Here is a 115,343-nt window from a genome sequence, read left to right as displayed (position 1 = left end):
TGAAGAATTAAAAAATAATAGGAACACTCAATCTGCGCTTATACCAAAGCTTAAGAAAAGTGGAGAAAATGTAGAAGAAATTATGTCCCAAATGAAAAAACTTTCAGATGAAATTAAAAATTTTGATATTGAGCTATATGAAGTAAATGAAAAAATTAAAAATATTATGTTAAGTATCCCAAACATACCGAGTGTAAATGTGCCAGAAGGGGATACCGAGGAAGATAATGTTGAAGTGAAAAAATGGGGAGAGCCTAAACATTTCAGCTATGCAGCTAAAGCGCATTGGGATTTGGGAACAGACAATGATATTTTAGATTTTGAAAGAGGCGCAAAGATTACGGGTTCAAGATTTACAGTATATAAAGGCCTCGGAGCAAGGCTTGAAAGAGCACTAATAAGTTATTTTTTAGATCTTCATGTGGATAACAATGGGTATACAGAAATACTGCCTCCATATATGGTTAATAGACAAAGTATGATCGGTACGGGTCAATTACCTAAGTTTGAAGAAGATGCTTTTAAAGTGGCTAATACAGACTATTTCTTAATACCGACAGCAGAGGTACCTGTTACAAATATTTATAGAGATGAGATATTAAGTGGTCAAGATCTTCCTATAAAGCATGTTGCGTATAGTGCTTGTTTTAGACAAGAAGCAGGTTCAGCAGGAAGGGATAGTAGAGGACTTATAAGGCAACATCAATTTAATAAAGTAGAACTTCTTAAATTCACAAAGCCTGAGGATTCATATGCAGAGCTTGAAAAGTTACTTATGGATGCAGAGTCAGTATTACAAGGACTTGAATTACCTTATAGAATAGTTAAGATATGTAAAGGCGATTTAGGATTTACAGCATCATTTAAATATGATATCGAGGTTTGGATGCCAAGCTACAACAAGTATGTTGAAATATCAAGCTGTAGTAATTTCGAGGATTTCCAAGCAAGGCGTGCCAACATTAAGTATAAAGATGATAAAAAGGATAAAGCTAATTATATTCATACACTAAATGGATCAGGGGTAGCTATTGGAAGAGCATTAGCTGCAGTACTTGAAAACTACCAGAATGAAGATGGATCAGTAACTATTCCAAATGTTTTAGTGAAGTATATGGGACAAAAAACATTAATTTCAAAATAAGTATTTAAATTATTAATTTATATCATAATAATAAATGAGCAACTTAAGTATTTAATATTAAGTTGTTTATTTATTATAGTATATGAAATTGAAGTTTATGGCATGAAATATAAATGTGTTGACAGGTGATGTTTATGCTGATATAATAAATCTTGTCGTTAAGATATGGAGGGATGGTCGAGTTGGTTTAAGGCACCGGTCTTGAAAACCGACGTACGTGAAAGCGTACCGTGGGTTCGAATCCCACTTCCTCCACCATTTTTTAACGACATAAAATTAAGCTATGGAGAAATACTCAAGTGGCTAAAGAGGTGCCCCTGCTAAGGGTATAGACTGGGAAACTGGTGCGAGGGTTCAAATCCCTCTTTCTCCACCAGCAACATCTAACATTTGTTAGATGTTTTTTATTTTCACATAATATATTATGTTGGTAAATGTTTTCAAAAAAATATTGACAGGATATCAACATGCTGATATAATTAACCTTGTCGTTAAGATATGGAGGGATGGTCGAGTTGGTTTAAGGCACCGGTCTTGAAAACCGACGTACGTGAAAGCGTACCGTGGGTTCGAATCCCACTTCCTCCACCATTTTTTAACGACATAAAATTAAGCCATGGAGAAATACTCAAGTGGCTAAAGAGGTGCCCCTGCTAAGGGTATAGACTGGGAAACTGGTGCGAGGGTTCAAATCCCTCTTTCTCCACCAAAAGTATCTAACAATTGTTAGATACTTTTTTTACTTTATTGAATAACTACAAGGTGAATTATACGCCCACTGAAGTTTTTTATTTGTTAGGGCATGTAACTCATAGCTATAGAGGAGGGAGACTTTCCTTCTGAAAAATCGTTATATTACAAAATAAGTAATTTGATTATTGAATTAAAAGTAAATAAAAGGTATAATTATAGTATTAAAATAATAAAGAAGGCTAAAATATGTTAAAAGGTAATAAAATATTATTGAGATGTGTAGAGAGACGAGATTTGAATATATTTTATGATATTTGGGCTGATGAAGAGGTTAGGAGACTTGATGGTAATTTTAGATTGCCTCCATCTAAAGAGGATATATTAAATAATTTTAATAAGTTTATTAATCTTGATAAGAAATATCTTAGCATTATAAATGGAAAAGGCGTAGTTGTAGGATATATAACGTTTAGAGAAATTAGTGAAAGTAAAAATGTATATGTATTAGGTATAACTGTAGGTCAAAACTTTTGGAATAGAGGATATGGGCAAGATTCTGTAAAGGTTTTGTTAAAATATTTATTCATGGATATTGCTGCGCATAGAGTAGAGCTCGAAGTACTAGATTTTAATTTAAGAGCAATTCAATGTTATAAAAAATGTGGGTTTATAGAAGAAGGAAAGAAGAGAAAGACTTGCTTTTCCTATGGGAATTATAGGGATGTAATTATTATGGGAATTCTTAGAGAAGATTTTGTAAATAAAAGTTTGTAAATAAATCTTTACTCTTAGCATATAATATGGTAATATAGTAATGATATATATGCGTTGGTAGCTCAGTTGGATAGAGTAGCTGGCTACGAACCAGTTGGTCGCAGGTTCGACTCCTGTCCGACGCACCATAAGAACCCAGTAACTGTAATAGTTACTGGGTTCTGTCGTTTTTTTTGAAGGTTGTATAAAATATAAAAATGAAGAATAATTCCATATGTGAACAGAGATGCTGCAAATGGTGTACCGTACACCCTTTGTTAATGGCTATATGGCACCAAAGAAAAAACTGCACCAGTTCCAATGACTAAGGATCTAAATGTGAAAAATCTAAATTTAAAGTTAAGAACTAATTATGCATAAAAAAATAGGACTGAAAAGTTATTTCAGTCCTATTTCTTCTCCCATTAATACAGAAGTTTCAAAACCTAATTGTGTTTGGTTTAGTAAATCCTCATGAATTTTTACGACATCTTTTTTAAAAAACAGGATTACAGTGGAACCACCGAATTTGAAGTACCCTTTTTCCTCTCCTTTTGTAATTTTGGCATCTGTACTATAACTTTGAAGAATTGAACCTACGCAAGTAGCACCAACCTCCATGCAAATAACATCACCAAAGTTATCTGAGTGAAAAATGCTCCATTCTCTTTTATTTTGACAAAATAATTTTTTTATATTTTTTAATGCTATAGGGTTTACAGAATAATAATGACCTTTGATTCTAGTTGTATCGCTACAGACACCATCATCAATAAAATGAAAGCGATGATAATCAGTTGGGCATAATCTAAAGATTAAGCAGGTACCTCCATCGTACAAATTGTATACTTCATTATCTTGGAGTAGTTCTTTAAGCGAATAAGTAAAGCCTTTTACTTGGACTAAATCATTCAAGTTAATATTATCGTAAGCCAAAATTTTGCCGTCACAAGGCGAGATTAAAGCATTATTATTTTTATCAATTATTCGGGCACTTGTATTTAAAGGTCTTATAAAAAAATCATTAAAAGACGAATACTCATTATAAGTCTTAGTGTATAAAGACATATCAATATCAAAATCTTTAATAAAATCTTTGATTTTTCTAGAACTTATTTTTGTGTCGCAGTAATAACCATATAATTTTGAAAATAGCTTTTTCTTAAGTAATAACTCAACTAGTCCTTTTCCAGAAGGAGAGGAATAAGACCAATTTAAATACTTTTCACCAGCGACCTTTTCAATTTCATATTTATTTTGTTTTCTATTGTAATACTTAATCATAAAAATACCTCGTTTTTATAGTTTATGTTATAATTTGCCGGATTTTATTATAGAGATTAATAACCAAAAGCCCATAAATGCCGCAGCCAAAAAACCAGTTATACCAATAAGTGATATGTTATATATTTTAGGCCCTATATTAGAATTTAAAATTGTACAAGATCCTATAATCATTGAAGAAATAATAAGGCCAAAAACTAATCGGTTTATACCTTTATTTAATTCATTTATAGGAGCGTTTAAATTTTTATGTTCTAATTGAAGTTTAGCTCTTCCCGTTATTAGACTTTCAGATAATTCTATAATTTTTGATGGAAGTTTAAATGAATCTTTTATAAATGAATATGTATAAATAAGTAAAGTATTAGAATCTAGATTTTTTAATAAAGAAAATTTATTATTATCCTTTACATAAGGGATAGCTATATCTATTATTTTTATATCAGGAGCGATACTTGCTATTACACCTTCTAAAATTACAAGAGCTCTTATTAGAAGTGTAAAATCACGAGGTAGACGAATATTGTTTTGTTTAGCTATATTAAAGATTTCAGAGAGCATAACGGAAATCTGAATGTTGTTTAAAGAAACTGAAAGATAATTTACAATTAGATAATCTAAGTCTTCATATAGTTTATTTCTATCTACATAGCCCTTTTTTATTCCTATAGATAAAAGAGATGAAATCATTTTATTTATGTCATTAAGAACAACAGCTGATATCATATCATTTAGTGTTGATTTCAATGAATTCGAGAGACTCCCCATAATTCCAAAGTCAATAAAACAAATTTTACCTTCGCATATAAATATATTTCCGGGGTGTGGATCTCCGTGAAAAAAGCCATCTTGTAGAACTTGTTTTAAGTAAGATAAAGCTAATTTCTTACCTAAATCATCAAGATCATAATGAAAAGTTAGGAGCTTTTTCATATCATCTACTTTAAAGCCATAAATTCTTTCCATAGTTAAAACCCTAGTACTAGATAAATCTTGAACCACGTAAGGTACATATAAAAATGCAACATCTTTGTTGAGATTTTTAAAGTTATTTATATTTTTAACTTCATTGTTAAAATCAAGCTCAAGTTCAGTTGCTAAAAGTATTTCATGTAAGGCTTCTTCAGGGTCGATTGGTGAATCAGAGAATTTTGTTTTTGTGAATTTTATTATACGAACGAGTATAGAAATATCTAATTTCATCTTTTTTGCAATATCTGGTCTTTGTATTTTAACTACTACATCCCTACCATCCTTTAAGGTAGCCTTATGCACTTGAGAAATAGATGCAGAGGCTAAAGGTTCTTCGTAAAACTTTTGAAAACACTCAGTTGTTGATTTTCCAAATTGATCAAAGAATACTTTTTTTATGGTTTCAATGTTTTCTGGAAGTACGCTATCTTGGAGCTTTGACAGTTCTACTATATAAGCTGAGGGTAATAAATCTGGTCTAGTACTCAATATTTGGCCAATCTTTATAAAAGTAGGGCCAAGCTCTTCAAAGGCTTTCCTTAAATTTTCAGGGAGTTTATTTTGTTTGTTAAATTTAGAGTCTATAATATATCCAAAGCCATAAGAGCCAAGAACTTTAATAATTGTTCTAAATCGATTAACAGAATTACGTCGCATTTTATACCTCACTTAAAAATAAAAGACCTGAAAGAATAGCAGGACTTTCATTTGACTTTCATTTGTGAATTTATGGCTGAAGGGTTTCTAAATTTGATAATCTTTTATTCAAAGTTTCAATATCTTCTTTAGTTGCAAAGCTCATTTCTGAAAGGAGTAATAACATATCTTCTTTTGTCAAAGGCTTTTCTTCTTCTGTAAAAACTTTAGATTCTTCTTTTTTTCCTTTTACGGTTCTTTTTAGTTCTTCAGATAAATTCTTACCCTCTTCTAAGGTTAATTTACCCTTTTGTACAAAATCATCTATTAGATTTGTAGCTTTTTCATAAGTATATGCTGCAGATCCTAGTCCAGCGAGGAAAAAATTTTTTATATCATTATTCAATTAGAACACCTCCAGTTAATAGTATATAGTATACAGTATATACTATTAACTGTATTAAAATTCTAATAATAAATAAACACTATAAGATTTTTAATAATTAATATAAAATTTGTGTTTTAATTTATCTATAGGTTGACATACTTATAAAAGTGTAATATTATGGTTAGGTAGAAATAAAATATGCACCCGTAGCTCAGCTGGATAGAGCGTCCCCCTCCTAAGGGGAAGGTCGGAGGTTCGACTCCTCTCGTGTGCACCAAAAACTAGTAAAGTAATACTTTGCTAGTTTTTTTATTTACCGGGAAATAAAAATTATTAAAAATAATTATTTATATAACAAAGGGGTTTAAATGAAAAAACATTTTATTAATGAATCATTAAAAGAAGCCAAAAGATCATTATTATTAGGGGAAGTACCTGTAGGTGCAGTTATAGTTAAAGACAATGTAATAATTGCTAGGGCGCACAACCTCAGAGAAACGCTTCAAGATGCTACGGCCCATGCAGAAGTTTTAGCTATAAAAAAAGCCTGTGAAGTAATAGGAAGTTGGAGATTAACTGGATGTGATATGTATGTAACGTTAGAACCATGCCCTATGTGTGCAGGTGCTATATTACAGTCTAGGATAAGCAAATTATATATAGGCATCTTTGATCCTAGCGTAGGGGCTTGTGGGTCAGTTATAAATGTTCTTCAAAATGATGATTTAAATCACTGGACAGAAATAAATTGGTTATACACCGAGGAATGTGGTAATTTATTGACTGATTTTTTTAAAGATAAAAGATAGTGTAAAAGGAGGAAAACATCATGGAACAGAATATAAACAATGAAATAATGGATAAAATTACAAAAACATGTTTATGTAAGGCAATACCGAGGTCTACAATAAAAAAAGCTATACAAAATGGTGCAAGAACTGTAGAGGAAGTTCAAAAAGCTACAGGGGCGGGAACAGGCGGATGCAATGGGCATAGATGTACTCCTAAAATTGAGGAGATACTAAAACAAGAATTAGAGAAAGAACAAAATAACGCATAATAGGCGAAAAACTATATAGCTCGATATAATGAAAGCGAAGCCAAAGGGTTTCGTTTTTGTTTTTGAAGGATATTTTTATTCATAGTCTAGAATTATAAAATTTAAATTTAAAATAGTTTATATAGCTTGACAACGTTATCATAATATATTAAAATGAACACAAGCGAAAGCAAATGAAACAAATACGAATACAAACGTACATTGTTATCCCAAATATGATAAAAGGAAGATTGAAATTATGTTTGCTGAAGAAAGAAAATCAAAAATATTAGATAGTTTAAATAAGTATGGAAAAGTAAAAGTATGCGATTTATCGCAGCTATATGAAGTGTCAGAAGTTACAATTAGACGTGATCTTCAAGAATTGGAAGAAGATGAACTTATAAAAAGAGTACATGGGGGGGCTATACTAAACCGCAATACTAAATTTGAACCCACTTTTTCAGAAAAAGTAGATAAGTTTTATGATGAAAAAGAATCTGTTGGAAAGATTGCTGCATCAATGATAGTAGATGGAGATACAATAGCAATAGATGCAGGGACGACTACTCTTAGTATTGCTAAGTATATAACAGCTAAAGATATAACGGTTTTAACAAATTCTGTAGATGTAGCCTATGAACTTTCTAAAAAGCGAGATGTAGAGGTGATTGTTACTGGAGGTACATTGCGATGGGAAACGAGAGCTATGGTAGGACCAGTATCAGATAATACACTTAAAAATTTCAGAGTAGATAAAGCATTTATGGGGTCTAATGGTGTATGCATTATTAATGGGCTAACTACTCCCAATATTATTGAAGCGAGCACAAAACAAGAAATGATAAAAATTGCAAAGCAAACTATATTATTATGTGACCATACTAAATTTGGTACAGTTTATTTTGCCAAAATCGTTGATTTAGATAGTGTTGATATAATAATAACGGATAATCAATTAGATAATGAATTATTAGAAAAGTTTGAAGAAAAAGGTGTACAAATTATGACAGCAAAATAAATGGCGGTGAAAAAATGATAATAACAGTGACTCTAAACCCAGCAATAGACAAAACTATTGAAATAGATGAATTTAAAATTGGTAGTGTTAATAGAATTGTGTCTACAAGAATTGATGCTGGAGGTAAAGGTATCAATGTATCTAAAGTTATTAAGGAATTACAACATAAAAGCTTAGCTTTAGGTTTTTTAGGTGGAAACAGTGGAAATCAAATAAAAGATTATTTAGATGATTTAAATATTAAAAATGAATTTTTATCTGTTAAAGGTGAAACTAGGACTAATTTAAAGATTTTTGATAAGATTAATAATACACATACAGATATAAACGAAAGTGGTCCTAGTTTAGTAGAAGAAGATATTACTAATGTAAAACAGAAAATCGTGGGATATTGCCAGGGAAATTTTCTAGTAGTTCTTTCAGGTAGCGTTCCAAGTGGAGTGCGCGGTGATATATACGGTGAAATAATTAAAGATATAAAAAGCAAGGGTGGCAAGGTTATATTGGACGCAGATGGCGATGTGTTAATGCAGGGAATTAAAGCTGGTCCATATATGGTAAAGCCAAATATTGATGAACTTGAAAAAGCTTTTGGTGTCAGCATTAATAGCGAAGATGAAATTATTGAAACTGCTAAAAAAATATTAGAGTATGGAGTAAAATATGTAGTGATCTCGAAGGGCTCAGAAGGATCTATATTCATAAGTCGTGATAAAGTTGCAAAAGTAAATGGTTTAAAGGTAGAAGTTAAAAGTACAGTAGGGGCTGGAGATTCTATGGTCGCAGCAATGGCTGTAGCAATTGAGAATAATTATAGCTTTGAAGAAACTATAAAGCTAGCATGTGCAACAAGTACAGCTAATGTAATGACTGAGGGAACACAAACAGGAAGATTTGCTGACATAGAGAAACTAAAAAAGCAAGTAACTATAAATTACCTATAGAAAGGATGATTATTAATGAATATAACTGAATTATTAAGTGTTAATCTAATTAAACTTGAACTTACTAGTAAAACAAAAGAGGCTGTAATAAATGAGATGGTAAAAATTTTAGATGAAAATGGTAAGTTACTAGATAAAGATAAATATCTACAAGCTGTAATAGATAGAGAAAAAGAATTTTCAACAGGTATAGGTATGGGAATAGCAATTCCCCATGGTAAAAGTAGTGGAGTTAAAGAGCCGGCATTGGTATTTGGACGAAGCACAGGCGGCATTGACTATAAGTCTATGGATGATGAGCTAGCTCATGTATTCTTTTTAATAGCTGTACCAGAAGAATCAAGTAATGAGCATTTAAAGATATTAAGCCAAATTTCTAGAAAATTGATGCATAAAGAATTAAGAGATAGTTTGATGAACGCTAGTAGCCCTGAAGAAATAATTACTTTACTAGAAAAATAAACATTAGCCAACAATTTAAAAGGAGGAGAGTTCATGAAATATGTAGCTATAACTTCGTGTCCAACAGGAATAGCGCACACCTATATGGCGGCTGAAGCTCTAAAAATGGCAGGAGAGGAAATGGGCATAGAGATTAAGGTGGAAACTCAAGGCTCGGTAGGTGCAGAAGACCAGTTGACGCAGGAAGATATAAAGGAAGCTAGAGTAGTAATAATTGCAGCAGATACTAACGTTTCAAAGGAACGTTTTTCAGGGAAAAGTATAATTGAAGTTGGGGTAAAAGATGCAATTAAAGACCCAAAGGGGCTTATACAAAGAGCGATAGATATAAAAGTAGAAAATAAAAAAGATTCAGAAAAAGTCAGTGATATTAAAGAAGAAAAAACTACTGAGAAAAAAGGTCCTTATAAGCACCTTATGACAGGGGTTTCTTATATGATTCCTTTCGTAGTAGCGGGGGGAATTCTAATTGCAATTTCATTTGCTTTTGGAATACTAGCGTTTAAAGAAGAAGGTAGTATTGCAGCAGCTTTAATGCAAATTGGTGGAGATTCAGCCATGGCACTTATGATTCCAATATTGGCAGGGTTTATAGCGTTCTCAATAGCGGATAGACCAGGTCTTGTACCAGGTATGGTTGGCGGTATGATTGCACTATCTTCAGGTGCAGGCTTTTTAGGGGGGATTATAGCAGGGTTCCTAGCGGGTTATACTATTGTTTTCTTAAAGAAAACAATAAAACTACCAAAATCATTAGCGGGCTTAATGCCGGTTTTAGTATTACCGGTTTTATCTTCATTGGTAGTAGGACTTGTAATGATATATGTTATAGGAAAACCTGTAGGTATAATAAATACCGGAATGGCTAGTTGGTTAAGTAATTTAAGTGGAGCAAACTCAGCTTTACTCGGAATTATTATTGGCTTAATGATGGCTATTGATATGGGTGGACCAATTAATAAGGCCGCTTATGCTTTTGGAGCAGGAACTATAGTTGCGGGCCAAACTTCTATGGTAATGGCAGCAGTAATGGCGGCAGGGATGACTCCTCCGCTAGGAATAGCTCTTGCAACAGTTATAGCAAAAAGAAAATTCACATTACAAGAAAGAGAAGCGGGGAAAGCTGCTTGGGCACTAGGGGCTGCATTTATAACAGAGGGTGCGATACCATTTGCTGCAGCAGACCCATTTAAAATGATACCGTCATTAATGGTGGGTTCAGCAACTACTGGATTACTATCTATGCTATTTAAAGCAGGGTTAGCAGTTCCTCATGGTGGAATATTCGTATTATTTATTCCTAATGCAGTTTCTAATCTAGGTGGATATATAGTATCCATAGTAGTTGGTACAATGGTAACAGCTCTTATGATTTTTTTATTAAAGAAGGATGCTGTTAAATAATTCAAAGTATTAATGGATTAAATCATTGTATTTATATGGGATATAGGGTAGCGTGTAAATTATAAAAATAAGTAAAATAAAAATTAAAAAGGGGATGTTTTTATGTACGAAGTTGAAATTGTGTTGATGAACGAGCAAGGGTTGCATGCTAGACCAGCGAGCATTGTTGCTAAAAAAGCATCAAAGTTTACTTCACATATAACTTTAATTAAGGATGAAGAAAAGTATAATGCAAAAAGTATAATAAATATATTAAGCATGGCAGCTACAAAAGGCGATAAACTCAAAATTGTTGCTAATGGAGACGATGAAGTTAAGGCTGTAGAGGAATTAAGAATAGTAATTGAAAAAGAAATTATAAACCTTTAAAAAAATCATATATAAAGTTAAATTCACTCCTAAGATAGTAAAGTATTTAAGATTGCTATAAGGAGTGAATTTAACTTATTAGGAGGTTATTTAATGAAAGGCATTGGAGTTTCGCCTGGAATAGTAATAGGAAAAGTAATATTAAAAGAAGAAAAGAAAATGATTATAGAGAAGAAAGAGATTTGGAGTTATGAAGAAGAAATTAAAAGATTTAAGACTGCTATGGAAAATAGTAAGAGTGAAATTCAGAATATATATAATAACGTATTGAAAAAATTAGGTGAAAAGGAAGCTAACATATTTGAAGCTCATTTAATGATATTAGAAGATCCAGAAATGCTTGACCAGATTGAGAAAAAAATTGAAGATGATAAAGTTAATGCTGAGTGGGCACTAAAAGAGGTTTCAGAAATGTTCATTTCTATGTTTGAAAATATGGATAATACATATATGAAAGAAAGAGCAGCAGACATCAAGGATGTAACAAGTAGACTTATGAAAAAATTGATGAACATTGAAGAGGTTAACTTTGAAGAATTAGCTAATGAGGTTATAATTGTAGCTCATGATTTAACTCCTTCAGACACATCACAGATAGATAAAAACAAGGTTTTAGGGTTTATAACGGAAATTGGTGGAGGAACTTCACACTCTGCTATAATGGCTAAGACTTTAGAAATACCAGCTATAGTAGCGGTAAAAGATATAACTAAGAAAGTAAAAAATGGAGATTTAATTGTTTTTGATGGCGAAGAGGGATTGATATATGTTAATCCAGAAGAAAAAATAGTTAATATTTATAAAGAGAAAAAAGCTGAATATAATAAAAATAAAGAAGAGTTAAACCTACTAATAGGGAAAAAAAGCATAACTACAGATGGAGTAAGAGTAGAATTGGCTGCTAATATAGGAACCCCAAAAGATTTAGAAAGTGTTATCAATAATGATTGTGAAGGGGTAGGCTTATTTAGATCTGAGTTTTTATATATGGATAGGGATTCAGCACCTACTGAAGAAGAACAATATGCAGTATACAAAGAAGTTGCAGAAAAAATGCAAAATAAACCTGTGGTTATTAGAACTTTAGATGTTGGTGGAGATAAGGAATTAGATTATTTGAAGTTACCGAAGGAAATGAATCCGTTCTTAGGATATAGAGCTATAAGAGTTTGCTTAGATAAGGTAGATATATTTAAAACGCAATTAAGAGCTATATTAAGAGCTAGTACCTTTGGAAATATTAAAATAATGTTTCCTATGATTTCTAGTATTGAAGAATTAAGAGCAGCAAAGGGTATTTTACAAGGAGTAAAAAATGATCTACAAAAGGAAAATATAGCATTTAATGAAAATTTAGAAGTTGGAATTATGATAGAGATACCTGCAGCAGCGATTATCTCTGATTTATTAGCTAAAGAGGTAGACTTTTTTAGTATAGGAACTAATGATCTTATTCAATATACAACTGCGGTAGATAGAATGAATGAAAAAATATCACATTTATATACTCCATTTCATCCAGCTTTACTAAGGCTCGTAAAAATGGTTATAGATAATGCTCATAAAGAAAATAAATGGGTTGGTATGTGTGGCGAAGTAGCAGGGAATCCTAAATTAGTACCTATTCTAATTGGAATGGGATTAGATGAATTTAGCATGAGTCCTATATCTATTTTAAGAGCAAGAGGAATTATTAGAAATATATCTCAAGGCGAAATGAGAAGTTTAGCGGAGCAAGTTGTTAACTTGCCAACAGCTGAAGAAGTTGAAGAATTCATAGAAAAAAGCATAAATGTAAAATAGTAAAACACGGCATATGAAAAAAATGGGTTAGTATAATGAGTTGTTATTTATTCTCATGTACTAGGATGTTTTTAAAATAAATAGAGAATTCTATAATATAGAGTTCTCTATTTATTTAAATTTTAAATATTTATCTTTACTTTTTTATCATAGTCATACACAATTGTTATGAGACTTATATAGAGAGTCAAGTTCAATTTAAAACTTGATTTTTTATTATCTGTATTAGTGGTTTTATGAACAAATGACGAAATATTAATATAAAAGGAGAGGTTACTTATGGAACCAATAGCTTTTAATATATTTGGACTCACAATTAGATGGTACGGTATTCTTATTTCGATAGGAATGATGGTTGGAATTATATTGGCAAATTACACTTGTAAGTTAAAAGATGTTGATTATGATGAATTTCTAAATATTGTACTAATATCTTTCCCGATAGCGATTATTGGAGCTAGAGCTTATTATGTTATTTTTGAATTTAATCAATATAAAGATAATTTAATAGAAGTGTTCAATACACGTCAAGGTGGGCTTGCTATCCATGGCGGGATTATATTTGGTATGATAGCAGCGTTAATATATACAAGATATAAAAAAGAGAATCTTTTAGAATTTGTAGATGTAGCAGCACCATCTATAATTATTGCACAGGCTATAGGCAGATGGGGGAATTTCTTTAATAGTGAAGCTCATGGTGGGCCGGTTACTCAAGGCTTTATAAGCAAATTCCCGGATTTTATACAAAATGGAATGTTAATAGAAGGAGTTTATTATCACCCAACGTTTCTTTATGAATCAGTATGGAATGTTATGGTAGGGTTATTGCTGATTTATTTATTAACAAAAACACTTAAGAGAGGAACGGTGTTTTTTAGCTATATAGGATTATATTCCTTAGGAAGATTCTTTATAGAAGGATTAAGAACTGATAGTTTAATGTTTGGAGATCTAAGGGTAGCACAGCTAATAAGCTTAGTAGGAATTGCTTTATGGGTTATATTTCTTGCTATAAACTGTAAGAGAAGGGATTCATGCCACTAATTTATAATAATCATTATAAATTATACAAATAATTATTTAAATATGTATATATATAAGTAGATTGAGAAATATAAGATAATACAATATTAATGATTAGAAAAAAATTCGAAAAATATTTTAGCAATTAACTATTGAAATTACTATTTATTAATAGTATAATTATTTATGTTGCACTACTTATGTGTATACAAAGATTAAAACAATTTATGGAGAGATGTCCGAGTGGCTTAAGGAGCATGCCTGGAAAGCGTGTGTAGGGGCGACTCTACCGAGGGTTCGAATCCCTCTTTTTCCACCAGTTTATATTTCCGTACTAGCCGGGGAGTTAGCGGTGCCCTGTAACCTGCAATCCGCTACAGCAGGGGTGAATTCCTCGCATAGGTTATAAAATGTGTGGTCTGCCCTATATAAGTGGTGTTGAGAACTTGGTCCCACGCAATGGAAATTCATGAACCCCGTGAGATCCGGAAGGAAGCAGCGGTAAGTGAAACCTTCCATGTGCCGTGGAGCAACCTGGTTTGAGCTAACTGTATAGGTAACGCGCATAGTTTATATATCGAAGCGAGGTGTACGGTTTACATAAAAAATATAAGATGCCTATAAAGGCATCTTTTTTATTGTGCGCCCGGCATGGGCGCAATCTAATGGGTGAAAGTCCCTAGCACGGGTTAATAGTGCCAAGTGCATAGCTTAAGACAAGGGTGTCCATCGTGAGATGGAATCTGAAGGAAGTTGGCGGCCAAACTCCGGTCTGACGAACAGAAACTACATATAAGGCATATGCTTGTGGGTAAGTTTGCAATACAAAACGAAGCCCAAAACTATTCGAAACAAGTGGTGTAAATGTAGCAGATAGATGGAGTGAAAGATTGCGTTCTTACCCGGGGAGATCTGATAGGTAAGTTGTGGATATGAATTTAGAAATAACAACCCATACAGTGATGTATGGCTGAACTATCAGAAGTCAGCAGACGTCATAGTACCATGCAAAACGCGTTAGCGTGGGAAGGACTGAACAATAGGAGGTTTGGAATTTTGAAGGATACGAGAAAATATGATAAAAGCAGACAACTTCATAAAGAAGGCTCTCTACGAGAGAATAGAGTGGAACTCGAAGGTAATGTAGAAGTGCATAGTATTTCCTCTATGTCAGAAGAAGGAAGAAACGATGTGAATGAATATGATAATGGTTTACTCGAGCAGATATTATCGAGAGATAATATGAATAAAGCATATAAAAGAGTAAAAGCCAATAAAGGAAGTCATGGGATTGATGGTTTGACAGTAGATGAACTTCTACATTATCTAAAAGAGCATGGACAAGAATTAAGGCAATCATTATTAGAAAGTAGATATAGACCTCTAGCCGTAAGAAGGGTAGAAATACCAAAACCTGACGGTGGAATTAGGCTACTTGGAATACCTACTGTATTAGATAGAGTTATTCAACAAGCGATATCACAAACTCTAATACCAATATATGAAAAGAAATTTTCTGATAATAGTTACGGTTTTAGACCTTTAAGAAGTGGAAAACAAGCTGTTGAAAAATGTAGGGGATATATTAATGCTGGACATACATGGACGGTGAATATAGACCTTTCTAAATACTTTGATACGATAAATCATGATAAATTAATAAGGATACTATCGGAAGATATTAAAGATAGTAGAGTAATTTCTCTGATACGAAAGTATCTACAAAGTGGAGTGATGATAAATGGGGTATTTATGAATACAGAAGAAGGAGCACCTCAAGGCGGGCCTTTGTCCCCATTATTAAGTAACGTAATGTTACATGAACTCGATGTAGAACTAACAAAACGAGGACTAAACTTTTGTAGATATGCTGATGATGCGAATATATACGTCAAAAGTGAGAAATCAGCAAATAGAGTAATGAAGAGTATTACGAGATTTATTGAGGAAAAGTTAAAGCTTAGAGTGAATAAAGAAAAGAGTACAGTAGATAGACCTTGGAAACTTAAATTTTTAGGATTTTCATTTTACCGAGCAAAAGGTGAATACAGAATGAGAGTTCCTCAAAAACCTATAATCAAATTCAAAGCAAAGCTAAAAGAATTAACTTCAAGAAGTAATGCGATGAGCATGAAATATAGGTTTATGAAACTTAAGCAAGTGATAGTTGGATGGATAAATTATTTTGCTATTGCAGACATTAAAAGTATTCTTAAAACACTTGATGAATGGTTAAGGCGAAGAATTAGAATGTGTTTTTGGAAACAATGGAAAAAGATTAAAACAAAATATGGGAACCTTGTTAAATTAGGAATACCAAACAATAAAGCTTTGCAATATGCAAATACAAGGAAAGGCTATTGGAGAACATCCAATAGCCCTATATTAAACAAAACATTGACCAATAAATACCTTAAAAATATAGGATTAGTTTCTATATCTGAGACATATTTATTAAAACATTAATTTCTATTGAACCGCCGTGTACCGAACGGTATGCACGGTGGTGTGAGAGGTCGCTAAATAAATTAATTATTTAGCTCCTACTCGATTGTTTGAGAATTATAAATAAAATTTAAATTAATTGTTAAATATAAATTAGTCATGTGGAATATGATTTTATTTTTTATATAAATATAAACTAATATTTTGATTTAAATGATATAATTATTTAAATAAGAGAATACGGGATTTTAATAGTTAAGTTTACAAATCAATAAGGAATTGCGATAAAAACAAATACCATACTTAAAAGAGGTGAAATTTGTGGCGTATAAAGCTTTATATAGAGAATGGAGACCAAAAACTTTTCAAGATGTAGTAGGTCAGGAGCATGTGACTATAACTTTAAAAAATCAAATAAATAGCGAGCGGATAGCTCACGCATATCTTTTATGTGGCACAAGAGGAACGGGAAAAACTTCAACAGCTAAGATACTAGCGAAAGCGGTTAATTGCTTAAATTCGGATCATGGAGAGCCTTGCAATGAATGTGAAATGTGTAAGAAGATAAATGCAGGAACAGCGATAGATGTTACTGAGCTAGACGCAGCATCACACAATGGAGTAGATAATATTCGCGATATAATTGAGGATGTTCAGTATCCACCACAGGAAGCTAGGTATAAAGTTTATATTATAGATGAGGTTCATATGTTATCCATAGGGGCAGTTAATGCATTCTTAAAAACACTAGAGGAACCGCCGAGCCACATAATATTTATATTAGCCACAACTGATCCTCAAAAATTACCAATAACAATACTATCAAGATGCCAGAGATTTGACTTTAAAAGAATAAAAAGTGCAGATATATTTGAAAGACTTCGAAAAATTGTTGAGCAGCAAGGCATTTTTGTCGACGATAATAGTTTAAAATTAATATCAAGAATTTCTGATGGAGCAATGAGAGACGCCCTAAGCGTTCTAGACCAAGCCATATCAATGAATGACGGCAGGGTAGAATATGATAATGTTATAGATATGTTAGGACTTGTAACGTCTGAGAGTCTTATAAAACTTTCGGAAAGTGTAATAGATAGGAATATTGAAGGGGCAATAAAGGTCATAAATGAAATAGTTATTAGTGGTAAGGATATATATGTATTTATAAAAGATATGACCACTCATATGAGAAATCTTTTGATGGCTAAAGTAAGTGAAAATGTAGAGGATATTTTAGATATGTCCAGTGAAAATATATATATTTTAAAAAGGCAAGCAGCTAAAATTAGAGTAGAAGAGATTATGAGAAATATAAAGATACTTCAAGATGCGCAGGAACAAGCTAAATGGAGTAAGCAAAATAGAATTTATTTAGAGCTTGCAGTTATTAAAATGTGCAAAATAGAGTATGACACATCAAAAGAAGTACTATTATCTAGAATAAACAAATTAGAGGAAATAATTAAACAAGGAAAGATAACTGTAGCATGTGAAAGTGTAACTCCTAGAGTTTCCGAAAAGAGTAGTCCCTTAAAAGGTAAAACAAATAAAAAAACAGAAATAAGACCAGTACAAAAGCATAATGCTAACTCTAATTTAACCGTCGACATTGTAAAAAAATCTTTTAAGGATATTTTAGATATGTTTAAAGCACGAAGACATATGGTTATATATGCGTCTTTAATGACAGGAGAAATTGTGTCATGCGATGGAGGTGTAATAGAACTAGGTTACGAAAAGCAATATGCCTTTAATAAAATTAGATTAGAGAAAGAGGATAATAGGAATATAATAGAAGAAATATTTTCTGAATCACTAAAAGAACCAGTAAAAATAAAATATACTATAGAATCTGATGAAATACAGGCTAGATCACCTGAGGATATACTAAAAGAAACATTTGGAGAAGATCTTGTGGAAGTACTAGATGAATAAAGTCTAGGATCCTAGAATAAATGCATATTATTAATAAAAAATATTTATTTATTTAATGGAAATTATTATAGGTATTAGTATATAATAATATAGAAAGTTATAATGGATTAGCAATATGTTTCCTTTTAGATTATAAACTTTTAAATTAAATTTTAGTAGTTGCAAATCTAGAGGAGATAAATATTATAATATTAACTTGAATAACTAATATATAGGAGGTAACTATTATGGCAAAAGGTGGATTTCCAGGTATGGGTGGAAATATGAATAGTTTAATGAAGCAAGCTCAAAAATTTCAAAAACAAATGGAAGATATGCAAAAAGACTTAGGAGACAAGAAATTTGAATCATCTGTTGGCGGTGGAGCGGTAACCGCGATAGCTAACGGAAAGAGACAACTTGTTGAAGTGAAGATAAAACCAGAAGTAGTAGATCCAGATGATATTGAAATGCTAGAAGATTTAATTATGAGTGCTTGTAATGAAGCTCTAAAGAAAGCAGAAGATGAATCAAGTAATGAAATGGGTAAATTAACAGGTGGAATGAACATGCCAGGAATGTTCTAATAAACAGTAGCTTAAAAACTACATTGTTATGAGGTGACTAGATTGGATTTATATCCAGTAGCAATAGAAAAACTTATAGAAGAATTTGCCAAATTGCCTGGTATAGGGCGAAAAACAGCTCAGAGGCTGGCTTTATTTGTTCTAAATCTTCCAAAGGAAGAAGTAGAAGAGTTTGCTCATGCACTGGTAGAAGCTAGAGGGACCGTAAAATACTGTTCTATATGCGGAAGTTTTACAGATACAAACCCTTGCGCAATTTGTTCTAACCCTAATAGGGATAAGAGCACCATATGTGTAGTTGAAGATCCAAAAGATATTATGACTATGGAAAAAGTAAGGGAATTTAATGGGGTTTATCATGTTCTTCATGGGACAATATCGCCTATGTCAGGAAGGGGCCCTGAAGATATAAAATTAAGAGAACTGATAAGAAGGATTAATGGAGAAGTTAGCGAAGTAATAGTAGCAACGAATCCCAACATAGAGGGGGAAGCTACAGCTATGTATATATCTAAAATATTAAAACCTTTAGGCGCAAAAGTCACAAGGATTGCACATGGTATCCCCGTTGGTGGAGATTTAGAATATATAGATGAAGTAACCCTTTCTAAAGCTTTAGAAGGAAGAAAAGAAATATAGAATATTACTCCTGTTTTATGTCAAGAATTTAGAGAAGATATAAAATGGGAGGTTTTTATTATGAATAGAAAAAAAATAATTGAAATATTATTTTCAACTTTAAAATATACACAGGAACAAAAGGATATTATTATCCAATTAGAAGAAGCCAAACTTGAGTGGGAAACTGCAAAAAAATACTTTCAAGTGGCAGATGACCCTAGACTTGTAGACTATGCAATTTATAGAGAAGATCAATCTAAAGCTAGATACATATATTTTTTATTGGAAGCTAGAAGAAAGGGTGTAACTATTGATGCTAGCTACATGATCGAGGAGATTGGTGCTAGCATGAAGAGATAAAAAAAATTTAAAGTAAGTTAGAAACATAATAAAAAAAGGGAAATTAAAGATTTACATAGGGGGATTGAGATATGGATATAGCATTATATTTTTTAATTGGTATAGTGGGGATGTTAATTGTAGTCAAGCTCTTTTCTTGGCCACTAAAAATACTGGTTAAATTAATATTGAATTGTGTTTTTGGTGTCTTACTATTGCTGCTTGCTAATTTTCTAGGCAAGTATGTAGGTATAGTAATTCCAATAAATGCTGTAACGGCACTAATTGCAGGATTTTTAGGAGTACCAGGAGTAATATTTTTAATAATTTTTAGAATGTTAATGTGATGTTACCGTAGTAGTGGTGGTTTATATAAATAAGAAATAACAAATAGAGTAATATCTCTTATAAGGGGTATTACTCTATTTGTTATTTGTTAATAAATTATAAAATTAGGGTAAGGTTAATTTTATAATAGTGCAGCTCCGCAGGCGATAATTTAATCTTTTATAAATAAAAGACTTTATAATGGTATATTTATAGCCCGTTAAGGAGAACATTTAATATATGTGATAATTGTTGAAATTATTGTATGAGATATTTAATTATTAAATACTAGTAAGTATTATTAAAATAACTATCCTGGTGTATCAATATAAGATATATAGAGAAAAAGTTTAAAAATTCAAGAATGCGAAACTTGGTTTATTTTAATTGCTTTAAATTTAATTTTATAGAGAATATTCTATGATAAGATATTCCTTGTCGCTATGAGTGAGTAACGATAAAGGTGAAAATTGATAAGTTAACATTTGAATATTACTTTAAAAACACATTTTTATAATAATAAAAAAATGTTGACAAAACAAGAAATACCTAGTACAATAGTAGAGGTCGTCACATAATGACGAAACAAATTGGTCTTTGAAAATTAAACAGAGAAATAGGTAAAGATAGCGAAATAATATTTCGTTAAACCAGTTAATTACTTTAGTATAAAGTAAAATTTAGTCGTAAGACTAAAAGTATGTAATGAGCTTGCGTAACAACTTAACAGTTGTCGCAGATTAATCATTTCAACTAAAAAAGTGTAAACTTTTAAATTGAGAGTTTGATCCTGGCTCAGGACGAACGCTGGCGGCGTGCCTAACACATGCAAGTCGAGCGATGAAACCTTTCGGGGTGGATTAGCGGCGGACGGGTGAGTAACACGTGGGTAACCTGCCTCAAAGAGGGGAATAGCCTCCCGAAAGGGAGATTAATACCGCATAATATGTTTTGGTCGCATGATCGAAACATCAAAGGATTTTTCTTCGGAAAATTCCACTTTGAGATGGACCCGCGGCGCATTAGCTAGTTGGTGAGGTAACGGCTCACCAAGGCGACGATGCGTAGCCGACCTGAGAGGGTGATCGGCCACATTGGAACTGAGACACGGTCCAGACTCCTACGGGAGGCAGCAGTGGGGAATATTGCGCAATGGGGGAAACCCTGACGCAGCAACGCCGCGTGAATGATGAAGGCCTTCGGGTTGTAAAGTTCTGTCTTCTGGGACGATAATGACGGTACCAGAGGAGGAAGCCACGGCTAACTACGTGCCAGCAGCCGCGGTAATACGTAGGTGGCAAGCGTTGTCCGGATTTACTGGGCGTAAAGGATGCGTAGGCGGACATTTAAGTCAGATGTGAAATACCCGAGCTTAACTTGGGTGCTGCATTTGAAACTGGGTGTCTAGAGTGCAGGAGAGGTAAGTGGAATTCCTAGTGTAGCGGTGAAATGCGTAGAGATTAGGAAGAACACCAGTGGCGAAGGCGACTTACTGGACTGTAACTGACGCTGAGGCATGAAAGCGTGGGGAGCAAACAGGATTAGATACCCTGGTAGTCCACGCCGTAAACGATGAATACTAGGTGTCGGGGGTCGAACCTCGGTGCCGCCGTTAACACATTAAGTATTCCGCCTGGGGAGTACGATCGCAAGATTAAAACTCAAAGGAATTGACGGGGGCCCGCACAAGCAGCGGAGCATGTGGTTTAATTCGAAGCAACGCGAAGAACCTTACCTAGACTTGACATCCCCTGCATAACCCAGAGATGGGCGAAGTCCTTCGGGACAGGGTGACAGGTGGTGCATGGTTGTCGTCAGCTCGTGTCGTGAGATGTTGGGTTAAGTCCCGCAACGAGCGCAACCCTTATCATTAGTTGCTACCATTAAGTTGAGCACTCTAGTGAGACTGCCCGGGTTAACCGGGAGGAAGGTGGGGATGACGTCAAATCATCATGCCCCTTATGTCTAGGGCTACACACGTGCTACAATGGTGAGTACAAAGAGATGCAAGACCGCAAGGTGGAGCCAAACTCAAAAACTCATCCCAGTTCGGATTGTAGGCTGCAACTCGCCTACATGAAGCCGGAGTTGCTAGTAATCGCGAATCAGCATGTCGCGGTGAATACGTTCCCGGGCCTTGTACACACCGCCCGTCACACCATGAGAGTTGGTAACACCCGAAGTCCGTGAGGTAACCGTAAGGAGCCAGCGGCCGAAGGTGGGATTGATGATTGGGGTGAAGTCGTAACAAGGTAGCCGTAGGAGAACCTGCGGCTGGATCACCTCCTTTCTAGGGAGTAGATGTATTGACTTCGGTCGATGCAATAGAAGAATATTAATTTGTTCTTCAAAAATATCTATTGTAATTAATCGTACCTAGTTCTCTGTTTAATTTTGAGAGACTAATTTTATCTAACTCTTAGGAGTTAGATAATGAATAGTTTTTCTTAAAATGTTCTTTGAAAATTGCACAGTGAAAAAAGTTGTTTTAAAAAAATTAAAACTACGCAAGTAGTTTATAAATTAATTTAATACAATTTCGCAAAATTAATATAACCGTCTATGTAAATAGACAGAATCAAGGTCAAGCTACAAAGGGCGCATGGCGAATGCCTTGGCACTAGGAGCCGAAGAAGGACGCGTTAAGCTGCGATAAGCTTTGGGTAGGCGCAAATAGCCTGTGATCCAAAGATTTCCGAATGGGGGAACCCACATAGTAACAACTATGTACTGCATACTGAATAAATAGGTATGCAGAGGTAGACCCGGGGAACTGAAACATCTAAGTACCCGGAGGAAGAGAAAGAAACATCGATTTCCTAAGTAGCGGCGAGCGAAAGGGAAAGAGCCCAAACCCAGGTCTTTGATCTGGGGGTTGAGGATAGATCATAAATACTGCAATTCCTTAATTGAAGATAGCTGGAAAGCTGCTCCGCAGAAGGTAATAGGCCTGTAAATGAAAAGGAAAAACAGTCAGATCTAATCCAGAGTACCACGAGACACGTGAAACCTTGTGGGAAGCTGGGAGGACCACCTCCCAAGGCTAAATACTACCTAGTGACCGATAGTGAAGAAGTACCGTGAGGGAAAGGTGAAAAGAACCCCGGAAGGGGAGTGAAATAGAACCTGAAACCGTGTGCCTACAACCGGTCGAAGCACTTTATATGTGTGACGGCGTGCTTTTTGTAGAACGAGCCAACGAGTTACGATATGTAGCAAGGTTAAGTACTTAAGGTACGGAGCCGAAGGGAAACCAAGTCTGAATAGGGCGCATAGTTGCATGTCGTAGACCCGAAACCGGGTGACCTATCCATGGCCAGGATGAAGCGGAAGTAAAATTCCGTGGAGGTCCGAACCACGTTGGTGTTGAAAAACCATGGGATGAGCTGTGGATAGCGGAGAAATTCCAATCGAACTCGGAGATAGCTGGTTCTCCTCGAAATAGCTTTAGGGCTAGCGTCGATTAATTGAGTAATGGAGGTAGAGCACTGAATGGGCTAGGGGCTGACAACAGTTACTGAACCCTATCAAACTCCGAATGCCATATACTTTTATTTCGGCAGTCAGACTGCGAATGATAAGATCCGTAGTCAAAAGGGAAACAGCCCAGACCATCAGCTAAGGTCCCAAAGTGTAAGTTAAGTGGAAAAGGATGTGGGATTTCTAAGACAACTAGGATGTTGGCTCAGAAGCAGCCACTCATTTAAAGAGTGCGTAATAGCTCACTAGTCAAGAGATCCTGCGCCGAAGATGTCCGGGGCTAAAACTTACCACCGAAGCTATGGGTGTACACAATTGTGTACGCGGTAGAGGAGCTTTCTGTACTGGCTGAAGTCATACCGTAAGGAGTGGTGGACGGTACAGAAGTGAGAATGTTGGCATGAGTAGCGAGAGTTAAGTGAGAATCTTAACGGTCGAAAACCTAAGGTTTCCTGAGGAAGGCTCGTCCTCTCAGGGTTAGTCGGGACCTAAGCCGAGGCCGAAAGGCGTAGGTGATGGACAATCGGTTGATATTCCGATACCACCAATGGACGTTATTAGAAATGGGATGACGCAGGAGGATAAGATGTGCACACTATTGGATGTGTGTCTAAGCATTTAGGCGGAGCAGACAGGCAAATCCGTTTGCTCTTAACGCTGAGATGTGATGGGGAAGGGAATTTATTCCTGAAGTATCTGATTCCACGCTGCCAAGAAAAGTCTCTATCGAGGATATTGGTGCCCGTACCGCAAACCGACACAGGTAGGTGAGGAGAGAATCCTAAGACCATCGGAAGAATTGTTGTTAAGGAACTCGGCAAATTGACCCCGTAACTTCGGGAGAAGGGGTGCCTACGTAAGTAGGTCGCAGAGAATAGGCCCAAGCAACTGTTTAGCAAAAACACAGGTCTCTGCTAAAGCGAAAGCTGATGTATAGGGGCTGACGCCTGCCCGGTGCTGGAAGGTTAAGGGGATTACTTAGCGCAAGCGAAGGTATGAACTTAAGCCCCAGTAAACGGCGGCCGTAACTATAACGGTCCTAAGGTAGCGAAATTCCTTGTCGGGTAAGTTCCGACCCGCACGAATGGCGTAATGATTTGGGCACTGTCTCAACAACACATCCGGCGAAATTGTAGTGCAAGTGAAGATGCTTGCTACCCGCGATTGGACGGAAAGACCCCGTAGAGCTTTACTGTAGCTTAGCATTGAATTTCGGTATTGTCTGTACAGGATAGGTGGGAGACTGAGAAACATGGGCGTCAGCCTGTGTGGAGTCATCCTTGGGATACCACCCTGACAGTACTGAGGTTCTAACTGGAGGCCATGAATCTGGTCACAGGACATTGTTAGGTGGGCAGTTTGACTGGGGCGGTCGCCTCCAAAAAAGTAACGGAGGCGCCCAAAGGTTCCCTCAGCGCGGTTGGAAATCGCGCGAAGAGTGCAAAGGCAGAAGGGAGCCTGACTGCGACACTTACAAGTGGAGCAGGGACGAAAGTCGGGCTTAGTGATCCGGTGGTACCTCGTGGGAGGGCCATCGCTCAACGGATAAAAGCTACCTCGGGGATAACAGGCTGATCTCCCCCAAGAGTCCACATCGACGGGGAGGTTTGGCACCTCGATGTCGGCTCGTCGCATCCTGGGGCTGAAGTAGGTCCCAAGGGTTGGGCTGTTCGCCCATTAAAGCGGCACGCGAGCTGGGTTCAGAACGTCGTGAGACAGTTCGGTCCCTATCCGTCGCGGGCGTAGGAAATTTGAAGGGAGCTGTCCTTAGTACGAGAGGACCGGGATGGACAAACCTCTGGTGCACCAGTTGTCACGCCAGTGGCATCGCTGGGTAGCTATGTTTGGAAGGGATAAACGCTGAAAGCATCTAAGCGTGAAGCCCACCCTGAGATGAGATTTCCCATAACTCGCACGTAAGTGCGATGTTAGTAAGACTCCTGGAAGACCACCAGGTTGATAGGTTAGAGGTGTAAGCATGGTAACATGTTCAGCTGACTAATACTAATAAGTCGAGGGCTTGACCTAAATATATAATTAAAAGTAATGCGATATACTTCTTCTGCAGGAACCATTTCTTTCGTAAGAAAGAAACTAAGCTTCTGACAAAGGAAGAAGCTTAATTCACTGTGCAATTTTGAGAGAATACTTTTCTGTAAAGAAAGTGAAATTTCTCTATATAGAGATAATAATGAGAATATATTTTATATCTAATATCCGTAGTCAACGACGGTAGATTCTCAATTATTGTTTCTGAAAATAAATCTGGTGATTATGGCATGAAGGTAACACCCGTTCCCATACCGAACACGAAGGTTAAGCTTCAATGCGCCGATGGTACTGCAGGGGTGACCTTGTGGAAGAGTAGGTTGTCGCCAGGTCAATACTAAAATAAGAATATTTAAGTATTTTATAAGGCTCCTTGGTCAAGCGGTTAAGACACCACCCTTTCACGGTGGTAACAGGGGTTCAATTCCCCTAGGAGTCACCATATGTATGCAGGTGTGGCGGAATGGCAGACGCACTAGACTTAGGATCTAGCGCTTTACGGCATGGGGGTTCAAGTCCCTTCACCTGCACCATATTTATATAAGCGGGTATAACTCAATGGTAGAGTGTTAGCCTTCCAAGCTAATTACGAGGGTTCGATTCCCTCTACCCGCTCCATTTTATTTATTTAATATGCGTCTTTAGCTCAGTTGGATAGAGCAACGCCCTTCTAAGGCGTGGGCCAGGGGTTCGAATCCCTTAAGACGCACCATACAATATTGGGGTATCGCCAAGCGGTAAGGCACCACACTTTGACTGTGGCATCCGTAGGTTCAAATCCTGCTATCCCAGCCAATATGGTTTACTAGCTCAGTTGGTAGAGCACATGACTTTTAATCATGGTGTCCGGGGTTCGATTCCCCGGTAAGCCACCAAATTTTATAAGGCTCCTTGGTCAAGCGGTTAAGACACCACCCTTTCACGGTGGTAACAGGGGTTCAATTCCCCTAGGAGTCACCATAAAAAAGTCCTTGCAAAAGCAAGGGCTTTTTTATGGCGTTATATAATAATCAATATTTTCGCATAAAATAATATTATGATTGTGGATAATGTTGATTATTTTTATTTATTAGTGTATATTTAAAAAATGGAGATGAAATTATGTTTATAAATAAAAGGATTTTTGTTGCCGAATTTATAAGAAGACCAAATAGATTTCAAGCGTATGTAAATCTTAATGGCGAAGAAATAATAGTACATGTTCCTAATACGGGGAGATGTAAGGAAATACTAATTCCAGGCTCCACAGTTCTATTAAGAGAGGAGCCTAATCCTACTAGAAAAACATTATATGATCTAATTTCAGGGTATAAAGATAATAAGATCATTAATATAGATTCACAAATGCCTAATAAAGTTGTTGAGGAGGCATTAAAAGATAAAAAAATACAAAATCTAGTTAAATATAATATAATACAAAGAGAAAAGACTTTTGGAAATAGTAGATTTGATTTTAAACTATCTAATGACATGGATGAAGAATATTACCTCGAGGTAAAAGGGGTTACATTTGAAGTAGATGGTAAAACTAAGTTTCCAGATGCACCTACAGAGAGAGGCAGAAAACACTTATTAGAGCTTATAGAGGCTAAAAAGAGAGGATTTGGAGCTGGAGTACTATTTCTTATTCAAATGAGCAATATAAAAAATTTCTCTCCATATGATGATATGGATGTAGCGTTTGGAGAAGCATTAAGATTGGCATGCAAAAATGGTGTTGATATTTTTGCTTACGAATGTGAAGTTGGTGAAAAGTTTATAACTTTAAGTAATCCAGTTGAAGTTGTTTTATAAATTTAACGAAATTTTAGAAGGAAAGACCCCATCTTATATAAGAGAGGGTTACGGACTAAACAAAGAAAAAACTTCAGTGGGAATACAAGTCTTATTCTGAAGCCGCTGATATTACAGCACCGCAGGCGATAATTTAATCTAGCTTCGAAGATAATGATTTAAGAAACGTGATGACATTTGTTTTAAAGTAAGCAATAATTGAAATAGAATGTTAAATAACATGTGGGTTAAGAACATGGGAATTGAGGAGGTAAAAGTTTGAAATTTATATATTGCCCAATTTGTGGAAAAGAATTAATAAAGAAAGATAGCTGGGATGAAGGGGCAGTTCCATATTGCCCTGTGGATGATATTATGTATTTCGACACACCAAAACCATGTGTGGTAGTTGCAGTTGTCAAGGGTAAAGAAATTTTACTTCTTAAACAAAATTACACTTTTAAGAATTCAAAGGTATTAGTATCAGGGTATGTAAATACTGGAGAATCTGTTGAAGAAACTGTTCATAGAGAAGTTAAAGAGGAGACTGGAATAATAGTTGGAGAGATAAGATATTTGGGGAGTGATTATTTAGCTTCTAAAGAAATTATAATGTTAACTTTTATGGCTAAGTATGTTGAAGGTGAAATAAATAAGTCCCCTGAAGTTGATTGGGCTGAGTGGGAAAAAATAGATGATGCCATATGTGAAATGAGTGAAGACGAAATAGGGAAAAGGGTTGTAAGAAAATTGCTGAAGGAAATTGAATATAAGGGAGAAGAGGCGTATAGATGTGATATATAGGCTAACTACTGCGATATCAAATAGAAAGAGTAAATTTCATAAAATAATTTAAAATCTACTGTGAAGTTTAACGATATTTCAGAAGATTCAAAATTAATAATTGTTTAATCTTCTGAAATTGTTAAATGCAAAGTAATTTAACCTAGCCATTTAAAGTTCTTTATGGAATCCTAGTTAAAAGTATCTCTAGATACTCGCCATCTACATAATTTATGTGAGATTCATCAATCATCATACCTACAAGGGTAAGTTCTGTACATGTATCACTATCCCCTGTAAGATTCCAATAGTATTCTTCCATTTCATGACATCTTGGTGCGGTTAGTGATTCTTCTAAAAGCTCAAGATTTTCTTTGGATATAAAGGAAAGTTGTGCTCTTATAAATATGATTATTTTTTTATTTTCTTTACTTATATCAATATGAACATTATCTGAACCATGTTTATAACAATAACCCATTAATTCAGTTACTATTTTTATATTTCGTTGATCTGTATGTTTCAATATTAATCAACCTCCTTTCTAAATGCAGTAATAATTGGAATAAGGATTATACATACTATTCCTCCTGAAAAACCGTTATTGTATAGATTTAAGCCACCATGAAGATAGCTAATATTCATGGACAAGCAAATGTGCAAAAATCCGGCAATAGCACCATAAATCCATCCAAATTGACCTGAAATAGGAGCTAATGTTGAACTAAATAAGATACCTAATAGCATTCCAGGTGAACTAAATTGCCAAATATTTAATAGAGATGCAAGTGTTGCGCCTATCATAACAGGAAATACATTTCGTAGGTGCTTTCCAAATGATCCAAAACCAACAATGGTTAATACTCCACCTATAGTAGGACCATTTAAATCCCCTCCAATTATGAGTACGTAAATAGTTGAATATACGCCTAGAATACCCATGTTTATCATAGTAAGTCCACGTCCAAATAAAAGGTAATAATCACTTACTAGTCTACCAGGTTGTTTATAAAGTTTAAATAAGTTTTTAAAACTTTTATCATTATGTATGAATCCAACTATTATCATTAGTATGAATAAGGAAATTAATATTATAGAAAAAAATAAATTATTTCCTGTAGACCAAAGTAATCGACTTTCAAAGTTTATACCAAAAGCTCTTAGTAAAGACATGATCAAGGTTGCAAGAAGTCCAGCTGCGAAACCTATATTATAAAGATTATAACCTTGGTGAAGCTTTAGACAATAAGCTGCCATTGGAGGGAAAATAAAGCCGATAAAAGTGCTTATTAATATTGCTATAATTATATTTCCTAGAAAGGGTAAATGACCTAAAAATGCTAATTGATTAACAGTAGGAGATAAAGTTGTTCCAAATAGTGCTATTAAAACATAATTTATAAACTTTTCCTTTTGATATCTAGAATATAACCAAACCCCAAATATTATTGGCCAGATATTTACAATGCTTTTTCCGAAAAGAGAGAAGCCTGCCATTGTAAATAGTGCCGCTACAGTGGAACCATTTGGTTTTATTCCTACATGTACAAGTAGGAATATAGAGGCTAAAACTACTAAAGACATATTAAAAAAGGTAGCGCCAATGCCCGCAAGTTCTACATAATCTGTAATTAGTATATTAGATTCAAAAATTATTTTTTTAAAACCTATGAAGATTTCCGTTGGGGTGTTCATAACAAATGCTAAAATCATGAAAAATAAAGATAAGCAAATAAACATATAATAGGTAGAATGAATTTTTATTCGCATAAAAGACCTCCTTAATTTATAAACTTAAACCCTATGTAATTATTTTATAGTAAAGGCAAAAGAATTACTAGTACAAATAAAATAATATAAGTATTAAGGGTAGAATTAAATCCCCATTATAAGTATAATTATAATGGGGATGTTAATAAAATATTAGTAGCTTCGTAATAATTAGATTAAATATTATATTAGTGTTAATATTAAATAATTATAAAAAGAGAGAAGGATAAAAATGGAAAATAACATTGAAGGTAAAAATTTAAGTAAAAAAGTGCCTCAAATAACAGGGAGTTTGAGGAGCCATATGATAGAGCTACCAAGTGCAATTAGGGATGCTAGTGGAATTGTAATATTTGGGAAAAGGTTGAAATCTTTTGTTTTTACTACAGATGTGGCAGTTATAAGAAATACAAATGCGGATGCAATTATTGCAGTATATCCATTTACACCTCAGCCCATTATAACAGAAGCCTTAGTATTAGCAGCAGATGTACCAGTGTTTTGTGGCGTTGGAGGAGGGATTACTACAGGGAGAAGGGTGACAAATTTAGCACTAGATGCTGAATTTAAAGGTGCTATGGGTGTAGTAGTCAATAGTCCTATATCAAATGATGTTATAAGACAAGTAAGGAGAACTATAGATATTCCAATAATAGTTACAGTTGTGTCAGAATTTGAAGATACAGAGGCTAGGATAAATGCCGGAGCAACTATAATCAATGTTTCAGGTGCTAAAAAGACAGCGTATATAGTTGGAAAAATAAGAGAAAAACATCCCGATTTTCCTATAATTGCGACAGGTGGTCCAAATAATGAAACTATAAGGGAAACTATAAAAGCAGGGGCTAATGCAATTACATATACCCCCCCAATAGTAGCAGATATTTTAAATGAAATAATGATTAAGTATAGAACGATTTACGAGACAGAGAATGAAGAAAAATAGAATAAAATATAGTAACTATTGATAAAACAATTTTAATTAAAGTGGTAGGTGATAAAATGGCTGTAGGTGGAGATAACTGTGATAAATGTCCTGAAGCCTCTACAAAACAGTGTAATGGCGGAGACGTGGACTGTTTATGCAAAAGATGCCCAAGAAATTTAAGGCAGTGTTTAACTACAAAATACTGTAGAGAAACTGAATCTATAATTAACATAAAAGATTACTGGTGGGATAACCTTGAATAAGGTAGTAGGATGAAAGTTGTAAAAACTTGAAGATCATATAAAAGCAATAGGTTATTAATAGTTATTAATATAATAAAAGATGCTATTTTAAATAGCATATACAAGCTACTAGAACAGTTTATGTTTTGGTAGCTTTATTTAATTTACAGGAAATTATAAAAAAATTAAAATTATTTAGATTAGAGAAGTTTTGGTAATATATAATTTTTTAAATATGGTGCTGAAAGTTATAATAGTTGTGGTAATTCTGTAATATAAAAATGTATAGAGGAATTATTTGATGAAAGTAGGGAAATAATAAGGAGAAATTAATTAAGTTTTAAATTATAAGGAGGAACAATATTATGCCAAATATAGAACAGATGACACATGTAGCAAATAGTTGTAAGGGATATGACTCGGTAGGAACAGGATTTCAATCTTCAATAGGGACATCATTTAGTAAAAGCTGTAATAATTGCCATCATTTAAAAAACAATAAATGTGAAGTTAATTTATATGACAAGGTTTTAGCAGGATTAGATCAAGGCTAATGCAAGTATTAAATTACTAATATTTTAGAGGTATTCCAGAAGAAAGTCTCCCACTTCTAAGTGGGAGTTACACATCATAACAAAGAGAAAACTTTAGTGTAAAATAATGTTAAAATAGTAATTTAAACACAAATAATAAAATGTATGCTATACTAATATGGAATTGTGTATTAAATATAGAATATTCATAATGTTTATTTTGAATATATTGAGAAAGTTATATTTAAGTGTTAAAATAATTGTTAGACTTCAAGACAAATCATAAGATTAACAAAAAAATGGGAAAAGTAAAACTTGGAGGGTGAATCATGCATAAAAGATTATTTATACCGGGGCCAGTAGATGTAGCAGAGGACGTACTTCAAAAAATGGCTACGCCTCAAATATCACATAGAGGCAAGGAAGCATCAGAGCTACAAAGAAACATAAGCGACAAAATGAGAAAAGTGTTTAATACTAAAGAAGAAATACTACTTTCAACGAGTTCAGGAAGTGGTCTAATGGAAGGTGCTGTACGTTCATGTACAGCCAAGAGAGCAGCAATATTTTCAGTAGGAGCATTTGGAAACAGATGGTTTGAAATGTGTACGGATAATGGAGTACCAGCAGATAAATTTGAATCTGAATGGGGACAACCAACAACTCCAGAAATGATCGAAGAAGCATTAGTAACTGGTAAATATGATTTAATAACGATTACTATGAATGAGACTTCAACAGGACTCGTGAATAACATGGAAGTTCTTTCGTCAGTTTACAAAAAATACCCTGAAATTGTAGTATGCGTTGACACAGTAAGTAACGCTGCTGGAACAGAAGTAAAAGTAGATGAATGGGCTATAGATATTTGTATAACTTCAACTCAGAAATGTTTAGGATTACCTGCAGGAATGGCTATTTGCACATTCTCAAAAAAAGCAGTAGAAAGAGCTAAGCAAGTTACAAATAGAGGAGTATATTTTGATTTATTAGGACTATATAATTGCATTCAAAAGAAGGATTATCAATATCCGTCTACGCCTTCACTTGCACATATGTTTGCTTTAGATTATCAGTTAGATAAGATATTAGACGAAGGCTTACAGAGCAGATATGCTAGACACATCGCTGGTGCTGAACTTGTTAGAGAGTGGGCTAGAAAATATTTTGAAATATTCGCTAATGAAAACTTTTTGTCAAATACATTAACTAATGTTAAAAACACAAGAGGAATCAGTATTTCTGACTTAAACAAGAAATTAGGTGAAAGAGGCTTTATTATTTCTAATGGTTATGGAAAATTAAAAGATAAGACATTTAGAATTGCTCATATGGCTGAAACTACACCAGAAGAAGTGAAAAATTTATTGAAAATAATAACCGAAATTTTAGAACTTAAATAATTAACAATTAGATTAAGAATGAAAAATTGTAATGTGATTTTTCATTCTTAATTTGAGTTTATATAATTATTGAAAATGATATAATTGGTTTAAGAATCCACTAAAGTGTCTGAATCCACTAAAGTATCTAAATTAAAGGATAATATTTCTTTATATAAAGAGGAGGATAATCATGATTAGGGTATTAGTTACTGATAGTATGGAAAAAAATGCTGTTAAAGAGTTGAAAGCTAAAGGGTTTGAAGTTGTTGAGAAGTTTTATGAACCAGAAGTTTTGGGCGAAGCATTAAAATCATTTGACGTAATTGTAGTTAGATCTGCAACAAAGGTTAGAAAACCAATAATCGACAAAGCGGCAGAAGCGGGAAGACTAAAGCTTATAATACGTGGAGGGGTTGGCGTTGACAATATTGACGTAGCATATGCTAGAGAAAAAGGGATAAATGTATCTAATACTCCAAATGCAAGCAGTGCATCTGTAGCGGAACTTACGCTTGCTCATATGTTTGCAGTATCAAGATTTGTTAATATTTCTAATGTATCTATGAGACAGGGCAAATGGGATAAGAAAAAATATGTAGGTGTAGAAATTGCGGGAAAAACTTTAGGTTTAGTTGGGTTTGGAAGAATATCAAGAGAACTAGCTAAAAAAGCATTTGCACTTGGCATGACGGTCATATATACAGATATAATAGGTAAAGCTAAGGATTGTGATGAGTACGAATTCTGTGAGTTAAATGATGTATTAAAAAGAGCAGATTATTTATCATTACATATACCATTCATTAAAGATCAAGGGGCTACTATAGGAAAAGACCAATTAGATATGATGAAGGATGGATCATTCTTAATTAACTGTGCTAGAGGTGGAGTAGTTGATGAAGATGCTTTAGTAGAAGCTTTAGATAATGGCAAATTAGCAGGAGCTGGAGTAGATGTTTTTGTTGAAGAACCAACTAAAAATGAAACTTTAGTTAACCATCCAAAGGTTTCTGTAACACCACATATTGGAGCTGCAACGCAGGAAGCTCAAACAAGAATAGGTACCGAGATAATAAGTATTATTTTAGAATTTTTCAAATAAATTAATTAATCACAGGAGGGATAATCATGGCAGTAGTAAAGTCATTTAAAGCATACAGACCGCAATTAGGTTTAGTAGAGAAAGTAGCAGCTCTCCCTTATGATGTTATGGATAGTGAAGAGGCTAGAGAAATGGTAAAAGGAAAACCTTATTCATTTCTACATGTCGATAAACCAGAAATAGATTTACCACAAGGTATAGATACGCACAGTGAGCAAGTTTATTTGAAAGCCAGAGAAAATCTTCAAAAAATGATTAGCGATAAAGTGTATATGCAAGATGAAAAACCTTGTATGTATATATATAGACAAATAATGAATGGAAGACCTCAAACTGGTATAGTTGCTTGTGCTTCAATTGATGATTATATAAATAATACAATTAAAAAACATGAGCTAACAAGATCGGATAAAGAGCTTGATAGATTTAATCATGTTGATTATACAAATTGTAATACTGGACCAATATTTTTAACATATAGACATAAAGATGAAATAGATAGTATAGTTAAAAATTGGACAGAAACAAAAACACCAGTATATGATTATAAATCAGAAGATGGAGTATCACAAATTATTTGGGTTATAGATGAGGAAGCAATTATAAATAAGCTATCAGCTGTATTTACGCAAACAGATTATTTATATATAGCTGACGGACATCATAGATCAGCTTCAGCTGTTAAAGTTGGACTAAAGAGAAGAAAAGATAACCCAGCATACACTGGTGATGAGGAATTTAATTTCTTCCTATCGGTTATATTCCCAGATAATGATTTATACGTAATGGATTATAATAGAGTTGTTTCAGATTTAAATGGAAATTCTTCAGAAGATTTTTTAAATAAAGTTACTGACAAATTTGATATAACTCCATATGAAGGTAAAGGCCAATTTAAACCAGAAGTGCAAAGAACATACGGAATGTTCTTAGAGGGAAAATGGTACAAACTGTCAGCAAAAGAAGGGACTTTTAATATGAGTGATCCAGTTGAAAGATTAGATGTATCAATACTTCAAAAGAATTTACTAGATCCGATTTTAGATATTGATGATCCAAGAACAAATTCAAGAATCGATTTCATAGGTGGAATAAGAGGGCTTGGGGAATTAGAAAGAAGGGTTAGAGAAGGAATGAAAGTTGCATTTTCTATGTGCCCTACAACTATGGATGATCTAATGGATATAGCAAATGCGGGGAAAGTAATGCCTCCTAAATCAACTTGGTTTGAACCTAAATTACAAAGTGGAATATTTGTCCACGAACTATAATCTAACATCATGATAAGAATAAAACTGTTGAAATGGAAAAAGACCACGCATATGCGTGGTCTTTTTAAATATATAGGGTATAATTAAATTATGAAATTGATTTGTTTTATTAATAAATTTTATAATATGAAAACATATAATACTTAAAATAAGATATATTTAAAAGGAGAGAGAAACATATGCCACAGCATTCATTGTCAAGAACAGAATTACTCATAGGTATGGACAGTTTAAATAAATTACGAGAAAGTAAAGTAGTAGTTTTTGGAATAGGTGGAGTTGGTAGTTATACAGTTGAAGCACTAGTAAGAGCAGGTGTTGGGAAATTGGTATTAATAGATGATGATACAATTTGTTTAACAAACTTAAATAGACAAATACATGCTACATTTAAAACTATAGGTAAAAGTAAGGTTTTAGTAATGAAGGATAGAATACTCGAAATAAATCCTAAATGTGAAGTTATCACTCATGAAACATTCGTAACTGCAGATAATATGGGAGATATAATTACTGAGGACACAGATTATGTAGTAGATGCTATCGATACAGTAGCTTCAAAAATATCATTAGTTGAACACTGCAGAAAACGTAATATCAATATTATATGCTGTTTAGGGACTGGAAATAAATTAGATCCAACGCTATATAGAGTCGCAGATATTTATGATACAAAAGTATGTCCACTTGCAAGGGTTATAAGACAGGAGCTAAGAAAGAGAAATATTGATAGCTTAAAGGTTGTTTACTCAGAGGAAACCCCTATGAGGCCGAAGTTAGAGGAGGTTATAACATGCAAAGAAGGTTGTGTATGTACAGGAGGTTCAAAAAAGTGTGCTATAAAAAGACAAATTCCAGGTAGTATATCTTTCGTTCCTCCAGTAGCAGGAATGATACTTGGTGGAGAAGTTATTAAGGATTTAATTAAATCATCTCCTGCGGAGCTGAACAGCTTCGAAGAAGATGAACTAACGACTCCAGAAGGGGATTTATACTCCAACTTATAGAAGTGGGAGACTTTCCTTCTGAAATGTCGTTAAAAAGAAAAATTAATATTTAATGTTATTGGGATGAACAAAAATAAGAGTGAAAATTAATGCACTCTTATTTTTGTTGAAAATTATTTGTGTAAATATATTTACCATTAATTCAAAAACGAATATAACGCTGGATAAACATTTAAATTACTCATTAAAGATATATATTCATCCATAGCTGTATCATTTTCTTCACTTGTCTTTATGGCTCTTATCATTAGATTTTTAGGTGTTTCAAGAGGAGATATATATTCTACTACAGAAACATCATATCCTTTAGCTTCTAGCAGTAATGAACGCATTCCATCTGTTAAAATATCGGCCATTCTCGATTTAAATACACCCTGCTTTAGTATGTTTTTAAAGGGTTCATAAGAATATTGCTTTAAAAATTCTCGATGGCAGCATGGAACTGCGATGATTATATTAGAGTTTACTCTGATACCTAGAGCTAATGCCATATCTGTAGCAGTGTCACAAGCGTGTAATGATAATACTACATGTATAGTTTTATCAGGTTCATAATCTTTAATATCAATAGCATGGAACTCCATATTCCTGTAATTTAAGTTTTTGGCCATGTTTTTAGATGAGTCTATTATAGATTTAGAGTAATCTAGCCCAATAAAATGGCATTTTTTCTTTTTAACTTCAGTTAAATAATAGTTTAGTACAAATGATAAATAGGATTTTCCACAACCACAATCTAATATATTTATAACTTGATGTTGTGGGAGCTTATCTAAAATTCCTTCTAAGAGTTCTACATAGTGATCAATTTGATTATATTTTCTTATTTTATCATTTTTAATTTTACCATCTTTACTCATTATGCCTATTTCTTTTAACAAAGCATCTGCACTACCAATCTTTATATAGTAATCTCTATTCAAAAGAGTGGAGGTAGTTCTACTAATATGAGTAGAGGGTAATTTAGAAGAAATAGTATTTAAGTCTTCATCCTCTACGAAATCCACATTTAAGCTCTTCATAGTTACATTTTTATTATCTGCAGAGATTAAAATTGAAGAACCTCTTTCACTATAAACTAGAGATGAGCATTCATAGCTTTCGGCTTCTTTAGTTATGTTAGAAAATAATTGATTTATACTCAAAGTTTCTGTTTTTCCATTAAAATTATATTTAATATTTCCATTATCATAAATACCTGTTCCTTTAAACTCTTTTAGACCTGTTATATAGGTAGTATCAATTTGTTTAAATATTGAACAGTTTTCAGAAAATCTATTTTCTAGGCCCATTAGAAAAAGTTTTAATTTATTAATATTTTGCTTATTCATTGTGCTCAAACCTTTCTTCTATAATTATTTTTCAACTATGCTACAAGTATAACAAAAAATTAAAAGCTATTGAAGAAAAATATAATATTATAATTGGTTATGTTATAATAAATGGTATGAAGAAAAGCAACTATTAAACTTTAATTAATGATTTTAGTGTAGATAAAGGGGCTTAAGATGAACAAAGGTAAGTACGTAAATTTAGAAGCTTTAAAAGGTAATGATAGAGAGTATATAATAAAGGATAGTAATTATATTATACTAGGAAGAATATTTATAGTTGAATTAGATAAAAAAAATAAGTTTTGTCAGTTTAGATTGAAATTTCATAACCACAATAATGGGGGTTATGAGTATTTAAAAGATACGTTAAATCTTATGCTGGGTATTTTGTTTAAAAATATGGGATTAAACAAAGTAAATGTTATGGTTCATGAAAGTATAAATATTAGTGCTTTTATTGATTTAGGATTTCAGTTAGAAGGTATTATCACAGATAGTGTAGTAAATAAATCTGAATATCAATCAGAAATGATGTTTGGTATAAATGAGTTTGGACTTAAAAAAAATTCAATAAAAAGAGAACTTACAATTAAGGGAATGAATATTAAGATTCATGCATTAATTCCAAGCGATGCGGAAGAAGTGTTAGAGTTTCATTTAAGAAACAGAAAATTTCTAAGGCCTTTTGAACCGTCTAGAGATGAGAAGTTTTATACTTTAGAGAGCCAAAAACGTACTTTAGTAGAGAGCTATAAACAATTTTTGAATGGTAATGTTGTGAATTTTGGGATATACAAGAATAACAAACTTATTGGCAAAATAAAGATATCGAATATAGTGATGGGCAGTTTTAAAAATGCGTTTATAGGTTATTCTATGGATGAAAAGGAACAAAGTAAGGGATATATGAAAGAATCAGTTAAACTTGTAATGAAATATGCTTTTGAAGAATTAGAGCTTCATAGAATAGAAGCAACTACTTTAATAGATAATGAAAAGTCACAAAGAGTTTTAAGTAGTTGTGGGTTTAAAGAACTTGGTATAAGTGAAAAACATTTATACATAAATGGTGAATGGAGAGATCAAATGGTTTTTTATAAGGTTAAAAACAGTTAACTAATCTAATATGATTGAAATTTTATTTATAACTAGAATGGCTATTGGAATAGATATTTTTATGAATTTAAGCGTTTAGGATGAGTTTACAAGTATATGATATGTATACTAATCCTAGTGTATCAATATGAGAAAAACGTAGAATAAGTAAGAAAATAAGATTATTGTGCACTTATATTAAGATAAGTAATACACATCATAAAACAGATAAAAATAATTATGATAAGATATTACATGTTGCTACAGTTTAGCTGCGAGAAAGTAATCATTACAACAGAGAATTTAAATTAAAAGATTAAAAAACTGTTGACAGATGATTAAATAACTGGTAGAGTAGTAGAGGTCGTCACATGATGACAAAGTAAATTGGTCTTTGAAAATTAAACAGAGAAATAGGTAAAGATAGCGAAATAATATTTCGTTAAACCAGTTAATTACTTTAGTATAAAGTAAAATTTAGTCGTAAGACTAAAAGTATGTAATGAGCTTGCGTAACAACTTAACAGTTGTCGCAGATTAATCATTTCAACTAAAAAAGTGTAAACTTTTAAATTGAGAGTTTGATCCTGGCTCAGGACGAACGCTGGCGGCGTGCCTAACACATGCAAGTCGAGCGATGAAACCTTTCGGGGTGGATTAGCGGCGGACGGGTGAGTAACACGTGGGTAACCTGCCTCAAAGAGGGGAATAGCCTCCCGAAAGGGAGATTAATACCGCATAATATGTTTTGGTCGCATGATCGAAACATCAAAGGATTTTTCTTCGGAAAATTCCACTTTGAGATGGACCCGCGGCGCATTAGCTAGTTGGTGAGGTAACGGCTCACCAAGGCGACGATGCGTAGCCGACCTGAGAGGGTGATCGGCCACATTGGAACTGAGACACGGTCCAGACTCCTACGGGAGGCAGCAGTGGGGAATATTGCGCAATGGGGGAAACCCTGACGCAGCAACGCCGCGTGAATGATGAAGGCCTTCGGGTTGTAAAGTTCTGTCTTCTGGGACGATAATGACGGTACCAGAGGAGGAAGCCACGGCTAACTACGTGCCAGCAGCCGCGGTAATACGTAGGTGGCAAGCGTTGTCCGGATTTACTGGGCGTAAAGGATGCGTAGGCGGACATTTAAGTCAGATGTGAAATACCCGAGCTTAACTTGGGTGCTGCATTTGAAACTGGGTGTCTAGAGTGCAGGAGAGGTAAGTGGAATTCCTAGTGTAGCGGTGAAATGCGTAGAGATTAGGAAGAACACCAGTGGCGAAGGCGACTTACTGGACTGTAACTGACGCTGAGGCATGAAAGCGTGGGGAGCAAACAGGATTAGATACCCTGGTAGTCCACGCCGTAAACGATGAATACTAGGTGTCGGGGGTCGAACCTCGGTGCCGCCGTTAACACATTAAGTATTCCGCCTGGGGAGTACGATCGCAAGATTAAAACTCAAAGGAATTGACGGGGGCCCGCACAAGCAGCGGAGCATGTGGTTTAATTCGAAGCAACGCGAAGAACCTTACCTAGACTTGACATCCCCTGCATAACCCAGAGATGGGCGAAGTCCTTCGGGACAGGGTGACAGGTGGTGCATGGTTGTCGTCAGCTCGTGTCGTGAGATGTTGGGTTAAGTCCCGCAACGAGCGCAACCCTTATCATTAGTTGCTACCATTAAGTTGAGCACTCTAGTGAGACTGCCCGGGTTAACCGGGAGGAAGGTGGGGATGACGTCAAATCATCATGCCCCTTATGTCTAGGGCTACACACGTGCTACAATGGTGAGTACAAAGAGATGCAAGACCGCAAGGTGGAGCCAAACTCAAAAACTCATCCCAGTTCGGATTGTAGGCTGCAACTCGCCTACATGAAGCCGGAGTTGCTAGTAATCGCGAATCAGCATGTCGCGGTGAATACGTTCCCGGGCCTTGTACACACCGCCCGTCACACCATGAGAGTTGGTAACACCCGAAGTCCGTGAGGTAACCGTAAGGAGCCAGCGGCCGAAGGTGGGATTGATGATTGGGGTGAAGTCGTAACAAGGTAGCCGTAGGAGAACCTGCGGCTGGATCACCTCCTTTCTAGGGAGTAGATGTATTGACTTCGGTCGATGCAATAGAAGAATATTAATTTGTTCTTCAAAAATATCTATTGTAATTAATCGTACCTAGTTCTCTGTTTAATTTTGAGAGACTAATTTTATCTAACTCTTAGGAGTTAGATAATGAATAGTTTTTCTTAAAATGTTCTTTGAAAATTGCACAGTGAAAAAAGTTGTTTTAAAAAAATTAAAACTACGCAAGTAGTTTATAAATTAATTTAATACAATTTCGCAAAATTAATATAACCGTCTATGTAAATAGACAGAATCAAGGTCAAGCTACAAAGGGCGCATGGCGAATGCCTTGGCACTAGGAGCCGAAGAAGGACGCGTTAAGCTGCGATAAGCTTTGGGTAGGCGCAAATAGCCTGTGATCCAAAGATTTCCGAATGGGGGAACCCACATAGTAACAACTATGTACTGCATACTGAATAAATAGGTATGCAGAGGTAGACCCGGGGAACTGAAACATCTAAGTACCCGGAGGAAGAGAAAGAAACATCGATTTCCTAAGTAGCGGCGAGCGAAAGGGAAAGAGCCCAAACCCAGGTCTTTGATCTGGGGGTTGAGGATAGATCATAAATACTGCAATTCCTTAATTGAAGATAGCTGGAAAGCTGCTCCGCAGAAGGTAATAGGCCTGTAAATGAAAAGGAAAAACAGTCAGATCTAATCCAGAGTACCACGAGACACGTGAAACCTTGTGGGAAGCTGGGAGGACCACCTCCCAAGGCTAAATACTACCTAGTGACCGATAGTGAAGAAGTACCGTGAGGGAAAGGTGAAAAGAACCCCGGAAGGGGAGTGAAATAGAACCTGAAACCGTGTGCCTACAACCGGTCGAAGCACTTTATATGTGTGACGGCGTGCTTTTTGTAGAACGAGCCAACGAGTTACGATATGTAGCAAGGTTAAGTACTTAAGGTACGGAGCCGAAGGGAAACCAAGTCTGAATAGGGCGCATAGTTGCATGTCGTAGACCCGAAACCGGGTGACCTATCCATGGCCAGGATGAAGCGGAAGTAAAATTCCGTGGAGGTCCGAACCACGTTGGTGTTGAAAAACCATGGGATGAGCTGTGGATAGCGGAGAAATTCCAATCGAACTCGGAGATAGCTGGTTCTCCTCGAAATAGCTTTAGGGCTAGCGTCGATTAATTGAGTAATGGAGGTAGAGCACTGAATGGGCTAGGGGCTGACAACAGTTACTGAACCCTATCAAACTCCGAATGCCATATACTTTTATTTCGGCAGTCAGACTGCGAATGATAAGATCCGTAGTCAAAAGGGAAACAGCCCAGACCATCAGCTAAGGTCCCAAAGTGTAAGTTAAGTGGAAAAGGATGTGGGATTTCTAAGACAACTAGGATGTTGGCTCAGAAGCAGCCACTCATTTAAAGAGTGCGTAATAGCTCACTAGTCAAGAGATCCTGCGCCGAAGATGTCCGGGGCTAAAACTTACCACCGAAGCTATGGGTGTACACAATTGTGTACGCGGTAGAGGAGCTTTCTGTACTGGCTGAAGTCATACCGTAAGGAGTGGTGGACGGTACAGAAGTGAGAATGTTGGCATGAGTAGCGAGAGTTAAGTGAGAATCTTAACGGTCGAAAACCTAAGGTTTCCTGAGGAAGGCTCGTCCTCTCAGGGTTAGTCGGGACCTAAGCCGAGGCCGAAAGGCGTAGGTGATGGACAATCGGTTGATATTCCGATACCACCAATGGACGTTATTAGAAATGGGATGACGCAGGAGGATAAGATGTGCACACTATTGGATGTGTGTCTAAGCATTTAGGCGGAGCAGACAGGCAAATCCGTTTGCTCTTAACGCTGAGATGTGATGGGGAAGGGAATTTATTCCTGAAGTATCTGATTCCACGCTGCCAAGAAAAGTCTCTATCGAGGATATTGGTGCCCGTACCGCAAACCGACACAGGTAGGTGAGGAGAGAATCCTAAGACCATCGGAAGAATTGTTGTTAAGGAACTCGGCAAATTGACCCCGTAACTTCGGGAGAAGGGGTGCCTACGTAAGTAGGTCGCAGAGAATAGGCCCAAGCAACTGTTTAGCAAAAACACAGGTCTCTGCTAAAGCGAAAGCTGATGTATAGGGGCTGACGCCTGCCCGGTGCTGGAAGGTTAAGGGGATTACTTAGCGCAAGCGAAGGTATGAACTTAAGCCCCAGTAAACGGCGGCCGTAACTATAACGGTCCTAAGGTAGCGAAATTCCTTGTCGGGTAAGTTCCGACCCGCACGAATGGCGTAATGATTTGGGCACTGTCTCAACAACACATCCGGCGAAATTGTAGTGCAAGTGAAGATGCTTGCTACCCGCGATTGGACGGAAAGACCCCGTAGAGCTTTACTGTAGCTTAGCATTGAATTTCGGTATTGTCTGTACAGGATAGGTGGGAGACTGAGAAACATGGGCGTCAGCCTGTGTGGAGTCATCCTTGGGATACCACCCTGACAGTACTGAGGTTCTAACTGGAGGCCATGAATCTGGTCACAGGACATTGTTAGGTGGGCAGTTTGACTGGGGCGGTCGCCTCCAAAAAAGTAACGGAGGCGCCCAAAGGTTCCCTCAGCGCGGTTGGAAATCGCGCGAAGAGTGCAAAGGCAGAAGGGAGCCTGACTGCGACACTTACAAGTGGAGCAGGGACGAAAGTCGGGCTTAGTGATCCGGTGGTACCTCGTGGGAGGGCCATCGCTCAACGGATAAAAGCTACCTCGGGGATAACAGGCTGATCTCCCCCAAGAGTCCACATCGACGGGGAGGTTTGGCACCTCGATGTCGGCTCGTCGCATCCTGGGGCTGAAGTAGGTCCCAAGGGTTGGGCTGTTCGCCCATTAAAGCGGCACGCGAGCTGGGTTCAGAACGTCGTGAGACAGTTCGGTCCCTATCCGTCGCGGGCGTAGGAAATTTGAAGGGAGCTGTCCTTAGTACGAGAGGACCGGGATGGACAAACCTCTGGTGCACCAGTTGTCACGCCAGTGGCATCGCTGGGTAGCTATGTTTGGAAGGGATAAACGCTGAAAGCATCTAAGCGTGAAGCCCACCCTGAGATGAGATTTCCCATAACTCGCACGTAAGTGCGATGTTAGTAAGACTCCTGGAAGACCACCAGGTTGATAGGTTAGAGGTGTAAGCATGGTAACATGTTCAGCTGACTAATACTAATAAGTCGAGGGCTTGACCTAAATATATAATTAAAAGTAATGCGATATACTTCTTTCGTAAGAAAGAAGCGAGGCTTTGAGCGTGAGCGAAAAGACTAATTCACTGTGCAATTTTCAGAGAATATTTATATTCTCAATCTGGTGATTATGGCATGAAGGTAACACCCGTTCCCATACCGAACACGAAGGTTAAGCTTCAATGCGCCGATGGTACTGCAGGGGTGACCTTGTGGAAGAGTAGGTTGTCGCCAGGTAATGTGGCTGGATAGCTCAGTCGGTAGAGCAGAGGACTGAAAATCCTCGTGTCCCTGGTTCGATTCCTGGTCTAGCCACCAAAAACGTCTTAGATAATTCTAAGACGTTTTTTTTAGTTGGAGTGATATATTTATAAATTTTCAATTTGCCAATCGATGTTTTTTTCGCCTACCGAAGTTAAAAAATTATTAGCATCAGAAAAAGGTTTACTATTAAAAAAACCTCTATATGCGGATAATGGGCTTGGGTGAACAGACTTTATTATGTAGTGTATTGGATTTGTTACAAGAGATTGTTTTGTCTGAGCATTGTTCCCCCATAAAATAAAAACTATAGGCTCTGTTTTCTCGTTTAATAAAGCAATGATTTTGTCCGTAAAATGTTCCCAACCTTTATTTTTATGTGAATTAGCCTCTCCGGATCTAACAGTAAGAACGGTATTTAAGAGCAGAACACCCTGATCAGCCCATTTCTTTAAATAACCGTGATTAGGAATATAACAGCCTACATCATTATTTAATTCCTTATATATATTTAATAAAGAAGGGGGAATGGGTACATTTGTTTTTACAGAAAAACTTAAACCGTGAGCTTGGCTAGGTCCATGGTAAGGATCTTGACCAAGTATAACAATTTTTACATCATTATATGCCGTATATTTAAGTGAATTAAATATATCCTGCACTTCAGGATATATTTGCGCCTTTTCATATTCTTCTTTTAAAAAATATCTTAATTTTAAATAATAATCTTTATTAGATTCTTCTAATAAGAGCTCGTTCCAATCATTTACTAAATTATTCATAAAATCACCTCAATTAAGTGTAACATAAATGCATTTATTTTCATAAAATAAGTTGTTATTTTCATTGTATAAATTATAAAAATATAGGATGGTACTTCTGCTTGTTTTAAGTGTTAAATGGTATATAATAATAGAAGAAGATACAAAAATATATGGTACAAACCAATTAATAGCTGTTTTGTATTTCAGAGAAAGACAAGGAGATAGTTTATGAAAAAGGTATCTAGCACTGATTTTAAAGATTTATTTAAGAAAATAGTTCTTATTATTTTAGGCACTTTTATTTTAGCGGTTGCAATAAATTTATTTATAATTCCAAATAAGCTTCTTAGTGGAGGGCTTTCAGGAATAGGGCTAATGTTACAGTATATTTTCAATCTTCCAATGGGTATTACATTATTGATATTTAATATTCCACTTCTTATATTAAGTATATTAAAAATAAATAAGAAATTCACTGCATTTACGATATTGGGGACCATTTCGCTATCGGTTTGTTTAATGCTTACCTCATCTTTAAATAATGTTCTTGCTCCTGTTGAAGAGTCTTATAGACTTCTTTACTGTATATATGGCGGGATACTTTCAGGTATAGGGACTGGAATTGTTTTTTCTAATGAAGGATCTACAGGTGGTATGGATATTTTAGCTATATATGCTAAAAAGAAATATGATATAGAAATAGGTATAATGAGCTTTACAATAAATTTCTTAATTGTAGCTGTTGGATCTGTATTATTTAATTTTAAAGTTGGATTATATACTCTGATTTCTATGTATATTACGGTGGCTGTTATGGAAAAAGTTATGAATGGATTAAACCGACGAAAAATGCTTTTAATAGTATCAGAAAAAGAAAAAGAAGTAAGTGATGCGATAATGAGTAATTTTAATAGAGGAGTAACTATTTTATATGGAGAAGGCGCATATACTAAACATAGAAAAAATATAGTGTATTGTGTTGTTTCATTGGGTCAACTACCACAAATTAAGAGAGTAATAAAAGTTATAGACCAAGAAGCTTTTATTTCTATAATTGATATAGCTGAGGTTGAAGGTAATGGATTTAAAAGCCCTATAGGTTAATATTGCAGCTCCGTAGGAGATGATTTAATATAATGAAAGCATGTAATTAGTTACATGCTTTCATTATATTAAAAGGATAGTTAGTAAATATTAATTTATATGATTTGTAATAGTTTAGTAATAAAACAATGGTAAAAAGGGAAATACTAAATATGTGATGTAAAAGCTAACATAAAAAACAATATAGTATTAAAAAAATTTAGATGTTGAATTCTACTTATATTAATTAACGAGGAGATGTATTTTTATGAAGATAGTTAAGGTAAGAAAAAATGCAGACGGAGATATCACAAATGTATTAACTAGTACAGGTGAAGAATTGGATGTGAGTAAGGTTGTAGCGTTAGCAAAGAGGGGAACAGTAGAATCGGTGATTGTTGGTAAAAATAGAAATGGGAATGATGTTATAAGGTCATCACCCAATAGTATCACAGAAGACAACTTAGATAATCTTCCGAATTTTTAATGACATTTTAGAAGGAACGTCCCCCTCTTGTATAAGAGGGGGTTACGGACTATAATAAAGAAAAAACTTCAGTGGCAGTATAAATTTTCTTCTGAAGTCGTCGATGCATCTTCTGCGAAGCAGTTGCAGCACCGCAGGTGATTATTTAATATAATAGTTGCAAGTCCTCTTTATTGAGTTTTTTCTTAATGTAGAGGGCTTACACTTTATTTATAACTAAGTATAATGTGATGAAGCTGGTATATTATTTGGTGTATAAAGGTATACTATTCCTAGTGTGTCAGTACAAAAGAAACTTAACATATAATAGCATTATAAAGAATACTGTATATAATTGTCGTATGAAAGAAAAAAATGAAATATTATGTTTTTGAAAGATGATATTATATTAATTGTCGCTGCGGTTCAATAGTGATGAAGCAAGAAAGATTAAGAAGAATAACAGTTAAAAGAATTAAAAAAACTGTTGACAACTTAAGATATAACAGATATAATAGTAGAAGTCATCACATGATGACAAAGCAAATTGGTCTTTGAAAATTAAACAGAGAAATAGGTAAAGATAGCGAAATAATATTTCGTTAAACCAGTTAATTACTTTAGTATAAAGTAAAATTTAGTCGTAAGACTAAAAAGTATGTAATGAGCTTGCGTAACAACTTAACAGTTGTCGCAGATTAATCATTTCAACTAAAAAAGTGTAAACTTTTAAATTGAGAGTTTGATCCTGGCTCAGGACGAACGCTGGCGGCGTGCCTAACACATGCAAGTCGAGCGATGAAACCTTTCGGGGTGGATTAGCGGCGGACGGGTGAGTAACACGTGGGTAACCTGCCTCAAAGAGGGGAATAGCCTCCCGAAAGGGAGATTAATACCGCATAATATGTTTTGGTCGCATGATCGAAACATCAAAGGATTTTTCTTCGGAAAATTCCACTTTGAGATGGACCCGCGGCGCATTAGCTAGTTGGTGAGGTAACGGCTCACCAAGGCGACGATGCGTAGCCGACCTGAGAGGGTGATCGGCCACATTGGAACTGAGACACGGTCCAGACTCCTACGGGAGGCAGCAGTGGGGAATATTGCGCAATGGGGGAAACCCTGACGCAGCAACGCCGCGTGAATGATGAAGGCCTTCGGGTTGTAAAGTTCTGTCTTCTGGGACGATAATGACGGTACCAGAGGAGGAAGCCACGGCTAACTACGTGCCAGCAGCCGCGGTAATACGTAGGTGGCAAGCGTTGTCCGGATTTACTGGGCGTAAAGGATGCGTAGGCGGACATTTAAGTCAGATGTGAAATACCCGAGCTTAACTTGGGTGCTGCATTTGAAACTGGGTGTCTAGAGTGCAGGAGAGGTAAGTGGAATTCCTAGTGTAGCGGTGAAATGCGTAGAGATTAGGAAGAACACCAGTGGCGAAGGCGACTTACTGGACTGTAACTGACGCTGAGGCATGAAAGCGTGGGGAGCAAACAGGATTAGATACCCTGGTAGTCCACGCCGTAAACGATGAATACTAGGTGTCGGGGGTCGAACCTCGGTGCCGCCGTTAACACATTAAGTATTCCGCCTGGGGAGTACGATCGCAAGATTAAAACTCAAAGGAATTGACGGGGGCCCGCACAAGCAGCGGAGCATGTGGTTTAATTCGAAGCAACGCGAAGAACCTTACCTAGACTTGACATCCCCTGCATAACCCAGAGATGGGCGAAGTCCTTCGGGACAGGGTGACAGGTGGTGCATGGTTGTCGTCAGCTCGTGTCGTGAGATGTTGGGTTAAGTCCCGCAACGAGCGCAACCCTTATCATTAGTTGCTACCATTAAGTTGAGCACTCTAGTGAGACTGCCCGGGTTAACCGGGAGGAAGGTGGGGATGACGTCAAATCATCATGCCCCTTATGTCTAGGGCTACACACGTGCTACAATGGTGAGTACAAAGAGATGCAAGACCGCAAGGTGGAGCCAAACTCAAAAACTCATCCCAGTTCGGATTGTAGGCTGCAACTCGCCTACATGAAGCCGGAGTTGCTAGTAATCGCGAATCAGCATGTCGCGGTGAATACGTTCCCGGGCCTTGTACACACCGCCCGTCACACCATGAGAGTTGGTAACACCCGAAGTCCGTGAGGTAACCGTAAGGAGCCAGCGGCCGAAGGTGGGATTGATGATTGGGGTGAAGTCGTAACAAGGTAGCCGTAGGAGAACCTGCGGCTGGATCACCTCCTTTCTAGGGAGTAGATGTATTGACTTCGGTCGATGCAATAGAAGAATATTAATTTGTTCTTCAAAAATATCTATTGTAATTAATCGTACCTAGTTCTCTGTTTAATTTTGAGAGACTAATTTTATCTAACTCTTAGGAGTTAGATAATGAATAGTTTTTCTTAAAATGTTCTTTGAAAATTGCACAGTGAAAAAAGTTGTTTTAAAAAAATTAAAACTACGCAAGTAGTTTATAAATTAATTTAATACAATTTCGCAAAATTAATATAACCGTCTATGTAAATAGACAGAATCAAGGTCAAGCTACAAAGGGCGCATGGCGAATGCCTTGGCACTAGGAGCCGAAGAAGGACGCGTTAAGCTGCGATAAGCTTTGGGTAGGCGCAAATAGCCTGTGATCCAAAGATTTCCGAATGGGGGAACCCACATAGTAACAACTATGTACTGCATACTGAATAAATAGGTATGCAGAGGTAGACCCGGGGAACTGAAACATCTAAGTACCCGGAGGAAGAGAAAGAAACATCGATTTCCTAAGTAGCGGCGAGCGAAAGGGAAAGAGCCCAAACCCAGGTCTTTGATCTGGGGGTTGAGGATAGATCATAAATACTGCAATTCCTTAATTGAAGATAGCTGGAAAGCTGCTCCGCAGAAGGTAATAGGCCTGTAAATGAAAAGGAAAAACAGTCAGATCTAATCCAGAGTACCACGAGACACGTGAAACCTTGTGGGAAGCTGGGAGGACCACCTCCCAAGGCTAAATACTACCTAGTGACCGATAGTGAAGAAGTACCGTGAGGGAAAGGTGAAAAGAACCCCGGAAGGGGAGTGAAATAGAACCTGAAACCGTGTGCCTACAACCGGTCGAAGCACTTTATATGTGTGACGGCGTGCTTTTTGTAGAACGAGCCAACGAGTTACGATATGTAGCAAGGTTAAGTACTTAAGGTACGGAGCCGAAGGGAAACCAAGTCTGAATAGGGCGCATAGTTGCATGTCGTAGACCCGAAACCGGGTGACCTATCCATGGCCAGGATGAAGCGGAAGTAAAATTCCGTGGAGGTCCGAACCACGTTGGTGTTGAAAAACCATGGGATGAGCTGTGGATAGCGGAGAAATTCCAATCGAACTCGGAGATAGCTGGTTCTCCTCGAAATAGCTTTAGGGCTAGCGTCGATTAATTGAGTAATGGAGGTAGAGCACTGAATGGGCTAGGGGCTGACAACAGTTACTGAACCCTATCAAACTCCGAATGCCATATACTTTTATTTCGGCAGTCAGACTGCGAATGATAAGATCCGTAGTCAAAAGGGAAACAGCCCAGACCATCAGCTAAGGTCCCAAAGTGTAAGTTAAGTGGAAAAGGATGTGGGATTTCTAAGACAACTAGGATGTTGGCTCAGAAGCAGCCACTCATTTAAAGAGTGCGTAATAGCTCACTAGTCAAGAGATCCTGCGCCGAAGATGTCCGGGGCTAAAACTTACCACCGAAGCTATGGGTGTACACAATTGTGTACGCGGTAGAGGAGCTTTCTGTACTGGCTGAAGTCATACCGTAAGGAGTGGTGGACGGTACAGAAGTGAGAATGTTGGCATGAGTAGCGAGAGTTAAGTGAGAATCTTAACGGTCGAAAACCTAAGGTTTCCTGAGGAAGGCTCGTCCTCTCAGGGTTAGTCGGGACCTAAGCCGAGGCCGAAAGGCGTAGGTGATGGACAATCGGTTGATATTCCGATACCACCAATGGACGTTATTAGAAATGGGATGACGCAGGAGGATAAGATGTGCACACTATTGGATGTGTGTCTAAGCATTTAGGCGGAGCAGACAGGCAAATCCGTTTGCTCTTAACGCTGAGATGTGATGGGGAAGGGAATTTATTCCTGAAGTATCTGATTCCACGCTGCCAAGAAAAGTCTCTATCGAGGATATTGGTGCCCGTACCGCAAACCGACACAGGTAGGTGAGGAGAGAATCCTAAGACCATCGGAAGAATTGTTGTTAAGGAACTCGGCAAATTGACCCCGTAACTTCGGGAGAAGGGGTGCCTACGTAAGTAGGTCGCAGAGAATAGGCCCAAGCAACTGTTTAGCAAAAACACAGGTCTCTGCTAAAGCGAAAGCTGATGTATAGGGGCTGACGCCTGCCCGGTGCTGGAAGGTTAAGGGGATTACTTAGCGCAAGCGAAGGTATGAACTTAAGCCCCAGTAAACGGCGGCCGTAACTATAACGGTCCTAAGGTAGCGAAATTCCTTGTCGGGTAAGTTCCGACCCGCACGAATGGCGTAATGATTTGGGCACTGTCTCAACAACACATCCGGCGAAATTGTAGTGCAAGTGAAGATGCTTGCTACCCGCGATTGGACGGAAAGACCCCGTAGAGCTTTACTGTAGCTTAGCATTGAATTTCGGTATTGTCTGTACAGGATAGGTGGGAGACTGAGAAACATGGGCGTCAGCCTGTGTGGAGTCATCCTTGGGATACCACCCTGACAGTACTGAGGTTCTAACTGGAGGCCATGAATCTGGTCACAGGACATTGTTAGGTGGGCAGTTTGACTGGGGCGGTCGCCTCCAAAAAAGTAACGGAGGCGCCCAAAGGTTCCCTCAGCGCGGTTGGAAATCGCGCGAAGAGTGCAAAGGCAGAAGGGAGCCTGACTGCGACACTTACAAGTGGAGCAGGGACGAAAGTCGGGCTTAGTGATCCGGTGGTACCTCGTGGGAGGGCCATCGCTCAACGGATAAAAGCTACCTCGGGGATAACAGGCTGATCTCCCCCAAGAGTCCACATCGACGGGGAGGTTTGGCACCTCGATGTCGGCTCGTCGCATCCTGGGGCTGAAGTAGGTCCCAAGGGTTGGGCTGTTCGCCCATTAAAGCGGCACGCGAGCTGGGTTCAGAACGTCGTGAGACAGTTCGGTCCCTATCCGTCGCGGGCGTAGGAAATTTGAAGGGAGCTGTCCTTAGTACGAGAGGACCGGGATGGACAAACCTCTGGTGCACCAGTTGTCACGCCAGTGGCATCGCTGGGTAGCTATGTTTGGAAGGGATAAACGCTGAAAGCATCTAAGCGTGAAGCCCACCCTGAGATGAGATTTCCCATAACTCGCACGTAAGTGCGGTGTTAGTAAGACTCCTGGAAGACCACCAGGTTGATAGGTTAGAGGTGTAAGCATGGTAACATGTTCAGCTGACTAATACTAATAAGTCGAGGGCTTGACCTAAATAATTAGAAATAACGCGAAGCTTCGGACGTAAGGAAGAAGACTAATTCACTGTGCAATTTTCAGAGAATATTTATATTCTCAATCTGGTGATTATGGCATGAAGGTAACACCCGTTCCCATACCGAACACGAAGGTTAAGCTTCAATGCGCCGATGGTACTGCAGGGGTGACCTTGTGGAAGAGTAGGTTGTCGCCAGGTAAACATGGTTTACTAGCTCAGTTGGTAGAGCACATGACTTTTAATCATGGTGTCCGGGGTTCGATTCCCCGGTAAGCCACCAGAAAGTACTTCTTTATGAAGTGCTTTTTTTTTATTTCCATTGTTCCGACATATTATGAAATATTTTCGATTTTTTTAATTCTCCTTGTCTACTATATACTATAGACATTAATTCATAAATCTCTGGAATACTTGGATCGGTGGATAAAACCACTTTTAAAGTATCTAATGCTTTTTCTAAGTTATTTTCATTTATTAAATATTTTATAGTAATTATTTGGTGTTCAATATTTTTATCATAGGTATCATCTTTTGTAGTCAATTCAGCAAGAATAGTTTTAATCTTATCTGTAGTAAAAGGCTTCTGTAAATAAGTAATTGCCCCAAGTTTAGTACAATCCACTGCATTTTTAACTGTGGCAAAAGCTGTCATAATTACTACTGGAGCGGTTATTCCTTTAGTTCTAATTCGTTTTAGAACTTCTGTGCCACTTATTTCGGGCATTTTAATATCTAAAAATATTAAATCTACGGGCACAGTATCAATTAATGATAAAGCTTCATGGCCATTAGTAGCCATCAAAACTTCGAAATTGTTTAGTTTAAGGTAAATGCCTAGCAACGTACGAATATTTTTTGTATCATCTACAACTAAAGCTCTTTTCATAGCAGTCCTTCTTTCCCAAGTGAAAAATTGTATTATTAAACATATAGAGCTATAATTTTAACACTTAATGGTGTAGAATTATAGCTTAATTTTAGTTGAGTAAGGATTTTAAATAAAATAATAATCCTGATAATATTCTCATCTGTATTTTTAAGTTTATATATTACTTTTATTAATTATAATTAACTACAAGTGAATACTTTAACATGTAAAATATGTGTTATATGCAAATTATAGATAAAAACACACTGTACTTCTTTTAAGTAAGTTATATACTCAATTATGGAGTTAGTACTATGAGGAAAATGAACAAAAACGAATGTAAACAAAGAATAGAATTGCTAGATTTCTTAAACCACATATAACAGGTAGGAGAATGATTTTAAGGACAGTTATGCAAAGTTGCATTACTTCCTATAATTGCTTAAAATATGCATATGGTATTTAAATTTAATAGTAAATTCATATTAACTTACTAAAAGTAGTTTTAAATTCAGCTATGGTTTTTTTAAAAGAAATTTAAGTAAGGAGAACATACTATGTATATTGTAATAATAGGTTGTGGTAGATTAGGTAGCGGACTTGCTATGGAATTGTCTAATGACGGTCATGATGTGGTAATAGTGGATAAACATGCGGAAAATCTAGAGAGACTTAGAAGTGGATTTAATGGAATTAGAATTAAAGGAGTGGAGATAGATAATGATATATTAATAGACGCGGGAATAGATAAAGCAGATATATTTTTAGCTATGACTCCAGCAGATAATATAAATATTATGGCTAGTCAAATTGCAAAGGATATATTTAAGGTGCCTAAAGTAATAGCTAGAATTTTTGATCCATCAAGGGAATTTATTTATAGAAAACTAGGACTACAAACTATAAGTCCAACTGAAGTAAGTATAAATATAATTAAAAACAAAATAATAGATAAAAAATCAGATGCATTATTGATATTAAATAATGATATATCAATAGAGGAGATTACAATAAACAGACTTAGAATTAATAACATTTTAGAAATAGAAGATAAGTTTAATTGTAGGATATGTGCAGTTTCCAAAAAGGGGGAACTTATTATACCAAATGGAAATGAACTATTGGAAAAGGGTGACAAAATAATTTGTAGCATAAATAAGGAGAATAAAGAAAAGTTAGTAAAGGCAATAATGAAGGAGAAACTTAGATGAGAGCAATAGTAGTTGGCGGTGGGAAGGTAGGATACTATCTTGTTAAAGCATTAAAAGAAAAAAAACATCAGGTAGTGTTAATAGAAAAAAACACAAAAATTTGTGAAAAGGTTGCCGAAGAACTCGAAGTAGATGTAATATGTGGGGATGGCTCAGATGTTGAAGTATTAGAAGATGCGGATATAGAGCAAGCTGAAGTTGTAGCTGCAGTAACGGGAAAAGATGAGGAAAACCTGGTAATATGTCAGATGGCTAAAGTAAACTTTAATATTAATGAAACAATAGCTAGAATCAACAATCCTAAAAATACAGCAATTTTCGAAGCGTTAGGAGTGGATAAGACTGTATGTAGCACACAAGTAATTTGCAATTTGATAGAGGGTGAATTTAATAGCGAACCACTGAAAATTATAGAAAGCATTAATAAAGGAGAAATGACATTAGTAGAAGCAAAAATAGATAAAAGAAGCGCATGGAAAGATAAATCAGTAGAGCAGTTAAATATACCTAAGGAATGTGTAATACTATCAATAATAAGAAGTGGGGAAGTAATTTTTCCAAGAGGCTGCGTAGATATAAAAGAAGGTGATAAAGTACTTATTATCACAAATACAGATAAAAAAAATGATGTAGAAAAATCTATAATTGGAGGGTAAATATATTATGACTAATAAAAAAATTGTATGCGGAGTAATTACAGAGATAGGATATACATTAACATTTTTATTTATTTTATATGGCATTAATATGATTTTAGCAAGGTGATTATATGAAAAAAATAACAAAAAACTTTGATGATTTTAAAATAATAAATTTTTATGTAGGCTATGTAATAATGGGAACTGCAAGTTTAATGTTGATACCCATATTGATCTCATTGATATTTAAGGAATGGAGCGCGCTTTTAGATTTTATTATTAGTATAAATATAGCGATTAGTTTAGGTATAGTTCTTATGTTTACAGGTAAAGACAAGGTTGATAAAGTAAGGTTGCAATGGAAGCATGGGTTAATTATTGCATCTAGTTCATGGATTATATTAACTTTGTTATGTGCGGTGCCTTATGAGCTCAGTGGAAATACAACATCTCTCTTAGATGCATGTTTTGATGTTATGAGTGGATTTACAACCACAGGGGTCCTACTTATTCAAAATCTTGACCATCTTTCTCTAGGATTAAATATGTGGAGACACATTCTTACCTTTGTTGGAGGCCAAGGCATGGTGGTACTAGCTTTAAGTTTTATGGTAAACCATACTTTAGGTGCTTACAAAATGTATGTTGGTGAAGGTAAGGATGCTGAACTCGTACCTAATGTAAAAAACACAGCAAGAATTATATGGAAAATAAGTATTGTGTATTTAATTGTAGGTACTACTATGCTTTGGATTAATGGAATGTTTATAGGTATGCAGCCTGTAAGTGCTTTCTTTCATGGATTATTTATTTTTATGTCTGCATGGAGTACTGGTGGATTTGCACCAATGTCTCAAAACATTCTGTATTATCATAGTCTTTCCTATGAGTTATTAACAATGATTTTCTTTGTCATTGGTTCTTTAAATTTTGCATTACATTATGCAGTATGGCAAGGTAATAAAAAAGAAATATTCAGGAATATTGAAACACAGAGTTTTTTTATTACAGCTTTAATTATTTCTTTTTTTACAGCGTTAAAACTAACAAATTCAGGTGTATATAGTAATGGTATATCGGTTTTCAGAAAAGGTATTTATAATGTATTATCAGCGCATACAACTACAGGGTTTGGTAATCTTTATGCCAGACAGTTTGCAACTGAATGGGGCGATTTTCCTGTGGTTATGCTTATAATAGCCATGCTTATAGGTGGATCAGCATGTTCTACGGCAGGTGGGTTTAAAGGATTAAGGGTAGGATTGGTTTTTAAAAGTATAATTGCAGAGGTAAACAAATTATTAAATTCTGATAGAAAAATAAAGGTGTTTAAATTCCATCATATAAAGGAAATTATCTTAGAGGATGCAATGGTGAAATCTGCTTACCTAATAATAATATTATATATAATATTATTTTTTATAGGTACTGCGTTGGGAACCTATTATGGATATCCAGTGCTCAGTTCAGCTTTTGAAGCTGCTTCAGTTACAGGAAATGTAGGATTATCCATTGGGATTACGGCGCCTACAATGCCTACTGCAATGAAGGTATATTATATAATTGCAATGTATTTAGGAAGATTAGAATTCATATCTGTGTTTGCGTTAATAGGAGTCACATTTGGAGGCATAAAGAAATTATGGTTAAGACTTTTAAAACAATAATAGTAGTGTGTATTTTGGCTTTTTCTTTTTCAATAACATGTATGGCAAAGGAATATAGTAATTTTAATGAATTAATCGAAAATAGCAAAAATATTGATAATAGTAAAATTACATTAAAGGGTGAAGCTATTGGTGAATGTATGAATAGAGGTAAATATTCATGGGTAAACATCAATGATGGAAGCACAGCTATGGGAATATGGATTAAATCTGAACAAGTTCAAAGTATAAAAAAATTTGGTAAGTATGGTTATAGGGGAGATATAGTTAAGATAAATGGAACTTTTAATAGGGCTTGTAAGGACCATGGTGGGGATATGGATATCCATGCAAGCTCGGTTAAAATTATAGAGCCTGGGCACAAAGTAGCAATCCCTATAAGTAACAATAAAAAAGGTATAGCAATAATATTAACAGTCATCACACTTGCTTTAATTTTTTCATATATAAAATTTACTAAAAGCACTTCAAAGTGAAATGCTTTTTTTAGAACTTTAAAACTAAAACTATTTTGTCCATACTAAGCATAGTACTAGATATCCTTTTTAAGTAATGGATTATTCAAGATTAGCATTGCTAATTAAGAGGCATTTAGGATAGTCATAGTTTAAATAAACGATATTTAGATATATTAGGAAGGTGATGTGGAGTTTGAAGAAAGGTAAATTTGATGAGAAGTTTTTCAAAATTTCTAGTGAATATGAATATAGTGATTATGAAGAAATCAAACCTAAAACAATAATGATTACCAATGTGGTTAAAACTATAGTAATTATGAGTTTAGCCACTGTAATATCTCTGATATTTAGAAAAATTGGGTTACATGAATCAAATGTAATAATAGTATTTATTTTAGGTGTATTATTCGTATCAAGAAGTACTGATGGATATGGTTATGGTATACTGGCCGCGATAATTGGAGTGCTATCATTTAACTTTTTATTTACGGTGCCATATTATACCTTTCTAGCTTATAGAGCTGATTATCCAGTAACTTTTATTATAATGCTTATAGCAGCAATTATTACAAGCACTTTAACTTCAAGAGTTAAGTCGCAAGCTAAGATATCTTATATACGTGAAAATAGAATGCAAATTTTATATAAAATTAATAAATCATTGCTTACGGCAAGAAATAAAAAACAAGTAGTTGAGTTTTGTGGCGATAATTTAGTTGATATGTTTAACAGAAATATTATGATAGCTATAGTAGATGATAAAAATAATTTGCAACAGCCAAGTGAATATATGCTTAATCGAGAATATAGTAGGGGTATTTTTAGGTCAGATATAGAGGTTGGAGCAATTGAAAAATGCTTTAAAACAGGCAAATCAGTTGGCATTGAAGCTGAAATTTCCTTAAATAGTATTGGATATTACCATCCCATTAAAGGACAAAATAGGATTCTTGGAATTATTGGCATCGCATGTTTAGAAGAAAATGTGTTATCAAAAAATGAAAAGATCCTTCTAGAGTCCGTTTCTACACAAATCGCTTTAGCTATTGAAAGAGAAGAGTTATACGAAAAGAAAAGACAGATAAATTTAGAGACTGAGTCGGAAAGGCTTAGGGGCAATATTTTAAGGTCAATTTCGCATGATTTAAGAACTCCGCTAACAGGAATATTAGGGTCAGTTTCTACTATTAGTGATAATTATGATGTACTTGATAATGATACCAAGAAAGAACTTCTTGAAATAATTTATGAAGATACAAGCTGGCTTATACATTCAGTTGAAAATATATTAAGCATGACACGGATAGATGAAGGTAAGCTTGAAATTAAGAAAGATGTGGAGATTGTTGAAGAAATTGTTGCTGAATCTATATCGAGAGTTACAAGGTTTTCGGGAAGTCATAATATTAAGATTGAACTACCAGAAAAAATGGTTATATTATTTGTAGATGGATTATTAATAGAACAAGTGTTTATTAATTTGATTGATAATGCCATCAAGTATTCACAGAGTGATTCTATTATAGAAGTTAAAGTTACAGAAAAGGAAGATAGTGTGGTTTTTGAGGTATCAGATAATGGGAAAGGCATACCAGAAGAAGATATACCAACTATATTTGATAGGTTTTATACCAAGGCTAAGGGTAATTCCCTAGAAAAACGAGGGATAGGATTGGGACTTGCTATTTGTAAGTCTATAATAGAAGCACATGGTGGATATATGGAAGCTTTAAATAACTCTTCTGGTGGGGCGACTTTTAGATTTAGTTTACCTGTAATAAGGAGTGATGGCAGTGGATATGAAGCCTTTGATTTTAATAGTTGAAGATGATAAGCCTATTAAAAAATTTATGAAAATTTCGCTTGAAGCACAGGGATATAAGTGCATTGAAACTGAATTTGGGAATGCGGCTATAACACTTATTTTTTCACATAATCCAGATATAATAATTTTGGACTTAGGGTTACCAGATATTGATGGACTTAATGTTATTGAGAAAGTAAGGGAGTCTACAAAAGCTAGGATTATAGTTGTTTCAGCTCGTGGACTTGAAAGGGAAAAAGTTGAAGCCTTAGATAAAGGTGCAGATGATTATTTGACCAAGCCTTTTAGTGTAGCAGAGCTTTTAGCTAGAACTAGAGTGGCACTTAGACATTTTAATGGAGAGAATAAGTCACAAAACGATGTGCAGTCAGTATTTAAGGTGAAGGATTTAAAGATAGATTTTGAAAAACGTAAAGTTATAATTTTAGATAAAGAGATACATTTAACACCAATGGAATACAAACTAATTGAGCTAATGTCAAGATATGCAGGACGTGTGTTAACTCATAAATATATAGTTGATGAGATTTGGGGAAGTTATTTTGAAAATGATACACAGTCTCTTAGGGTATTTATGGCTAATATAAGAAGAAAAATAGAGAGGAATCCTGCTCAGCCTCAGTATATCATAACGGAGGTTGGAGTAGGGTATCGTTTAGTAGATGAATAATATTTCAGAGATGAAGCTTTTGGCTTCATCTTTTTTGCTAAAAAATAAGACGTAACTTAAAATATTAACATAATCTTTATACATCAGGATTTATCTTTATACTTTCTTAATATCAAGTTCATGGTGATTTTGATAAGATATAATTATAAATATAAAGTGAAAGGATAACCTGGGGTGATTATATGTTAACAAATAGTAATGAAGAAAGTTCTTTTCAAAATAATATAAAAGAAGCTATTAATGAAATAAAGTCAAATAAATATGATCTAGCACATATGTATCTATATGCAGCTATGATTCAAAATGATCATTCGGCAGAAGTGTACAATTTACTAGGAGTTATTTCAGAATATAAAGGCGATGCAGCTATGGCGTGTAAATACTATAGAGCGTCATATGTGTTTGATCCAACTTATAAACCAGCAGATAGAAATTTAGAGAAATTAACTTCATTTTTTTATATATTTAATGAAAAAAATATAGATTACGGAGATAATATGGAGAAAGAAAATCAAACATCATATTTTAATAGTTATAAGGGGGTACGTGTTGGACATTTTAAAAATAATGAGACCGGTACAAAGTCAAGGTGCTAAATAGTGTTTACAATTCAGGGAGTATCTAAGGTGATCGATTAACCACTTCAGAGGGAGAATTTAAATCCCCTGAAGTTTTTTTATGTCTTATAGAAATATAAATAGATGTTGAATAAGGGTGTTTAATTAATAATACCTTACAGGAAAATTAACTAAACTCATCTAGAGTATAATTTTAAAGGGTTGTATATTAATAAAAGTTGTTTCTTCCTATATAATCCATTGAGAAAATAACATTATTAGCTTAAAATGATTATATATATTAACATAAGAAAAAAAGGAGTGTGTTGTTTTGTTCCAATCCATAGTTGACTTTTTTGCTAAAGACAAAATACAAGAGGTTTTTAATGATTTAACATCCTATAAATTAAAATATGTAGGAATAGCTATCGCAGTTTTCGCATTATTTGTATTGTTAAAAAAAATATTCGCAAAATATGTATTCAAAATAATATTAAAACTTGTTAATAAAACAAAATTTGAAACAGATACAAAAATAGTGGCTGCTTTCCAAAAACCTGTAACTAACTTTTTTGAGGTATTAGGATTTTATTTTGCTTTTAAAATTTTAATTATCGCAGGAGTTCCAATTGATAGCTCATTTATAGAAAAGATTTTCAGTTCTGCTGTAATAATTTTAATTTGTTGGGGACTATATGATCTTACTGGAGAATCTTCTCTGCTGTTTGAGAGAATGCATAAAGCATATGATGTAAAAGTGGATAAAATATTATTCCCATTTATATCAAAAACGTTAAGAATGATGCTAGTAGCGTTAGTTATTACCATAATTGCTGAGAAGTGGGGATATAACATTCAAGGTTTTGTTACTGGGCTTGGGTTAGGAGGATTGGCTTTTGCATTAGCAGCTAAAGATGCGGCATCCAATGTTATTGCAGGTATGTTTATAATATTAGATAAGCCTTTTACTATTGGAGATTGGATTAATAGTGACACATTAGAAGGTAGCATAGAGGATATTTCGTTTAGGACTACTAAAATAAGAACTGTTGATCAAGCATTAATAATAGTGCCTAATTCAAAATTAACTAATGAGGCTGTAACCAATTTTAGCAGAAGGGGTAAACGAAGGGTTAATTTGAATTTAGAATTAACTTATAGCTCTAGGGAGAAATTAGAGATTTGTGTGGATAAGATTAGAAATATGTTAGAGAATTATTCACAGGTTAGTAAGGGAGGCATCCTTGTTACATTTGATAAATTTAATGCAACTAGTTTAGATATTTTAATATGTTTCTTTACTGATACACCAGATTTTGATGAATATTTTAAAATAAAAGAAAATGTTAATTTTAATATACTGGACATTTTACAGCAAGAGGGAATTTCAATGGCTTTCCCAAGCACAAGCGTTTACGTTGAAAAATTACCTAGTATAGATAAAGAAAAAAAAATTGAATTAGTTAATAAACTTCAAAAAAAACTTTAGGACTTTACCCTAGAGCTTTTGCAGGATAATGATATTTTCAACAATTCCTTCTATAACATAACCATCAGCTATTATCGAATTTTTTACCTTGCTTTTATCAGAATAGCTATTTGTTCACCAAAAATATACAAAACAGTAAGTGATATTTAACTGGTAATCTAGTATTTAGTGGGGAATAATGTTATAATAGTAATGATGATAGTTGCTTTATTTTAGTTTAATTATATTATATAATTTAGACTAAAATAAAGTTTTTTTTATAAATGAACAGATAAGATGTTTATTGTCTGAATTTTTGGAAATGATTAATAATAAGCTTTTTATTTTTAATAAGTAAAATTAATTATTGAAGGACTATATATTATATAGTGGTTTCTGAGGAGGAATTTATTATGGCAATTAGTTTAAAAAAGGGTCAAAAGGTAGATTTAACGAAAGCTAATCCAGGCCTTAGTAATGTTATTGTTGGACTTGGATGGGATACTAATAAGTATGATGGTGGAGCTTCCTTCGATCTAGATGCAGCGGCTTTCTTAGTTGGAGCAAATGGGAAAGTAACATCTGATAATGATTTTATTTTTTATAATAACCCAAAGGACTCAGCAGGGTCTGTAACACATTTAGGAGATAACAAAACTGGTGATGGTGATGGTGATGATGAACAAATTAGAATTGAACTGAGTAAAGTGCCATCTTCTATTGAGAAGATTAACTTTACTGTAACTATTCACGAAGCTGTTCAAAGATGCCAAAATTTTGGACAAGTATCTAATGCATTTATAAGAATTCTCAATGAAAATAATGATAATGAATTAATAAGATATGATTTAAGTGAAGATTATAGTATTGAAACCGCAGTGGTAGTAGCAGAACTATATCGTAACAACGGAGAGTGGAAGTTCAGTGCAATAGGAAGTGGTTTTGAGGGTGGATTAACTGCGCTTTGTAGTAACTTTGGAATTAGTGTAGATTAAATGGCATTGAAAATGATGATAAACAGCATTAAAAATGATGATAAACAGCATTAAAAATGATGATAAACAGCATTAAAAATGATGATTAATAGCATAAGAAATGATGATTAATAAGGAGGAATAATTATGACAATTAACTTAAGTAAAGGTCAAAAAATAGATTTAACTAAAACTAACCCAAGTTTAGCTAAAGCAGTTATAGGACTAGGCTGGGATACAAATAAATATTCAGGTGGAGGAGATTTTGATTTAGATGCTTCAGCCTTTTTAGTAGGTTCAAATGGAAAAACCAATAATGACCTAGACTTTATATTCTATAACAATTTAGAGCATTCAACAGGAGCTGTTATACATACCGGTGATAATAGAACTGGAGAAGGCGAGGGAGACGATGAACAATTAATCATTGAATTTTCTAAAGTACCAACAGACATTGATAAAATTGCAATTACAGTAACTATACATGATGCAATAGCTCGTGCACAAAATTTCGGCCAAATTTCTAATGCGTTTGTTAGAGTGGTAAATGAAGAAACTAATGAAGAAATCCTAAGGTACGACTTATCAGAAGATTTTTCAGTAGAAACTGCATTAGTATTTTGTGAAATATATCGTAACAATGGAGAATGGAAATTTAGTGCGACAGGAAGTGGATTTCAAGGTGGATTAGCAGCCCTTTGTAAAAATTACGGTCTTGATGCATAGAAAGCAATATGATATTTAAATTAATCAGTGGATAAATATTCACTGAATATTTAAAGGGGATGACAAAATGGGTATAAATTTACAAAAAGGTCAAAAGATAAATCTTACAAAAGATAATCCTGGGTTAAAAAAGACAATGGTCGGACTTGGATGGGATCCAGTGGAGCGAGCATCTAAGGGATTGTTTGGAGGCTTATTTGGTGGAAAGCAAGCACAAATAGATTGTGATGCTTCTGTGCTAATGCTTGATGAAAATGATAAGCTAAGAGGAAAAGAAAATATGGTTTATTTCGGGAACTTAAAAAGTAAATGTGGTAGTATTCAGCATATGGGAGACAATCTTACTGGAGATGGTGATGGAGATGATGAGCAAATTATGGTTGATCTGTCAAGCATACCTCAAAATATAACTAAGTTAGTTTTTGTGGTTAATATCTATGCGGCAGTTCAGCGTAAACAACATTTTGGTATGATACAAAATGCTTTTATACGTTTAGTAAATCTAACGGACAATAAAGAGATGCTTCGTTTTAACTTAACAGAAGAATATTCTGGTAAAACTGGGTTATTCGTTGCAGAAATTTATCGCAATAATGGAGAATGGAAATTTACAGCCGTAGGAGAAACAGATGCTTCATCTGGCTTAGGTGAAATGATAAAAAGATACCAATAGACAAACTGGGTTTAAATAGATTATAGATAAATGTAGATATATTTATATACATTTATAGATATATAGATATATAGATATACTAGTGATGTAGAAAATGAGAGGGTTATCATTTTCTACATTTTAATTTAAAAGAAATTATGTAAATTACAGAAGGGTGGATAACATGAAATATTTTAATAAGCAGATCTCAGAAGTTTTAAAAAGTCTTAAAGTTGATAGTAGTAAGGGATTATCGGGTTCTGAGATTAAAGAAAGACTAGCAAAGTATGGTGCTAACGAATTTACTAAACAAGAAAAGGGATCGATGTGGGATAGTATTAAGGAGGCAATAACTGAGCCTATGATGATAATACTTTTAGCGGCAGCGGTAATTAGTGCATTAGTAGGAGAGTTTAGTGACGCCATTGGTATAGTATGTGCTGTAGCAATAGGAATTGGCATAGGAATTTTCACAGAAGGAAAATCACAAAAAGCTGCAGATGCGCTTTCAAAAATGACAGAAAATATAGAAGTAAAAGCATTGCGTAATGGGAAAATTGTTCAAGTGAATAAAAGTGATTTGGTACCTGGTGATATAGTTTCAATTGAGACGGGTGATATGGTACCAGCGGACGGAAGACTCATAAGTAGTATAGATTTAATGGTTAGAGAGGATATGCTTACAGGAGAATCAGAAGACGTGAGCAAGGATTTCGATGTTATTATAGAAATGGAAAATATACAAGCTAAAGATAAAAATATTGTGCAAGACCCTATTCCAGCAAAACAAACGAATATGGTTTTCGGGGGAACACTTATTGCGTATGGTAGAGCTAGCTTTGTAGTTACTTCCACTGGTGATAGCTCACAAATGGGCGAAATAGCTAAAAATCTTGAAGAAAGTGATTTAGAAACACCGCTTCAAGCAAAACTTGGAGATTTGGGTGCTAAGATTTCAAAAGTATCAAGCGCAATAGCTGCGATACTATTTATAATTATGATTATAAAAATGGTTCTAGCGAATACTATATCACCAGATACTACCGGTGTATTTGCCTTTTTAGAGTCTGTTGGACCAATAAAAACTGCGTTTGTTGTATGTGTTGCTTTAATTGTTGCAGCTGTTCCAGAAGGTCTTCCAACAATGATAAATATGACACTTGCAATAACTATGCAAAAGATGGCTAAGATAAATGCGCTTGTTACTAAAAAAGAAGCCTGTGAAACAATAGGTTCTGTAAGTGTAATATGCTCAGATAAAACAGGTACACTTACTCAAAATAGAATGACTGTAGAACAAGTTTACTTAAATGGCAAGTTCAAAGCAAGAGATGAATTAAGCGATAGAAATAACTATTTTATAGATAACTGTATCGTAAATTCAACAGCAGATATTGAGAAAGCTGATAAAGAAGTAAAATATTTAGGTAGTGCAACAGAATGTGCTCTTCTTTTATACAATGATGCTTGTGATTATGTACAAGAAAGACAAAGCGCAAAAATAGCTCATCAAATTCCATTTAGTTCAAAGCGTAAGAGAATGAGTACGGTTATAGAAGAGGATAAAGGTGCCACAGTATTAACAAAGGGAGCGCCAGAAATTATTTTAGAATTATGCAAATATGAACATATTAATTGCATGGAAGTGGAGCTCGATCAAGCAAGACGAGAAGAAATATTAGATGAAATAGAGAAACTTCAGAGAAAATCTATGCGTGTACTTGGATTTGCATATAGAAATATAAGTGAAGAGGTAGCTATGGCATCCGAGCAAGGCACTTTAGAAAATGATTTAGTGTTTACAGGATTCGTAGGAATAAGAGATCCTCTAAGACTTGACGTTAAGGAAGCAGTAGAAACTGCTAAAAAAGCAGGGGTTTCTACAAAAATGCTTACAGGGGATAACATTAATACCGCCATTGCTATAGGAAAAGAATTAGGATTACTTAGTGGTAAAAATAGGGCAGTAGAGGCTACTTATATAGATACATTATCTGATGAGGAACTTAAAGATGAAATAACTACTATCTCAATAGTAGCACGTTCAAAGCCTGATACAAAAATGAGAATAGTTGAGGCTCTTCAAAGTAATGGAGAAGTAGTTGCAGTAACTGGAGATGGAATAAATGATGCTCCAGCCCTTACAAGAGCAGATGTGGGTATAGCTATGGGTATAGCTGGTACCGAGGTTAGTAAAAATGCAGCGGATATAATTTTAACAGATGATAGTTTTGGGACTATTGTAAAAGGAATTAAATGGGGAAGAGGTATTTATGAAAACTTCCAAAGATTTATTCAATTCCAGATAACTGTAAATATAATTGCATTCTTAACAGCAATTTTATCTGTAGTGTTTGACTTTCAAATGCCATTCACTACAATACAACTTCTATGGGTAAATATTATAATGGATGGCCCACCGGCACTATCCCTGGGACTAGAACCAGTAAGAGATGCTGTTTTAAACAGAAAACCTACAAATAGAAATGCTAGTATTATAACTAAACAAATGTTAAGAAGTATGATTGCTAATGCCTTATATATAACTTGTGTTATCATGATTCAGATGAAATTTGACATATTAGGAACTGGATTCCCTAAAGATGGGATTGCAGGACCAAACGAAATGCAAACAGCATTATTTGCATTATTTGCTTTCAGTGCATTATTTAATGCTTTTAATTGTAGAGAATTTGGGTCAGATAGCATATTTCCTAGCCTTACAAAGAACACTATATTTTTAAAGATAATTATGATTACAGCAGTAACACAAATATTTGTAACTGAAGTGTTTTCAAAATTCTTTAATGCAGTGTCTTTAAGCGCTACTATGTGGTTAAAGATAATCATTTTATCTTCACTTATAATAGTAGTAAATGAAATTGTGAAATTGATTGTGAAGCCTTTTGTAAAAAAAGAACAACAACAAATAGAAGAAGAATCAGAAGAAAAGAGAGTAGCTTAGAAGAGTAGGAATATGAAAATAAATAGACTGGAATACGTACTTATTATTTATTTTCATGTGGACAAAATGATAAATCCCCTATTATTGATTTTAATCAATAATGGGGGATTTAATTTGTTCTAAATAAGGTAAACGTAATATTATTCAATATAGGAACATACTTCATTACGAGAAATATCGTTAATTTCGTGGAATTTTTGATGTACTATATTTAAAATTTCCTCACCTGCAAATATACCAGATTTTTTTGTAATATAGACATTATTATGGAGTGTTTTCTCGAAAAGGTTACTTAGTAATTCTCCGTGAGACGGAACTAATCCATAATTTGAATGTTTAATTAGGGGGTAGTCTAGCAGAGAATCACCAGCAGCAAGGAATATATTTGTATTTTCTAGTTGCATTATATAATTTATAGGATCATATTTATTTATACAATTAGGTACTATATATACCTTTTTACCTTGCTTTGATACGCTGTAATTATAGCCTTTGCAAAATGAAAGTAATACTTCAAAATAATCTAATTCCACTTTCCCATTTGTTATGTTATTAGCTAGTTTGTCCTCATCCACAATAGAGTATATGAATAAATCTTCACAAGTTTTATATGATTTTATAAAATCACTTTCTAAAAAGAAACTGCATAATACTATCATATTCCTAACAGATACAACTTTTTTAAGCTTATTAGAGCTTATATCTGTCCAAGATTTAAGCTCAATACCATTCTTAAGAATGATACCTCCATTGGCTACAACGGCATATTTAGGTTTTATTATATCATAAAAATATTTCATTCGCGTGTATTGCTCTGGGGAACGAGTGGTAACAGGTATAAAAAGCATAATTTCATTTATATGTTCAAGTTTATTGTGCATGGATTTAGTAATAAAACTGCACATATTGTTATTATAAAAGTCAACAGGAAAAAGGTTTTCTTCATTAATTAAGTTACAATGTCTTGAAGAATATATAAGCGTACTATCAAGGTCCGAGGCAAATATCATAAAAACACATCCTTATAGATCTTCTTTTTCCTTAGATTTAATAATGCCACAGCAGGAATAGCACATATCGGTATATATTTCTACAGGAATATCCTTTTCCGCGGCTAACGTAAATATATGCTTTAAATTTGGATTATCAAAGGAGTCAACTAGTATTTTAAAGGGAATTCTTCTTAGAAGTACTCGTGTGGTTTCCCCAATTCCTGGCTTTATAAGATTAATATTATTGATGCCAAATTTATGTCTGATGCTTTCGATGTCGCGAAGTCCTTTGCAGTTTAAAGAATTACCATCAAACTCAATATCTGCGGCAACTTCTGTAACGTTTGGGTCATTCAACAGTTCATATAGATAATTATTATCTAGCTCATCGAAACAGTTACATATTTCATCTATATAGAAATTGGAAACATCAGCGGGCGTTAATTCTTTATAAAATTTTGTGCCGTGAAAATCATCACTGCAAATAAACTTATCATTAAGAACAGTCCTACTTACAAGACCCGAAACTGTAGAATTAAGACAAGCGCTTGGAATTAAAAAATCTTCTCTTGTACCATAAATGAGGGTACAATGAGCGGGGTCCGATAGTACGGCTAGGTCCGAATTCAAGGTTATATTAAACTCCTGCGAATATTCTTTGCAAGCTTTTGTTAATGTATGTTGAATAACCCCTTTACCTGTCCACCCATCAATGAATTGTATCTCTGAGAAGGGGTGATTCTTTAATATATACATAAGTGCATTTTTATCTATGCCTTTATCACGTATTATAGAAATACTGTAATGAGGAGCGGTTATATTATACTTAAACTGTATATATCTTTTAATTAATATGCCAATAGGTGTACCGGCTCTTGCAAGAGAGACTAAAACAATATTTTTACCTCTTTTAGCTATAATTTTCTCGCTTAATATAGAAACTAGAGAAGCTAGTTTGTTTTTTGAATGCTCAAGGGTACTATAGAAAATATCCATGTATCCTTTTGAGGGAGTATATTCTATTGGTAACATTTCTGAATAGTGGATTCCACTTTGTATAGCATTTTCTCTAAATTCATTATCTTGCTCCACTATAAGGTGTGATATGTCTTTAAGAAGAAATACAACATCTTCCGTGCAGTAGCTTCCTGAAAAAATACATTTATTCATTTAAATACACCTCTTTTTTATATTATTTAAGAAACTTAAAAATTATCTGCTGTAATCAATTTAAAAGGGATTATACATTAGCATTTCCAGCATACAAATATAATGGATTTAGCATGAAAATAAGAGAAAATTCTATTTAATTCATCTTTCTTTTCTTTGGTTAAAGGCTTTTCAGAGAAGAAAAATACCTGGGTATAGAAATTATCAGGTATATTATAAAGGTAGTTAGTTATAGTGTCATCCTCAGGGCTTTGAAAAGCAATCTTATTTTTATTTCCATAAGAAGCTATATTTCTAGCATGAACGGGACTTCTTGTAGTGGAATGAAAATAGACATTATCTCCGAGCATCGAGCTTATACTACAAGGTAAATATATAAACTCCCCAGTTCCTATGCAAAGACAATTGCCAGTAGTTCTTTCTTTTATCAAAAATTTAGATATTGAATTGATTTCTTCAGAAATTTTCAAATTATCGCTAGAGGTAATTCCAAATCTACCAGTAGATTTATTATAGCCCTCAATACTTTGCGCTATTTGAAAAACACACTCTTTACTTGGAATTAGTTTAGTAGAACTTGGAGGAATAGTTATCTCGTCGCTAATAATATCTTTTGATTTACTGCACTTAATATCACCCTTTAGCAAGGAACATACCCTAACATCTATGTTTTTCTCATCAGCGAACATTTTATAGCTATGAGCATCTCGCCAGTCTAAAATAGATATTATCCCAAAATATTTCCCGGGAAGGCATTTTATTAAATTTAGTGCAGATTTACCTGTAGTAAGTTCATCGTCTATTAAAACTATATCAGAAAATTTATTAAAAAAATCACTTTCATAAGGGAAAAGCGAATGCTCTACTGCATGAGAATGTTCTTCATTAAAAAATAGTGCAGGTTCTATAGAAGTTATTTTCTCACGCGAAGTATGTATATAAGCAGCATTTGAAAAATTTTGAAATACTGATTGAGCAAGACCTGTAGCTGTCTCTGCAAAACCTATAAAAAGGGTTTTGTTTGCAAGTCTTATAGGTACTTTTAAAATGTCATGTAAACCTTGGAGATTAACAGAGGTATCCATGTTATGAGAGGCATCTAATGAAATAAGCGTATCAACTAATTCAGTAGTAGGATAAAGCACTGTGTCCTCTCTTTCATTAATCCATAAACGAGCCAAAATTCCTCCAATAATTTTTAGAGTATCTGGAATCATTGGCATATGTTTTCCTATAACCTTACTTACAAATAAAAAATCCCTCTTTTTATTTTCTCTAGCGGACATTGTAAAAAGCTTTGAAGCTGGAATGTTACATTTATTTTCTTTTATATTAAGTGATATTTGTAGGCTATTATCTATATTGTAATGAAGTGATTGATTGTAATAATTCTCTGTGTGATTTTCCATCCTCTAATACCCCCATTATTTTAGCTTTTAGTAATGTTTCTTTAGCCCACATTTCATGGGGTTTTACCTCATTCATTTTATTGGAATAATTGCTCTTTATTACACCATCAAGTGATGAACTGATAATATTAACTGCATCTGTATAGTCTTCTTTAGAAACTACCATAAGAGAATTTACTACATTTACTTGAGTTGGATGTATAACAGTTTTACCAGTTAAGCCATTGGTTCTATCTAAAAGGGTTTCTTTAATAAGAACATTATTATGAAAATCTAAAACGTTGCTATAATATTCATAAACTACGCCAGAAATAACATAATCATCTCGTTTAAAGACATTTATTATATCACTAATACAGTCCTTTATTACGGCTAAATCGTATATGGTGAAATCTTTACCTCGACGAAGACTATATAATCCAGAAAAATCTGTTCCGCCAATTCGAATGTTTAAAACATATTCTTTATAAGAATCTAAGATATGTTTTACGTGAGTAAGTTCTTCTATTCGAGTTTCTTTATGAATTATGCTGGGGGTTTCGAGTATTGGCATTCCGTACAGGGTTCTTTTATTAGATATATTGTATTCTTTTAGTATAGAAAAGTATTTTTCTCCAAGTGTAAAATCAAATTTAGGGAAAATAAAACCACAAAGACCAATTAAAGAAGATTCATTAATCAACTTTTGAAGTTGACTAACATTTCGGACTCTGATAAAAATAAGGGGTAGACTATCGATAAAAGAAGAGTTATCTTTTAAAAGAAGGCCGATACTCTTAAATAAATTAATAATGTTAGTTTCAGCTTGTACAACTTGGTCTGAAGATACGGAATCTTCAAGACAAAGACTGATGGTGTGAGTACCCATTTTGTTACTTAAAAGAATGTCCTTAAGCAAATGTTCTCGCGTTGCTGGCATGTATAAACATGCGCCTAATGAATAGGATAACTCTTCCTTTGAGGAAAATAATCCGTAAATTGAAGGGGCTTTAAAGAAAATATCTTGTGAATTATTAATATTATTAAAATATCGCATAATTGTTCTCCATTTATTATAATAAATTAATCAGTAATTTAAAGATTATAAATAGTACTGATTGTGATACAAATTATAGCATATTTCTATACACAATTACATATTACACACAGAAATTACTGAATATAGAATAAATATAAATGATCTATTCGTTAATAAATCATTAACAACAGTATGATATACTTTACACATAGAATTTTAAAAAATGGAAGTTTGCAAAAATACATAGAGTAAATAGTTAGAAATTCCGCTATATTTAAATTGAGAAAGGAGTCAACATACATGTTTAATTTTAGAAATCACCAAGAGCTTACTTGCATCGCCGAGGGAGATGGACATTTTTTTGCAAAAGTTGGTGCTATGGTGGCTTACACGGGTAATTTTACTCAAGAAAAAGTATTAGTAGATACAAATAACAATCAAAGCATATTCAAATCTGTTATGAATCTAGCTGCTAGAAAGCTGACAGGTGAGAATATTCCTATTATGAAAGTAAATGGACAGGGAAGTTATTATATGGCAGACAAAGCACAACATATTAGTATAATTACACTTCAGTCAGGTCAGAGTATAGGAGTTGAAGGAGAAAATTTACTTGCTTTTACGCAGGAGTGTAAATATGGAGTTAGATTTATGGGGTCAGGTGTAATATCTCAAAAGGGTATGTTTACATCAAATTTAACAGCTACTTCTAATAATGCGCAGGTAGTTATAACTACAAATGGAAACCCGATTATTCTAGAGTCTCCTTGCGTAGTAGATCCTGATGCAGTAGTATGCTGGACAGGCGCTGACCCTCATTTTAAAACAGATGTAAATTGGAAAACTTTTCTTGGGCAAACCTCTGGAGAATCCTATATGTTAGAATTTAATTCTCAGGGCGAAACTGTAATTATCCAGCCTTGTGAAAGAACTTCAGGATTAAATGTTGCAATAGATTAGGAGGTACGTGTTTGTGGCTATAATTATTGAAAGCAGTAATAAAAAAATAATATCTCAAAAGAGACAATATGGAAAATTAATTGTTGAGACCTCAATTATTCCCGAAAAAAAGGCAACTGTAGTAATGGGGCCAAATCAGAACACGAATAAGAATAATGCTGAAGGGTCAAACAATGTACATTCTAAAATTATTTCTGAGCCTAAAGTTAATGTCCCATTAAAGGTAAATAATATGGAAAAAAGAAAACTTGTGGATGTTACTAAAAGCATTAAATTAGCGAAAGGGCAGAAGTTAAGCTTAAATCAGAACGCTAAAAATCTTTCGAAATTAATAGTAACATTAGATTATAATATAATAAAAAATAATTATAATGAGTTTGATTTAGATGTATCGGTATTTATGGTAGATATAAATGATAAAACAGCAGAAAAAGATTTTATTTTTTATGAAAACACTAAGAGCACTTGTGGCGGAATAGTAATTAAAAAGGATCATAATACTTCTCTTAAGGAAGCTTACAATGAGTGCATACAGCTAGATTTAAATCTAATACCACCTCATATTCAAAAATTAGCTTTTACTGTAACCGTATATGAAGCAAATGAAAGGAAGCAAAACTTTGGGCAAGTATCAGATGGATATTTTAGAATTATAGCGGGTGACAATAAACAAGAAATTCTAAACTATAAATTTAATGAAAATTTATCTGTAGAAACAGCCATCGTAGTAGCTGAGATATATAGATATAAAAATGAATGGAAAATTAATTGCATAGGTAGTGGATTTAGGGGTGGGTTAGAAGCTTTGTGTAATAATTATGGGATCGATACGGTTTAGGAATTGATTGTTAGCTTTGAAATTCCTAAATATCAACATTATATAACTTATATTTAAAATAAATAAGGGACTTTACTCAATAAGTCCCTTATTTGTTTTTTGAAGAAAATCATTTGAAATTAAAGATGTTAGAAAAGAATTTTTTTGCTTTTTCTTTGGTATATTTTTTTTCGTTTTTAAAATCAGGTAAGGATAAATTGAAATTAACTTCTTCTAATCTATGAGTATCATAAAATTTTTCCTGGATTTTTCCTTCTATGTTATTATAGCCAGTAGGAGTTAATATAGTAATGTCAAATCCAAATATGTTTAAAAAACATAATACAATGGAATCTTCATCGCTAAAAATACTTTCATTATTATCATAAATAACAAGTTTAGGTATTTTTGAAGGGTAATCATACTGCTGAATTAGCTGTAGTATATTTTTATCAAGATTTAAGATGGTCATTAAAATCTTTAATTTGAATTCTTTATCTATAGTTTTTATTAGCATATCGGTTTTCATCAAATAATTTATTTTTTGTAAAATAGTATGTTGCAGGGAAGTTTTTAAATAAGAAAATTTGTAACAGCTATGATTTAGTAGTTTTTGTTTATCAATTAACCCGATATTATCAAGTACAAAGGCTAAGGAGTATAAATCGGTTTTGGAGTAGGTTACCTTAGTAAAAGGAAGTTCAGCTATAAATAATGTATTATCTGATGATTTTAACTTGAAGAAATCATTCCAATATAAATTTAAATCGCTGTGTACACCGCTTATTTTCGCGAATAAGTTTGGCATATATACGGTGCTATTCTCTACTTTAAATCCTGTGCGCAAACTAGAAGGTTCATCCCATAAAATTTTCAGCTCATAAAAGGTAGTTTTTAACGTAGTAGGGTGAGTTTCATATTTTTCAAATTGCCAAGGCTTATAAAAGCCATCATCATCGGTATATAGTGTAGCCTCTAATTCCCTTGAGGCTTTTAGAGCAATAGTTTCGTGTCTTATGAGTAATTCTTCTTTTGGAAATTCTTTTAAATGTGATTTATATGGGAGTTCAAAGCTTTTTGAAAATAGATCACTATATTCTGTAATCTCTAAAATCATATCACAGAAGGAATTTATATATATAATATCACAGCCTAATCTAGATAAAAAAATCAAGAATAAAAGCTCATGTTTTTTAATATCACCATAATATATTACTTTAGGATTAAAAATTTCATCGGACGAAGTATTTTGAAAGTCGAAATTTTTCATAAGGTTTGGAACAAATTCATAAACCCAAGAAAGTAATTTCAAAGAAAAATTTCTAACTTTGGACAGGTTTAAATTTTTTTCTTCCTTACAGTATAAATCTAATATATAGCTAAAACTATTTGCCATAGAGCAATTTAAAGTATGATTACTCGTGGGGAAAACCTTGTGTTCTAGAAATAGAGCCGCAAGCTTCCTTGTGAGTGATACATCAAAAGGATCTATATATTGCCATATGTTTAAAGTACTGGTGATTAATTTAGGATTAGAGCGTATGGGTATAGAGTCTGTGAATTTTAAATATAAACCATCGAAGATACTAAAGTTTTTGTCTAATCTAAATAGATCATTATAATAGTCATCTTCATTTTGCTTTATTCCTATATATCTATAAAAATATACTGGGATAAAAGCAGAAGATCCACCTAAAAATCCAATTCTTTTATTGGCAGGAAGGGTTAAATCATCAAATATATTTATACTGCATTTAAGGATAATATTAATAGAATCTTTAAAGGTTATGTCTAAAGATGAATTTCTGTTTTCTACAACATGTTGTTTGTTTTGATTAATAGTTTTTTGAGATTCAATAGTACCCTCTCTTTTGGCTTTAGTATTAGTAAGGTTTGTTTTAAAATTAAGATCTATTAATGGTTCAGTCTTAGGTAAAATTATGAGTTTTGAATACATATTTTCTTTATCAATTTTGACGAAATCCATATCGGATAGTGAATTAACATAAAGCACATCACAACCTAGCTTCGATAAGAATATTAAAAAATATATTTCATGTTTTTTTATCTCACCATAAAAAAGGACTTTAGGATTAATAATATCTTTTTCAATTTTAGGGTTATAATCAGAGTTTTGGAATAATTTTGGAATAAATTCTCCAATCCATCCTAAAAATTTAACAGCAAAATTCTTGATTACAGTTTCAGTAACATTAGGTTTATTTGCTAAATAAAGATCTAAGGTTTCGTCAAAACTACTTTCAATATAATCATTGAGGAAGTTGTTTTTTATGTTCGGCAGTAGTCCTTTAGTTTTAAGAATACTAATTAAAGTATTTCTTTGGAGTGGATTGGAACTAAGAAGTCCATCCCAGGGTATTTGTAATATAGAGGTAGATAAAATTGTCATTGGTATTCCTGAGGTGAATTTTAAATATGAGCTTTGAAGTGAAGTCAGCTCATCGTTTAGTTTATGTAAATTCTCATAATAGAGTTCTTTATTTTCACAAGAGCCAATATATCTATAAAAATAAATAGGTATATTAGGTGATTTCGATCTAATAAACCCAGGACGTTTATTTACAGGAACAAATATATCTTTAAATAAATTTTGTGATTCTAAAATAGATGTACTTATCTGTTTTCTAGTATTAATCAAAGTTTAACCCCCAATCTTATTTCTAGATCTATAGTACAGACTGATATAGATTTAGAAAATAAAATTAAATTTATATAAAGAAATTTAATAATAAAATGAGATTTTATTTATTAAAAATAATATACAGTTATTATAACTAGTTTATCATTTAATGTATAAAAACACTATAAAACTCTAAGGCTAATAATAGAAATACGAAAGGAAATAAAGAATACTATAAACATACTAAGACAGAGAGGATGTTATAAATTGAAAATAAATGAATCACTAGTATGCCCAAAATGTAATAGTAAAAACTTCGAAATAAAACATGAGGCAACTTATCTCTATACATATAAAATAGATACAGTAAATATAAATATAGATGATGAAGGAGCAGAAAATCTTCCGTTTTTATTTGATAATAGAGAACAGACTTGTTTCAAGGAATTTATAGAATGTAATCAGTGTGGCACCAAATATCCTTGCTGCTTTGATAAAGACAATCAAACTGTAGATTTGACTATAATGAAAAAGGCAATAAGAGCAGACAATGTAAAAAAACCTGAGTTCCTTGGGTGAAGATCCAGGGTCAACTTTTATAATTTGTATATATAGGAACATATCATGTGAAATGCGCTTCAAATAATGTATATTTTTGGGGCACACTAATATAGCTATTGAAATATACATATAATAAATATAAAATATAAACTATTTAGGAAGTGAGGGTTATGATATATTTCAATAATGTTCCAAGATATTCTTATAATATTATAAACACTTATCCACATGATGTTAATGCTTTTACCGAGGGGCTAGTATATGAAGATGGGCTTCTTTATGAAAGCACCGGAAGAATTAATGAATCCACACTACGTAAAGTAGATTTGCAAACAGGAGAGATTTTAAAGTTACACAAATTAGATAGAAATTATTTTGGCGAAGGAATTACACTTTATAATGATAAAATTTTTCAGCTAACATGGAAATCTAATGTGGGATTTATTTATGATAAAGATACTTTTAATTTAATTAATAAATTTTACTATAATACAGAGGGGTGGGGAATCACTCACAACGATGAGCATTTAATTATGAGTGATGGTACAGATGAAATATATTTTTTAAATCCCCAAAATTTTAAAAAGGTGTATAGTATTAAAGTACATGATGAATTTAAGCCTATTAAAAAACTAAATGAATTGGAGTTTATTAAAGGGGAAATTTATGCGAATGTATGGAAATGTGATAAAATTGCTAGAATTTGTCCACATAGCGGGAAAATAACTGGATGGATAGAGCTTAAAGGACTGCTAAGTCCTAAAGAATGTAAAAGAGCAGGTACACTGAATGGAATAACGTATGATAAAAAAAATAATCGCACTTTTGTAACTGGAAAGATGTGGCCTAAGATATTTGAAATAAAATTAATTTAGAGATGTGTTAATTTGTTATTATAGCTGGAGACGGGGAAATTAAAAGTTACTCAGAGATGATGAATGAAGCTCAGGCTATAGCAACAAAACGTATGGCAGTAAAAACTGAAGGTTTGAGTGCTGATGGTGTCATTAACATAAGATATGCAACTAGCGCAGAGGTTATTGCTTATGGAACTGCGGTAAAATGTAAATAGTAATAAATTATAAATATTACAAAAATAACTTTAGAAAAACACTGTAATAGTTAGTTACAGTGTTTTTCTAAAGTTAATCTTTTTTGAACAATATTTAGTTTTCTCTTTGTTATAGTAAAACTATATTCTCTTCTATACAATCGGTTATCATTTCATCTGGCCATATTGAGGAGTGAACTTCACCAATATGAGCCTTGTTTAGGAAATACATACACATTCTAGATTGGCCTATGCCACCACCCATAGTATATGGGAGCTTACCTTCCAGTAACATCCTATGGAATTCTAATGTACAACGTTTCTCACAACCTGATAATGCAAGTTGCTCTTTTAGCGCTATTTCATCAACTCTTATTCCCATAGAGGAAAGTTCAAAGGCTTTTTCTAGTATTGGATACCAGAATACGATATCTCCATTAAGTGACCAATCATCATAGTCGGGAGCTCTACCATCGTGCTTTTCGCCAGATTTTAGGTCGCCACCAATTTGCATTATAAATACTGCAAGTTTTTCTTTGCATATGGCATCTTCCCTTTCTTTTGGAGTAAGAGAAGGGTACATATCCTCTAGTTCTTGTGTAGTTATAAAGAATATTTTTTCAGGTAAAAATTGGTCTATTTCAGGATATAGTTTGTGGATATGATCCTCAGTATCTTTAAAAACTGCATAAATACTAGTTACAATTTCTTTTAATTTATCTAAAGTTCTTTCTTTTTTAAGAATAACCTTTTCCCAATCCCATTGGTCCACATATATGGAGTGAAGGTTATCTAAATCTTCATCGCGTCTTATAGCATTCATATCAGTATATAGACCTTCTCCTGACTCAAAATTATATCTATATAAAGCCATACGTTTCCATTTAGCTAAAGAATGTACGATTTCAATAGGTGTATCAGGCATGGCTTTCATATCAAAGGAAACAGCACGCTCAGTACCGCTTAGGTTATCATTTAAACCGGTGCTAGACTTTACGAAAAGAGGAGCTGAGACCCTGGTAAGAGCTAACTCTTTTGATAGCCTGTTTTCAAAATAATCTTTTAATTGTTTAATAGCAATTTCCGTATGCTTTAATCCGAGAAGTGGATTGTATCCATCGGGAATTGCAAGTCCTTTTTTGTAAGTTATCATAAATAAAACCTCCTAGTAATGTTGTGATTTTTTTTGTAATGATTATAATGGTCGTGCTAAATAATTTTGAAAATTTGAACAAAAAATAAAAAACCTTCATCCTAGTTTCTAGGACGAAAGGTTAGACTTCCGTGGTACCACCTAAATTAGCTGAAAAAGCTCACTCATAATCAGTACGGAAACAAATCTTCGATACTGCCCTATAAATAACGGTTAGGCTCCGTCCATACCTAATTTCACAAGGATTTCAGTTGGAAACTCAGAGATGTTATTCAACATAGGCTTTGTATGGAACTTACACTATAATCCACTCGCTTTAACTACTTCCTACATTTACTCTTCTCGTCACAGTTTTTAGATAAATAACTTTAAATCATTTTAACTTGCAAGATGAAATTTGTCAACCTGCAAAAATAAATGTTTGGTTTTACAGGGTACTTCTCTATGTTAAAGGACTGTAACCATTACGTGCTGTTACTAAAGTCTCTAAAGATATTGTTATTGACAAGTATATTTAATTAAATCATAATTGAAGTGTTAATAAAGGGAAGTTAGTGAAATAATTGAGGGGTGTGTATATGAAGAAAAAACATATAGATTGGATTTTGGTTATAGGGTGGATGATATTAATATTTTTGTTTTCTAGCCAAGTTGGAGAAGTATCAAGTGGAAATAATAAATTAGTTGCATCTGTATTCAACTTACTTGGATTAGATTTAAATAGCATATTTGGGACTTTGAGTGATTTTATAGTTAGAAAAGCAGCTCATTTCACTGAATATTTTATTTTATATTTTCTGTTATATAGAGCTATAAATACAAAGAAGAATCTAGACATTAAAGTTTTTATTAAGGTTATATTGATTGTGTTTTTATATGCATGCTCAGATGAGTTTCATCAAGCTTTTGTTCCGGGAAGAGGACCTGCCTTTCGAGATGTGCTAATAGATACTTGTGGAGGCCTTGCCGCATTCTTGACGATGTATATTTGTGTCACATTTAAAGAAAAATTAGCTTCTTCGAAAAAAGACCTGACTAAATTTAAATAAAATTTTGCTCCGATAGCTAATCAACTGCCCGCTTGATTAGCTATCGGAGCTTTTACATTTAAGATATTCACTTAATACCAGACAAACCAACATTAATTGATGTGTTACAAAAATTATTTCTAAGGGGTAGGGTTAAGGTTAAGGTGAGAGTAAGAAGGTCTTTATTTATAAATTAAAAGGAGATATATATTTCATGGAATATAGTAAATATAGTTTAGTAAAAGAATTATCGTCCATTATAATTACTAAATATAAATTAACCAATGAAATAAGGTTATAATAGGGGGAGATGATAAACTTTGAGTTATCCATTTGATTGCATAACCGGGTTAACAAATGAATCTAAGTAAATAATATAATCTTATAGTTATGAGAAATCACAGAGAAAACATATATTAATAGTGCATTTATAAATCCAAATTGAAATAGGGCAGGTAAATAAAATGGAATTAATAAAAGAGATATATGAAAAGGATATTGGTTACAACTATGAGGATATAGGTATTAGTTATAAGCTCAGGAAAGCATCAAGATCGATAGTATTAAATGATTCACGGAAAATAGCTTTATTATATGTATCAAAGAATAACTACCACAAATTGCCGGGCGGAGGAATTGAAGCAGGCGAAGATCGAAATATTGCTTTAAATCGCGAGGTTAAGGAAGAAGCTGGGGTTAATATTGATATTTTAGGTGAAGTAGGTACAATAATAGAATATAAAAATATGCAAAAATTACTGCAAATATCATACTGCTTCTATTCTAAAGTTAAAGGATGTATTAAACAACCATCATTTACAGATGAGGAAATAGATAATGGATTTCAATTAAAATGGGTTGCATTAGATGAAGCTATACTTATTCTTGAGAATGATACACCGGATAATTACATTGGTAAATTCATTCAAATAAGAGATTTATTGTTTCTGAAAAGGGCAGAAGGTATTTTAAAGAGCAAAAATATATAATAATTGTTAGATATTTGGTATTATCTTATTATAGTAAGGGGGTGGGTTAAAATGAAAATATATATAACAAGACATGGGGAAACAGAATGGAATAGAGAAGGCAGAATGCAGGGATGGAAGGATTCTAATTTAACTGAAATGGGAATTGATAATGCTAAAAAGCTCGGCGTAAGTTTAAAAGATATAGATTTTGATTATATTTATTGTAGCCCGCTGGGAAGGGCTGTTGATACAGCGAAGTACATTAGAGGAAATAAGGATACAGAAATAATTAAAATTGAATCTTTAAAAGAAATGGGATTTGGTATATGGGAAGGCATGGATCAAGAAAAAGTAAAAGAACTATATCCCTTGCAGCAGTTTAATTTCTGGAATAAGCCTTATTTGTATCAACCTGTAGAGGGCGAAGGCTTTGATCAATTGATTAATAGAGTAAAAAAAGTATTGTATGACATTGCGAGTAATACTATTGGTGAAAACATTTTAATAATATCACATACACTTGTAATAAAGGCGATCTATTCAATAATCAAGAATTATTCTCTTGATGGATTTTGGAATAAACCATTTATGTATGATACATGTTTAACTGTATTAGAAGTTGAAGATGAGAAAATCGAAATTATTTTAGAGGCTGATATTTCACATTTAAATTAAGGATATGAATAAGAAAACAGCATATGTAGTGATATAATTTTTAATATAAGAATATAAATTATAGTTTAAGGGAGTGAAAATTATGAAAGTGTCTCAAATAATGACTCCAGGACCCACGGAGGTAAGAGAGAACGTCAGGATGGCCAGAACTCTAGCTACTACTAATCCAGATTTAGATTTACAGTTTTATGAATTTTACAAAGAAACTTGTGAGGAAATAGGTCGGTTCTTAAAAACTAATAACGAAGTTAGAATATTAAGTGGTGAGGGGATTTTAAGTCTTGAGGCTGCATGTGCATCTCTTACTGAAAATTATGATAGGGTATTGGTAATTGATAATGGAATATTTGGAGAAGGATTTGCTGATTTTGTTAAGATGTACGGTGGAGAAGCGGTTTTTTTTAAAGGGAATAGGAAATGTAAGATAGATATAACAGAACTTGAAAAATTTCTTGAAAAAGATCATGACTTTAAATATGCTACGGTAGTACATTGTGATACGCCTTCAGGAGTTTTAAATGACATAGATAAAATATGTAATTTATTAAAGAAAAAGGGTATATTAACGGTGGTAGATAGTGTAGCGGCTATGGGTGGAGAAGATATAAGAGTAGATGAATGGAAAATAGATATAGCATTAGGTGCTTCACAGAAATGCGTTTCTGCTCCAGCAGGGCTCACTTTTTTAAGTATCAGTGAAGATGCATTTAAATTAATGCAGCAGAGAAAAAAACCAATAGCTTCTTACTATTGTAATTTACTTCTATGGAAGGATTACTACGAAAACAAATGGTTTCCATATACACCACCAATAAGTGATATCGTTGGACTAAGACAGGCTATCGATAATATACTGGATGATGAAGAGATAATTTTTAGGCATAATTCTATTGGTAAAGCTACAAGAAAAGCTGTAATGGAAGCAGGCCTTAATTTATATATTGAAGAGGGATATTCTAATACGGTAACAGTTATAGAAATACCTGAGGCTATAAATGATAAACAACTATTAAAACATATGGTTGACGAATTTAATGTATTTATAGCTGGCTCATTCGGATATCTACAGGGGAAAGTAATAAGAATAGGACATATGGGAGAAAATGCGAAAAAGGATAAAGTAGCATATACTTTACTTGCATTACAATACTCATTAAAAGCACTAGGTTTTGAGTGTGAAAAAAATATGGCTGAAGTTTTTTTAAATGAAGTATAATTAAATAATCCATTTTTAAAACAAACATAATAATAGGTATAAGATGTAGAATAAATTATAAGCCGGTGAGGAATGACGGCTGAACTAAAGTCAAACCATAAAATTCTTATATCTATATTCTAGATTTAATCTAGATCTAATGATATTCCAAAACAGGGAGTAGATATTGAAAAGGGGGGATTAGCCTATATTAATTTGAATATGAAAATGATGCTGTTGTATATGGCTTAATGGCATTAAAAGATTAAATACAATGTAATTTGAGGACGTTATAGATAAGAACAAAGTATACTAATCCTAGTGTATCAGTGTGAAAAAGATTTGATAATTAGTAGTATAATGAAGGATATTGAGTATAATTGCCATATTTAGCGAATTGGCGTGAATGTGTAATAGGTGTACATGATAGAATACTCCTTGTCGTCGCGAATGAGTAACGATAAAGGTGAAGATTGATAAATTAACATTTAACACTTTAAAAATACAATTTAAAAATGTTTAAAAAGTTGTTGACAAAACAAACAATACCTAGTATAATAGTAAAAGTCGTCAGTTGATGGCAAGCAACAAATTGGTCTTTGAAAATTAAACAGAGAAATAGGTAAAGATAGCGAAATAATATTTCGTTAAACCAGTTAATTACTTTAGTATAAAGTAAAATTTAGTCGTAAGACTAAAAAGTATGTAATGAGCTTGCGTAACAACTTAACAGTTGTCGCAGATTAATCATTTCAACTAAAAAAGTGTAAACTTTTAAATTGAGAGTTTGATCCTGGCTCAGGACGAACGCTGGCGGCGTGCCTAACACATGCAAGTCGAGCGATGAAACCTTTCGGGGTGGATTAGCGGCGGACGGGTGAGTAACACGTGGGTAACCTGCCTCAAAGAGGGGAATAGCCTCCCGAAAGGGAGATTAATACCGCATAATATGTTTTGGTCGCATGATCGAAACATCAAAGGATTTTTCTTCGGAAAATTCCACTTTGAGATGGACCCGCGGCGCATTAGCTAGTTGGTGAGGTAACGGCTCACCAAGGCGACGATGCGTAGCCGACCTGAGAGGGTGATCGGCCACATTGGAACTGAGACACGGTCCAGACTCCTACGGGAGGCAGCAGTGGGGAATATTGCGCAATGGGGGAAACCCTGACGCAGCAACGCCGCGTGAATGATGAAGGCCTTCGGGTTGTAAAGTTCTGTCTTCTGGGACGATAATGACGGTACCAGAGGAGGAAGCCACGGCTAACTACGTGCCAGCAGCCGCGGTAATACGTAGGTGGCAAGCGTTGTCCGGATTTACTGGGCGTAAAGGATGCGTAGGCGGACATTTAAGTCAGATGTGAAATACCCGAGCTTAACTTGGGTGCTGCATTTGAAACTGGGTGTCTAGAGTGCAGGAGAGGTAAGTGGAATTCCTAGTGTAGCGGTGAAATGCGTAGAGATTAGGAAGAACACCAGTGGCGAAGGCGACTTACTGGACTGTAACTGACGCTGAGGCATGAAAGCGTGGGGAGCAAACAGGATTAGATACCCTGGTAGTCCACGCCGTAAACGATGAATACTAGGTGTCGGGGGTCGAACCTCGGTGCCGCCGTTAACACATTAAGTATTCCGCCTGGGGAGTACGATCGCAAGATTAAAACTCAAAGGAATTGACGGGGGCCCGCACAAGCAGCGGAGCATGTGGTTTAATTCGAAGCAACGCGAAGAACCTTACCTAGACTTGACATCCCCTGCATAACCCAGAGATGGGCGAAGTCCTTCGGGACAGGGTGACAGGTGGTGCATGGTTGTCGTCAGCTCGTGTCGTGAGATGTTGGGTTAAGTCCCGCAACGAGCGCAACCCTTATCATTAGTTGCTACCATTAAGTTGAGCACTCTAGTGAGACTGCCCGGGTTAACCGGGAGGAAGGTGGGGATGACGTCAAATCATCATGCCCCTTATGTCTAGGGCTACACACGTGCTACAATGGTGAGTACAAAGAGATGCAAGACCGCAAGGTGGAGCCAAACTCAAAAACTCATCCCAGTTCGGATTGTAGGCTGCAACTCGCCTACATGAAGCCGGAGTTGCTAGTAATCGCGAATCAGCATGTCGCGGTGAATACGTTCCCGGGCCTTGTACACACCGCCCGTCACACCATGAGAGTTGGTAACACCCGAAGTCCGTGAGGTAACCGTAAGGAGCCAGCGGCCGAAGGTGGGATTGATGATTGGGGTGAAGTCGTAACAAGGTAGCCGTAGGAGAACCTGCGGCTGGATCACCTCCTTTCTAGGGAGTAGATGTATTGACTTCGGTCGATGCAATAGAAGAATATTAATTTGTTCTTCAAAAATATCTATTGTAATTAATCGTACCTAGTTCTCTGTTTAATTTTGAGAGACTAATTTTATCTAACTCTTAGGAGTTAGATAATGAATAGTTTTTCTTAAAATGTTCTTTGAAAATTGCACAGTGAAAAAAGTTGTTTTAAAAAAATTAAAACTACGCAAGTAGTTTATAAATTAATTTAATACAATTTCGCAAAATTAATATAACCGTCTATGTAAATAGACAGAATCAAGGTCAAGCTACAAAGGGCGCATGGCGAATGCCTTGGCACTAGGAGCCGAAGAAGGACGCGTTAAGCTGCGATAAGCTTTGGGTAGGCGCAAATAGCCTGTGATCCAAAGATTTCCGAATGGGGGAACCCACATAGTAACAACTATGTACTGCATACTGAATAAATAGGTATGCAGAGGTAGACCCGGGGAACTGAAACATCTAAGTACCCGGAGGAAGAGAAAGAAACATCGATTTCCTAAGTAGCGGCGAGCGAAAGGGAAAGAGCCCAAACCCAGGTCTTTGATCTGGGGGTTGAGGATAGATCATAAATACTGCAATTCCTTAATTGAAGATAGCTGGAAAGCTGCTCCGCAGAAGGTAATAGGCCTGTAAATGAAAAGGAAAAACAGTCAGATCTAATCCAGAGTACCACGAGACACGTGAAACCTTGTGGGAAGCTGGGAGGACCACCTCCCAAGGCTAAATACTACCTAGTGACCGATAGTGAAGAAGTACCGTGAGGGAAAGGTGAAAAGAACCCCGGAAGGGGAGTGAAATAGAACCTGAAACCGTGTGCCTACAACCGGTCGAAGCACTTTATATGTGTGACGGCGTGCTTTTTGTAGAACGAGCCAACGAGTTACGATATGTAGCAAGGTTAAGTACTTAAGGTACGGAGCCGAAGGGAAACCAAGTCTGAATAGGGCGCATAGTTGCATGTCGTAGACCCGAAACCGGGTGACCTATCCATGGCCAGGATGAAGCGGAAGTAAAATTCCGTGGAGGTCCGAACCACGTTGGTGTTGAAAAACCATGGGATGAGCTGTGGATAGCGGAGAAATTCCAATCGAACTCGGAGATAGCTGGTTCTCCTCGAAATAGCTTTAGGGCTAGCGTCGATTAATTGAGTAATGGAGGTAGAGCACTGAATGGGCTAGGGGCTGACAACAGTTACTGAACCCTATCAAACTCCGAATGCCATATACTTTTATTTCGGCAGTCAGACTGCGAATGATAAGATCCGTAGTCAAAAGGGAAACAGCCCAGACCATCAGCTAAGGTCCCAAAGTGTAAGTTAAGTGGAAAAGGATGTGGGATTTCTAAGACAACTAGGATGTTGGCTCAGAAGCAGCCACTCATTTAAAGAGTGCGTAATAGCTCACTAGTCAAGAGATCCTGCGCCGAAGATGTCCGGGGCTAAAACTTACCACCGAAGCTATGGGTGTACACAATTGTGTACGCGGTAGAGGAGCTTTCTGTACTGGCTGAAGTCATACCGTAAGGAGTGGTGGACGGTACAGAAGTGAGAATGTTGGCATGAGTAGCGAGAGTTAAGTGAGAATCTTAACGGTCGAAAACCTAAGGTTTCCTGAGGAAGGCTCGTCCTCTCAGGGTTAGTCGGGACCTAAGCCGAGGCCGAAAGGCGTAGGTGATGGACAATCGGTTGATATTCCGATACCACCAATGGACGTTATTAGAAATGGGATGACGCAGGAGGATAAGATGTGCACACTATTGGATGTGTGTCTAAGCATTTAGGCGGAGCAAGCAGGCAAATCCGTTTGCTCTTAACGCTGAGATGTGATGGGGAAGGGAATTTATTCCTGAAGTATCTGATTCCACGCTGCCAAGAAAAGTCTCTATCGAGGATATTGGTGCCCGTACCGCAAACCGACACAGGTAGGTGAGGAGAGAATCCTAAGACCATCGGAAGAATTGTTGTTAAGGAACTCGGCAAATTGACCCCGTAACTTCGGGAGAAGGGGTGCCTACGTAAGTAGGTCGCAGAGAATAGGCCCAAGCAACTGTTTAGCAAAAACACAGGTCTCTGCTAAAGCGAAAGCTGATGTATAGGGGCTGACGCCTGCCCGGTGCTGGAAGGTTAAGGGGATTACTTAGCGCAAGCGAAGGTATGAACTTAAGCCCCAGTAAACGGCGGCCGTAACTATAACGGTCCTAAGGTAGCGAAATTCCTTGTCGGGTAAGTTCCGACCCGCACGAATGGCGTAATGATTTGGGCACTGTCTCAACAACACATCCGGCGAAATTGTAGTGCAAGTGAAGATGCTTGCTACCCGCGATTGGACGGAAAGACCCCGTAGAGCTTTACTGTAGCTTAGCATTGAATTTCGGTATTGTCTGTACAGGATAGGTGGGAGACTGAGAAACATGGGCGTCAGCCTGTGTGGAGTCATCCTTGGGATACCACCCTGACAGTACTGAGGTTCTAACTGGAGGCCATGAATCTGGTCACAGGACATTGTTAGGTGGGCAGTTTGACTGGGGCGGTCGCCTCCAAAAAAGTAACGGAGGCGCCCAAAGGTTCCCTCAGCGCGGTTGGAAATCGCGCGAAGAGTGCAAAGGCAGAAGGGAGCCTGACTGCGACACTTACAAGTGGAGCAGGGACGAAAGTCGGGCTTAGTGATCCGGTGGTACCTCGTGGGAGGGCCATCGCTCAACGGATAAAAGCTACCTCGGGGATAACAGGCTGATCTCCCCCAAGAGTCCACATCGACGGGGAGGTTTGGCACCTCGATGTCGGCTCGTCGCATCCTGGGGCTGAAGTAGGTCCCAAGGGTTGGGCTGTTCGCCCATTAAAGCGGCACGCGAGCTGGGTTCAGAACGTCGTGAGACAGTTCGGTCCCTATCCGTCGCGGGCGTAGGAAATTTGAAGGGAGCTGTCCTTAGTACGAGAGGACCGGGATGGACAAACCTCTGGTGCACCAGTTGTCACGCCAGTGGCATCGCTGGGTAGCTATGTTTGGAAGGGATAAACGCTGAAAGCATCTAAGCGTGAAGCCCACCCTGAGATGAGATTTCCCATAACTCGCACGTAAGTGCGATGTTAGTAAGACTCCTGGAAGACCACCAGGTTGATAGGTTAGAGGTGTAAGCATGGTAACATGTTCAGCTGACTAATACTAATAAGTCGAGGGCTTGACCTAAATATATAATTAAAAGTAATGCGATATACTTCTTTCGTAAGAAAGAAGCGAGGCTTTGAGCGTGAGCGAAAAGACTAATTCACTGTGCAATTTTCAGAGAATATTTATATTCTCAATCTGGTGATTATGGCATGAAGGTAACACCCGTTCCCATACCGAACACGAAGGTTAAGCTTCAATGCGCCGATGGTACTGCAGGGGTGACCTTGTGGAAGAGTAGGTTGTCGCCAGGTAAGAAAAAACCGCTAAGTTATACGAGGCCACTGAAAAACTATATAAAAAAATCGTCATCTAATTAAAGATGGCGATTTTTTTATATAAAAGACTAAAAAACAAAAAGGAATTTTAAAAGATATGTCGAATTAGTATAGTAGAATAAAATAAAAGGGGCTAAACTATTATGCTAAAAGGACAATTGGAAATAAAAATAAATACATACCATAGCTTATATTCGTTAATTATTCCGAAAGATAACATTTTAAAGCAAATTAATGACCTTGTTGACTTTTCATTTGTTTATGACGAATTGATGATTAACTATAGTTCATCTATGGGTAGAGGTGCTATTAACCCCATAATGCTATTTAAATATTTACTTTTGAAAGTAATATATGAATTGTCTGATGAAGATGTTGTTGAAAGAACTCTTTATGACATGTCCTTTAAATATTTTCTAAATTTAGCCCCAGAAGAAACAAATTTAATAAACTCAAGTACACTAACTAAATTTAGAAAGCTTCGCCTTAAAGACATGAATTTATTGGATTTATTAATAAACAAGACTGTAGAACTTGCTATAAAAGAGGGAGTTTTAAAAAGTAAAGCAATAATAGTTGATGCTACGCATACCAAGTCACGTTATAACCAAAAGTCAGCAAGCGAGGAATTATTGAAACGTGCAAAAAACTTAAGAAAAACATTGTACGGAGTACATCCTGGTATTAAAGAAGAGTTACCTAATAAAGTTACAACTGGAGTACTTGAAGATATTCTTGAGTACTGCAAATTATTAATTGATACCATAAATGAGAAGCCAGAAACTGCAGCAAATCCAGCTGTGAAAACTAAATTAAACTACTTAATGGAAGCTATTAATGATGACTTAGAAAATCTAAAAATATCAAAAGATGAGGATGCAAAAGTGGGGCATAAAACTGAGGATAGTTCTTTTTTTGGATATAAATCACACCTTGCTATGAGTGAAGAACGTTTAATTACAGCAGCTGTTATTACAACTGGCGAAAAAAGTGATGGAAAGGAGCTCATAACCTTAATAGAAAAAAGCCGTGAGGCTGGTATAGATGTAAATGAAGTAATTGGAGATACAGCTTATTCTGAAAAGAAAAACCTAGAATATACAAAAGAAAATAAAATTGCATTAATTTCAAGACTAAATCCTGTAATTTCACAAGGAATGCGAAAAAAAGAAGATGAATTTGAGTTTAATAAAGATGCTGGTTTATTTGTATGTCCGGCAGGTCATATGGCTATTAAAAAAGCAAAACAGGGAAAGAAGAATGTTGGTAAAAATCAAGTGCTAACCTACTATTTTAATGTAGAAAAGTGTAAAAATTGTGTTCATAAAGATGGGTGTTATAAAGAAGGCGCTAAATCTAAAACTTATTCAGTTTCAATAAAGTCAAATACTCACAAAGATCAAATAGAGTTCGAAAAAAGTGAATATTTTAAAAAACGAGCTAGGGAACGTTATATGATAGAGGCTAAAAACAGTGAACTTAAGCACCAACATAGCTATGATGTAGCAATATCGTCAGGCTTAATTAGTATGCAAATTCAAGGTGCATTATCAATCTTCACTGTGAATCTAAAGAGAATAATTAAGTTGAAAAGCATGAAATAGGGCTTTTAAAACTTAATTATAAAATAAAAAGCATGAGATATCCAAAATATGAATATCTCATGCTTTTTCTATTCAAGCTTGAAAACTCTACTAAATAAAGAGTGCTTTTTTCAGCGGCCTCAGTTATACTTAGCGGTTTTTATTGTGCGCCTGAAATTGGCGCTTACGTGTCGGTGAAAGTCCGATGCGGGGGAATGGTACCAACCGTTAGATTAAGACAAGGGTGTCCACCGTGAGGTGGAATCTGGAGGAAGTCGGCAGCAAAACTCTAGATAGAGAATTGTAGGGGACATATTAATGCTGGATATACATGGGCAGTAGATGTCGACATCTCTAAACACTTTGATACGATAAATCATGATAAGTTAATAAGGATGCTATCGAAAGATATTAAAGATAGTAGAGTAATGTCTCTGATACGAAAGTATCTAGAAAGTGGAGAAATGATAAATGGGATTTTTATTAATACAGAAGAGGGATCTAAATAAATTAATTACTTAGATCCCTCTCGATTGGTTAGAAATAATTAACTATTAAAATTAACACTAAAATTTTAATAGTCTAATGAAGTCGAAATGGCCTTACTTGTTTTGGTAAAGTTGGAATACTTGGAGTATTGATTGAGGAGCTATTTACTTTTATAAGTGGAATAGTTATTATGAAGAATCATGTAAATATATTAACATGACTATTAGTAGCGACGAATTTTGGTAAGCCGTACAAAGGTCTTATAATATTGAACAGAGTATCTAGAACATTAGTATAAATGATACTTACCCATGTGTATCAGGATGCGGAATATTGAATTATTTAGACTTATATGTAGAAATATGAATATAATCTAGCTAGAGTACCTATGTTGTGAAATTATACTCTTATTTATATGATAGAATACTCCTTGTCGTCACAAACGAGTGCACGATAAACTAAGTGTTGATAACTATTTAATATGTTTTCAAATGAAAATAAGTTTTAAAAAGTTGTTGACAAAACAAGAAATACCTAGTAATATAGTAGAAGTCGTCACATGATGACAAAGCAAATTGGTCTTTGAAAATTAAACAGAGAAATAGGTAAAGATAGCGAAATAATATTTCGTTAAACCAGTTAATTACTTTAGTATAAAGTAAAATTTAGTCGTAAGACTAAAAGTATGTAATGAGCTTGCGTAACAACTTAACAGTTGTCGCAGATTAATCATTTCAACTAAAAAAGTGTAAACTTTTAAATTGAGAGTTTGATCCTGGCTCAGGACGAACGCTGGCGGCGTGCCTAACACATGCAAGTCGAGCGATGAAACCTTTCGGGGTGGATTAGCGGCGGACGGGTGAGTAACACGTGGGTAACCTGCCTCAAAGAGGGGAATAGCCTCCCGAAAGGGAGATTAATACCGCATAATATGTTTTGGTCGCATGATCGAAACATCAAAGGATTTTTCTTCGGAAAATTCCACTTTGAGATGGACCCGCGGCGCATTAGCTAGTTGGTGAGGTAACGGCTCACCAAGGCGACGATGCGTAGCCGACCTGAGAGGGTGATCGGCCACATTGGAACTGAGACACGGTCCAGACTCCTACGGGAGGCAGCAGTGGGGAATATTGCGCAATGGGGGAAACCCTGACGCAGCAACGCCGCGTGAATGATGAAGGCCTTCGGGTTGTAAAGTTCTGTCTTCTGGGACGATAATGACGGTACCAGAGGAGGAAGCCACGGCTAACTACGTGCCAGCAGCCGCGGTAATACGTAGGTGGCAAGCGTTGTCCGGATTTACTGGGCGTAAAGGATGCGTAGGCGGACATTTAAGTCAGATGTGAAATACCCGAGCTTAACTTGGGTGCTGCATTTGAAACTGGGTGTCTAGAGTGCAGGAGAGGTAAGTGGAATTCCTAGTGTAGCGGTGAAATGCGTAGAGATTAGGAAGAACACCAGTGGCGAAGGCGACTTACTGGACTGTAACTGACGCTGAGGCATGAAAGCGTGGGGAGCAAACAGGATTAGATACCCTGGTAGTCCACGCCGTAAACGATGAATACTAGGTGTCGGGGGTCGAACCTCGGTGCCGCCGTTAACACATTAAGTATTCCGCCTGGGGAGTACGATCGCAAGATTAAAACTCAAAGGAATTGACGGGGGCCCGCACAAGCAGCGGAGCATGTGGTTTAATTCGAAGCAACGCGAAGAACCTTACCTAGACTTGACATCCCCTGCATAACCCAGAGATGGGCGAAGTCCTTCGGGACAGGGTGACAGGTGGTGCATGGTTGTCGTCAGCTCGTGTCGTGAGATGTTGGGTTAAGTCCCGCAACGAGCGCAACCCTTATCATTAGTTGCTACCATTAAGTTGAGCACTCTAGTGAGACTGCCCGGGTTAACCGGGAGGAAGGTGGGGATGACGTCAAATCATCATGCCCCTTATGTCTAGGGCTACACACGTGCTACAATGGTGAGTACAAAGAGATGCAAGACCGCAAGGTGGAGCCAAACTCAAAAACTCATCCCAGTTCGGATTGTAGGCTGCAACTCGCCTACATGAAGCCGGAGTTGCTAGTAATCGCGAATCAGCATGTCGCGGTGAATACGTTCCCGGGCCTTGTACACACCGCCCGTCACACCATGAGAGTTGGTAACACCCGAAGTCCGTGAGGTAACCGTAAGGAGCCAGCGGCCGAAGGTGGGATTGATGATTGGGGTGAAGTCGTAACAAGGTAGCCGTAGGAGAACCTGCGGCTGGATCACCTCCTTTCTAGGGAGTAGATGTATTGACTTCGGTCGATGCAATAGAAGAATATTAATTTGTTCTTCAAAAATATCTATTGTAATTAATCGTACCTAGTTCTCTGTTTAATTTTGAGAGACTAATTTTATCTAACTCTTAGGAGTTAGATAATGAATAGTTTTTCTTAAAATGTTCTTTGAAAATTGCACAGTGAAAAAAGTTGTTTTAAAAAAATTAAAACTACGCAAGTAGTTTATAAATTAATTTAATACAATTTCGCAAAATTAATATAACCGTCTATGTAAATAGACAGAATCAAGGTCAAGCTACAAAGGGCGCATGGCGAATGCCTTGGCACTAGGAGCCGAAGAAGGACGCGTTAAGCTGCGATAAGCTTTGGGTAGGCGCAAATAGCCTGTGATCCAAAGATTTCCGAATGGGGGAACCCACATAGTAACAACTATGTACTGCATACTGAATAAATAGGTATGCAGAGGTAGACCCGGGGAACTGAAACATCTAAGTACCCGGAGGAAGAGAAAGAAACATCGATTTCCTAAGTAGCGGCGAGCGAAAGGGAAAGAGCCCAAACCCAGGTCTTTGATCTGGGGGTTGAGGATAGATCATAAATACTGCAATTCCTTAATTGAAGATAGCTGGAAAGCTGCTCCGCAGAAGGTAATAGGCCTGTAAATGAAAAGGAAAAACAGTCAGATCTAATCCAGAGTACCACGAGACACGTGAAACCTTGTGGGAAGCTGGGAGGACCACCTCCCAAGGCTAAATACTACCTAGTGACCGATAGTGAAGAAGTACCGTGAGGGAAAGGTGAAAAGAACCCCGGAAGGGGAGTGAAATAGAACCTGAAACCGTGTGCCTACAACCGGTCGAAGCACTTTATATGTGTGACGGCGTGCTTTTTGTAGAACGAGCCAACGAGTTACGATATGTAGCAAGGTTAAGTACTTAAGGTACGGAGCCGAAGGGAAACCAAGTCTGAATAGGGCGCATAGTTGCATGTCGTAGACCCGAAACCGGGTGACCTATCCATGGCCAGGATGAAGCGGAAGTAAAATTCCGTGGAGGTCCGAACCACGTTGGTGTTGAAAAACCATGGGATGAGCTGTGGATAGCGGAGAAATTCCAATCGAACTCGGAGATAGCTGGTTCTCCTCGAAATAGCTTTAGGGCTAGCGTCGATTAATTGAGTAATGGAGGTAGAGCACTGAATGGGCTAGGGGCTGACAACAGTTACTGAACCCTATCAAACTCCGAATGCCATATACTTTTATTTCGGCAGTCAGACTGCGAATGATAAGATCCGTAGTCAAAAGGGAAACAGCCCAGACCATCAGCTAAGGTCCCAAAGTGTAAGTTAAGTGGAAAAGGATGTGGGATTTCTAAGACAACTAGGATGTTGGCTCAGAAGCAGCCACTCATTTAAAGAGTGCGTAATAGCTCACTAGTCAAGAGATCCTGCGCCGAAGATGTCCGGGGCTAAAACTTACCACCGAAGCTATGGGTGTACACAATTGTGTACGCGGTAGAGGAGCTTTCTGTACTGGCTGAAGTCATACCGTAAGGAGTGGTGGACGGTACAGAAGTGAGAATGTTGGCATGAGTAGCGAGAGTTAAGTGAGAATCTTAACGGTCGAAAACCTAAGGTTTCCTGAGGAAGGCTCGTCCTCTCAGGGTTAGTCGGGACCTAAGCCGAGGCCGAAAGGCGTAGGTGATGGACAATCGGTTGATATTCCGATACCACCAATGGACGTTATTAGAAATGGGATGACGCAGGAGGATAAGATGTGCACACTATTGGATGTGTGTCTAAGCATTTAGGCGGAGCAAGCAGGCAAATCCGTTTGCTCTTAACGCTGAGATGTGATGGGGAAGGGAATTTATTCCTGAAGTATCTGATTCCACGCTGCCAAGAAAAGTCTCTATCGAGGATATTGGTGCCCGTACCGCAAACCGACACAGGTAGGTGAGGAGAGAATCCTAAGACCATCGGAAGAATTGTTGTTAAGGAACTCGGCAAATTGACCCCGTAACTTCGGGAGAAGGGGTGCCTACGTAAGTAGGTCGCAGAGAATAGGCCCAAGCAACTGTTTAGCAAAAACACAGGTCTCTGCTAAAGCGAAAGCTGATGTATAGGGGCTGACGCCTGCCCGGTGCTGGAAGGTTAAGGGGATTACTTAGCGCAAGCGAAGGTATGAACTTAAGCCCCAGTAAACGGCGGCCGTAACTATAACGGTCCTAAGGTAGCGAAATTCCTTGTCGGGTAAGTTCCGACCCGCACGAATGGCGTAATGATTTGGGCACTGTCTCAACAACACATCCGGCGAAATTGTAGTGCAAGTGAAGATGCTTGCTACCCGCGATTGGACGGAAAGACCCCGTAGAGCTTTACTGTAGCTTAGCATTGAATTTCGGTATTGTCTGTACAGGATAGGTGGGAGACTGAGAAACATGGGCGTCAGCCTGTGTGGAGTCATCCTTGGGATACCACCCTGACAGTACTGAGGTTCTAACTGGAGGCCATGAATCTGGTCACAGGACATTGTTAGGTGGGCAGTTTGACTGGGGCGGTCGCCTCCAAAAAAGTAACGGAGGCGCCCAAAGGTTCCCTCAGCGCGGTTGGAAATCGCGCGAAGAGTGCAAAGGCAGAAGGGAGCCTGACTGCGACACTTACAAGTGGAGCAGGGACGAAAGTCGGGCTTAGTGATCCGGTGGTACCTCGTGGGAGGGCCATCGCTCAACGGATAAAAGCTACCTCGGGGATAACAGGCTGATCTCCCCCAAGAGTCCACATCGACGGGGAGGTTTGGCACCTCGATGTCGGCTCGTCGCATCCTGGGGCTGAAGTAGGTCCCAAGGGTTGGGCTGTTCGCCCATTAAAGCGGCACGCGAGCTGGGTTCAGAACGTCGTGAGACAGTTCGGTCCCTATCCGTCGCGGGCGTAGGAAATTTGAAGGGAGCTGTCCTTAGTACGAGAGGACCGGGATGGACAAACCTCTGGTGCACCAGTTGTCACGCCAGTGGCATCGCTGGGTAGCTATGTTTGGAAGGGATAAACGCTGAAAGCATCTAAGCGTGAAGCCCACCCTGAGATGAGATTTCCCATAACTCGCACGTAAGTGCGATGTTAGTAAGACTCCTGGAAGACCACCAGGTTGATAGGTTAGAGGTGTAAGCATGGTAACATGTTCAGCTGACTAATACTAATAAGTCGAGGGCTTGACCTAAATATATAATTAAAAGTAATGCGATATACTTCTTTCGTAAGAAAGAAGCGAGGCTTTGAGCGTGAGCGAAAAGACTAATTCACTGTGCAATTTTCAGAGAATATTTATATTCTCAATCTGGTGATTATGGCATGAAGGTAACACCCGTTCCCATACCGAACACGAAGGTTAAGCTTCAATGCGCCGATGGTACTGCAGGGGTGACCTTGTGGAAGAGTAGGTTGTCGCCAGGTAAGAAAAAACCGCTAAGTTATACTTAGCGGTCAGGTTGTTTACAAACCCAGTATAATTTTTTTATTATACTGGGCTTTTTACATGCAATTATGCGATAGCATTTTGAGTTATGGATAAATGTAAAATAACAACTATCTTCTTAGTTAGAAAATCAAAAAACAGTAAAGATAGCAGGCTAGCTATCTTTTTCATATTCTGCACTGCTGCTGTAAGCAGACACTGCTCTTGCACATTTTCTAATCCACGCATATGGCAATAGCGAAGCCCATGCAGTTGTTTTGAATCTGCGAAGCTTCGCTCTATAGTTTCTTTTCTTCTTCTATATATATTTCTGCCTTTATCTGTTCTGGTGAACTTTACAACATCTTCTTTATACGTTTCCCAAACATGTCTTCTAATAGTTTTAAACTTGCTTTTTGCAGAAAAGCATTGAGCTCTATTTGGACATATCTCGCAATATTTTGCATTACCAACATATTCTTTATATCCTTCTCTTGTTGTCGTTTTATAATGTAAAGCCCTTAGGTCAGGGCATACGTAAATGTCCTGTTCTTTAAGATATTGGAATTTATTTTTTGTGTACATTCCTTTTGTATGTGGAGACCTACGGTATCCCATTACAGATTTTAATTCCCTCTCATATAGTTCTTTACATATAAGATTTGTAGCATAACCAGCATCTGCACCAACATATTTTGTATTAAAATTAAACTTTTTTATTTGCACATCTAATCTATCGATATAAGGATCAACATCATTTATGTTTCCAGGAGTAACATACACATCAGTAATTATATTATGTCTGCTATCGACAGTTCTGTGATCTAAATATGAGAAGCCTTCCGGCTTGCCATCTCTCATCATATATCCACTGTCAGGGTCGGTTGTGCTAACTTTAGTTTCTTTTATTTTGGTGACAGGTTCTTTTTCCTTTAAAGGTTTTTTACCATGGTTTATTCTATCTTCTTCCACTGCTTTATTAAGTTCAGCTACATATTCTTTCGGCGTTTTTTCAACTTCAATTTTCACAAGCTTTCGCTTATTAGCATTTGCTTTTAGGTGTGTAGAATCTGTGTAAAGTATTTTACCGGTTACCATCTTAAGATTTATAGCCTTAAATACTACTTCGTCAAATATTTTTTGAAACACATCTGTACCTTTAAATCGTCTACGCCTATTTTGGCTAAGTGTTGAATGATCTGGAATAGGATCAGTAAGACTTAGTCCTAGAAACCATCTATAAGCCACATTTACTTCAATGTCCTTTACAAGTTGTCGCTCAGATTTTACTCCAAATAAGTACCCAATAAACAGCATTTTAAAAAGTATAATAGGATCTACGCCAGGTCTTCCATTATCTAAGCAGTAATATTTTTTAGTCAGTTCTCTTATAAAAGAGAAATCCATGTATTTATCTATATTTCTCAGAATATGGTCTTTAGGAACTAAATCTTCTAAATACACCATTTCTAGTTTTTGTTGTGTGAAGTTCTTTTCATTAATCATAATAATGCCCTCCGAATTATAAAGTTTGTATCCTATATATATTCGACATTGATGTCCTAAAATCCTTTTTGAATATGAAAAAAACACTCCAATTTTAAATTAGAGTGTTTTACATTTTATGTTTGTCAACGGTCTGACCGCTAAGTTATACTTAGCGGTTTTTATTGTGCGCCCGGCATGGGCGCAATCTAATGGGTGAAAGTCCCTAGCACGGGTTAATAGTGCCAAGTGCATAGCTTAAGACAAGGGTGTCCATCGTGAGATGGAATCTGAAGGAAGTTGGCGGCCAAACTCCGGTCTGACGAACAGAAACTACATATAAGGCATATGCTTGTGGGTAAGTTTGCAATACAAAACGAAGCCCAAAACTATTCGAAACAAGTGGTGTAAATGTAGCAGATAGATGGAGTGAAAGATTGCGTTCTTACCCGGGGAGATCTGATAGGTAAGTTGTGGATATGAATTTAGAAATAACAACCCATACAGTGATGTATGGCTGAACTATCAGAAGTCAGCAGACGTCATAGTACCATGCAAAACGCGTTAGCGTGGGAAGGACTGAACAATAGGAGGTTTGGAATTTTGAAGGATACGAGAAAATATGATAAAAGCAGACAACTTCATAAAGAAGGCTCTCTACGAGAGAATAGAGTGGAACTCGAAGGTAATGTAGAAGTGCATAGTATTTCCTCTATGTCAGAAGAAGGAAGAAACGATGTGAATGAATATGATAATGGTTTACTCGAGCAGATATTATCGAGAGATAATATGAATAAAGCATATAAAAGAGTAAAAGCCAATAAAGGAAGTCATGGGATTGATGGTTTGACAGTAGATGAACTTCTACATTATCTAAAAGAGCATGGACAAGAATTAAGGCAATCATTATTAGAAAGTAGATATAGACCTCTAGCCGTAAGAAGGGTAGAAATACCAAAACCTGACGGTGGAATTAGGCTACTTGGAATACCTACTGTATTAGATAGAGTTATTCAACAAGCGATATCACAAACTCTAATACCAATATATGAAAAGAAATTTTCTGATAATAGTTACGGTTTTAGACCTTTAAGAAGTGGAAAACAAGCTGTTGAAAAATGTAGGGGATATATTAATGCTGGACATACATGGACGGTGAATATAGACCTTTCTAAATACTTTGATACGATAAATCATGATAAATTAATAAGGATACTATCGGAAGATATTAAAGATAGTAGAGTAATTTCTCTGATACGAAAGTATCTACAAAGTGGAGTGATGATAAATGGGGTATTTATGAATACAGAAGAAGGAGCACCTCAAGGCGGGCCTTTGTCCCCATTATTAAGTAACGTAATGTTACATGAACTCGATGTAGAACTAACAAAACGAGGACTAAACTTTTGTAGATATGCTGATGATGCGAATATATACGTCAAAAGTGAGAAATCAGCAAATAGAGTAATGAAGAGTATTACGAGATTTATTGAGGAAAAGTTAAAGCTTAGAGTGAATAAAGAAAAGAGTACAGTAGATAGACCTTGGAAACTTAAATTTTTAGGATTTTCATTTTACCGAGCAAAAGGTGAATACAGAATGAGAGTTCCTCAAAAACCTATAATCAAATTCAAAGCAAAGCTAAAAGAATTAACTTCAAGAAGTAATGCGATGAGCATGAAATATAGGTTTATGAAACTTAAGCAAGTGATAGTTGGATGGATAAATTATTTTGCTATTGCAGACATTAAAAGTATTCTTAAAACACTTGATGAATGGTTAAGGCGAAGAATTAGAATGTGTTTTTGGAAACAATGGAAAAAGATTAAAACAAAATATGGGAACCTTGTTAAATTAGGAATACCAAACAATAAAGCTTTGCAATATGCAAATACAAGGAAAGGCTATTGGAGAACATCCAATAGCCCTATATTAAACAAAACATTGACCAATAAATACCTTAAAAATATAGGATTAGTTTCTATATCTGAGACATATTTATTAAAACATTAATTTCTATTGAACCGCCGTGTACCGAACGGTATGCACGGTGGTGTGAGAGGTCGCTAAATAAATTAATTATTTAGCTCCTACTCGATTGTGTGCCTGAAATTGGCGCTTACTTGTCGGTGAAAGTCCGATGCGGGGGAATGGTACCAACCGTTAGATTAAGACAAGGGTGTCCACCGTGAGGTGGAATCTGGAGGAAGTCGGCAGCAAAACTCTAGATAGAGAATTGTAGGGGACATATTAATGCTGGATATACATGGGCAGTAGATGTCGACATCTCTAAACACTTTGATACGATAAATCATGATAAGTTAATAAGGATGCTATCGAAAGATATTAAAGATAGTAGAGTAATGTCTCTGATACGAAAGTATCTAGAAAGTGGAGAAATGATAAATGGGATTTTTATTAATACAGAAGAGGGATCTAAATAAATTAATTACTTAGATCCCTCTCGATTGGTTAGAAATAATTAACTATTAAAATTAACACTAAAATTTTAATAGTCTAATGAAGTCGAAATGGCCTTACTTGTTTTGGTAAAGTTGGAATACTTGGAGTATTGATTGAGGAGCTATTTACTTTTATAAGTGGAATAGTTATTATGAAGAATCATGTAAATATATTAACATGACTATTAGTAGCGACGAATTTTGGTAAGCCGTACAAAGGTCTTATAATATTGAACAGAGTATCTAGAACATTAGTATAAATGATACTTACCCATGTGTATCAGGATGCGGAATATTGAATTATTTAGACTTATATGTAGAAATATGAATATAATCTAGCTAGAGTACCTATGTTGTGAAATTATACTCTTATTTATATGATAGAATACTCCTTGTCGTCACAAACGAGTGCACGATAAACTAAGTGTTGATAACTATTTAATATGTTTTCAAATGAAAATAAGTTTTAAAAAGTTGTTGACAAAACAAGAAATACCTAGTAATATAGTAGAAGTCGTCACATGATGACAAAGTAAATTGGTCTTTGAAAATTAAACAGAGAAATAGGTAAAGATAGCGAAATAATATTTCGCTAAACCAGTTAATTACTTTAGTATAAAGTAAAATTTAGTCGTAAGACTAAAAGTATGTAATGAGCTTGCGTAACAACTTAACAGTTGTCGCAGATTAATCATTTCAACTAAAAAAGTGTAAACTTTTAAATTGAGAGTTTGATCCTGGCTCAGGACGAACGCTGGCGGCGTGCCTAACACATGCAAGTCGAGCGATGAAACCTTTCGGGGTGGATTAGCGGCGGACGGGTGAGTAACACGTGGGTAACCTGCCTCAAAGAGGGGAATAGCCTCCCGAAAGGGAGATTAATACCGCATAATATGTTTTGGTCGCATGATCGAAACATCAAAGGATTTTTCTTCGGAAAATTCCACTTTGAGATGGACCCGCGGCGCATTAGCTAGTTGGTGAGGTAACGGCTCACCAAGGCGACGATGCGTAGCCGACCTGAGAGGGTGATCGGCCACATTGGAACTGAGACACGGTCCAGACTCCTACGGGAGGCAGCAGTGGGGAATATTGCGCAATGGGGGAAACCCTGACGCAGCAACGCCGCGTGAATGATGAAGGCCTTCGGGTTGTAAAGTTCTGTCTTCTGGGACGATAATGACGGTACCAGAGGAGGAAGCCACGGCTAACTACGTGCCAGCAGCCGCGGTAATACGTAGGTGGCAAGCGTTGTCCGGATTTACTGGGCGTAAAGGATGCGTAGGCGGACATTTAAGTCAGATGTGAAATACCCGAGCTTAACTTGGGTGCTGCATTTGAAACTGGGTGTCTAGAGTGCAGGAGAGGTAAGTGGAATTCCTAGTGTAGCGGTGAAATGCGTAGAGATTAGGAAGAACACCAGTGGCGAAGGCGACTTACTGGACTGTAACTGACGCTGAGGCATGAAAGCGTGGGGAGCAAACAGGATTAGATACCCTGGTAGTCCACGCCGTAAACGATGAATACTAGGTGTCGGGGGTCGAACCTCGGTGCCGCCGTTAACACATTAAGTATTCCGCCTGGGGAGTACGATCGCAAGATTAAAACTCAAAGGAATTGACGGGGGCCCGCACAAGCAGCGGAGCATGTGGTTTAATTCGAAGCAACGCGAAGAACCTTACCTAGACTTGACATCCCCTGCATAACCCAGAGATGGGCGAAGTCCTTCGGGACAGGGTGACAGGTGGTGCATGGTTGTCGTCAGCTCGTGTCGTGAGATGTTGGGTTAAGTCCCGCAACGAGCGCAACCCTTATCATTAGTTGCTACCATTAAGTTGAGCACTCTAGTGAGACTGCCCGGGTTAACCGGGAGGAAGGTGGGGATGACGTCAAATCATCATGCCCCTTATGTCTAGGGCTACACACGTGCTACAATGGTGAGTACAAAGAGATGCAAGACCGCAAGGTGGAGCCAAACTCAAAAACTCATCCCAGTTCGGATTGTAGGCTGCAACTCGCCTACATGAAGCCGGAGTTGCTAGTAATCGCGAATCAGCATGTCGCGGTGAATACGTTCCCGGGCCTTGTACACACCGCCCGTCACACCATGAGAGTTGGTAACACCCGAAGTCCGTGAGGTAACCGTAAGGAGCCAGCGGCCGAAGGTGGGATTGATGATTGGGGTGAAGTCGTAACAAGGTAGCCGTAGGAGAACCTGCGGCTGGATCACCTCCTTTCTAGGGAGTAGATGTATTGACTTCGGTCGATGCAATAGAAGAATATTAATTTGTTCTTCAAAAATATCTATTGTAATTAATCGTACCTAGTTCTCTGTTTAATTTTGAGAGACTAATTTTATCTAACTCTTAGGAGTTAGATAATGAATAGTTTTTCTTAAAATGTTCTTTGAAAATTGCACAGTGAAAAAAGTTGTTTTAAAAAAATTAAAACTACGCAAGTAGTTTATAAATTAATTTAATACAATTTCGCAAAATTAATATAACCGTCTATGTAAATAGACAGAATCAAGGTCAAGCTACAAAGGGCGCATGGCGAATGCCTTGGCACTAGGAGCCGAAGAAGGACGCGTTAAGCTGCGATAAGCTTTGGGTAGGCGCAAATAGCCTGTGATCCAAAGATTTCCGAATGGGGGAACCCACATAGTAACAACTATGTACTGCATACTGAATAAATAGGTATGCAGAGGTAGACCCGGGGAACTGAAACATCTAAGTACCCGGAGGAAGAGAAAGAAACATCGATTTCCTAAGTAGCGGCGAGCGAAAGGGAAAGAGCCCAAACCCAGGTCTTTGATCTGGGGGTTGAGGATAGATCATAAATACTGCAATTCCTTAATTGAAGATAGCTGGAAAGCTGCTCCGCAGAAGGTAATAGGCCTGTAAATGAAAAGGAAAAACAGTCAGATCTAATCCAGAGTACCACGAGACACGTGAAACCTTGTGGGAAGCTGGGAGGACCACCTCCCAAGGCTAAATACTACCTAGTGACCGATAGTGAAGAAGTACCGTGAGGGAAAGGTGAAAAGAACCCCGGAAGGGGAGTGAAATAGAACCTGAAACCGTGTGCCTACAACCGGTCGAAGCACTTTATATGTGTGACGGCGTGCTTTTTGTAGAACGAGCCAACGAGTTACGATATGTAGCAAGGTTAAGTACTTAAGGTACGGAGCCGAAGGGAAACCAAGTCTGAATAGGGCGCATAGTTGCATGTCGTAGACCCGAAACCGGGTGACCTATCCATGGCCAGGATGAAGCGGAAGTAAAATTCCGTGGAGGTCCGAACCACGTTGGTGTTGAAAAACCATGGGATGAGCTGTGGATAGCGGAGAAATTCCAATCGAACTCGGAGATAGCTGGTTCTCCTCGAAATAGCTTTAGGGCTAGCGTCGATTAATTGAGTAATGGAGGTAGAGCACTGAATGGGCTAGGGGCTGACAACAGTTACTGAACCCTATCAAACTCCGAATGCCATATACTTTTATTTCGGCAGTCAGACTGCGAATGATAAGATCCGTAGTCAAAAGGGAAACAGCCCAGACCATCAGCTAAGGTCCCAAAGTGTAAGTTAAGTGGAAAAGGATGTGGGATTTCTAAGACAACTAGGATGTTGGCTCAGAAGCAGCCACTCATTTAAAGAGTGCGTAATAGCTCACTAGTCAAGAGATCCTGCGCCGAAGATGTCCGGGGCTAAAACTTACCACCGAAGCTATGGGTGTACACAATTGTGTACGCGGTAGAGGAGCTTTCTGTACTGGCTGAAGTCATACCGTAAGGAGTGGTGGACGGTACAGAAGTGAGAATGTTGGCATGAGTAGCGAGAGTTAAGTGAGAATCTTAACGGTCGAAAACCTAAGGTTTCCTGAGGAAGGCTCGTCCTCTCAGGGTTAGTCGGGACCTAAGCCGAGGCCGAAAGGCGTAGGTGATGGACAATCGGTTGATATTCCGATACCACCAATGGACGTTATTAGAAATGGGATGACGCAGGAGGATAAGATGTGCACACTATTGGATGTGTGTCTAAGCATTTAGGCGGAGCAAGCAGGCAAATCCGTTTGCTCTTAACGCTGAGATGTGATGGGGAAGGGAATTTATTCCCGAAGTATCTGATTCCACGCTGCCAAGAAAAGTCTCTATCGAGGATATTGGTGCCCGTACCGCAAACCGACACAGGTAGGTGAGGAGAGAATCCTAAGACCATCGGAAGAATTGTTGTTAAGGAACTCGGCAAATTGACCCCGTAACTTCGGGAGAAGGGGTGCCTACGTAAGTAGGTCGCAGAGAATAGGCCCAAGCAACTGTTTAGCAAAAACACAGGTCTCTGCTAAAGCGAAAGCTGATGTATAGGGGCTGACGCCTGCCCGGTGCTGGAAGGTTAAGGGGATTACTTAGCGCAAGCGAAGGTATGAACTTAAGCCCCAGTAAACGGCGGCCGTAACTATAACGGTCCTAAGGTAGCGAAATTCCTTGTCGGGTAAGTTCCGACCCGCACGAATGGCGTAATGATTTGGGCACTGTCTCAACAACACATCCGGCGAAATTGTAGTGCAAGTGAAGATGCTTGCTACCCGCGATTGGACGGAAAGACCCCGTAGAGCTTTACTGTAGCTTAGCATTGAATTTCGGTATTGTCTGTACAGGATAGGTGGGAGACTGAGAAACATGGGCGTCAGCCTGTGTGGAGTCATCCTTGGGATACCACCCTGACAGTACTGAGGTTCTAACTGGAGGCCATGAATCTGGTCACAGGACATTGTTAGGTGGGCAGTTTGACTGGGGCGGTCGCCTCCAAAAAAGTAACGGAGGCGCCCAAAGGTTCCCTCAGCGCGGTTGGAAATCGCGCGAAGAGTGCAAAGGCAGAAGGGAGCCTGACTGCGACACTTACAAGTGGAGCAGGGACGAAAGTCGGGCTTAGTGATCCGGTGGTACCTCGTGGGAGGGCCATCGCTCAACGGATAAAAGCTACCTCGGGGATAACAGGCTGATCTCCCCCAAGAGTCCACATCGACGGGGAGGTTTGGCACCTCGATGTCGGCTCGTCGCATCCTGGGGCTGAAGTAGGTCCCAAGGGTTGGGCTGTTCGCCCATTAAAGCGGCACGCGAGCTGGGTTCAGAACGTCGTGAGACAGTTCGGTCCCTATCCGTCGCGGGCGTAGGAAATTTGAAGGGAGCTGTCCTTAGTACGAGAGGACCGGGATGGACAAACCTCTGGTGCACCAGTTGTCACGCCAGTGGCATCGCTGGGTAGCTATGTTTGGAAGGGATAAACGCTGAAAGCATCTAAGCGTGAAGCCCACCCTGAGATGAGATTTCCCATAACTCGCACGTAAGTGCGATGTTAGTAAGACTCCTGGAAGACCACCAGGTTGATAGGTTAGAGGTGTAAGCATGGTAACATGTTCAGCTGACTAATACTAATAAGTCGAGGGCTTGACCTAAATAATTAGAAATAACGCGAAGCTTCGGACGTAAGGAAGAAGACTAATTCACTGTGCAATTTTCAGAGAATATTTATATTCTCAATCTGGTGATTATGGCATGAAGGTAACACCCGTTCCCATACCGAACACGAAGGTTAAGCTTCAATGCGCCGATGGTACTGCAGGGGTGACCTTGTGGAAGAGTAGGTTGTCGCCAGGTAAACATGGTTTACTAGCTCAGTTGGTAGAGCACATGACTTTTAATCATGGTGTCCGGGGTTCGATTCCCCGGTAAGCCACCAAAAAAGTACTTCTTTATGAAGTGCTTTTTTTATTTTTAAATAACATTTTATTGATTGTGTTTTTTCATTATTTTTATGGTATCATGATAATGAAGATATATAATTATAATAATTTTAAAGGAGAGTAATTATGGAGAATAAAGTTTTAGCTATAGTAAATGGAAGTAAAATAACTGAAAAAGATATAAAAAGATCATTATTAAGATTTCCACAGGAAACGCAAGAGCACTACAAAACAGAAGAAGGTAAAAAACAATTTTTAGATCAAATGATAAATTTTGAATTAATATATAATTATGCTCTTGATAATGATATGGAGAAAGATGCAGACTATATAGAACAAATGAAGTTGATAGAAAAAGATGTTTTAATACAAGCAGGCGTCAAAAATATAATGGCTGATTTAGATATAACAGAGGAAGAGATCCAAAAGTACTATAAAGATAACAGTCAAATGTTTAAAAGTGGCGAGACTGCATCAGCTAAACATATATTAGTAGATACCCTAGAGCAAATGCAAGAAATTAAAGTGGAAATAACTAATGGAATGTCTTTTGAGGAAGCCGCTAAAAAATATTCTAAATGTCCATCATCAGCGCAAGGTGGTAGTTTAGGTAGTTTTACTAGAGGTAGAATGGTTCCTGAATTTGAAAAAGTAGCTTTTGAACTACAGGTTGGTGAAATAAGTGAACCTGTTAAGACTCAATTTGGATATCATTTAATACAATTAGATGAGAAAAGTCTAGAAGATGTGAAATCCTTGGAAGAATCTAGGCCTATGATTTTGGAGAATATTTCACACCAAAAACAAAATGAAAAATATACAAGCGCCATAACGGAATTAAAAAACAAATATGATGTAGAAATAAAATAAAAGGTTATATCCATAGTTTTAACGGCATTTCAGAAGGAGACTTATACTCTCACTGATATAAGCGGGAGTATAAATCTCCTTCTGAAGTCGTTAATATTACAGGAGTTGTATTATGAGATTAATATAGGAATAACCATAGAGAGAGTAATAATCATAAAGAATAAATACAAACCATATATTATTAGATGTTTTTACTTACTAGTTACTATTGTTACTTCAAATGGAAAGAAAGAGATTTTTAAAATTAAAAATATAAAAATTTTAAATATCATATAAAAGTGTTGACAAAACAAGAAATACCTAGTAATATAGTAGAAGTCGTCACATGATGACAAAACAAATTGGTCTTTGAAAATTAAACAGAGAAATAGGTAAAGATAGCGAAATAATATTTCGCTAAACCAGTTAATTACTTTAGTATAAAGTAAAATTTAGTCGTAAGACTAAAAGTATGTAATGAGCTTGCGTAACAACTTAACAGTTGTCGCAGATTAATCATTTCAACTAAAAAAGTGTAAACTTTTAAATTGAGAGTTTGATCCTGGCTCAGGACGAACGCTGGCGGCGTGCCTAACACATGCAAGTCGAGCGATGAAACCTTTCGGGGTGGATTAGCGGCGGACGGGTGAGTAACACGTGGGTAACCTGCCTCAAAGAGGGGAATAGCCTCCCGAAAGGGAGATTAATACCGCATAATATGTTTTGGTCGCATGATCGAAACATCAAAGGATTTTTCTTCGGAAAATTCCACTTTGAGATGGACCCGCGGCGCATTAGCTAGTTGGTGAGGTAACGGCTCACCAAGGCGACGATGCGTAGCCGACCTGAGAGGGTGATCGGCCACATTGGAACTGAGACACGGTCCAGACTCCTACGGGAGGCAGCAGTGGGGAATATTGCGCAATGGGGGAAACCCTGACGCAGCAACGCCGCGTGAATGATGAAGGCCTTCGGGTTGTAAAGTTCTGTCTTCTGGGACGATAATGACGGTACCAGAGGAGGAAGCCACGGCTAACTACGTGCCAGCAGCCGCGGTAATACGTAGGTGGCAAGCGTTGTCCGGATTTACTGGGCGTAAAGGATGCGTAGGCGGACATTTAAGTCAGATGTGAAATACCCGAGCTTAACTTGGGTGCTGCATTTGAAACTGGGTGTCTAGAGTGCAGGAGAGGTAAGTGGAATTCCTAGTGTAGCGGTGAAATGCGTAGAGATTAGGAAGAACACCAGTGGCGAAGGCGACTTACTGGACTGTAACTGACGCTGAGGCATGAAAGCGTGGGGAGCAAACAGGATTAGATACCCTGGTAGTCCACGCCGTAAACGATGAATACTAGGTGTCGGGGGTCGAACCTCGGTGCCGCCGTTAACACATTAAGTATTCCGCCTGGGGAGTACGATCGCAAGATTAAAACTCAAAGGAATTGACGGGGGCCCGCACAAGCAGCGGAGCATGTGGTTTAATTCGAAGCAACGCGAAGAACCTTACCTAGACTTGACATCCCCTGCATAACCCAGAGATGGGCGAAGTCCTTCGGGACAGGGTGACAGGTGGTGCATGGTTGTCGTCAGCTCGTGTCGTGAGATGTTGGGTTAAGTCCCGCAACGAGCGCAACCCTTATCATTAGTTGCTACCATTAAGTTGAGCACTCTAGTGAGACTGCCCGGGTTAACCGGGAGGAAGGTGGGGATGACGTCAAATCATCATGCCCCTTATGTCTAGGGCTACACACGTGCTACAATGGTGAGTACAAAGAGATGCAAGACCGCAAGGTGGAGCCAAACTCAAAAACTCATCCCAGTTCGGATTGTAGGCTGCAACTCGCCTACATGAAGCCGGAGTTGCTAGTAATCGCGAATCAGCATGTCGCGGTGAATACGTTCCCGGGCCTTGTACACACCGCCCGTCACACCATGAGAGTTGGTAACACCCGAAGTCCGTGAGGTAACCGTAAGGAGCCAGCGGCCGAAGGTGGGATTGATGATTGGGGTGAAGTCGTAACAAGGTAGCCGTAGGAGAACCTGCGGCTGGATCACCTCCTTTCTAGGGAGTAGATGTATTGACTTCGGTCGATGCAATAGAAGAATATTAATTTGTTCTTCAAAAATATCTATTGTAATTAATCGCACCTAATTCTCTGTTTAATTTTGAGAGACTAATTTTAGTTAACTCTTAGGAGTTACTAATAAATAGTTTTTCTAATGGGGGTATAGCTCAGCTGGGAGAGCACCTGCCTTGCACGCAGGGGGTCAAGAGTTCGATTCTCTTTACCTCCACCATTAAATGGGCCTATAGCTCAGCTGGTTAGAGCGCACGCCTGATAAGCGTGAGGTCGATGGTTCGAGTCCATTTAGGCCCACCATTTATGTTCTTTGAAAATTGCACAGTGAAAAAAGTTGTTTTAAAAAAATTAAAACTACGCAAGTAGTTTATAAATTGATTTAATACAATTTCGCAAAATTAATATAACCGTCTATGTAAATAGACAGAATCAAGGTCAAGCTACAAAGGGCGCATGGCGAATGCCTTGGCACTAGGAGCCGAAGAAGGACGCGTTAAGCTGCGATAAGCTTTGGGTAGGCGCAAATAGCCTGTGATCCAAAGATTTCCGAATGGGGGAACCCACATAGTAACAACTATGTACTGCATACTGAATAAATAGGTATGCAGAGGTAGACCCGGGGAACTGAAACATCTAAGTACCCGGAGGAAGAGAAAGAAACATCGATTTCCTAAGTAGCGGCGAGCGAAAGGGAAAGAGCCCAAACCCAGGTCTTTGATCTGGGGGTTGAGGATAGATCATAAATACTGCAATTCCTTAATTGAAGATAGCTGGAAAGCTGCTCCGCAGAAGGTAATAGGCCTGTAAATGAAAAGGAAAAACAGTCAGATCTAATCCAGAGTACCACGAGACACGTGAAACCTTGTGGGAAGCTGGGAGGACCACCTCCCAAGGCTAAATACTACCTAGTGACCGATAGTGAAGAAGTACCGTGAGGGAAAGGTGAAAAGAACCCCGGAAGGGGAGTGAAATAGAACCTGAAACCGTGTGCCTACAACCGGTCGAAGCACTTTATATGTGTGACGGCGTGCTTTTTGTAGAACGAGCCAACGAGTTACGATATGTAGCAAGGTTAAGTACTTAAGGTACGGAGCCGAAGGGAAACCAAGTCTGAATAGGGCGCATAGTTGCATGTCGTAGACCCGAAACCGGGTGACCTATCCATGGCCAGGATGAAGCGGAAGTAAAATTCCGTGGAGGTCCGAACCACGTTGGTGTTGAAAAACCATGGGATGAGCTGTGGATAGCGGAGAAATTCCAATCGAACTCGGAGATAGCTGGTTCTCCTCGAAATAGCTTTAGGGCTAGCGTCGATTAATTGAGTAATGGAGGTAGAGCACTGAATGGGCTAGGGGCTGACAACAGTTACTGAACCCTATCAAACTCCGAATGCCATATACTTTTATTTCGGCAGTCAGACTGCGAATGATAAGATCCGTAGTCAAAAGGGAAACAGCCCAGACCATCAGCTAAGGTCCCAAAGTGTAAGTTAAGTGGAAAAGGATGTGGGATTTCTAAGACAACTAGGATGTTGGCTCAGAAGCAGCCACTCATTTAAAGAGTGCGTAATAGCTCACTAGTCAAGAGATCCTGCGCCGAAGATGTCCGGGGCTAAAACTTACCACCGAAGCTATGGGTGTACACAATTGTGTACGCGGTAGAGGAGCTTTCTGTACTGGCTGAAGTCATACCGTAAGGAGTGGTGGACGGTACAGAAGTGAGAATGTTGGCATGAGTAGCGAGAGTTAAGTGAGAATCTTAACGGTCGAAAACCTAAGGTTTCCTGAGGAAGGCTCGTCCTCTCAGGGTTAGTCGGGACCTAAGCCGAGGCCGAAAGGCGTAGGTGATGGACAATCGGTTGATATTCCGATACCACCAATGGACGTTATTAGAAATGGGATGACGCAGGAGGATAAGATGTGCACACTATTGGATGTGTGTCTAAGCATTTAGGCGGAGCAAGCAGGCAAATCCGTTTGCTCTTAACGCTGAGATGTGATGGGGAAGGGAATTTATTCCTGAAGTATCTGATTCCACGCTGCCAAGAAAAGTCTCTATCGAGGATATTGGTGCCCGTACCGCAAACCGACACAGGTAGGTGAGGAGAGAATCCTAAGACCATCGGAAGAATTGTTGTTAAGGAACTCGGCAAATTGACCCCGTAACTTCGGGAGAAGGGGTGCCTACGTAAGTAGGTCGCAGAGAATAGGCCCAAGCAACTGTTTAGCAAAAACACAGGTCTCTGCTAAAGCGAAAGCTGATGTATAGGGGCTGACGCCTGCCCGGTGCTGGAAGGTTAAGGGGATTACTTAGCGCAAGCGAAGGTATGAACTTAAGCCCCAGTAAACGGCGGCCGTAACTATAACGGTCCTAAGGTAGCGAAATTCCTTGTCGGGTAAGTTCCGACCCGCACGAATGGCGTAATGATTTGGGCACTGTCTCAACAACACATCCGGCGAAATTGTAGTGCAAGTGAAGATGCTTGCTACCCGCGATTGGACGGAAAGACCCCGTAGAGCTTTACTGTAGCTTAGCATTGAATTTCGGTATTGTCTGTACAGGATAGGTGGGAGACTGAGAAACATGGGCGTCAGCCTGTGTGGAGTCATCCTTGGGATACCACCCTGACAGTACTGAGGTTCTAACTGGAGGCCATGAATCTGGTCACAGGACATTGTTAGGTGGGCAGTTTGACTGGGGCGGTCGCCTCCAAAAAAGTAACGGAGGCGCCCAAAGGTTCCCTCAGCGCGGTTGGAAATCGCGCGAAGAGTGCAAAGGCAGAAGGGAGCCTGACTGCGACACTTACAAGTGGAGCAGGGACGAAAGTCGGGCTTAGTGATCCGGTGGTACCTCGTGGGAGGGCCATCGCTCAACGGATAAAAGCTACCTCGGGGATAACAGGCTGATCTCCCCCAAGAGTCCACATCGACGGGGAGGTTTGGCACCTCGATGTCGGCTCGTCGCATCCTGGGGCTGAAGTAGGTCCCAAGGGTTGGGCTGTTCGCCCATTAAAGCGGCACGCGAGCTGGGTTCAGAACGTCGTGAGACAGTTCGGTCCCTATCCGTCGCGGGCGTAGGAAATTTGAAGGGAGCTGTCCTTAGTACGAGAGGACCGGGATGGACAAACCTCTGGTGCACCAGTTGTCACGCCAGTGGCATCGCTGGGTAGCTATGTTTGGAAGGGATAAACGCTGAAAGCATCTAAGCGTGAAGCCCACCCTGAGATGAGATTTCCCATAACTCGCACGTAAGTGCGGTGTTAGTAAGACTCCTGGAAGACCACCAGGTTGATAGGTTAGAGGTGTAAGCATGGTAACATGTTCAGCTGACTAATACTAATAAGTCGAGGGCTTGACCTAAATAATTAGAAATAACGCGAAGCTTCGGACGTAAGGAAGAAGACTAATTCACTGTGCAATTTTCAGAGAATATTTATATTCTCAATCTGGTGATTATGGCATGAAGGTAACACCCGTTCCCATACCGAACACGAAGGTTAAGCTTCAATGCGCCGATGGTACTGCAGGGGTGACCTTGTGGAAGAGTAGGTTGTCGCCAGGTCAATACATGGATCTTTAGCTCAGCTGGTTAGAGCTACCGGCTCATAACCGGTCGGTCCGGGGTTCGAGTCCCTGAAGGTCCACCAAATAACAGTCCTATTAGGACTGTTATTTTTATTGTGCGCCCGGCATGGGCGCAATCTAATGGGTGAAAGTCCCTAGCACGGGTTAATAGTGCCAAGTGCATAGCTTAAGACAAGGGTGTCCATCGTGAGATGGAATCTGAAGGAAGTTGGCGGCCAAACTCCGGTCTGACGAACAGAAACTACATATAAGGCATATGCTTGTGGGTAAGTTTGCAATACAAAACGAAGCCCAAAACTATTCGAAACAAGTGGTGTAAATGTAGCAGATAGATGGAGTGAAAGATTGCGTTCTTACCCGGGGAGATCTGATAGGTAAGTTGTGGATATGAATTTAGAAATAACAACCCATACAGTGATGTATGGCTGAACTATCAGAAGTCAGCAGACGTCATAGTACCATGCAAAACGCGTTAGCGTGGGAAGGACTGAACAATAGGAGGTTTGGAATTTTGAAGGATACGAGAAAATATGATAAAAGCAGACAACTTCATAAAGAAGGCTCTCTACGAGAGAATAGAGTGGAACTCGAAGGTAATGTAGAAGTGCATAGTATTTCCTCTATGTCAGAAGAAGGAAGAAACGATGTGAATGAATATGATAATGGTTTACTCGAGCAGATATTATCGAGAGATAATATGAATAAAGCATATAAAAGAGTAAAAGCCAATAAAGGAAGTCATGGGATTGATGGTTTGACAGTAGATGAACTTCTACATTATCTAAAAGAGCATGGACAAGAATTAAGGCAATCATTATTAGAAAGTAGATATAGACCTCTAGCCGTAAGAAGGGTAGAAATACCAAAACCTGACGGTGGAATTAGGCTACTTGGAATACCTACTGTATTAGATAGAGTTATTCAACAAGCGATATCACAAACTCTAATACCAATATATGAAAAGAAATTTTCTGATAATAGTTACGGTTTTAGACCTTTAAGAAGTGGAAAACAAGCTGTTGAAAAATGTAGGGGATATATTAATGCTGGACATACATGGACGGTGAATATAGACCTTTCTAAATACTTTGATACGATAAATCATGATAAATTAATAAGGATACTATCGGAAGATATTAAAGATAGTAGAGTAATTTCTCTGATACGAAAGTATCTACAAAGTGGAGTGATGATAAATGGGGTATTTATGAATACAGAAGAAGGAGCACCTCAAGGCGGGCCTTTGTCCCCATTATTAAGTAACGTAATGTTACATGAACTCGATGTAGAACTAACAAAACGAGGACTAAACTTTTGTAGATATGCTGATGATGCGAATATATACGTCAAAAGTGAGAAATCAGCAAATAGAGTAATGAAGAGTATTACGAGATTTATTGAGGAAAAGTTAAAGCTTAGAGTGAATAAAGAAAAGAGTACAGTAGATAGACCTTGGAAACTTAAATTTTTAGGATTTTCATTTTACCGAGCAAAAGGTGAATACAGAATGAGAGTTCCTCAAAAACCTATAATCAAATTCAAAGCAAAGCTAAAAGAATTAACTTCAAGAAGTAATGCGATGAGCATGAAATATAGGTTTATGAAACTTAAGCAAGTGATAGTTGGATGGATAAATTATTTTGCTATTGCAGACATTAAAAGTATTCTTAAAACACTTGATGAATGGTTAAGGCGAAGAATTAGAATGTGTTTTTGGAAACAATGGAAAAAGATTAAAACAAAATATGGGAACCTTGTTAAATTAGGAATACCAAACAATAAAGCTTTGCAATATGCAAATACAAGGAAAGGCTATTGGAGAACATCCAATAGCCCTATATTAAACAAAACATTGACCAATAAATACCTTAAAAATATAGGATTAGTTTCTATATCTGAGACATATTTATTAAAACATTAATTTCTATTGAACCGCCGTGTACCGAACGGTATGCACGGTGGTGTGAGAGGTCGCTAAATAAATTAATTATTTAGCTCCTACTCGATTCACTAAAAATAATGGAGCTAATATATAGTTACATAATATTAAAAATGATATGGTTTTATTAACATAAATAGGCGAACACTTGTGGATAATGTGAATTCATTTGACATAACTGTTAATATTAAATGCAATATATTTATGAAAGTGAAGTTATAAAGCTAAGTTTAATATTTGAAATTTATATTTATTTATATTGAAAAAAGATTTACATATAATATTTATGTAAATCCTTTTTTTATTGAAGGATGGTATATTTCAAAAAATAATACAATCATACATATATTAATTTATATGGTTAGCTAATTATGAAATATATAGTAAAATATTTTTTTAACAAACGTTACTAAAGCAAAAATCACGCAGACACCTATTCACGTGTGTCAGCATAGTTAATTATTAGATTATTAGAGTAATATATAGCAAATTAATAATAATTCTATTATATAAATGGTAGGTTAAGTATAGAATTTTATTATTATGATAGAATACTCCTTGTAGTCACGAACGAGTAACTATAAAGATTGATAAGTTAACATTTAATATTCTAAAATGTTTAAAAGAAATGTTGACAAAATAAGAAATACCTAGTAATATAGTAGAAGTCGTCACATGATGACAAAGTAAATTGGTCTTTGAAAATTAAACAGAGAAATAGGTAAAGATAGCGAAATAATATTTCGCTAAACCAGTTAATTACTTTAGTATAAAGTAAAATTTAGTCGTAAGACTAAAAGTATGTAATGAGCTTGCGTAACAACTTAACAGTTGTCGCAGATTAATCATTTCAACTAAAAAAGTGTAAACTTTTAAATTGAGAGTTTGATCCTGGCTCAGGACGAACGCTGGCGGCGTGCCTAACACATGCAAGTCGAGCGATGAAACCTTTCGGGGTGGATTAGCGGCGGACGGGTGAGTAACACGTGGGTAACCTGCCTCAAAGAGGGGAATAGCCTCCCGAAAGGGAGATTAATACCGCATA

69 protein-coding genes, 20 tRNA genes, 22 rRNA genes, 1 other RNA gene, 1 pseudogene and 1 other annotated feature (2 of these 114 cut by a window edge) are annotated in these 115,343 nt (G+C 36.5%); of the genes and pseudogenes, 98 read left to right on the top strand and 15 right to left on the bottom strand.

Annotated features, from left to right (window positions below; all coding sequences use genetic code 11):
* From serS to ACWJJ2_RS13600, 7 genes are all read left to right on the top strand, one after another.
* A protein-coding gene (gene serS, locus ACWJJ2_RS13630) for a serine--tRNA ligase (protein WP_216304411.1) crosses the window boundary here: on the top strand, positions 1 to 1,144 show its 3' portion. It extends 140 nt beyond the left edge of the window; 1,144 of the gene's 1,284 nt are visible here — the last part of the coding sequence; its start codon lies beyond the left edge, outside the window; the stop codon is at positions 1,142 to 1,144.
* Positions 1,145 to 1,311: 167 nt separating this feature from the next.
* A tRNA-Ser gene (locus tag ACWJJ2_RS13625) sits at positions 1,312 to 1,402 on the top strand.
* Positions 1,403 to 1,429: 27 nt separating this feature from the next.
* Positions 1,430 to 1,520, top strand: a tRNA-Ser gene (locus tag ACWJJ2_RS13620).
* A gap of 124 nt (positions 1,521 to 1,644) precedes the next feature.
* A tRNA-Ser gene (locus ACWJJ2_RS13615) sits at positions 1,645 to 1,735 on the top strand.
* Between the two features lie 27 nt (positions 1,736 to 1,762).
* Positions 1,763 to 1,853, top strand: a tRNA-Ser gene (locus ACWJJ2_RS13610).
* A gap of 230 nt (positions 1,854 to 2,083) precedes the next feature.
* The gene (locus ACWJJ2_RS13605; RefSeq protein WP_216304412.1) at positions 2,084 to 2,611 is read left to right on the top strand and encodes a GNAT family N-acetyltransferase; all 528 of its coding nucleotides are present in this window, start codon (positions 2,084 to 2,086) and stop codon (positions 2,609 to 2,611) included.
* 51 nt (positions 2,612 to 2,662) lie between these two features.
* Positions 2,663 to 2,739: transfer RNA gene (locus ACWJJ2_RS13600), tRNA-Arg, on the top strand.
* A 250-nt stretch (positions 2,740 to 2,989) separates the two neighbouring features.
* Here the strand turns inward: ACWJJ2_RS13600 and ACWJJ2_RS13595 are convergent.
* The 3 genes from ACWJJ2_RS13595 to ACWJJ2_RS13585 all read right to left on the bottom strand — a co-directional run bounded on the left by ACWJJ2_RS13595 (position 2,990) and on the right by ACWJJ2_RS13585 (position 5,888).
* The gene (locus ACWJJ2_RS13595) at positions 2,990 to 3,874 is read right to left on the bottom strand and encodes a phosphatidylserine decarboxylase (RefSeq protein WP_216304413.1); all 885 of its coding nucleotides are present in this window, start codon (positions 3,872 to 3,874) and stop codon (positions 2,990 to 2,992) included.
* 27 nt (positions 3,875 to 3,901) lie between these two features.
* Positions 3,902 to 5,503: an ABC1 kinase family protein gene (locus ACWJJ2_RS13590; RefSeq protein ID WP_165414905.1), complete on the bottom strand. Its 1,602-nt coding sequence runs from the start codon at positions 5,501 to 5,503 to the stop codon at positions 3,902 to 3,904.
* A 70-nt stretch (positions 5,504 to 5,573) separates the two neighbouring features.
* Positions 5,574 to 5,888, bottom strand: coding sequence for a phasin family protein (locus tag ACWJJ2_RS13585; protein ID WP_216304414.1), 315 nt, complete (start codon positions 5,886 to 5,888; stop codon positions 5,574 to 5,576).
* Between the two features lie 182 nt (positions 5,889 to 6,070).
* Here ACWJJ2_RS13585 and ACWJJ2_RS13580 point away from each other — a divergent pair.
* From ACWJJ2_RS13580 to ACWJJ2_RS13435, 30 genes are all read left to right on the top strand, one after another.
* Positions 6,071 to 6,147 (top strand) — tRNA-Arg (locus ACWJJ2_RS13580).
* Between the two features lie 91 nt (positions 6,148 to 6,238).
* Positions 6,239 to 6,679, top strand: a complete 441-nt coding sequence (locus ACWJJ2_RS13575) for a nucleoside deaminase (protein ID WP_220287564.1) — start codon at positions 6,239 to 6,241, stop codon at positions 6,677 to 6,679.
* 20 nt (positions 6,680 to 6,699) lie between these two features.
* The gene (locus tag ACWJJ2_RS13570; RefSeq protein WP_220287561.1) at positions 6,700 to 6,930 is read left to right on the top strand and encodes a (2Fe-2S)-binding protein; all 231 of its coding nucleotides are present in this window, start codon (positions 6,700 to 6,702) and stop codon (positions 6,928 to 6,930) included.
* Positions 6,931 to 7,168: 238 nt separating this feature from the next.
* Positions 7,169 to 7,930: a DeoR/GlpR family DNA-binding transcription regulator gene (locus ACWJJ2_RS13565; protein WP_216304568.1), complete on the top strand. Its 762-nt coding sequence runs from the start codon at positions 7,169 to 7,171 to the stop codon at positions 7,928 to 7,930.
* Between the two features lie 14 nt (positions 7,931 to 7,944).
* Entirely contained in the window at positions 7,945 to 8,874 is a 930-nt protein-coding gene (gene pfkB / locus ACWJJ2_RS13560; RefSeq protein ID WP_216304569.1) for a 1-phosphofructokinase, read from the top strand.
* Positions 8,875 to 8,889: 15 nt separating this feature from the next.
* On the top strand, positions 8,890 to 9,336 hold the full coding sequence (locus ACWJJ2_RS13555; RefSeq protein ID WP_165414897.1) for a PTS sugar transporter subunit IIA: 447 nt from the start codon (positions 8,890 to 8,892) through the stop codon (positions 9,334 to 9,336).
* A 33-nt stretch (positions 9,337 to 9,369) separates the two neighbouring features.
* Positions 9,370 to 10,740, top strand: a complete 1,371-nt coding sequence (locus ACWJJ2_RS13550) for a PTS fructose transporter subunit IIC (RefSeq protein WP_258876463.1) — start codon at positions 9,370 to 9,372, stop codon at positions 10,738 to 10,740.
* A 102-nt stretch (positions 10,741 to 10,842) separates the two neighbouring features.
* Positions 10,843 to 11,109 (top strand): HPr family phosphocarrier protein, encoded by a 267-nt coding sequence (locus ACWJJ2_RS13545; RefSeq protein WP_165414899.1) that lies wholly within the window; start codon positions 10,843 to 10,845, stop codon positions 11,107 to 11,109.
* A 93-nt stretch (positions 11,110 to 11,202) separates the two neighbouring features.
* On the top strand, positions 11,203 to 12,912 hold the full coding sequence (gene ptsP, locus ACWJJ2_RS13540; RefSeq protein ID WP_220287559.1) for a phosphoenolpyruvate--protein phosphotransferase: 1,710 nt from the start codon (positions 11,203 to 11,205) through the stop codon (positions 12,910 to 12,912).
* 279 nt (positions 12,913 to 13,191) lie between these two features.
* Positions 13,192 to 13,959, top strand: coding sequence for a prolipoprotein diacylglyceryl transferase (lgt, locus tag ACWJJ2_RS13535; protein WP_220287557.1), 768 nt, complete (start codon positions 13,192 to 13,194; stop codon positions 13,957 to 13,959).
* A gap of 208 nt (positions 13,960 to 14,167) precedes the next feature.
* A tRNA-Ser gene (locus ACWJJ2_RS13530) sits at positions 14,168 to 14,257 on the top strand.
* Between the two features lie 10 nt (positions 14,258 to 14,267).
* An RNA gene (gene ffs, locus ACWJJ2_RS13525) (signal recognition particle sRNA large type) lies at positions 14,268 to 14,533 on the top strand.
* Positions 14,534 to 14,994: 461 nt separating this feature from the next.
* Entirely contained in the window at positions 14,995 to 16,404 is a 1,410-nt protein-coding gene (gene ltrA, locus ACWJJ2_RS13520) for a group II intron reverse transcriptase/maturase (protein ID WP_462952630.1), read from the top strand.
* A gap of 300 nt (positions 16,405 to 16,704) precedes the next feature.
* Entirely contained in the window at positions 16,705 to 18,318 is a 1,614-nt protein-coding gene (gene dnaX / locus ACWJJ2_RS13515) for a DNA polymerase III subunit gamma/tau (protein WP_220287849.1), read from the top strand.
* 227 nt (positions 18,319 to 18,545) lie between these two features.
* Complete coding sequence (locus tag ACWJJ2_RS13510) at positions 18,546 to 18,884, top strand: YbaB/EbfC family nucleoid-associated protein (protein ID WP_165414974.1); 339 nt, start codon at positions 18,546 to 18,548, stop codon at positions 18,882 to 18,884.
* Positions 18,885 to 18,926: 42 nt separating this feature from the next.
* Positions 18,927 to 19,523 (top strand): recombination mediator RecR, encoded by a 597-nt coding sequence (gene recR, locus ACWJJ2_RS13505; RefSeq protein ID WP_165414975.1) that lies wholly within the window; start codon positions 18,927 to 18,929, stop codon positions 19,521 to 19,523.
* Positions 19,524 to 19,583: 60 nt separating this feature from the next.
* Entirely contained in the window at positions 19,584 to 19,865 is a 282-nt protein-coding gene (locus ACWJJ2_RS13500; protein ID WP_216304594.1) for a DUF2508 family protein, read from the top strand.
* 71 nt (positions 19,866 to 19,936) lie between these two features.
* Positions 19,937 to 20,191 (top strand): pro-sigmaK processing inhibitor BofA family protein, encoded by a 255-nt coding sequence (locus ACWJJ2_RS13495; RefSeq protein WP_216304595.1) that lies wholly within the window; start codon positions 19,937 to 19,939, stop codon positions 20,189 to 20,191.
* Between the two features lie 752 nt (positions 20,192 to 20,943).
* A 16S ribosomal RNA gene (locus ACWJJ2_RS13490) occupies positions 20,944 to 22,461 on the top strand.
* A 292-nt stretch (positions 22,462 to 22,753) separates the two neighbouring features.
* Positions 22,754 to 25,679 (top strand): 23S ribosomal RNA (locus ACWJJ2_RS13485).
* A gap of 236 nt (positions 25,680 to 25,915) precedes the next feature.
* Positions 25,916 to 26,032, top strand: a 5S ribosomal RNA gene (rrf, locus tag ACWJJ2_RS13480).
* The 16S, 23S and 5S rRNA genes sit together here with 7 tRNA genes alongside, the layout of an rRNA operon.
* Before the next feature lie 35 nt (positions 26,033 to 26,067).
* Positions 26,068 to 26,142, top strand: a tRNA-Glu gene (locus ACWJJ2_RS13475).
* Between the two features lie 7 nt (positions 26,143 to 26,149).
* Positions 26,150 to 26,233: transfer RNA gene (locus ACWJJ2_RS13470), tRNA-Leu, on the top strand.
* Between the two features lie 11 nt (positions 26,234 to 26,244).
* Positions 26,245 to 26,318: transfer RNA gene (locus tag ACWJJ2_RS13465), tRNA-Gly, on the top strand.
* A gap of 17 nt (positions 26,319 to 26,335) precedes the next feature.
* Positions 26,336 to 26,412 (top strand) — tRNA-Arg (locus ACWJJ2_RS13460).
* A gap of 8 nt (positions 26,413 to 26,420) precedes the next feature.
* Positions 26,421 to 26,495: transfer RNA gene (locus ACWJJ2_RS13455), tRNA-Gln, on the top strand.
* Between the two features lie 4 nt (positions 26,496 to 26,499).
* Positions 26,500 to 26,575, top strand: a tRNA-Lys gene (locus ACWJJ2_RS13450).
* 10 nt (positions 26,576 to 26,585) lie between these two features.
* Positions 26,586 to 26,660, top strand: a tRNA-Glu gene (locus ACWJJ2_RS13445).
* Positions 26,661 to 26,801: 141 nt separating this feature from the next.
* Positions 26,802 to 27,494 (top strand): DNA/RNA nuclease SfsA, encoded by a 693-nt coding sequence (sfsA, locus tag ACWJJ2_RS13440; protein WP_462953402.1) that lies wholly within the window; start codon positions 26,802 to 26,804, stop codon positions 27,492 to 27,494.
* 258 nt (positions 27,495 to 27,752) lie between these two features.
* Entirely contained in the window at positions 27,753 to 28,277 is a 525-nt protein-coding gene (locus ACWJJ2_RS13435) for an NAD(+) diphosphatase (RefSeq protein ID WP_462953401.1), read from the top strand.
* A gap of 160 nt (positions 28,278 to 28,437) precedes the next feature.
* Here the strand turns inward: ACWJJ2_RS13435 and ACWJJ2_RS13430 are convergent, their stop codons facing one another.
* Both ACWJJ2_RS13430 and ACWJJ2_RS13425 read right to left on the bottom strand, forming a co-directional pair.
* Positions 28,438 to 28,782, bottom strand: coding sequence for a hypothetical protein (locus ACWJJ2_RS13430; RefSeq protein ID WP_216304482.1), 345 nt, complete (start codon positions 28,780 to 28,782; stop codon positions 28,438 to 28,440).
* A 2-nt stretch (positions 28,783 to 28,784) separates the two neighbouring features.
* The gene (locus ACWJJ2_RS13425) at positions 28,785 to 30,026 is read right to left on the bottom strand and encodes a DUF1576 domain-containing protein (RefSeq protein ID WP_462953400.1); all 1,242 of its coding nucleotides are present in this window, start codon (positions 30,024 to 30,026) and stop codon (positions 28,785 to 28,787) included.
* A 232-nt stretch (positions 30,027 to 30,258) separates the two neighbouring features.
* Here ACWJJ2_RS13425 and ACWJJ2_RS13420 point away from each other — a divergent pair, with 232 nt between their 5' ends.
* The 7 genes from ACWJJ2_RS13420 to ACWJJ2_RS13390 all read left to right on the top strand — a co-directional run bounded on the left by ACWJJ2_RS13420 (position 30,259) and on the right by ACWJJ2_RS13390 (position 36,494).
* Positions 30,259 to 30,972 (top strand): beta/alpha barrel domain-containing protein, encoded by a 714-nt coding sequence (locus ACWJJ2_RS13420; protein WP_165414546.1) that lies wholly within the window; start codon positions 30,259 to 30,261, stop codon positions 30,970 to 30,972.
* Between the two features lie 56 nt (positions 30,973 to 31,028).
* Complete coding sequence (locus ACWJJ2_RS13415) at positions 31,029 to 31,217, top strand: hypothetical protein (protein ID WP_165414545.1); 189 nt, start codon at positions 31,029 to 31,031, stop codon at positions 31,215 to 31,217.
* A gap of 344 nt (positions 31,218 to 31,561) precedes the next feature.
* Positions 31,562 to 31,750, top strand: a complete 189-nt coding sequence (locus ACWJJ2_RS13410) for a hypothetical protein (RefSeq protein WP_462953399.1) — start codon at positions 31,562 to 31,564, stop codon at positions 31,748 to 31,750.
* Positions 31,751 to 32,058: 308 nt separating this feature from the next.
* Positions 32,059 to 33,132 (top strand): pyridoxal-phosphate-dependent aminotransferase family protein, encoded by a 1,074-nt coding sequence (locus ACWJJ2_RS13405; RefSeq protein WP_216304486.1) that lies wholly within the window; start codon positions 32,059 to 32,061, stop codon positions 33,130 to 33,132.
* Between the two features lie 172 nt (positions 33,133 to 33,304).
* Positions 33,305 to 34,216 (top strand): D-2-hydroxyacid dehydrogenase, encoded by a 912-nt coding sequence (locus ACWJJ2_RS13400; protein ID WP_216304487.1) that lies wholly within the window; start codon positions 33,305 to 33,307, stop codon positions 34,214 to 34,216.
* A 26-nt stretch (positions 34,217 to 34,242) separates the two neighbouring features.
* On the top strand, positions 34,243 to 35,487 hold the full coding sequence (locus ACWJJ2_RS13395) for a DUF1015 domain-containing protein (protein ID WP_216304489.1): 1,245 nt from the start codon (positions 34,243 to 34,245) through the stop codon (positions 35,485 to 35,487).
* A gap of 179 nt (positions 35,488 to 35,666) precedes the next feature.
* Positions 35,667 to 36,494, top strand: coding sequence for a tRNA threonylcarbamoyladenosine dehydratase (locus ACWJJ2_RS13390; protein ID WP_462953398.1), 828 nt, complete (start codon positions 35,667 to 35,669; stop codon positions 36,492 to 36,494).
* A gap of 137 nt (positions 36,495 to 36,631) precedes the next feature.
* Here the strand turns inward: ACWJJ2_RS13390 and ACWJJ2_RS13385 are convergent, their stop codons facing one another.
* Positions 36,632 to 37,825 (bottom strand): class I SAM-dependent methyltransferase, encoded by a 1,194-nt coding sequence (locus ACWJJ2_RS13385; RefSeq protein ID WP_216304492.1) that lies wholly within the window; start codon positions 37,823 to 37,825, stop codon positions 36,632 to 36,634.
* Between the two features lie 177 nt (positions 37,826 to 38,002).
* Between ACWJJ2_RS13385 and ACWJJ2_RS13380 the strand changes: the two genes are divergently transcribed.
* From ACWJJ2_RS13380 to ACWJJ2_RS13360, 5 genes are all read left to right on the top strand, one after another.
* Complete coding sequence (locus ACWJJ2_RS13380) at positions 38,003 to 38,944, top strand: GNAT family N-acetyltransferase (RefSeq protein WP_462953397.1); 942 nt, start codon at positions 38,003 to 38,005, stop codon at positions 38,942 to 38,944.
* A gap of 548 nt (positions 38,945 to 39,492) precedes the next feature.
* Positions 39,493 to 41,010, top strand: a 16S ribosomal RNA gene (locus tag ACWJJ2_RS13375).
* Positions 41,011 to 41,302: 292 nt separating this feature from the next.
* Positions 41,303 to 44,228 (top strand): 23S ribosomal RNA (locus ACWJJ2_RS13370).
* 116 nt (positions 44,229 to 44,344) lie between these two features.
* A 5S ribosomal RNA gene (gene rrf / locus ACWJJ2_RS13365) occupies positions 44,345 to 44,461 on the top strand.
* Positions 44,462 to 44,466: 5 nt separating this feature from the next.
* Positions 44,467 to 44,542 (top strand) — tRNA-Phe (locus ACWJJ2_RS13360).
* 50 nt (positions 44,543 to 44,592) lie between these two features.
* Here the strand turns inward: ACWJJ2_RS13360 and ACWJJ2_RS13355 are convergent.
* The gene (locus ACWJJ2_RS13355) at positions 44,593 to 45,267 is read right to left on the bottom strand and encodes a uracil-DNA glycosylase (protein ID WP_462953396.1); all 675 of its coding nucleotides are present in this window, start codon (positions 45,265 to 45,267) and stop codon (positions 44,593 to 44,595) included.
* A gap of 210 nt (positions 45,268 to 45,477) precedes the next feature.
* On the opposite strand from ACWJJ2_RS13355, the gene ACWJJ2_RS13350 reads away from it, so the two are divergent.
* From ACWJJ2_RS13350 to ACWJJ2_RS13320, 7 genes are all read left to right on the top strand, one after another.
* The gene (locus tag ACWJJ2_RS13350; protein WP_165415008.1) at positions 45,478 to 46,353 is read left to right on the top strand and encodes a YitT family protein; all 876 of its coding nucleotides are present in this window, start codon (positions 45,478 to 45,480) and stop codon (positions 46,351 to 46,353) included.
* Positions 46,354 to 46,600: 247 nt separating this feature from the next.
* On the top strand, positions 46,601 to 46,819 hold the full coding sequence (locus tag ACWJJ2_RS13345; RefSeq protein WP_165415007.1) for a DUF3892 domain-containing protein: 219 nt from the start codon (positions 46,601 to 46,603) through the stop codon (positions 46,817 to 46,819).
* Between the two features lie 414 nt (positions 46,820 to 47,233).
* Positions 47,234 to 47,356 carry a hypothetical protein gene (locus ACWJJ2_RS13340; protein WP_268064038.1) on the top strand — a complete coding sequence of 41 codons (123 nt, stop codon included), beginning with the start codon at positions 47,234 to 47,236 and terminating at the stop codon, positions 47,354 to 47,356.
* Between the two features lie 172 nt (positions 47,357 to 47,528).
* Positions 47,529 to 49,046 (top strand): 16S ribosomal RNA (locus tag ACWJJ2_RS13335).
* Between the two features lie 292 nt (positions 49,047 to 49,338).
* Positions 49,339 to 52,264: ribosomal RNA gene (locus tag ACWJJ2_RS13330) — 23S ribosomal RNA — on the top strand.
* A gap of 85 nt (positions 52,265 to 52,349) precedes the next feature.
* Positions 52,350 to 52,466, top strand: a 5S ribosomal RNA gene (gene rrf, locus ACWJJ2_RS13325).
* Positions 52,467 to 52,472: 6 nt separating this feature from the next.
* A tRNA-Lys gene (locus ACWJJ2_RS13320) sits at positions 52,473 to 52,548 on the top strand.
* Positions 52,549 to 52,578: 30 nt separating this feature from the next.
* Here ACWJJ2_RS13320 and ACWJJ2_RS13315 read toward each other — a convergent pair.
* A complete protein-coding gene (locus ACWJJ2_RS13315) occupies positions 52,579 to 53,154 on the bottom strand; it encodes a response regulator (RefSeq protein WP_220287447.1) in 576 nt (191 codons plus the stop codon).
* 539 nt (positions 53,155 to 53,693) lie between these two features.
* On the opposite strand from ACWJJ2_RS13315, the gene ACWJJ2_RS13310 reads away from it, so the two are divergent.
* From ACWJJ2_RS13310 to ACWJJ2_RS13255, 12 genes are all read left to right on the top strand, one after another.
* Positions 53,694 to 54,347, top strand: a complete 654-nt coding sequence (locus ACWJJ2_RS13310) for a potassium channel family protein (protein ID WP_220287445.1) — start codon at positions 53,694 to 53,696, stop codon at positions 54,345 to 54,347.
* Positions 54,344 to 55,003, top strand: coding sequence for a potassium channel family protein (locus ACWJJ2_RS13305; RefSeq protein ID WP_165413760.1), 660 nt, complete (start codon positions 54,344 to 54,346; stop codon positions 55,001 to 55,003). The genes ACWJJ2_RS13310 and ACWJJ2_RS13305 overlap by 4 nt, the downstream gene beginning before the upstream one ends.
* A gap of 113 nt (positions 55,004 to 55,116) precedes the next feature.
* Complete coding sequence (locus ACWJJ2_RS13300) at positions 55,117 to 56,652, top strand: TrkH family potassium uptake protein (protein ID WP_462953395.1); 1,536 nt, start codon at positions 55,117 to 55,119, stop codon at positions 56,650 to 56,652.
* Positions 56,628 to 57,128, top strand: coding sequence for a hypothetical protein (locus ACWJJ2_RS13295; RefSeq protein ID WP_216304194.1), 501 nt, complete (start codon positions 56,628 to 56,630; stop codon positions 57,126 to 57,128). Before ACWJJ2_RS13300 ends, ACWJJ2_RS13295 begins: the two co-directional genes overlap by 25 nt.
* Positions 57,129 to 57,303: 175 nt before the next feature.
* Entirely contained in the window at positions 57,304 to 58,935 is a 1,632-nt protein-coding gene (locus ACWJJ2_RS13290; protein WP_462953394.1) for a DUF4118 domain-containing protein, read from the top strand.
* Entirely contained in the window at positions 58,904 to 59,605 is a 702-nt protein-coding gene (locus tag ACWJJ2_RS13285) for a response regulator (protein ID WP_462953393.1), read from the top strand. Before ACWJJ2_RS13290 ends, ACWJJ2_RS13285 begins: the two co-directional genes overlap by 32 nt.
* Before the next feature lie 182 nt (positions 59,606 to 59,787).
* A complete protein-coding gene (locus ACWJJ2_RS13280; protein ID WP_462953392.1) occupies positions 59,788 to 60,201 on the top strand; it encodes a tetratricopeptide repeat protein in 414 nt (137 codons plus the stop codon).
* A gap of 292 nt (positions 60,202 to 60,493) precedes the next feature.
* Positions 60,494 to 61,651: a mechanosensitive ion channel family protein gene (locus tag ACWJJ2_RS13275; RefSeq protein WP_462953391.1), complete on the top strand. Its 1,158-nt coding sequence runs from the start codon at positions 60,494 to 60,496 to the stop codon at positions 61,649 to 61,651.
* Positions 61,652 to 62,043: 392 nt separating this feature from the next.
* Entirely contained in the window at positions 62,044 to 62,625 is a 582-nt protein-coding gene (locus ACWJJ2_RS13270) for a TerD family protein (protein ID WP_216304198.1), read from the top strand.
* A gap of 126 nt (positions 62,626 to 62,751) precedes the next feature.
* Entirely contained in the window at positions 62,752 to 63,330 is a 579-nt protein-coding gene (locus ACWJJ2_RS13265) for a TerD family protein (RefSeq protein WP_216304199.1), read from the top strand.
* 67 nt (positions 63,331 to 63,397) lie between these two features.
* Positions 63,398 to 64,003: a TerD family protein gene (locus ACWJJ2_RS13260; RefSeq protein WP_216304200.1), complete on the top strand. Its 606-nt coding sequence runs from the start codon at positions 63,398 to 63,400 to the stop codon at positions 64,001 to 64,003.
* A gap of 163 nt (positions 64,004 to 64,166) precedes the next feature.
* Positions 64,167 to 66,947, top strand: a complete 2,781-nt coding sequence (locus ACWJJ2_RS13255; protein WP_462953390.1) for a calcium-translocating P-type ATPase, PMCA-type — start codon at positions 64,167 to 64,169, stop codon at positions 66,945 to 66,947.
* A gap of 140 nt (positions 66,948 to 67,087) precedes the next feature.
* Here the strand turns inward: ACWJJ2_RS13255 and ACWJJ2_RS13250 are convergent, their stop codons facing one another.
* From ACWJJ2_RS13250 to ACWJJ2_RS13235, 4 genes are all read right to left on the bottom strand, one after another.
* Complete coding sequence (locus ACWJJ2_RS13250; protein WP_462953389.1) at positions 67,088 to 67,957, bottom strand: HAD family hydrolase; 870 nt, start codon at positions 67,955 to 67,957, stop codon at positions 67,088 to 67,090.
* 12 nt (positions 67,958 to 67,969) lie between these two features.
* Entirely contained in the window at positions 67,970 to 69,109 is a 1,140-nt protein-coding gene (locus ACWJJ2_RS13245) for a cysteine protease StiP family protein (protein WP_220287432.1), read from the bottom strand.
* Positions 69,110 to 69,186: 77 nt separating this feature from the next.
* The gene (locus tag ACWJJ2_RS13240; protein WP_462953388.1) at positions 69,187 to 70,518 is read right to left on the bottom strand and encodes a phosphoribosyltransferase family protein; all 1,332 of its coding nucleotides are present in this window, start codon (positions 70,516 to 70,518) and stop codon (positions 69,187 to 69,189) included.
* Positions 70,463 to 71,554, bottom strand: a complete 1,092-nt coding sequence (locus ACWJJ2_RS13235) for an HpcH/HpaI aldolase/citrate lyase family protein (protein ID WP_462953387.1) — start codon at positions 71,552 to 71,554, stop codon at positions 70,463 to 70,465. Before ACWJJ2_RS13235 ends, ACWJJ2_RS13240 begins: the two co-directional genes overlap by 56 nt.
* A gap of 282 nt (positions 71,555 to 71,836) precedes the next feature.
* Between ACWJJ2_RS13235 and ACWJJ2_RS13230 the strand changes: the two genes are divergently transcribed.
* Together ACWJJ2_RS13230 and ACWJJ2_RS13225 are read left to right on the top strand one after the other, a co-directional pair.
* The gene (locus ACWJJ2_RS13230; RefSeq protein WP_165413746.1) at positions 71,837 to 72,496 is read left to right on the top strand and encodes an AIM24 family protein; all 660 of its coding nucleotides are present in this window, start codon (positions 71,837 to 71,839) and stop codon (positions 72,494 to 72,496) included.
* A 13-nt stretch (positions 72,497 to 72,509) separates the two neighbouring features.
* Positions 72,510 to 73,334 carry a TerD family protein gene (locus ACWJJ2_RS13225; protein WP_304518646.1) on the top strand — a complete coding sequence of 275 codons (825 nt, stop codon included), beginning with the start codon at positions 72,510 to 72,512 and terminating at the stop codon, positions 73,332 to 73,334.
* Positions 73,335 to 73,443: 109 nt separating this feature from the next.
* Here the strand turns inward: ACWJJ2_RS13225 and ACWJJ2_RS13220 are convergent, their stop codons facing one another.
* Positions 73,444 to 75,972, bottom strand: coding sequence for a YceG family protein (locus tag ACWJJ2_RS13220; RefSeq protein WP_462953386.1), 2,529 nt, complete (start codon positions 75,970 to 75,972; stop codon positions 73,444 to 73,446).
* Between the two features lie 249 nt (positions 75,973 to 76,221).
* On the opposite strand from ACWJJ2_RS13220, the gene ACWJJ2_RS13215 reads away from it, so the two are divergent.
* The 3 genes and pseudogenes from ACWJJ2_RS13215 to ACWJJ2_RS13205 all read left to right on the top strand — a co-directional run.
* Positions 76,222 to 76,533: a hypothetical protein gene (locus tag ACWJJ2_RS13215; protein ID WP_216304206.1), complete on the top strand. Its 312-nt coding sequence runs from the start codon at positions 76,222 to 76,224 to the stop codon at positions 76,531 to 76,533.
* 152 nt (positions 76,534 to 76,685) lie between these two features.
* Entirely contained in the window at positions 76,686 to 77,390 is a 705-nt protein-coding gene (locus ACWJJ2_RS13210) for a glutaminyl-peptide cyclotransferase (RefSeq protein WP_216304207.1), read from the top strand.
* Between the two features lie 32 nt (positions 77,391 to 77,422).
* Positions 77,423 to 77,587: pseudogene (locus ACWJJ2_RS13205) on the top strand (heavy metal-binding domain-containing protein); the annotation flags it as partial.
* Between the two features lie 109 nt (positions 77,588 to 77,696).
* On the opposite strand, the gene asnA reads toward ACWJJ2_RS13205, so the two are convergent.
* Positions 77,697 to 78,719, bottom strand: a complete 1,023-nt coding sequence (gene asnA / locus ACWJJ2_RS13200) for an aspartate--ammonia ligase (RefSeq protein ID WP_462953385.1) — start codon at positions 78,717 to 78,719, stop codon at positions 77,697 to 77,699.
* A 106-nt stretch (positions 78,720 to 78,825) separates the two neighbouring features.
* Positions 78,826 to 79,077, bottom strand: a binding site (T-box leader).
* 220 nt (positions 79,078 to 79,297) lie between these two features.
* Between asnA and ACWJJ2_RS13195 the strand changes: the two genes are divergently transcribed.
* From ACWJJ2_RS13195 to rrf (ACWJJ2_RS13145), 11 genes are all read left to right on the top strand, one after another.
* A complete protein-coding gene (locus tag ACWJJ2_RS13195; RefSeq protein ID WP_220287423.1) occupies positions 79,298 to 79,768 on the top strand; it encodes a VanZ family protein in 471 nt (156 codons plus the stop codon).
* 443 nt (positions 79,769 to 80,211) lie between these two features.
* The gene (locus tag ACWJJ2_RS13190) at positions 80,212 to 80,736 is read left to right on the top strand and encodes an NUDIX domain-containing protein (RefSeq protein ID WP_220287422.1); all 525 of its coding nucleotides are present in this window, start codon (positions 80,212 to 80,214) and stop codon (positions 80,734 to 80,736) included.
* Between the two features lie 51 nt (positions 80,737 to 80,787).
* Positions 80,788 to 81,393: a histidine phosphatase family protein gene (locus tag ACWJJ2_RS13185; protein WP_216304211.1), complete on the top strand. Its 606-nt coding sequence runs from the start codon at positions 80,788 to 80,790 to the stop codon at positions 81,391 to 81,393.
* An 82-nt stretch (positions 81,394 to 81,475) separates the two neighbouring features.
* Positions 81,476 to 82,609: a pyridoxal-phosphate-dependent aminotransferase family protein gene (locus ACWJJ2_RS13180; protein ID WP_220287421.1), complete on the top strand. Its 1,134-nt coding sequence runs from the start codon at positions 81,476 to 81,478 to the stop codon at positions 82,607 to 82,609.
* A 754-nt stretch (positions 82,610 to 83,363) separates the two neighbouring features.
* A 16S ribosomal RNA gene (locus ACWJJ2_RS13175) occupies positions 83,364 to 84,881 on the top strand.
* A 292-nt stretch (positions 84,882 to 85,173) separates the two neighbouring features.
* Positions 85,174 to 88,099, top strand: a 23S ribosomal RNA gene (locus tag ACWJJ2_RS13170).
* A gap of 116 nt (positions 88,100 to 88,215) precedes the next feature.
* Positions 88,216 to 88,332, top strand: a 5S ribosomal RNA gene (gene rrf, locus ACWJJ2_RS13165).
* Positions 88,333 to 88,499: 167 nt separating this feature from the next.
* Positions 88,500 to 89,960, top strand: coding sequence for an IS1182 family transposase (locus ACWJJ2_RS13160; RefSeq protein WP_462952569.1), 1,461 nt, complete (start codon positions 88,500 to 88,502; stop codon positions 89,958 to 89,960).
* A gap of 1,225 nt (positions 89,961 to 91,185) precedes the next feature.
* Positions 91,186 to 92,703: ribosomal RNA gene (locus ACWJJ2_RS13155) — 16S ribosomal RNA — on the top strand.
* A 292-nt stretch (positions 92,704 to 92,995) separates the two neighbouring features.
* Positions 92,996 to 95,921, top strand: a 23S ribosomal RNA gene (locus ACWJJ2_RS13150).
* Positions 95,922 to 96,037: 116 nt separating this feature from the next.
* Positions 96,038 to 96,154: ribosomal RNA gene (gene rrf, locus ACWJJ2_RS13145) — 5S ribosomal RNA — on the top strand.
* Between the two features lie 88 nt (positions 96,155 to 96,242).
* Here the strand turns inward: rrf (ACWJJ2_RS13145) and ACWJJ2_RS13140 are convergent.
* Entirely contained in the window at positions 96,243 to 97,661 is a 1,419-nt protein-coding gene (locus ACWJJ2_RS13140) for an IS1182 family transposase (RefSeq protein WP_462953384.1), read from the bottom strand.
* Positions 97,662 to 98,243: 582 nt separating this feature from the next.
* On the opposite strand from ACWJJ2_RS13140, the gene ltrA (ACWJJ2_RS13135) reads away from it, so the two are divergent.
* From ltrA (ACWJJ2_RS13135) to ACWJJ2_RS13070, 14 genes are all read left to right on the top strand, one after another.
* Entirely contained in the window at positions 98,244 to 99,653 is a 1,410-nt protein-coding gene (ltrA, locus tag ACWJJ2_RS13135) for a group II intron reverse transcriptase/maturase (protein WP_462952630.1), read from the top strand.
* A 1,168-nt stretch (positions 99,654 to 100,821) separates the two neighbouring features.
* Positions 100,822 to 102,339 (top strand): 16S ribosomal RNA (locus tag ACWJJ2_RS13130).
* A 292-nt stretch (positions 102,340 to 102,631) separates the two neighbouring features.
* Positions 102,632 to 105,557 (top strand): 23S ribosomal RNA (locus ACWJJ2_RS13125).
* Between the two features lie 85 nt (positions 105,558 to 105,642).
* A 5S ribosomal RNA gene (gene rrf / locus ACWJJ2_RS13120) occupies positions 105,643 to 105,759 on the top strand.
* Positions 105,760 to 105,765: 6 nt separating this feature from the next.
* Positions 105,766 to 105,841, top strand: a tRNA-Lys gene (locus tag ACWJJ2_RS13115).
* Positions 105,842 to 105,971: 130 nt separating this feature from the next.
* The gene (locus ACWJJ2_RS13110) at positions 105,972 to 106,715 is read left to right on the top strand and encodes a peptidylprolyl isomerase (RefSeq protein WP_165415055.1); all 744 of its coding nucleotides are present in this window, start codon (positions 105,972 to 105,974) and stop codon (positions 106,713 to 106,715) included.
* Positions 106,716 to 107,238: 523 nt separating this feature from the next.
* Positions 107,239 to 108,756: ribosomal RNA gene (locus ACWJJ2_RS13105) — 16S ribosomal RNA — on the top strand.
* 160 nt (positions 108,757 to 108,916) lie between these two features.
* Positions 108,917 to 108,992, top strand: a tRNA-Ala gene (locus tag ACWJJ2_RS13100).
* A gap of 6 nt (positions 108,993 to 108,998) precedes the next feature.
* Positions 108,999 to 109,075, top strand: a tRNA-Ile gene (locus ACWJJ2_RS13095).
* 133 nt (positions 109,076 to 109,208) lie between these two features.
* Positions 109,209 to 112,134: ribosomal RNA gene (locus ACWJJ2_RS13090) — 23S ribosomal RNA — on the top strand.
* Between the two features lie 85 nt (positions 112,135 to 112,219).
* Positions 112,220 to 112,336, top strand: a 5S ribosomal RNA gene (gene rrf / locus ACWJJ2_RS13085).
* Positions 112,337 to 112,344: 8 nt separating this feature from the next.
* Positions 112,345 to 112,421: transfer RNA gene (locus tag ACWJJ2_RS13080), tRNA-Ile, on the top strand.
* A 449-nt stretch (positions 112,422 to 112,870) separates the two neighbouring features.
* A complete protein-coding gene (gene ltrA, locus ACWJJ2_RS13075) occupies positions 112,871 to 114,280 on the top strand; it encodes a group II intron reverse transcriptase/maturase (RefSeq protein ID WP_462952630.1) in 1,410 nt (469 codons plus the stop codon).
* An 891-nt stretch (positions 114,281 to 115,171) separates the two neighbouring features.
* Positions 115,172 to 115,343, top strand: a 16S ribosomal RNA gene (locus ACWJJ2_RS13070) (it continues 1,346 nt past the right edge of the window).

The organism is Clostridium sp. CM039 (assembly GCF_055081075.1).
Note: the sequence above shows the minus strand (reverse complement) of the source record. Positions and strands in the feature narration are given on the sequence as shown.

Excerpts from the sequence above, each read along its gene's own strand:
- ACWJJ2_RS13605 (WP_216304412.1), top strand. The coding sequence starts at position 2,084 with ATGTTAAAAGGTAATAAAATATTATTGAGATGTGTAGAGAGACGAGAT.
- ACWJJ2_RS13595 (WP_216304413.1), bottom strand. The coding sequence starts at position 3,874 with ATGATTAAGTATTACAATAGAAAACAAAATAAATATGAAATTGAAAAG.
- ACWJJ2_RS13590 (WP_165414905.1), bottom strand. The coding sequence starts at position 5,503 with ATGCGACGTAATTCTGTTAATCGATTTAGAACAATTATTAAAGTTCTT.
- ACWJJ2_RS13575 (WP_220287564.1), top strand. The coding sequence starts at position 6,239 with ATGAAAAAACATTTTATTAATGAATCATTAAAAGAAGCCAAAAGATCA.
- ACWJJ2_RS13570 (WP_220287561.1), top strand. The coding sequence starts at position 6,700 with ATGGAACAGAATATAAACAATGAAATAATGGATAAAATTACAAAAACA.
- ACWJJ2_RS13565 (WP_216304568.1), top strand. The coding sequence starts at position 7,169 with ATGTTTGCTGAAGAAAGAAAATCAAAAATATTAGATAGTTTAAATAAG.
- pfkB (WP_216304569.1), top strand. The coding sequence starts at position 7,945 with ATGATAATAACAGTGACTCTAAACCCAGCAATAGACAAAACTATTGAA.
- ACWJJ2_RS13555 (WP_165414897.1), top strand. The coding sequence starts at position 8,890 with ATGAATATAACTGAATTATTAAGTGTTAATCTAATTAAACTTGAACTT.
- ACWJJ2_RS13550 (WP_258876463.1), top strand. The coding sequence starts at position 9,370 with ATGAAATATGTAGCTATAACTTCGTGTCCAACAGGAATAGCGCACACC.
- ACWJJ2_RS13545 (WP_165414899.1), top strand. The coding sequence starts at position 10,843 with ATGTACGAAGTTGAAATTGTGTTGATGAACGAGCAAGGGTTGCATGCT.
- ptsP (WP_220287559.1), top strand. The coding sequence starts at position 11,203 with ATGAAAGGCATTGGAGTTTCGCCTGGAATAGTAATAGGAAAAGTAATA.
- lgt (WP_220287557.1), top strand. The coding sequence starts at position 13,192 with ATGGAACCAATAGCTTTTAATATATTTGGACTCACAATTAGATGGTAC.
- ACWJJ2_RS13510 (WP_165414974.1), top strand. The coding sequence starts at position 18,546 with ATGGCAAAAGGTGGATTTCCAGGTATGGGTGGAAATATGAATAGTTTA.
- ACWJJ2_RS13500 (WP_216304594.1), top strand. The coding sequence starts at position 19,584 with ATGAATAGAAAAAAAATAATTGAAATATTATTTTCAACTTTAAAATAT.
- ACWJJ2_RS13495 (WP_216304595.1), top strand. The coding sequence starts at position 19,937 with ATGGATATAGCATTATATTTTTTAATTGGTATAGTGGGGATGTTAATT.
- sfsA (WP_462953402.1), top strand. The coding sequence starts at position 26,802 with ATGTTTATAAATAAAAGGATTTTTGTTGCCGAATTTATAAGAAGACCA.
- ACWJJ2_RS13425 (WP_462953400.1), bottom strand. The coding sequence starts at position 30,026 with ATGCGAATAAAAATTCATTCTACCTATTATATGTTTATTTGCTTATCT.
- ACWJJ2_RS13420 (WP_165414546.1), top strand. The coding sequence starts at position 30,259 with ATGGAAAATAACATTGAAGGTAAAAATTTAAGTAAAAAAGTGCCTCAA.
- ACWJJ2_RS13415 (WP_165414545.1), top strand. The coding sequence starts at position 31,029 with ATGGCTGTAGGTGGAGATAACTGTGATAAATGTCCTGAAGCCTCTACA.
- ACWJJ2_RS13410 (WP_462953399.1), top strand. The coding sequence starts at position 31,562 with ATGCCAAATATAGAACAGATGACACATGTAGCAAATAGTTGTAAGGGA.
- ACWJJ2_RS13405 (WP_216304486.1), top strand. The coding sequence starts at position 32,059 with ATGCATAAAAGATTATTTATACCGGGGCCAGTAGATGTAGCAGAGGAC.
- ACWJJ2_RS13400 (WP_216304487.1), top strand. The coding sequence starts at position 33,305 with ATGATTAGGGTATTAGTTACTGATAGTATGGAAAAAAATGCTGTTAAA.
- ACWJJ2_RS13395 (WP_216304489.1), top strand. The coding sequence starts at position 34,243 with ATGGCAGTAGTAAAGTCATTTAAAGCATACAGACCGCAATTAGGTTTA.
- ACWJJ2_RS13390 (WP_462953398.1), top strand. The coding sequence starts at position 35,667 with ATGCCACAGCATTCATTGTCAAGAACAGAATTACTCATAGGTATGGAC.
- ACWJJ2_RS13385 (WP_216304492.1), bottom strand. The coding sequence starts at position 37,825 with ATGAATAAGCAAAATATTAATAAATTAAAACTTTTTCTAATGGGCCTA.
- ACWJJ2_RS13380 (WP_462953397.1), top strand. The coding sequence starts at position 38,003 with ATGAACAAAGGTAAGTACGTAAATTTAGAAGCTTTAAAAGGTAATGAT.
- ACWJJ2_RS13355 (WP_462953396.1), bottom strand. The coding sequence starts at position 45,267 with ATGAATAATTTAGTAAATGATTGGAACGAGCTCTTATTAGAAGAATCT.
- ACWJJ2_RS13350 (WP_165415008.1), top strand. The coding sequence starts at position 45,478 with ATGAAAAAGGTATCTAGCACTGATTTTAAAGATTTATTTAAGAAAATA.
- ACWJJ2_RS13345 (WP_165415007.1), top strand. The coding sequence starts at position 46,601 with ATGAAGATAGTTAAGGTAAGAAAAAATGCAGACGGAGATATCACAAAT.
- ACWJJ2_RS13340 (WP_268064038.1), top strand. The coding sequence starts at position 47,234 with ATGAAGCAAGAAAGATTAAGAAGAATAACAGTTAAAAGAATTAAAAAA.
- ACWJJ2_RS13315 (WP_220287447.1), bottom strand. The coding sequence starts at position 53,154 with ATGAAAAGAGCTTTAGTTGTAGATGATACAAAAAATATTCGTACGTTG.
- ACWJJ2_RS13310 (WP_220287445.1), top strand. The coding sequence starts at position 53,694 with ATGTATATTGTAATAATAGGTTGTGGTAGATTAGGTAGCGGACTTGCT.
- ACWJJ2_RS13305 (WP_165413760.1), top strand. The coding sequence starts at position 54,344 with ATGAGAGCAATAGTAGTTGGCGGTGGGAAGGTAGGATACTATCTTGTT.
- ACWJJ2_RS13300 (WP_462953395.1), top strand. The coding sequence starts at position 55,117 with ATGAAAAAAATAACAAAAAACTTTGATGATTTTAAAATAATAAATTTT.
- ACWJJ2_RS13295 (WP_216304194.1), top strand. The coding sequence starts at position 56,628 with ATGGTTAAGACTTTTAAAACAATAATAGTAGTGTGTATTTTGGCTTTT.
- ACWJJ2_RS13280 (WP_462953392.1), top strand. The coding sequence starts at position 59,788 with ATGTTAACAAATAGTAATGAAGAAAGTTCTTTTCAAAATAATATAAAA.
- ACWJJ2_RS13270 (WP_216304198.1), top strand. The coding sequence starts at position 62,044 with ATGGCAATTAGTTTAAAAAAGGGTCAAAAGGTAGATTTAACGAAAGCT.
- ACWJJ2_RS13265 (WP_216304199.1), top strand. The coding sequence starts at position 62,752 with ATGACAATTAACTTAAGTAAAGGTCAAAAAATAGATTTAACTAAAACT.
- ACWJJ2_RS13260 (WP_216304200.1), top strand. The coding sequence starts at position 63,398 with ATGGGTATAAATTTACAAAAAGGTCAAAAGATAAATCTTACAAAAGAT.
- ACWJJ2_RS13255 (WP_462953390.1), top strand. The coding sequence starts at position 64,167 with ATGAAATATTTTAATAAGCAGATCTCAGAAGTTTTAAAAAGTCTTAAA.
- ACWJJ2_RS13250 (WP_462953389.1), bottom strand. The coding sequence starts at position 67,957 with ATGATATTTGCCTCGGACCTTGATAGTACGCTTATATATTCTTCAAGA.
- ACWJJ2_RS13245 (WP_220287432.1), bottom strand. The coding sequence starts at position 69,109 with ATGAATAAATGTATTTTTTCAGGAAGCTACTGCACGGAAGATGTTGTA.
- ACWJJ2_RS13240 (WP_462953388.1), bottom strand. The coding sequence starts at position 70,518 with ATGGAAAATCACACAGAGAATTATTACAATCAATCACTTCATTACAAT.
- ACWJJ2_RS13235 (WP_462953387.1), bottom strand. The coding sequence starts at position 71,554 with ATGCGATATTTTAATAATATTAATAATTCACAAGATATTTTCTTTAAA.
- ACWJJ2_RS13230 (WP_165413746.1), top strand. The coding sequence starts at position 71,837 with ATGTTTAATTTTAGAAATCACCAAGAGCTTACTTGCATCGCCGAGGGA.
- ACWJJ2_RS13210 (WP_216304207.1), top strand. The coding sequence starts at position 76,686 with ATGATATATTTCAATAATGTTCCAAGATATTCTTATAATATTATAAAC.
- asnA (WP_462953385.1), bottom strand. The coding sequence starts at position 78,719 with ATGATAACTTACAAAAAAGGACTTGCAATTCCCGATGGATACAATCCA.
- ACWJJ2_RS13195 (WP_220287423.1), top strand. The coding sequence starts at position 79,298 with ATGAAGAAAAAACATATAGATTGGATTTTGGTTATAGGGTGGATGATA.
- ACWJJ2_RS13190 (WP_220287422.1), top strand. The coding sequence starts at position 80,212 with ATGGAATTAATAAAAGAGATATATGAAAAGGATATTGGTTACAACTAT.
- ACWJJ2_RS13185 (WP_216304211.1), top strand. The coding sequence starts at position 80,788 with ATGAAAATATATATAACAAGACATGGGGAAACAGAATGGAATAGAGAA.
- ACWJJ2_RS13180 (WP_220287421.1), top strand. The coding sequence starts at position 81,476 with ATGAAAGTGTCTCAAATAATGACTCCAGGACCCACGGAGGTAAGAGAG.
- ACWJJ2_RS13160 (WP_462952569.1), top strand. The coding sequence starts at position 88,500 with ATGCTAAAAGGACAATTGGAAATAAAAATAAATACATACCATAGCTTA.
- ACWJJ2_RS13140 (WP_462953384.1), bottom strand. The coding sequence starts at position 97,661 with ATGATTAATGAAAAGAACTTCACACAACAAAAACTAGAAATGGTGTAT.
- ACWJJ2_RS13110 (WP_165415055.1), top strand. The coding sequence starts at position 105,972 with ATGGAGAATAAAGTTTTAGCTATAGTAAATGGAAGTAAAATAACTGAA.